Annotated in this window: 100 protein-coding genes and 3 pseudogenes (2 of these 103 only partly in view); 42 read left to right on the top strand and 61 right to left on the bottom strand. The window is 63.6% G+C overall.

The window, feature by feature from the left end:
• The 3 genes in view from AC1ECK_RS18985 to AC1ECK_RS18975 are tightly spaced (at most 57 nt apart) and all read left to right on the top strand, a layout consistent with a single transcriptional unit that may run on beyond the window.
• A protein-coding gene (locus AC1ECK_RS18985) for an anthranilate synthase family protein (protein WP_480321503.1) crosses the window boundary here: on the top strand, window positions 1–1,767 show its 3' portion. Its footprint begins 120 nt before the window's first position; only the last 1,767 of its 1,887 coding nucleotides appear in the window; the start codon falls outside the window, past its left edge; its stop codon occupies window positions 1,765–1,767.
• 52 nt (window positions 1,768–1,819) lie between these two features.
• On the top strand, window positions 1,820–2,668 hold the full coding sequence (locus AC1ECK_RS18980) for a PhzF family phenazine biosynthesis protein (RefSeq protein ID WP_480321501.1): 849 nt from the start codon (window positions 1,820–1,822) through the stop codon (window positions 2,666–2,668).
• A gap of 57 nt (window positions 2,669–2,725) precedes the next feature.
• On the top strand, window positions 2,726–3,220 hold the full coding sequence (locus tag AC1ECK_RS18975; RefSeq protein WP_480321499.1) for a PhzA/PhzB family protein: 495 nt from the start codon (window positions 2,726–2,728) through the stop codon (window positions 3,218–3,220).
• Window positions 3,221–3,298: 78 nt separating this feature from the next.
• Here the strand turns inward: AC1ECK_RS18975 and AC1ECK_RS18970 are convergent, their stop codons facing one another.
• The 3 genes from AC1ECK_RS18970 to AC1ECK_RS18960 all read right to left on the bottom strand — a co-directional run bounded on the left by AC1ECK_RS18970 (window position 3,299) and on the right by AC1ECK_RS18960 (window position 6,390).
• Window positions 3,299–3,844: a TetR/AcrR family transcriptional regulator gene (locus AC1ECK_RS18970; protein ID WP_480321497.1), complete on the bottom strand. Its 546-nt coding sequence runs from the start codon at window positions 3,842–3,844 to the stop codon at window positions 3,299–3,301.
• A gap of 199 nt (window positions 3,845–4,043) precedes the next feature.
• A complete protein-coding gene (locus tag AC1ECK_RS18965; RefSeq protein WP_480321495.1) occupies window positions 4,044–5,615 on the bottom strand; it encodes a DHA2 family efflux MFS transporter permease subunit in 1,572 nt (523 codons plus the stop codon).
• Window positions 5,616–5,724: 109 nt separating this feature from the next.
• On the bottom strand, window positions 5,725–6,390 hold the full coding sequence (locus AC1ECK_RS18960; RefSeq protein ID WP_480321493.1) for a DinB family protein: 666 nt from the start codon (window positions 6,388–6,390) through the stop codon (window positions 5,725–5,727).
• A gap of 23 nt (window positions 6,391–6,413) precedes the next feature.
• On the opposite strand from AC1ECK_RS18960, the gene AC1ECK_RS18955 reads away from it, so the two are divergent.
• Window positions 6,414–7,034 carry a TetR/AcrR family transcriptional regulator gene (locus tag AC1ECK_RS18955; RefSeq protein ID WP_480321491.1) on the top strand — a complete coding sequence of 207 codons (621 nt, stop codon included), beginning with the start codon at window positions 6,414–6,416 and terminating at the stop codon, window positions 7,032–7,034.
• On the opposite strand, the gene AC1ECK_RS18950 is transcribed toward AC1ECK_RS18955, so the two are convergent.
• Window positions 7,031–8,533 (bottom strand): MFS transporter, encoded by a 1,503-nt coding sequence (locus AC1ECK_RS18950; protein ID WP_480321489.1) that lies wholly within the window; start codon window positions 8,531–8,533, stop codon window positions 7,031–7,033. The two genes, AC1ECK_RS18955 and AC1ECK_RS18950, sit on opposite strands and share 4 nt — an antisense overlap.
• A 279-nt stretch (window positions 8,534–8,812) precedes the next feature.
• On the opposite strand from AC1ECK_RS18950, the gene AC1ECK_RS18945 reads away from it, so the two are divergent.
• On the top strand, window positions 8,813–9,103 hold the full coding sequence (locus AC1ECK_RS18945; protein WP_480321487.1) for a co-chaperone GroES: 291 nt from the start codon (window positions 8,813–8,815) through the stop codon (window positions 9,101–9,103).
• 13 nt (window positions 9,104–9,116) lie between these two features.
• Window positions 9,117–10,757, top strand: a complete 1,641-nt coding sequence (groL, locus tag AC1ECK_RS18940; RefSeq protein WP_480321485.1) for a chaperonin GroEL — start codon at window positions 9,117–9,119, stop codon at window positions 10,755–10,757.
• A gap of 72 nt (window positions 10,758–10,829) precedes the next feature.
• Here the strand turns inward: groL and AC1ECK_RS18935 are convergent, their stop codons facing one another.
• The 4 genes from AC1ECK_RS18935 to AC1ECK_RS18920 all read right to left on the bottom strand — a co-directional run bounded on the left by AC1ECK_RS18935 (window position 10,830) and on the right by AC1ECK_RS18920 (window position 15,853).
• Entirely contained in the window at window positions 10,830–12,200 is a 1,371-nt protein-coding gene (locus tag AC1ECK_RS18935; protein ID WP_480321484.1) for an LLM class flavin-dependent oxidoreductase, read from the bottom strand.
• Window positions 12,200–13,462 carry an SfnB family sulfur acquisition oxidoreductase gene (locus AC1ECK_RS18930; protein WP_480321483.1) on the bottom strand — a complete coding sequence of 421 codons (1,263 nt, stop codon included), beginning with the start codon at window positions 13,460–13,462 and terminating at the stop codon, window positions 12,200–12,202. The genes AC1ECK_RS18935 and AC1ECK_RS18930 overlap by 1 nt, the downstream gene beginning before the upstream one ends.
• Before the next feature lie 3 nt (window positions 13,463–13,465).
• Window positions 13,466–14,719 carry an SfnB family sulfur acquisition oxidoreductase gene (locus AC1ECK_RS18925; protein WP_480321482.1) on the bottom strand — a complete coding sequence of 418 codons (1,254 nt, stop codon included), beginning with the start codon at window positions 14,717–14,719 and terminating at the stop codon, window positions 13,466–13,468.
• Window positions 14,720–14,896: 177 nt separating this feature from the next.
• A complete protein-coding gene (locus tag AC1ECK_RS18920) occupies window positions 14,897–15,853 on the bottom strand; it encodes a sulfonate ABC transporter substrate-binding protein (protein ID WP_480321481.1) in 957 nt (318 codons plus the stop codon).
• 236 nt (window positions 15,854–16,089) lie between these two features.
• Here AC1ECK_RS18920 and AC1ECK_RS18915 point away from each other — a divergent pair, with 236 nt between their 5' ends.
• On the top strand, window positions 16,090–16,914 hold the full coding sequence (locus AC1ECK_RS18915) for a MetQ/NlpA family lipoprotein (RefSeq protein ID WP_480321480.1): 825 nt from the start codon (window positions 16,090–16,092) through the stop codon (window positions 16,912–16,914).
• A 136-nt stretch (window positions 16,915–17,050) separates the two neighbouring features.
• Here the strand turns inward: AC1ECK_RS18915 and AC1ECK_RS18910 are convergent, their stop codons facing one another.
• From AC1ECK_RS18910 to AC1ECK_RS18900, 3 genes are all read right to left on the bottom strand, one after another.
• Window positions 17,051–17,434: a hypothetical protein gene (locus AC1ECK_RS18910; RefSeq protein ID WP_480321479.1), complete on the bottom strand. Its 384-nt coding sequence runs from the start codon at window positions 17,432–17,434 to the stop codon at window positions 17,051–17,053.
• Window positions 17,435–17,495: 61 nt separating this feature from the next.
• Complete coding sequence (locus AC1ECK_RS18905; protein WP_480321565.1) at window positions 17,496–19,196, bottom strand: S10 family serine carboxypeptidase-like protein; 1,701 nt, start codon at window positions 19,194–19,196, stop codon at window positions 17,496–17,498.
• Between the two features lie 244 nt (window positions 19,197–19,440).
• On the bottom strand, window positions 19,441–21,429 hold the full coding sequence (locus AC1ECK_RS18900) for a S53 family peptidase (protein ID WP_480321478.1): 1,989 nt from the start codon (window positions 21,427–21,429) through the stop codon (window positions 19,441–19,443).
• Between the two features lie 582 nt (window positions 21,430–22,011).
• Between AC1ECK_RS18900 and AC1ECK_RS18895 the strand changes: the two genes are divergently transcribed.
• From AC1ECK_RS18895 to AC1ECK_RS18865, 7 genes are all read left to right on the top strand, one after another.
• The gene (locus tag AC1ECK_RS18895; RefSeq protein WP_480321477.1) at window positions 22,012–23,688 is read left to right on the top strand and encodes a methyl-accepting chemotaxis protein; all 1,677 of its coding nucleotides are present in this window, start codon (window positions 22,012–22,014) and stop codon (window positions 23,686–23,688) included.
• Between the two features lie 59 nt (window positions 23,689–23,747).
• Window positions 23,748–24,254, top strand: coding sequence for a chemotaxis protein CheW (locus tag AC1ECK_RS18890; protein WP_480321476.1), 507 nt, complete (start codon window positions 23,748–23,750; stop codon window positions 24,252–24,254).
• Window positions 24,255–24,322: 68 nt separating this feature from the next.
• Window positions 24,323–25,810, top strand: a complete 1,488-nt coding sequence (locus tag AC1ECK_RS18885) for a CheR family methyltransferase (RefSeq protein ID WP_480321563.1) — start codon at window positions 24,323–24,325, stop codon at window positions 25,808–25,810.
• The gene (locus AC1ECK_RS18880) at window positions 25,791–26,525 is read left to right on the top strand and encodes a chemotaxis protein CheW (protein ID WP_480321475.1); all 735 of its coding nucleotides are present in this window, start codon (window positions 25,791–25,793) and stop codon (window positions 26,523–26,525) included. The genes AC1ECK_RS18885 and AC1ECK_RS18880 overlap by 20 nt, the downstream gene beginning before the upstream one ends.
• Window positions 26,522–28,999, top strand: coding sequence for a response regulator (locus tag AC1ECK_RS18875; protein ID WP_480321474.1), 2,478 nt, complete (start codon window positions 26,522–26,524; stop codon window positions 28,997–28,999). Before AC1ECK_RS18880 ends, AC1ECK_RS18875 begins: the two co-directional genes overlap by 4 nt.
• Window positions 28,996–30,003, top strand: a complete 1,008-nt coding sequence (gene cheB, locus AC1ECK_RS18870) for a chemotaxis-specific protein-glutamate methyltransferase CheB (RefSeq protein ID WP_480321473.1) — start codon at window positions 28,996–28,998, stop codon at window positions 30,001–30,003. Before AC1ECK_RS18875 ends, cheB begins: the two co-directional genes overlap by 4 nt.
• A gap of 65 nt (window positions 30,004–30,068) precedes the next feature.
• Window positions 30,069–31,157, top strand: coding sequence for a GGDEF domain-containing response regulator (locus tag AC1ECK_RS18865; RefSeq protein WP_480321472.1), 1,089 nt, complete (start codon window positions 30,069–30,071; stop codon window positions 31,155–31,157).
• Window positions 31,158–31,265: 108 nt separating this feature from the next.
• On the opposite strand, the gene AC1ECK_RS18860 is transcribed toward AC1ECK_RS18865, so the two are convergent.
• Window positions 31,266–31,544 (bottom strand): HU family DNA-binding protein, encoded by a 279-nt coding sequence (locus tag AC1ECK_RS18860; protein WP_137954307.1) that lies wholly within the window; start codon window positions 31,542–31,544, stop codon window positions 31,266–31,268.
• Between the two features lie 422 nt (window positions 31,545–31,966).
• On the opposite strand from AC1ECK_RS18860, the gene AC1ECK_RS18855 reads away from it, so the two are divergent.
• Entirely contained in the window at window positions 31,967–34,333 is a 2,367-nt protein-coding gene (locus tag AC1ECK_RS18855; RefSeq protein WP_480321471.1) for a DNA polymerase II, read from the top strand.
• Between the two features lie 26 nt (window positions 34,334–34,359).
• Here the strand turns inward: AC1ECK_RS18855 and AC1ECK_RS18850 are convergent, their stop codons facing one another.
• Window positions 34,360–34,638, bottom strand: coding sequence for a hypothetical protein (locus AC1ECK_RS18850; RefSeq protein WP_480321470.1), 279 nt, complete (start codon window positions 34,636–34,638; stop codon window positions 34,360–34,362).
• Between the two features lie 392 nt (window positions 34,639–35,030).
• On the opposite strand from AC1ECK_RS18850, the gene AC1ECK_RS18845 reads away from it, so the two are divergent.
• Window positions 35,031–35,345: a DUF4148 domain-containing protein gene (locus AC1ECK_RS18845; protein ID WP_480321469.1), complete on the top strand. Its 315-nt coding sequence runs from the start codon at window positions 35,031–35,033 to the stop codon at window positions 35,343–35,345.
• A gap of 129 nt (window positions 35,346–35,474) precedes the next feature.
• On the top strand, window positions 35,475–36,041 hold the full coding sequence (locus AC1ECK_RS18840; RefSeq protein ID WP_480321468.1) for a DUF4865 family protein: 567 nt from the start codon (window positions 35,475–35,477) through the stop codon (window positions 36,039–36,041).
• 143 nt (window positions 36,042–36,184) lie between these two features.
• Here AC1ECK_RS18840 and AC1ECK_RS18835 read toward each other — a convergent pair whose 3' ends face one another.
• Window positions 36,185–36,772 (bottom strand): TetR/AcrR family transcriptional regulator, encoded by a 588-nt coding sequence (locus AC1ECK_RS18835; RefSeq protein ID WP_480321467.1) that lies wholly within the window; start codon window positions 36,770–36,772, stop codon window positions 36,185–36,187.
• Window positions 36,773–36,887: 115 nt separating this feature from the next.
• Here AC1ECK_RS18835 and AC1ECK_RS18830 point away from each other — a divergent pair, with 115 nt between their 5' ends.
• Window positions 36,888–37,424, top strand: coding sequence for a tautomerase family protein (locus AC1ECK_RS18830; protein ID WP_480321466.1), 537 nt, complete (start codon window positions 36,888–36,890; stop codon window positions 37,422–37,424).
• Between the two features lie 210 nt (window positions 37,425–37,634).
• On the opposite strand, the gene AC1ECK_RS18825 is transcribed toward AC1ECK_RS18830, so the two are convergent.
• A complete protein-coding gene (locus tag AC1ECK_RS18825) occupies window positions 37,635–38,429 on the bottom strand; it encodes a hypothetical protein (protein ID WP_480321465.1) in 795 nt (264 codons plus the stop codon).
• Between the two features lie 162 nt (window positions 38,430–38,591).
• On the opposite strand from AC1ECK_RS18825, the gene AC1ECK_RS18820 reads away from it, so the two are divergent.
• Window positions 38,592–41,204, top strand: a complete 2,613-nt coding sequence (locus tag AC1ECK_RS18820; RefSeq protein ID WP_480321464.1) for a S9 family peptidase — start codon at window positions 38,592–38,594, stop codon at window positions 41,202–41,204.
• An 86-nt stretch (window positions 41,205–41,290) separates the two neighbouring features.
• Here the strand turns inward: AC1ECK_RS18820 and AC1ECK_RS18815 are convergent, their stop codons facing one another.
• The 3 genes from AC1ECK_RS18815 to AC1ECK_RS18805 are packed head-to-tail and all read right to left on the bottom strand — an operon-like array spanning window position 41,291 to window position 46,006.
• Window positions 41,291–42,250 (bottom strand): dimethyl sulfoxide reductase anchor subunit family protein, encoded by a 960-nt coding sequence (locus tag AC1ECK_RS18815; protein ID WP_480321463.1) that lies wholly within the window; start codon window positions 42,248–42,250, stop codon window positions 41,291–41,293.
• On the bottom strand, window positions 42,247–43,056 hold the full coding sequence (locus tag AC1ECK_RS18810) for a 4Fe-4S dicluster domain-containing protein (RefSeq protein ID WP_480321462.1): 810 nt from the start codon (window positions 43,054–43,056) through the stop codon (window positions 42,247–42,249). Before AC1ECK_RS18810 ends, AC1ECK_RS18815 begins: the two co-directional genes overlap by 4 nt.
• A gap of 13 nt (window positions 43,057–43,069) precedes the next feature.
• Window positions 43,070–46,006, bottom strand: a complete 2,937-nt coding sequence (locus tag AC1ECK_RS18805; protein WP_480321561.1) for a molybdopterin oxidoreductase family protein — start codon at window positions 46,004–46,006, stop codon at window positions 43,070–43,072.
• A gap of 339 nt (window positions 46,007–46,345) precedes the next feature.
• On the opposite strand from AC1ECK_RS18805, the gene AC1ECK_RS18800 reads away from it, so the two are divergent.
• Window positions 46,346–47,638 (top strand): tetratricopeptide repeat protein, encoded by a 1,293-nt coding sequence (locus AC1ECK_RS18800; protein ID WP_480321461.1) that lies wholly within the window; start codon window positions 46,346–46,348, stop codon window positions 47,636–47,638.
• A 58-nt stretch (window positions 47,639–47,696) separates the two neighbouring features.
• Here the strand turns inward: AC1ECK_RS18800 and AC1ECK_RS18795 are convergent, their stop codons facing one another.
• A complete protein-coding gene (locus AC1ECK_RS18795) occupies window positions 47,697–48,143 on the bottom strand; it encodes a hypothetical protein (protein ID WP_480321460.1) in 447 nt (148 codons plus the stop codon).
• Window positions 48,144–48,237: 94 nt separating this feature from the next.
• Between AC1ECK_RS18795 and AC1ECK_RS18790 the strand changes: the two genes are divergently transcribed.
• The 3 genes from AC1ECK_RS18790 (at window position 48,238) to AC1ECK_RS18780 (ending at window position 49,012) form a co-directional block, all read left to right on the top strand.
• Window positions 48,238–48,387, top strand: coding sequence for a hypothetical protein (locus AC1ECK_RS18790; RefSeq protein WP_480321459.1), 150 nt, complete (start codon window positions 48,238–48,240; stop codon window positions 48,385–48,387).
• Between the two features lie 193 nt (window positions 48,388–48,580).
• The gene (locus tag AC1ECK_RS18785; protein ID WP_480321458.1) at window positions 48,581–48,823 is read left to right on the top strand and encodes a hypothetical protein; all 243 of its coding nucleotides are present in this window, start codon (window positions 48,581–48,583) and stop codon (window positions 48,821–48,823) included.
• Window positions 48,824–49,012: a LytTR family DNA-binding domain-containing protein gene (locus AC1ECK_RS18780; RefSeq protein ID WP_480321457.1), complete on the top strand. Its 189-nt coding sequence runs from the start codon at window positions 48,824–48,826 to the stop codon at window positions 49,010–49,012.
• Window positions 49,013–49,060: 48 nt separating this feature from the next.
• On the opposite strand, the gene AC1ECK_RS18775 is transcribed toward AC1ECK_RS18780, so the two are convergent.
• Together AC1ECK_RS18775 and AC1ECK_RS18770 are read right to left on the bottom strand one after the other, a co-directional pair.
• Window positions 49,061–50,089 (bottom strand): sulfonate ABC transporter substrate-binding protein, encoded by a 1,029-nt coding sequence (locus AC1ECK_RS18775; RefSeq protein ID WP_480321559.1) that lies wholly within the window; start codon window positions 50,087–50,089, stop codon window positions 49,061–49,063.
• A gap of 285 nt (window positions 50,090–50,374) precedes the next feature.
• The gene (locus AC1ECK_RS18770) at window positions 50,375–50,911 is read right to left on the bottom strand and encodes a carboxymuconolactone decarboxylase family protein (protein ID WP_480321456.1); all 537 of its coding nucleotides are present in this window, start codon (window positions 50,909–50,911) and stop codon (window positions 50,375–50,377) included.
• Between the two features lie 145 nt (window positions 50,912–51,056).
• On the opposite strand from AC1ECK_RS18770, the gene AC1ECK_RS18765 reads away from it, so the two are divergent.
• The 5 genes from AC1ECK_RS18765 (at window position 51,057) to AC1ECK_RS18745 (ending at window position 54,163) form a co-directional block, all read left to right on the top strand.
• Window positions 51,057–52,025 (top strand): AraC family transcriptional regulator, encoded by a 969-nt coding sequence (locus AC1ECK_RS18765; RefSeq protein WP_480321455.1) that lies wholly within the window; start codon window positions 51,057–51,059, stop codon window positions 52,023–52,025.
• A gap of 93 nt (window positions 52,026–52,118) precedes the next feature.
• Window positions 52,119–53,015 carry a DMT family transporter gene (locus AC1ECK_RS18760; protein ID WP_480321454.1) on the top strand — a complete coding sequence of 299 codons (897 nt, stop codon included), beginning with the start codon at window positions 52,119–52,121 and terminating at the stop codon, window positions 53,013–53,015.
• Between the two features lie 3 nt (window positions 53,016–53,018).
• On the top strand, window positions 53,019–53,183 hold the full coding sequence (locus tag AC1ECK_RS18755; protein WP_480321453.1) for a hypothetical protein: 165 nt from the start codon (window positions 53,019–53,021) through the stop codon (window positions 53,181–53,183).
• 237 nt (window positions 53,184–53,420) lie between these two features.
• Window positions 53,421–53,774: a hypothetical protein gene (locus AC1ECK_RS18750; RefSeq protein WP_480321452.1), complete on the top strand. Its 354-nt coding sequence runs from the start codon at window positions 53,421–53,423 to the stop codon at window positions 53,772–53,774.
• 188 nt (window positions 53,775–53,962) lie between these two features.
• Entirely contained in the window at window positions 53,963–54,163 is a 201-nt protein-coding gene (locus AC1ECK_RS18745; protein ID WP_480321451.1) for a hypothetical protein, read from the top strand.
• Window positions 54,164–54,276: 113 nt separating this feature from the next.
• Here the strand turns inward: AC1ECK_RS18745 and AC1ECK_RS18740 are convergent, their stop codons facing one another.
• Entirely contained in the window at window positions 54,277–54,480 is a 204-nt protein-coding gene (locus AC1ECK_RS18740) for a hypothetical protein (RefSeq protein ID WP_480321450.1), read from the bottom strand.
• A gap of 222 nt (window positions 54,481–54,702) precedes the next feature.
• Window positions 54,703–55,248 (bottom strand): hypothetical protein, encoded by a 546-nt coding sequence (locus AC1ECK_RS18735; RefSeq protein WP_480321449.1) that lies wholly within the window; start codon window positions 55,246–55,248, stop codon window positions 54,703–54,705.
• 1,270 nt (window positions 55,249–56,518) lie between these two features.
• Here AC1ECK_RS18735 and AC1ECK_RS18730 point away from each other — a divergent pair.
• Window positions 56,519–57,001, top strand: a complete 483-nt coding sequence (locus tag AC1ECK_RS18730; RefSeq protein ID WP_480321448.1) for a hypothetical protein — start codon at window positions 56,519–56,521, stop codon at window positions 56,999–57,001.
• A 44-nt stretch (window positions 57,002–57,045) separates the two neighbouring features.
• On the opposite strand, the gene AC1ECK_RS18725 is transcribed toward AC1ECK_RS18730, so the two are convergent.
• The 10 genes from AC1ECK_RS18725 to AC1ECK_RS18680 all read right to left on the bottom strand — a co-directional run bounded on the left by AC1ECK_RS18725 (window position 57,046) and on the right by AC1ECK_RS18680 (window position 67,530).
• On the bottom strand, window positions 57,046–57,849 hold the full coding sequence (locus tag AC1ECK_RS18725) for a MipA/OmpV family protein (RefSeq protein WP_480321557.1): 804 nt from the start codon (window positions 57,847–57,849) through the stop codon (window positions 57,046–57,048).
• A 419-nt stretch (window positions 57,850–58,268) separates the two neighbouring features.
• On the bottom strand, window positions 58,269–58,787 hold the full coding sequence (gene msrB, locus AC1ECK_RS18720) for a peptide-methionine (R)-S-oxide reductase MsrB (RefSeq protein ID WP_480321447.1): 519 nt from the start codon (window positions 58,785–58,787) through the stop codon (window positions 58,269–58,271).
• A 248-nt stretch (window positions 58,788–59,035) separates the two neighbouring features.
• The gene (locus AC1ECK_RS18715; protein WP_480321446.1) at window positions 59,036–59,692 is read right to left on the bottom strand and encodes a nucleotidyltransferase family protein; all 657 of its coding nucleotides are present in this window, start codon (window positions 59,690–59,692) and stop codon (window positions 59,036–59,038) included.
• A complete protein-coding gene (locus tag AC1ECK_RS18710) occupies window positions 59,689–60,834 on the bottom strand; it encodes an XdhC family protein (protein WP_480321445.1) in 1,146 nt (381 codons plus the stop codon). Before AC1ECK_RS18710 ends, AC1ECK_RS18715 begins: the two co-directional genes overlap by 4 nt.
• Window positions 60,831–62,048, bottom strand: coding sequence for a vWA domain-containing protein (locus AC1ECK_RS18705; RefSeq protein ID WP_480321444.1), 1,218 nt, complete (start codon window positions 62,046–62,048; stop codon window positions 60,831–60,833). Before AC1ECK_RS18705 ends, AC1ECK_RS18710 begins: the two co-directional genes overlap by 4 nt.
• Window positions 62,042–62,935 carry an AAA family ATPase gene (locus tag AC1ECK_RS18700; protein WP_480321443.1) on the bottom strand — a complete coding sequence of 298 codons (894 nt, stop codon included), beginning with the start codon at window positions 62,933–62,935 and terminating at the stop codon, window positions 62,042–62,044. The genes AC1ECK_RS18705 and AC1ECK_RS18700 overlap by 7 nt, the downstream gene beginning before the upstream one ends.
• A gap of 14 nt (window positions 62,936–62,949) precedes the next feature.
• Window positions 62,950–63,603 (bottom strand): SRPBCC family protein, encoded by a 654-nt coding sequence (locus AC1ECK_RS18695; protein ID WP_480321442.1) that lies wholly within the window; start codon window positions 63,601–63,603, stop codon window positions 62,950–62,952.
• A 72-nt stretch (window positions 63,604–63,675) separates the two neighbouring features.
• Window positions 63,676–66,087: an aerobic carbon-monoxide dehydrogenase large subunit gene (locus tag AC1ECK_RS18690; protein WP_480321441.1), complete on the bottom strand. Its 2,412-nt coding sequence runs from the start codon at window positions 66,085–66,087 to the stop codon at window positions 63,676–63,678.
• A 20-nt stretch (window positions 66,088–66,107) separates the two neighbouring features.
• Window positions 66,108–66,638 (bottom strand): (2Fe-2S)-binding protein, encoded by a 531-nt coding sequence (locus tag AC1ECK_RS18685; protein WP_480321440.1) that lies wholly within the window; start codon window positions 66,636–66,638, stop codon window positions 66,108–66,110.
• 25 nt (window positions 66,639–66,663) lie between these two features.
• On the bottom strand, window positions 66,664–67,530 hold the full coding sequence (locus AC1ECK_RS18680) for an FAD binding domain-containing protein (RefSeq protein WP_480321439.1): 867 nt from the start codon (window positions 67,528–67,530) through the stop codon (window positions 66,664–66,666).
• Window positions 67,531–67,906: 376 nt separating this feature from the next.
• Here AC1ECK_RS18680 and AC1ECK_RS18675 point away from each other — a divergent pair, with 376 nt between their 5' ends.
• Window positions 67,907–68,731: a LytR/AlgR family response regulator transcription factor gene (locus AC1ECK_RS18675; RefSeq protein WP_480321438.1), complete on the top strand. Its 825-nt coding sequence runs from the start codon at window positions 67,907–67,909 to the stop codon at window positions 68,729–68,731.
• A 49-nt stretch (window positions 68,732–68,780) separates the two neighbouring features.
• Here AC1ECK_RS18675 and AC1ECK_RS18670 read toward each other — a convergent pair whose 3' ends face one another.
• Window positions 68,781–69,671 (bottom strand): LysR family transcriptional regulator, encoded by an 891-nt coding sequence (locus tag AC1ECK_RS18670; protein WP_480321437.1) that lies wholly within the window; start codon window positions 69,669–69,671, stop codon window positions 68,781–68,783.
• Between the two features lie 168 nt (window positions 69,672–69,839).
• On the opposite strand from AC1ECK_RS18670, the gene AC1ECK_RS18665 reads away from it, so the two are divergent.
• Window positions 69,840–70,565 (top strand): pirin family protein, encoded by a 726-nt coding sequence (locus tag AC1ECK_RS18665; protein ID WP_480321436.1) that lies wholly within the window; start codon window positions 69,840–69,842, stop codon window positions 70,563–70,565.
• Between the two features lie 12 nt (window positions 70,566–70,577).
• On the top strand, window positions 70,578–70,991 hold the full coding sequence (locus AC1ECK_RS18660; RefSeq protein WP_480321435.1) for a DoxX family protein: 414 nt from the start codon (window positions 70,578–70,580) through the stop codon (window positions 70,989–70,991).
• 153 nt (window positions 70,992–71,144) lie between these two features.
• On the opposite strand, the pseudogene AC1ECK_RS18655 reads toward AC1ECK_RS18660, so the two are convergent.
• Both AC1ECK_RS18655 and AC1ECK_RS18650 read right to left on the bottom strand, forming a co-directional pair.
• Window positions 71,145–71,465: pseudogene (locus AC1ECK_RS18655) on the bottom strand (IS5/IS1182 family transposase); the annotation flags it as partial.
• Window positions 71,459–71,635 (bottom strand): annotated as a pseudogene (locus AC1ECK_RS18650) (transposase); the annotation flags it as partial. The pseudogenes AC1ECK_RS18650 and AC1ECK_RS18655, both read right to left, overlap by 7 nt.
• Before the next feature lie 305 nt (window positions 71,636–71,940).
• Here AC1ECK_RS18650 and AC1ECK_RS18645 point away from each other — a divergent pair.
• Window positions 71,941–72,330, top strand: coding sequence for a hypothetical protein (locus AC1ECK_RS18645; protein WP_124499068.1), 390 nt, complete (start codon window positions 71,941–71,943; stop codon window positions 72,328–72,330).
• Between the two features lie 139 nt (window positions 72,331–72,469).
• Here AC1ECK_RS18645 and AC1ECK_RS18640 read toward each other — a convergent pair.
• From AC1ECK_RS18640 to AC1ECK_RS18630, 3 genes and pseudogenes are all read right to left on the bottom strand, one after another.
• A pseudogene (locus tag AC1ECK_RS18640) lies at window positions 72,470–73,094 on the bottom strand (transposase); the annotation flags it as partial.
• A gap of 222 nt (window positions 73,095–73,316) precedes the next feature.
• On the bottom strand, window positions 73,317–73,607 hold the full coding sequence (locus AC1ECK_RS18635) for a contact-dependent growth inhibition system immunity protein (RefSeq protein ID WP_480321434.1): 291 nt from the start codon (window positions 73,605–73,607) through the stop codon (window positions 73,317–73,319).
• Between the two features lie 10 nt (window positions 73,608–73,617).
• Complete coding sequence (locus tag AC1ECK_RS18630; RefSeq protein WP_480321433.1) at window positions 73,618–74,451, bottom strand: RNase A-like domain-containing protein; 834 nt, start codon at window positions 74,449–74,451, stop codon at window positions 73,618–73,620.
• Window positions 74,452–74,604: 153 nt separating this feature from the next.
• On the opposite strand from AC1ECK_RS18630, the gene AC1ECK_RS18625 reads away from it, so the two are divergent.
• Window positions 74,605–75,066 carry a hypothetical protein gene (locus AC1ECK_RS18625; RefSeq protein WP_480321432.1) on the top strand — a complete coding sequence of 154 codons (462 nt, stop codon included), beginning with the start codon at window positions 74,605–74,607 and terminating at the stop codon, window positions 75,064–75,066.
• A gap of 68 nt (window positions 75,067–75,134) precedes the next feature.
• On the opposite strand, the gene AC1ECK_RS18620 is transcribed toward AC1ECK_RS18625, so the two are convergent.
• The 3 genes from AC1ECK_RS18620 to ahpC form a co-directional block, all read right to left on the bottom strand.
• Window positions 75,135–76,298 carry an alkane 1-monooxygenase gene (locus AC1ECK_RS18620; protein ID WP_480321431.1) on the bottom strand — a complete coding sequence of 388 codons (1,164 nt, stop codon included), beginning with the start codon at window positions 76,296–76,298 and terminating at the stop codon, window positions 75,135–75,137.
• A 335-nt stretch (window positions 76,299–76,633) separates the two neighbouring features.
• Window positions 76,634–78,229, bottom strand: a complete 1,596-nt coding sequence (gene ahpF, locus AC1ECK_RS18615; protein WP_480321430.1) for an alkyl hydroperoxide reductase subunit F — start codon at window positions 78,227–78,229, stop codon at window positions 76,634–76,636.
• A gap of 181 nt (window positions 78,230–78,410) precedes the next feature.
• A complete protein-coding gene (gene ahpC, locus AC1ECK_RS18610; protein WP_480321429.1) occupies window positions 78,411–78,974 on the bottom strand; it encodes an alkyl hydroperoxide reductase subunit C in 564 nt (187 codons plus the stop codon).
• 425 nt (window positions 78,975–79,399) lie between these two features.
• Here ahpC and AC1ECK_RS18605 point away from each other — a divergent pair, with 425 nt between their 5' ends.
• Together AC1ECK_RS18605 and leuA are read left to right on the top strand one after the other, a co-directional pair.
• The gene (locus AC1ECK_RS18605) at window positions 79,400–80,830 is read left to right on the top strand and encodes an MFS transporter (RefSeq protein ID WP_480321428.1); all 1,431 of its coding nucleotides are present in this window, start codon (window positions 79,400–79,402) and stop codon (window positions 80,828–80,830) included.
• 400 nt (window positions 80,831–81,230) lie between these two features.
• Entirely contained in the window at window positions 81,231–82,943 is a 1,713-nt protein-coding gene (gene leuA, locus AC1ECK_RS18600) for a 2-isopropylmalate synthase (RefSeq protein ID WP_480321427.1), read from the top strand.
• Between the two features lie 61 nt (window positions 82,944–83,004).
• On the opposite strand, the gene AC1ECK_RS18595 is transcribed toward leuA, so the two are convergent.
• The 3 genes from AC1ECK_RS18595 to AC1ECK_RS18585 form a co-directional block, all read right to left on the bottom strand.
• Window positions 83,005–83,934, bottom strand: coding sequence for a 2OG-Fe(II) oxygenase (locus AC1ECK_RS18595; RefSeq protein WP_480321426.1), 930 nt, complete (start codon window positions 83,932–83,934; stop codon window positions 83,005–83,007).
• 165 nt (window positions 83,935–84,099) lie between these two features.
• The gene (locus AC1ECK_RS18590; protein WP_480321425.1) at window positions 84,100–84,573 is read right to left on the bottom strand and encodes a nuclear transport factor 2 family protein; all 474 of its coding nucleotides are present in this window, start codon (window positions 84,571–84,573) and stop codon (window positions 84,100–84,102) included.
• Between the two features lie 85 nt (window positions 84,574–84,658).
• Window positions 84,659–85,270: a LysE family translocator gene (locus AC1ECK_RS18585; protein WP_480321424.1), complete on the bottom strand. Its 612-nt coding sequence runs from the start codon at window positions 85,268–85,270 to the stop codon at window positions 84,659–84,661.
• A gap of 193 nt (window positions 85,271–85,463) precedes the next feature.
• Between AC1ECK_RS18585 and AC1ECK_RS18580 the strand changes: the two genes are divergently transcribed.
• Together AC1ECK_RS18580 and AC1ECK_RS18575 are read left to right on the top strand one after the other, a co-directional pair.
• The gene (locus tag AC1ECK_RS18580) at window positions 85,464–86,015 is read left to right on the top strand and encodes a fasciclin domain-containing protein (protein WP_480321423.1); all 552 of its coding nucleotides are present in this window, start codon (window positions 85,464–85,466) and stop codon (window positions 86,013–86,015) included.
• 314 nt (window positions 86,016–86,329) lie between these two features.
• A complete protein-coding gene (locus tag AC1ECK_RS18575) occupies window positions 86,330–87,682 on the top strand; it encodes a DUF2325 domain-containing protein (protein WP_480321422.1) in 1,353 nt (450 codons plus the stop codon).
• Between the two features lie 34 nt (window positions 87,683–87,716).
• On the opposite strand, the gene AC1ECK_RS18570 is transcribed toward AC1ECK_RS18575, so the two are convergent.
• The 3 genes from AC1ECK_RS18570 to AC1ECK_RS18560 all read right to left on the bottom strand — a co-directional run bounded on the left by AC1ECK_RS18570 (window position 87,717) and on the right by AC1ECK_RS18560 (window position 89,525).
• Window positions 87,717–88,178 (bottom strand): winged helix-turn-helix domain-containing protein, encoded by a 462-nt coding sequence (locus AC1ECK_RS18570; RefSeq protein ID WP_480321421.1) that lies wholly within the window; start codon window positions 88,176–88,178, stop codon window positions 87,717–87,719.
• 78 nt (window positions 88,179–88,256) lie between these two features.
• On the bottom strand, window positions 88,257–88,931 hold the full coding sequence (locus AC1ECK_RS18565; protein WP_480321420.1) for a nitrogen fixation protein NifQ: 675 nt from the start codon (window positions 88,929–88,931) through the stop codon (window positions 88,257–88,259).
• Between the two features lie 105 nt (window positions 88,932–89,036).
• A complete protein-coding gene (locus AC1ECK_RS18560) occupies window positions 89,037–89,525 on the bottom strand; it encodes a molybdopterin-dependent oxidoreductase (RefSeq protein ID WP_480321555.1) in 489 nt (162 codons plus the stop codon).
• A 250-nt stretch (window positions 89,526–89,775) separates the two neighbouring features.
• Between AC1ECK_RS18560 and AC1ECK_RS18555 the strand changes: the two genes are divergently transcribed.
• The gene (locus tag AC1ECK_RS18555) at window positions 89,776–90,651 is read left to right on the top strand and encodes an extracellular solute-binding protein (protein ID WP_480321419.1); all 876 of its coding nucleotides are present in this window, start codon (window positions 89,776–89,778) and stop codon (window positions 90,649–90,651) included.
• 4 nt (window positions 90,652–90,655) lie between these two features.
• Window positions 90,656–92,497 (top strand): ABC transporter ATP-binding protein/permease, encoded by a 1,842-nt coding sequence (locus AC1ECK_RS18550; protein ID WP_480321418.1) that lies wholly within the window; start codon window positions 90,656–90,658, stop codon window positions 92,495–92,497.
• A gap of 127 nt (window positions 92,498–92,624) precedes the next feature.
• Here the strand turns inward: AC1ECK_RS18550 and AC1ECK_RS18545 are convergent, their stop codons facing one another.
• The 11 genes from AC1ECK_RS18545 to cpaB all read right to left on the bottom strand — a co-directional run bounded on the left by AC1ECK_RS18545 (window position 92,625) and on the right by cpaB (window position 104,780).
• Window positions 92,625–93,815 (bottom strand): YncE family protein, encoded by a 1,191-nt coding sequence (locus tag AC1ECK_RS18545; protein WP_480321417.1) that lies wholly within the window; start codon window positions 93,813–93,815, stop codon window positions 92,625–92,627.
• Between the two features lie 592 nt (window positions 93,816–94,407).
• Window positions 94,408–95,037 (bottom strand): DAK2 domain-containing protein, encoded by a 630-nt coding sequence (locus AC1ECK_RS18540; protein WP_480321416.1) that lies wholly within the window; start codon window positions 95,035–95,037, stop codon window positions 94,408–94,410.
• A gap of 33 nt (window positions 95,038–95,070) precedes the next feature.
• Complete coding sequence (locus AC1ECK_RS18535) at window positions 95,071–96,081, bottom strand: dihydroxyacetone kinase subunit DhaK (RefSeq protein WP_480321415.1); 1,011 nt, start codon at window positions 96,079–96,081, stop codon at window positions 95,071–95,073.
• A 32-nt stretch (window positions 96,082–96,113) separates the two neighbouring features.
• A complete protein-coding gene (locus tag AC1ECK_RS18530) occupies window positions 96,114–97,115 on the bottom strand; it encodes an ABC transporter permease (protein WP_480321414.1) in 1,002 nt (333 codons plus the stop codon).
• Entirely contained in the window at window positions 97,112–98,665 is a 1,554-nt protein-coding gene (locus AC1ECK_RS18525) for a sugar ABC transporter ATP-binding protein (RefSeq protein ID WP_480321553.1), read from the bottom strand. The genes AC1ECK_RS18530 and AC1ECK_RS18525 overlap by 4 nt, the downstream gene beginning before the upstream one ends.
• Before the next feature lie 81 nt (window positions 98,666–98,746).
• Complete coding sequence (locus tag AC1ECK_RS18520; RefSeq protein WP_480321413.1) at window positions 98,747–99,856, bottom strand: sugar ABC transporter substrate-binding protein; 1,110 nt, start codon at window positions 99,854–99,856, stop codon at window positions 98,747–98,749.
• 50 nt (window positions 99,857–99,906) lie between these two features.
• Window positions 99,907–100,614, bottom strand: a complete 708-nt coding sequence (locus AC1ECK_RS18515; protein ID WP_480321412.1) for a class II aldolase/adducin family protein — start codon at window positions 100,612–100,614, stop codon at window positions 99,907–99,909.
• A complete protein-coding gene (gene mtnA, locus AC1ECK_RS18510) occupies window positions 100,611–101,681 on the bottom strand; it encodes an S-methyl-5-thioribose-1-phosphate isomerase (RefSeq protein WP_480321411.1) in 1,071 nt (356 codons plus the stop codon). The genes AC1ECK_RS18515 and mtnA overlap by 4 nt, the downstream gene beginning before the upstream one ends.
• 59 nt (window positions 101,682–101,740) lie before the next feature.
• Window positions 101,741–103,027, bottom strand: a complete 1,287-nt coding sequence (gene mtnK, locus AC1ECK_RS18505) for an S-methyl-5-thioribose kinase (protein ID WP_480321410.1) — start codon at window positions 103,025–103,027, stop codon at window positions 101,741–101,743.
• 27 nt (window positions 103,028–103,054) lie between these two features.
• Window positions 103,055–103,750, bottom strand: coding sequence for a GntR family transcriptional regulator (locus AC1ECK_RS18500; protein ID WP_480321409.1), 696 nt, complete (start codon window positions 103,748–103,750; stop codon window positions 103,055–103,057).
• Between the two features lie 331 nt (window positions 103,751–104,081).
• Window positions 104,082–104,780, bottom strand: a complete 699-nt coding sequence (gene cpaB / locus AC1ECK_RS18495) for a Flp pilus assembly protein CpaB (RefSeq protein ID WP_480321408.1) — start codon at window positions 104,778–104,780, stop codon at window positions 104,082–104,084.
• A 1,629-nt stretch (window positions 104,781–106,409) separates the two neighbouring features.
• On the opposite strand from cpaB, the gene AC1ECK_RS18490 reads away from it, so the two are divergent.
• Window positions 106,410–107,858, top strand: a complete 1,449-nt coding sequence (locus AC1ECK_RS18490) for a sigma 54-interacting transcriptional regulator (RefSeq protein WP_480321407.1) — start codon at window positions 106,410–106,412, stop codon at window positions 107,856–107,858.
• An 80-nt stretch (window positions 107,859–107,938) separates the two neighbouring features.
• Here the strand turns inward: AC1ECK_RS18490 and AC1ECK_RS18485 are convergent, their stop codons facing one another.
• The gene (locus AC1ECK_RS18485) at window positions 107,939–109,105 is read right to left on the bottom strand and encodes a patatin-like phospholipase family protein (RefSeq protein WP_480321406.1); all 1,167 of its coding nucleotides are present in this window, start codon (window positions 109,103–109,105) and stop codon (window positions 107,939–107,941) included.
• Between the two features lie 393 nt (window positions 109,106–109,498).
• On the opposite strand from AC1ECK_RS18485, the gene AC1ECK_RS18480 reads away from it, so the two are divergent.
• Window positions 109,499–112,147, top strand: a complete 2,649-nt coding sequence (locus AC1ECK_RS18480) for a mechanosensitive ion channel family protein (protein ID WP_480321405.1) — start codon at window positions 109,499–109,501, stop codon at window positions 112,145–112,147.
• 2 nt (window positions 112,148–112,149) lie between these two features.
• Here AC1ECK_RS18480 and AC1ECK_RS18475 read toward each other — a convergent pair whose 3' ends face one another.
• Window positions 112,150–113,656, bottom strand: partial view of an ATP-dependent DNA helicase gene (locus AC1ECK_RS18475; RefSeq protein ID WP_480321404.1) — the 3' portion only. The gene runs 830 nt beyond the window's last position; only the last 1,507 of its 2,337 coding nucleotides appear in the window; its start codon lies beyond the right edge, outside the window — the gene reads right to left on this strand; the stop codon is at window positions 112,150–112,152.

The following is a 113,656-nucleotide window of genomic DNA, read 5'->3' as shown; positions in this document are numbered from 1 at the left end:
GTGAGCTGTCTCTCGCTAAACGACATACCGGTGCCGCCGCCCGGCCAGCATGGCCCCGCCGCGATCGCGCTGATTCCTTACCGCCAGCTTGCCGAGCGCGGCTATGCGAGTGTCGACGACGGCGAACGGCTTCGCGTGATTCGCGTTGCGCGCCGGCAGACGGTACCGCTCGACGAGGCGTTGCGCCACTGGCCCGACGGCAACATCGATATTTCGGAAGGTCGCTTCGACGTCGAAGATGCCGCCTATGCGGAAAAAGTCAGCGAGATTATCGCCAATGAGATCGGCACGGGTGCAGGCTCCAATTTTGTTCTGAAGCGTACGTTCCAGGCCGAGCTTGCCGGGTACTCGCTTAAGACTGCATTGACCGCATTTGGCCGCCTGGTTCGCCGCGAGACCGGCGCCTATTGGACGTTCCTCGTTCACACCGGCGAAAGAACGCTGATAGGGGCGAGCCCGGAGCGTCACGTCAGCCTGAAGGCAGGCGTGGCCAGCATGAATCCGATCAGCGGAACGTACCGCTACCCACCCACCGGGCCGACGCTCAAGGGGATCGTGGAGTTCCTCGCGAACAAGAAAGAAAATGACGAGCTATACATGGTCGTCGACGAAGAGCTGAAGATGATGGCCCGCTTCTGCAAGAACGGCGGCAAAGTGATCGGTCCGCACCTCAAGGAGATGTCGCGCCTCGCCCATACCGAGTATGTGCTCGAAGGCGAAACCGATGCCGATCCGCGGGAAATCCTGCGCGAAACGCTGTTCTCGCCGGCGGTGACTGGAAGCCCGATCGAAAACGCCTGCCGGGTGATCGCGAAGTATGAACCCGAAGGACGGCGCTATTACGCCGGCGTCCTCGCCCTGCTCGGCCGCGATGCGCAAGACAAGCTCGAACTTGACTCGGCAATTCTGATTCGCACGGCGGACATCGACAGTTCCGGTTCGCTGCGCATCTCGGTCGGCGCGACGATCGTCAGGCACTCGGATCCCGAGTCCGAAGCTGCAGAAACGCGCACCAAGGCACTCGCGGTTCTGAATGCGCTCGGGCAAAACTCGGCGCCGGACTTCTCCAGCAATCCGATCGTGATTTCCGCGCTGCAGAGCCGCAACGACGGTATCTCCAGGTTCTGGCAAGCCGATGCGAAGCAGCGCGGGCAGATCATCCCTGGGCTCTCCGGGCGGGAACTGCTGATCATCGATGCCGAGGATGCCTTTACCGCCATGCTCGGCCAGCAATTGCGCGCGATGGGGCTGAAGATCTCGATCGCCCACTATGACGATAAACGCGTGCACAACGGCGATTGGGATCTGGCAGTCTTCGGCCCCGGCCCGGGCGACCCTCATAACAGCGCCGACCCGCGGATTCGGGCGCTGCGCCAGGCAATCTCCGCTAGCCTCAAACAGCGCAAACCGTTTTTCGCGGTTTGCCTGAGTCACCAATTGCTGTGCCTGGAGCTGGGTTTGCCGCTGGTGTGCCGGCGCCAGCCGAATCAGGGCGTGCAGCGCGAGATCAATTACTTCGGCACCCTGGAGCGCGTCGGGTTCTACAACACCTTCAACGCGACGTATCACGACAACGAACTATGGCACGGCGATACGCTGGTCGAAGTCTGCCGCGATGAGAGTTCACACGAAGTGCATGCGTTGCGGGGCAGCGGTTTTTCGTCGATCCAGTTCCACGCCGAGTCGGTCTTGACTCAACACGGAATCGAGATCGTCTCTCAAGCCCTGCTGGAAGCGACCGGCTCGCAGCTACCGCAAGTCAATTAGTCAGTTAAACGAATGGTCGCGGAATTCACTTTAGTCACGTAGGAAGCCTTTCATGACGTCATATGCTTATGTAGTTGCCGATGCCTTTACGGACACGCCCCTCTGCGGGAATCCGGTTGCAGTCTTTACTGACGCCGATGGCCTGTCCGCGACCGACATGCAGCGCATTGCACGCGAACTGAACCTGTCCGAAACCACTTTCGTCTTTCCTCCGAAGAGCGGCGGCGACTATCACGTGCGCATCTTCACGCCCGTCAACGAGCTGCCGTTTGCCGGGCACCCGACACTCGGCACCGCTGCGGTTCTCGGGCGCACGCACCCCACACGCGAACTCGTGATGGAAACTGGCATGGGGCCGGTGCCGTTCGTGCTGAAGCGCGACGCGGCGGCTTCCGTCAGTTCGGTGACGATGGAACAGCCGATTCCCACATGGTCGCACTACGAACTTGAACATGTGCTGCTCGAAGGGCTCGGCCTGCGTGCTTCGACGTTGCCTGTCGAAATCTACCGGAACGGCCCGCGGCATGTATTCGTCGGCTTGCCCAGCATTGCGGATCTTTCAGCGGTCAAGCCGGACCTGCGTGTGCTGGCGCAACTGCCGGACGTCGCGGCCAACTGTTTCGCCGGTTCCGGGAGCGAATGGCGGCTGCGGATGTTCTCCCCGGCGTATGGCGTGTCCGAGGATGCCGCGACGGGCTCGGCAGCCGGTCCACTGGCGCTGCATCTGATCCGCCATGGGCTGGTCGAGTTTGAACAGCCGGTCGTTATCGAGCAAGGCGTGGAAATGGGCCGGCGCTCGGTGATGCAGGCAACGGTCTTCGGCACCTTCGGCAACCTGGGGCCGATCCGCGTGTCGGGAACCGCAACCATTGTTGCGCAAGGCAACCTGATTCGCTGGTAAAGGCTGAATCCGCCCGCGCATAAGCATCTATGGTCAACAGCATCAAGGAGAAACACGATGACGCAAACTCTTGAAACACCCTCGCAACTGAACAACGACGAGGCATTACGGCGTCGCCACCGTGCGGTGATCGAGGATTACATGAGCCGGCGCGGCGAAGGACGGTTGACGCGCTATCAGCTATTCGCGCCGGATGGCGTGGGTGGACTGTGGACGAACGATACGCTCGAACCGATCGTCTCGCGCGGCCACGAAAATCTCAAGATCCACGGTGCCTGGTCGCTGCAATGTTTTCCGGATTGGGAATGGACCAATGTCTCGATCTTCGAGACCCAGGACCCGAACCGTTGGTGGGTCGAATGTGACGGCGCGGGCCAGATCCTGTTTCCCGGCTATCCGGCTGGCCGCTACGAGAACCACTTCATCCACAGCTTTCTGCTCTCCGACGGCAAGATCAAGGAGCAGCGCGAGTTCATGAACCCGTATCGCCAGATGCTTGCGCTGGGCATTCCGATTCCGCCGATTCGCCGGCAAGGCATTCCGGCAGACTGAACCTGTAGCGGATTGGAACTGGAGAGCGAGGTTGCCCGACCAGGGACCTCGCTCATTTGCGCACTCAGGTTTCGCGCATCACCGCTCTGGCGCACCCATGCAGCGCAGCAGCAGGTCTTCCACCGTCCGTGCGAGTTGCGCCCGGTTCACCCGCTTCTGCTTCAGGTAAGCGTTATCGACTACGCTATGGATACCGCTGAACAGAAACACGGCAGCCGAACGCGTGTCCGCAATCGACCATGCGCCGGCCTTCTTGCCCGCACCGAGCATCCGGTGCAGATCGTCGATCACGATGTTGTCGACCAGCCCTTCGCGCGTGCGCGGCCATGAGTCCCAGAACAGGGCGTCGTGCACGCGGATCGAATCAAGGTAGCCGAGCGCACAAGCCTTCGCCCATGCGCAGAGCCGCGCGTGCGGATCGTCTTCGGGCTGTTTCGCGACCGCGGCCTGAATACCATCCAGCAGCGTGCGGCCGAAACGATCGCCGAGGGCGAGCAGGAGTTCGTCCTTCGAGTCGAAATACAGATAGAACGTGCCCTTCGCCACGTTCGCGCCGGCCGTGATCTGATCGACGGTGGTGGCCGCCACGCCCTGCTCGACGAGCAGATTCTCGGCCGCGTTCATGATGTCGTTGCGCCGGGTTTCAGGCGACTTGGTCCTCACACTCGGTTTGGCGACGATACGCATCTGACGAACGGGGCTCCGATCACATGGAAATAGTGGAAGGAGCATAACGCATTGCCGGTTGCTGCGGCAACACATCGTCTGCCGCGACGTACCGGCAGGCAGTTCACACGGTGCGGCAGTATCGGCAAGCGCAGTCTTAGTGCCCTCCACCACCGCCCGCACCGGCATCGGCCCTGACCGGCCTGGTGACCCAGATCAACGGAATGATGACGATGAAGATCACCGCCGACAACCTGAAGATGTCGTTGAGTCCCAGCATGGCAGCCTGACCGTTCAGGGTGCGCTCAAAGAATGCCATCGCTCTCTCGGCGCCGCCGCCCAAAGTCGCCTGCAGCGAATTGATCACCGCCACGTATGAGGGGTTGTTCGGGCTGGCCTGCTCGGTCAGACGGGCGTGATGCAGGATCGTACGATCGTTCCAACCCGTGCTGAAGAGCGAAGTGCCGACTGCGCCGGCAAACATGCGCACAAAGTTCGACAGACCCGCCGCCGCCGGAATCTTCTGCGGCGGCAATCCAGACAGGATGATGACCGTCAATGGGACGAAAAACAAAGCCATCGGAATGCCCTGCAGCAGGGTCGGCAGCACCAGGGTCCAGGTATCGACTCCGGTGGTGTAGTACGAACGCATCAGGAACACGCCTGCAAAACCCACGAACGCGAGCGTCGACAGAATACGGACGTCCGACTTCGGTACGAGTTTTCCCATGACCGGCACGAGCACGATTGCAAAGAACCCCAATGGTGCGATTGCCAGCCCGGAGTCGATGGACCGATAGCCAAGATATTGCTGCATCCACTGCGGCAACAGCACGAGGTTGGCAAAGAACACGGCATAGGCGACCGAAATGGCCGCAGTACCGCCGAGGAAATTGCGCCCGGCAAAAAGACGCAGATCGACGATCGGGTTAGGCTCCGTCAGCTCCCAGATCACGAACGCCGCAAAACCGATCGCTGCGATCACGGCAAGCGTGACGATCACCGGCGAGTCGAACCAGTCAAGGTCTTTGCCCTTGTCGAGCATGATCTGCAGCGATGCCACCCAGGTGACCAGCAAAGCGAGCCCGACTGCATCGACCTGCAGCTTCACGGTCGGCGTTTCCCGCGTGCGGTAGATGAGCCACGTTACGGTGCCGGCGAACAGGCCGACCGGTATGTTGATGTAGAAAATCCACGACCAGCTATAGCTGTCGGTCATCCACCCGCCGAGCAACGGCCCGACAATCGGCCCCACTGTCGCGGTCATTGCCCACAGCGCGAGCGCCATCGAACTCTTCGATTTTGGATAGGAGCCGAGCAGGATCGCCTGCGAAAGCGGAATCAGAGGCCCCGCCATCGCCCCCTGCAAGACGCGCGCACCGAGCAGGAAAGGCAGTGTCGGCGCCAGGCCACATAGCCACGAAGCAGCGGTGAACAGCAAAATCGCGCAGACGAACAAGCGGATCTGGCCGATCCGGCGCGTGAGCCATCCCGTGAGCGGGATCGACACGGCATTCGATGCGGCGAACAGGGTAATGACCCACGTCCCCTCATCTACCGACACCCCAAGGTTGCCGGAGATGGTTGGAATCGCAACATTGGCGATCGATGAATCAAGCACGGTCATAAAAGTAGCCAGGGTAACCGCAAAGGTGGCCAGCACCAGCTTGCCGCCAGTGAGCGGTGGTGGTGGCGATGGCGGCGCGCCAGGGGATGATGAGGTGTTCAAGTCGTCTCCATGGAATCGGCTGGCGATGCAGGTTGCATGCCGCCAGGCTGCGGATCGGTTTTAGGCTTGTGAGGGCGCGACAGAGGTTTCGTCAGCGCAACTGAAGGATTCAGACGTCCCACAGCAGCAGCGCTGCCGCATGGCACATCCGGCTAGCCGCGTTGGCCCGTTCCTGCGCGATATGAGCCTCGGGTAAAGGCGTCCGGCCACGAAGCCGGCGTGCCGGCTCCGTCGTGTGCAGATGCACGGCGTAGGTGTCCCAAGGCGCTGAGATGCTCTCGTCCAGTTTGCCGGAAGCCTGAGCCATTACCCGCCCTACTTCACCACGGTGATATCCGCAATGAGTCACGACATGGGTCAGCATCTCTTCACGGGTCATATACCCGTCGCTGCCGTCGGTAAATACAAAGGGAATCGATTCGGTCAGCATGGCGGGACTCACCATCCAGACATAGTCGAGATACCAGCGATCGATAGCTGCGAGGCCGGCACGCAGCTCCGCGAGTTCCGGAGTGCCCGGTGTGTTGTCCGCCGCGAAGCGATGACCTTTGCCAAGAAGGTGAGCGGCGAAGATTCTGCTCACCACCAGACAATGATTCATCAGCCGGATCGCAAAACGGCGTTCCGCCGGATGACGCTCCGCGCTCAAGCCGTTCATTGCTTCCAGTAGTTCGCCATTGGCCCACGCTTGATAGCGGAACATCTTGAGCAGTAGTTCACTTGCGCTCATTGTGGCGGCCTCCCAATCCGAATAATATGTGAGCTTGGTTTTCACATTATTCAAGGAGGGGCCTTTACATGTCTACTCGCGTTTCCGGCCCTGAAGCCGCCATGCGCAAGAGGCCGCGCCAAGCCCGTTCCCGGGCTACGGTAGAGACAATCGTGGAGGCAGGGACTCGCGTTCTGGATTCCCAGGGATGGCCCGGATTCACGACCAATGAGGTCGCCGAGGTGGCCGGCATCAGTATTGGCTCGTTGTATCAGTACTTCCCCAACAAGCTCGCCCTGGTGGATGCGATCCGCCGGCGCCACTTCGACGACGTGTTGACGGTCTTAAGGAGCGCTTGCGAGAGCCGACGCGGATCCAGAGATCTGGTCGCCGAGTTCGTCGGCAATATGATTGGCGTGCACAGCAAATATCCGGCGTTGCATCGCACCTTGCGCGATCTGCCGAATCCGGACGGGACGCGATCGACTTTCGAGGCTTTCCAGGCGGAATATTTGCGCCTGTACGGTACGTTCGTGGCGGTGTATTACGGCAACAAGGACGCCAGGGTGAACGAAACGATCGTGCAGATACTGTCGTCCGCGGTCGAGGGCGTGATCCACAACGCCGCTCGACGGGAAGTGTTGACGAAGCCAAAACTGAGACGTGAGCTGATCAAGCTGATGTGTTGCTACCTCGAAGGGGCTTCCTAAATCGCGGAGCCGGTCCGCGCGGCGCCGGGCGGATCGACATAGTCCTCCGCGTCGATGTCGTAGCCGGACGGCTCCCAGCGGATCGCCAGCAACACCAGCAGCGAAGTCAGCGGCGCAACCGCGATCACCCAGAACACTTTCGTGCCGAGCGCAGCCGCCAGAACCGGAAACAGAAACAGCGACACCGTCGAAGCCGAGCGCACCAGGGTCTGGTTGAGACCCACGCCAATGCCGCGAATGGAGGTCGGATAGCTGAGAGAGGCGTAGGTCATCGAGTGCGATCCTGGCCCGAAACCTTGCCCGAACAGATAGCCGCCGAGCAGCAGGATAGCCAGCACCACGAGCAGGCCGCTGCCGGGTTTGCCGATCAAGGCGAGCCCGATCAGCGATGCGAATTGCAGCGAATGCCCCAGCACCGTCATCTTCCATGCTCCGACGGTGGGCGCGGTGCGCACGCCGATCAATCCGCCGACAAAAGCGAACGCCAGATTCAGCGTCAGCGCCGCGACGATCGTCGTGAGCGGGCCTTGATGAAAGAAGCTGGCAATGATCACCGGCAAGCCGAAGATGATCGCGTTATAGCCGAACGACGATGCTGCACCGATCGTAGCAGCGAGAATCGTGCGGCTGCGGTAGGTCCGGTTGAACAGCACGCCGTAGTTGCGCCACGACGCGGCGCGCGGCGCCTTCGTCAGCGTCGCGCTGCGCTCGACCACCGCATCCACGCCATACGAGCGCTTGAGGATGCGCGCGGCCTCGTCCAGATCGCCCTGATTCGCGGCCCAAACCGGCGACTCGCTAATGTAGCGGCTGCGCACGAGAATAATCACGATGGCGGGCACCGCGCCGAATGCGAGCGTCAGACGCCACAGCCAGCCCAGTTGATGTTCGGGCAGGATCGCATACAACCCGAGAATCAACAGATAGCAGGTGCTGGTGGCGGCATACCACGCCGGGCACCAGGCGGCCACGCTGGCCGCCTTGTTGCCCTTGCCTGCCACGCGCGAAAATTCGGCCAGAAAGGCCATAGCCACCGGCAAATCGAGGCCGACACCGAAACCCATCAGAAAACGCGCCCCACCCAGAACCCACGCGTTGGGCGCCAGGCCCGCAGCGATGGCCGCGACCACGAAGAACAGCATGTCGGCCATGAACACACGATAACGGCCAATCCGGTCGGTCAGGTAGCCGCCGAACAGTGCGCCGAGAATGGCGCCAAACGTGATCGCCGACGAAACGAAACCCACCTGTACCGGCGAAAGCGAGAACTGGCGCGCAATGTCCTTGATGCCATAAGCGAGCGAAGTCAGATCATAGGCATCGAGAAAAACCCCGCCGAGAGCGATGGCAATCACGATGCGTGCGTTGCTCCCTTTCGCAGCCCCTGCGCTGACGATGCGCGAGACGTCCTGGGCGGAGTGGATGACGGCGGGACGTGAAGCACTTCCCGCCTCTACTGGCGTGTCGACGCTAGTCGACGGAAAAGCAACGGTAGACATGATGTCGGAGTTCGCACGAGTAGCTGAAGCGTTGCATGGTAGCCATGCACGGTGCATCGGCAAAACGAGGAATTGATATATGCAAATCTGCGTTTTCCCGTGCGCCGGGCAAACCGGTTGCCCCCGCAATTTTCCAGGGCGTCCCATAACCTAAACAGCAAAACGCGGATAAGCATTTGAGGATTCGTTATTGGAGCGCTCCGTTGCCCGTTCTTATACTCGATCACGGTCAGCACTCGCCAGCGAAGAGTGCCAAAACTCCACTGCAGGAATATCTAAATGAGCCTACGTCCTTTGCATGATCGTGTGATCGTCAAGCGTCTCGATCAGGAGACGAAAACCGCCTCGGGCATCGTGATTCCCGAGAGCGCTGCCGAAAAACCCGACCAGGGTGAAGTCCTCGCCGTCGGTCCGGGCAAGCGCGATAGCGACGGCAAGCGCATCGAACCGGATCTGCAGGTCGGCGAGCGCGTGCTGTTCGGCAAATACGCGGGTCAGCAGGTCAAGGTCGACGGCACCGACCTGCTCGTGCTGCGCGAAGAAGACATTGTCGCAGTCGTCCACCAATAACGGAGCAAAGCAAATGGCAGCCAAAGAAATCGTCTTTAGCGACAGCGCACGTTCGAAACTGGTCGAAGGTGTGAACATCCTCGCGAACGCCGTGAAGGTCACGCTGGGTCCGAAGGGCCGCAATGTGGTGCTGGAGCGCTCGTTCGGCTCACCGGTCGTGACCAAGGACGGCGTGTCGGTCGCCAAGGAAATCGAGCTGGCCGACAAGTTGCAGAACATCGGCGCACAACTGGTCAAAGAGGTGGCCTCGCGCACCAGCGACGCCGCCGGCGACGGCACGACGACCGCCACCGTGCTCGCTCAGGCGATCGTCCGTGAGGGTCAGAAATACGTCGCGGCGGGCCTGAACCCGCTGGATCTGAAACGCGGCATCGACAAGGCGGTGAGCGCCGCTATCGACGAGCTGAAGAAAATCAGCAAGCCGACCACCACCAGCAAGGAGATCGCCCAGGTGGCGACGATCTCCGCCAACGGCGAGGAATCGATCGGCCAGCGCATCGCCGAGGCGATCGACCGCGTCGGCAAGGAAGGCGTGATTACCGTCGAAGACGGCAAGTCGCTCGCCGATGAACTCGAAGTGGTCGAGGGTCTGCAGTTCGATCGCGGCTACCTGTCGCCGTATTTCATCAACAACCCGGACAAGCAGGTCGCTGTTCTCGACAATCCGTTCATCCTGCTGCACGACAAGAAGATCTCGAACATTCGCGATCTGCTGCCGGTCCTCGAGCAGGTTGCCAAGGCGGGCCGCCCGCTGCTGATCATCGCCGAGGACGTGGAAGGCGAAGCGCTCGCAACGCTGGTGGTGAACAACATCCGCGGCATTCTGAAGACGGTCGCGGTCAAGGCGCCCGGCTTCGGAGACCGCCGCAAGGCGCTGCTCGAAGACATCGCGATTCTGACCGGTGGCCAGGTGATTGCCGAGGAAACCGGCCTCACGCTCGAAAAGGCGACGCTGGCCGAGCTGGGCCAGGCGAAGCGCATCGAAGTGGGCAAGGAGAATACCACGGTGATCGACGGCGGCGGCGACCCGCAAACCATCGAAGCGCGTGTAAAGCAGATTCGCGTGCAGATCGAAGAAGCCACCTCCGATTACGACCGCGAAAAGCTCCAGGAGCGCGTCGCCAAGCTGGCAGGCGGCGTGGCGGTGATCAAGGTGGGCGGCGCCACCGAGATCGAGGTCAAGGAAAAGAAGGACCGCGTCGACGATGCGCTGCATGCAACCCGCGCGGCCGTCGAAGAAGGCATCGTGCCGGGTGGCGGCGTGGCGCTGATTCGCGTGCGCAACGCGATCGCCGAACTGAAAGGTAGCAATCCCGATCAGGATGCCGGCGTGAAGATCGTCTTGCGTGCGCTTGAAGAGCCGCTTCGCCAGATCGTCTCCAATGCCGGCGAGGAAGCCAGCGTCGTGGTCGCGCAGGTCTCGCAGGGCAGCGGCAACTTCGGCTACAACGCGCAGACCGGTGAATACGGCGATCTGGTCGAATCGGGGGTGCTCGATCCGACCAAGGTCACTCGCACCGCGCTGCAAAACGCGGCTTCGGTGGCAGGTCTATTGCTGACCACCGATGCGACCGTGCACGAAGCGCCGAAGGATGCCGCACCGGCGGCGCCGGCGGGCGGTCCGGTTGCGGGCGGCCCAGGCTTCGACTTCTAGGATTCCTGATATCGCGGCGGTACGCCTCTGGCGCCTGCGACAAGCGTCGCAAGACGTCAGAGGCAGTTACGTCTAAACGGTTTCGGCGGTCTTGTGCCGAAAACTCGCCGCTGCATGTCGCCCGGGCAACTGGTCACCCGCGCCGAACAGCTTGTTGCGCAGCGTACCGTCGCCGTAAGCGGTCTTGTACAGCCCGCGGTTTTGCAACTCGGGCACCACCAGATCGATGAAGTCCTCGTAGCTCTCGGGCACGACCGTGCGGCTGAGATTGAAACCGTCGACGCCGGTTTCCTCGACCCACGCCTGCAGTTCGTCCGCCACCTGGGCCGCGCTGCCGACAATGGCCGGATAGCGCCCGCCCAGTTCGAACATCTCGAGCAGCTTGCGACGGGTCCAGCCGTGCTGCTTCGCCGTGCGCGTTGCCGATTCGATGGCGTTGGTCGGCGCATAGTCGACCGGCGCATCGAGATCGTATTGAGCGTAGTCGATACCGGTGCTGGCCGCGAAATGCGCGAGCCCTGCTTCGCGGCTTGCATAACGTAAATAGTCCGCATACTTCTCGCGCGCTTCGTGCTCGGTGGCGCCCGTCACGACCGCCGCGCCCACGAATACCTTGACGTCGTCCGGTTGCCGCCCGGCTTGCACCAGTTGCTCGCGCAACGTACGCACCGTCTCGCGCCCGACTGCGCGGTTCGGCGGCGAGATGAACACGCATTCGGCATGGCGCGCCGCAAAACGCTGGCCACGCCCGGAGCTGCCCGCCTGAAACAACACCGGCGTGCGTTGCGGCGACGGCTCGGCGAGGTGGTAGCCCTCGACGTTGTAGTAGCGCCCTGCGTGCTTGACCTGATGCACCTTGGCTGGGTCCGCATAAACGCGGCCCGCCTTGTCGCGCAGCACCGCGTCCTGTTCCCAACTGCCTTCCCACAGCTTGTAGAGAATCTCGAGATACTCGTCCGCGCGCTCGTAACGCTCGTCGTGCGGCAGTTGCTCGTTGAGCCCCATCGCGCGTGCCGCGCTGTCGAGATAGCCGGTCACGATGTTCCAGCCAATCCGTCCTTGCGTCAGATGATCGAGCGTCGAGAAGCGGCGTGCCAGCAGATAAGGCTGCTCGTAGGTGAGATTGACCGTCACGCCGAAGCCGAGGTTCTCGGTCACCGCCGCCATTGCCGATACCAGCAGCGTGGGATCGTTGACCGGCAACTGGATCGACTCGCGCAACGTCACCTCGACATTGTGCTGATAGACGTCGTAGACACCTACGATGTCGGCCAGAAACAGGCCGTCGAACAGGCCGCGTTCCAGCGTGCGCGCGAGGTTGGTCCAGTACGGCAGCAGGCGATAGTCGGTGGAGCGGTCGCGCGGATGCGTCCACAGGCCGTGGTTGATATGGCCGACGCAGTTCATGTTGAACGCGTTGAGCAGGATCTGTTTCTTCGCCATCACAAGGCTCCATGCCGCGGCGGCAGCTTGTCGTTGAGGTAGAAGTTGCCCACCGCATGATACTTCCAGCGCACCGGATCATGCAGCGTGTGGGTGCGCGCGTTGCGCCAGAAACGGTCGAGTCCGAGGCCATCGAGTGTGGCGGCGGTGCCGGCCAGTTCGAACAGACGCGAACCCGCGTCCAGCGACACGGTGGTGGTGAGCGCCCGCGCCTCGGCCACGGCGACCGACGCCTCTGCCACCGAGCGATCGGTGGAGTTGGCCTGCGCGGCGTCGACGAAGCGGCCCGCGCGGCGCAACAGCGCCTCCGCCGCACGCAGGCGCACCGCGAGGTCGCCGAACTGCGCGATGGTCAGCGGATCGTCGACGGCCCGTTCGACTTGCGCGTCGATCCATGGCCGCGAGCGCTCGCGCACGAACTGCAAGGCGGCGTCGAAGGCGCCGCGCGCCTGGCCCAGATCGATCGCCGCGTGGATGATCTGCGCAAGCGGTCCGATCGTCGTGGGACGCTCGAACGACACCTGAAACGGCACAACCCACTCGGGTTCGACGCGCACCTGCTCGAACTGCACCGAGCCGCTGCCGGTAACACGTTGACCGAAACCATCCCAGTCGTCCGTGACTGTCACGCCCGGCGTGTCGCGTGGAATGAAGGCCAGATACGTGACGTCGCGCCCCTCGTCGTCTGCGACCACCAGCGTCGGAATCCAGTGCGCGTAGAGCGCACCGGTGCAATAGAATTTCCGGCCATCGACATGCCAGCCGCCCGCCCCACGCGTGAGCCGTGTGCGGCGCTTGAAGTCCTTGTGGCCGATTTCGGCGAGCGCATTGCCGAAGCGCTCGCCCGCCAGCACGCGCCGGTAGAAAAAACGTTGTTGCTCGACACTGCCGCCGACCCGCAGCACTTCCAGCGCATAGAAATGATTCTGCGGAATCTGGCCGAGCGAGCCGTCGGCTGCCGAGATAATCGCGGTCACCTCGGCGAGCGTGCCGTTGCGCACCCCCGCGCCGCCGAATTCGCGCGGCACGGTGATGCCCCACAGCCCGCTCGCGACGAACGCGTCGAGCTCCGCCCACGGCAGTCGTCGTTCACGGTCGCGCAGCGCGGCCTCGGGCGCGAATTTCGCAGCGAGGCGCCGCGCAGCCAGCAGAGCCTGCGCGTCGTCGGTAATCAGGTCGGGCGTCGCAGGTGGGCGCAGTTCGGCAGGCAATGGATTCGCCACCACGTCGTCACGCGTTGCTACGGAGAGCTCAAGAGTCATGTTTCAATTCCACGAGTGACGCGCGGGCTGCACGCGATTCAGGTGATAGTTGCCAAGCAGATGCAACTTCCAGCGAACCGGGTCGTGCAGCGTATGGGTGCGTGCATTGCGCCAATGGCGGTCGAGGTTATGCGCCGCGCGCGTCGCGGCAGAACCGGCCAGCTCGAACAGCTTTTCGCTCGCTTCCAGTGCGATGCGGGTGGTCAGGATCTTCGCTTCGGCCACCGCGACCGACGCACGCGCGCTAGCCTCGGCGTCGATCGATGGCGCGGCGGCAATCGCGTCGAGCGTGTGACCCGCCTCCTGCAGCACTTCATGTGCGGCGTGCAGGTCGATCTGCAGACGGCCGACGTCGGCAATGATGTACGGGTCGTCGGTTGCGTGCTCGAGGCCTGAATCGACCCACGGGCGTGCGCGTTCGCGGACGAAGGCGAGCGTATCGGCAATGGCCGCTTGCGCGATGCCCTGGTCGATCGCCGCCTGAACAAGCTGCGAGGTGGGCCCGAACAGACCCGGACGATCGGCGAGTTGCCAGATCGGCAGCACGTCTTGCGGATCGACCGGCACCTGCTCGAAGGTCACCGTGCCGCTTGCCGTGGTGCGTTGGCCGAACGAACTCCAGTCGTCGACAACCTTGAGACCAGGCGCCTCGCGCGGCACCCAGACCTGCACGGCGCGGCCTTCGTCGTCCGTTGCGCGCGCCGGAACGCGATGCGCAAAGAGCGCACCGGTCGAATAGAAACGCTCGCCGTTCAGGCGCAGGCCATCAGGGGTCGAGGTGAGGCGCGTCGTGCCGTGCAGAATGGTTTTGACGCTCGCCGAGCGGCGCTCCGGGCCGGCATTGCCGAGCCGCTGGCCCGCCAGAACCTCGCCGTACAGGCGCGCCTTCTGCGCCGGCGTGCCGATCTCGCGCAACACGCCCAGCACGCCGAAATGATTCTGCGGAATCTGGCCCAGCGCCGGATCGGCGGTACACAGGATCACAAAGACTTCCGCCAGCGTTGCATACGACACGTCGGCGCCGCCGTATTCGCGCGGCACCGTGATCGCGCCAAGACCGCTTTCCGACCAGAGATCCAGTTCGGCCCACGGCAGCAGGCGTTTGCGGTCGCGCTCGGCAGCGTCTGCCGCGAAGTGTTCAGCGAGTGCGTGCGCGGCGGCGATCGCTTGCGCATCGTCGGCAATGCGCCGCACACGATCTGGATCGGGACGCCGCGGCAAAGCTGCGTCGGCGGAGGGAGAATCGAGAGTGGACATGATGGTTCGTATCGACAGAGATGACACCCGTTCGCCCGCAGCGCGTGACTCCCTTGTGATGGAGAAGCGCACAGCCTGCGTAACGCTTGTGGCGAACAGGTTGAATCGTCTATTGGACCAGTCGAGGCGTGCCACGCCTACTATCGAATTGGAACTTGCTTATGAGGGATTCCGATTTTACGAGAGCGTTGCGTCCTTCGTGACGATCTTGCGTGGAATCAGCTTCAACTCGTAGAACGTGTCCGCAATTCGCTGCTGCTCTGCAAGTACCTCGGCGTCGATCGGCTTGTAGACGTGCGCATAGTGCTCAAGACCGATCTGGATGACCGATGCGTCGATCCCTTGAACGGGCGCGAGCTCGGCGGCCGCGGCAACGGTGTTCTGCTTCACCCATTGCCCTTCCTTGCCGAGCTCTTCCATGACGATCGCGATCACGTTCTGACGCTTTTGCGCGAACTCACGCTGGCTGAGAAAGAACTCGTGATGACTGGCTACGCCCTGCGCATCGGCCAGCAGGCGCGCGTTGCCTTGCGTCTGTGCTGCGGCGAGAAACGGATCCCAGATCGCCCACGCGTCGACCGCGCCTTGCTCGAGAGCCGCGCGTGCATCGGCGGGCGCCAGATAGACTGGCTGAATATCGCCGAAATCGAGACCGTTCTTGCGCAGCAGTGCGACGATGAACCAGTGAACATCCGAGCCCCGGTTGAAGGCGATCTTCTTTCTCTTCAGATCGGTCACGCTTTTGATGGGCGAGTTCCTGGGGACGACGACGCCTTCAGCATGAGGCGTCGGAACTTCGTACGCGGTATAGACGAAGTCCGCTCCTGCAGCTTGCGCGAACACCGGTGGGGCCTCGCCGACATAACCGAAATCGATCGCGCCGACATTCAGGCTCTCTAGCAGTTGCGGTCCAGCCGGAAACTCGTTCCACGAGACCTTGATGCCAAGCGGCGCAAGCCGCTTTTCGAGCGCGCCATGCGCTTTTAGCAGCACGAGCGTGCTGGCGGACTTCTGATAGCCGATTCTGAACTGATCGGGTTGAAACTTGGCCCACGCCGGCAGTGCGGAGCCTGCCAGCGTTGCGCCCAAAGCGGCAAGGAAAGTCCGGCGGCCCCGGAGTGTCGAGTGGTTCATCGTCGCGCGTCCATGGTTGATGCTTCCGTTTCCAACGAAGCCGAAAATCGTACGCCTCACGCGCCATGCGTCGAAGTGATCTTTCGCGGAAAGCAAATATCCGTTTGTGGATAGAGCGCGTGCGAACTTTTCATATATGCCTCGGCAGATTTAGCAACCAACGGAAAAGTATTTGCCAGCGACCTCCCTCATTACATAGCATTCGCCCATCATCAACCACACGACCACTGTGTCTCATGAATAAAAGAAACCTGCTGAAAACCGCGCTGGCCACCGTTGTATTCGGCCTGGGTGTCGCCACCGCGCAACTCTCGCTGGCTGCACCGCAAACCCTGCGCGTCGGCATCATGTCTGGCGAAGATGAGGACGTGTGGCGCGTCGTCGCCGCGAACGCCGCCAAGCAGGGTCTCACCATCAAGATCACGACGTTCTCCGATTACACGCAGCCCAACGAGGCGCTCTCGGAGCACGACCTGGACGCCAATTCGTTCCAGCACAAGCCGTATCTCGATGCGCAGATCAAGGCGCGCGGCTACACGATCGTGCCGGTGGGCTATACCTACGTGCAGCCGATCGGCTTGTATTCGCGCAAGGTGAAGTCGGTGGCCGATCTTCCGGATGGCGCCACTATCGCCGTACCGAACGATCCGAGTAACGAAGGGCGCTCGCTGCTGTTGCTGCAGGCACAGCATCTGATCACGCTGCGTGCCGACGTCGGCCTGCTGCCGACCGCCCGCGATATCGCGGACAATCCGAAGCATATTCATATCAAGGAGCTCGATGCCGGTATCGTGGGCCGTGCAATCGGCGATGTGGACGCTGCCGTGATCAATACGGACTGGGCCATCAAGGCCGGCATCAAGATCCCGCAAGAACGGATCGCACAGGAGCAGGTGAACGGCAATCCGTACCGCAACTTCCTTGCCGTCAATGCGAAAGACGCGAACGCGCCGTGGGTGAAAACGCTCGTGCAGAGTTATCAGCAGCCTAATGTGGCTACCGAAATTCTCAGTGTCTATCATGGTGCGACGCTGCCGGCGTGGAATGAGACAAGCCACTGATTGCATCGCTAGCGCAAAGTCTTAGCAGTCTTTCAAAACAAAACGGAGGGCCGTCAACCGACGGCCCTCCGTTCCGTGAAACACCCGCTACCTCAGCACCGCGGCCGCATTCAAACCGGGCCGCCGCGCCCCACCCTCACTTCTGCTGCTTCAGATACTGCTGCACATCCTTCATCGTCACCGTGCCGCTACGCGCGGTATCGATCTGATCGAAATGCGCCGCCACATAACCGAGCCCATCGGTTTGCGCTTGGGCTTTCGTGATCGCAGCACCGTTCTGCAGCGCGCCTTCTGCGCCGAGACTGCTGGCAAGACGCTGTTGCGCTTGCCGTTGCAGCGTGACGCCGGTAGTAGGCGACGCCGCCGCGTTGTGCGCGCGCGGAAAGAACGGTCCATCGACGCCGCCATTCGTCGGCACTGCATCGGAAACAGACTGCACCGGCGCCGCGTAAGCGCTAGCCGCAGCGGCGCACAAAACCGCCGTCGAAGCCACAAACCGCAAGACAGGATTAAAACGCATGAGATGACTCGCAAGAAAAGCGAGCAGGCCGCCGTTTCAGCGCGGCCGGCTCAAGATGGATTTAAGGCGCAACTTTCGTTGCAGTGAGCGTCGGCGTCCCAGCAGGACTCTCGTCCGACCACGCAGCGGGCAGATTGGCGAGCGACAGCGCCCCGCCGATCTGCGAACCCGCGAAGTACGACTTCAGGTCCGCCTTCATCTGCGGCCGCGCGTTGTTGTCCAGATAGATCATGTGGCCGCCAGGATAGAACGTGACCTGCAGGTTCGCGTTCAGGCCGGAGACCGTCTGCAGACGCGCCAACTGGTTCTCGGTCAGGAAATACGGCGTCGCCAGATCGTGATAGCCGTTCGCCGACAATACCTTCAACTGCGGATTCAGCGTGAGCGCCGCCAGCAGATCCGGAATCGTATCCGGCACGGCCTGGCCGTCATGGCTGAAATCCCACGAACCGATGATGTCGTTATTCAGCGTCTGATAGGTCGCGTTCGGCGCGTTGTAGCCGAGATATGCCGGCATCTGCGTGGCGAGCGCCGTGGTGAACGGCTGCGAGATCAGAATGTCCGACGGGTCACCGTCCGCCTGCAGGCGCGGATCGCTGTTCGGCAGCGAGACACGGCCATCGTAACGGCCGATGGTCGAACCCGGCACCAGCGCAGTGCCGTAGTACGCGTTGCCGAAGTACGCATTGAGCGCTTGCGGCGACAGACTGGTAAGGCTCGACCACGACGCGATCGTGTTGCTGCTCGGGAACACTGGCGGCGTCGTAAGCACAGGCGTGCCGGCGAAGTTGTTCGACGGTCCGTACTGGGCCAGCGACGAGTACTGCGTGGTCACGAAATTCTGGATCTGCTGCGCGTACGCGCCCAGATTGACCGGCGCCGGCGAGACCTGGTTGAAGTACGCCGCCACCTGCGCGTAGGTCACGAAGTAACCGATCATCGAATCCGTGCTGTATTTCAGCTCGATCGGAAAGTCGCTGGCGTTATTGTTCGTGATGGCGTTGGTTTCGCCCACGTCCGCGAAGTAATTCAGAATTGACGATTGCAGCACGATCCCGCTCAGGTGAACCCCGGCCGACTCGAGAGACAGCGCCAGCATATTGGTGCGCGGCGTGCCATACGATTCGCCGTACAGATAGATCGGCGAACTGCCGCGGTTGTTCGCCGTCAGATAGCGCTGGATGAAATCGCGCATCACCCGCACATCCGGATCGGCGCCCCAGAAGGTCTGGTTGGTATTCGGCGCAATCGCTTCGGACAGGCCGGTGCCCGGGGGATCGATAAACACCATGTCGGTCGTGTCGATCAGGCTTTCCTGGTTGTCGACCAGCGGGAAATTCGGCCAGTTGGTCATCTGCGGGTCAGGCGTCGCGACGCGGGTCGGCGCAAACGAGCCAAGCCGCAGCCACACGGACGAGGAACCCGGGCCGCCGTTGTAGAAGAAAGTGACCGGGCGCGGCGCGCCGTTGGTCGAAGGAGCGGTGTACGCCACGTACGACATCGTCGCCTGCGGCGTGCCGTTCGGATCGCTGGCGGTCAGGTGGCCGGTGGTGGTCGTGTAGTTGACCGTCGTGCCGCCGACGCTCCATTGGTGATGGATCACCGCCGCCTTTTCGGAAACCTGCGCGGCGCTCAGGCCGTCGCTGCCCTTGGGCGAATACGCGACCGGGTCGATGAACTTCTGGTCGGCCTGAGTCGGCGTATCGGTGCTGCCGGTCACGCTGCCGCCGCAACCGGCGGTCGCGAGAATCCCGGCGGCCATCGCCACCTTCGCGATGCGGCGGACCTGCCCCGCCCAGACGGCGGGCATTCCTCGTTGTGTTTCTTTCATCTTCGTCCTGTTTTTAGTTATGCGAAGCAACCCTTGCGTTGCTTGAACGCTGCTACTGCGTGCTATTGCCACGTGCCGCTTGTGTGGCCGCTTGTGCGCCGTCCCGGACGTCCCCGCCGTGCTGCAGACGTTGACGCCCGGCAACGACACAAGCCGGTCTGCCTGAAGCGCTGCGTCAGGCCGTCGTCGAGGAGCCCGACAGCAGCTCCCACCAGCTATGGAACAGGCTTGCGAGCATGCTGAACAGGTCAGCCGGGCTGCCGGTGTCGCTGCTGCCCGCGTTGCCGTTCGAGGCGGTGGCCGGCGCCGAACCGAAGTCGGTGTTCAGCTTCGCGATGTTGAAACTGCCCCAGCCGGTATCGAGGTCGAAACCCGTGGTGGCGCTGTAGCCATACGTGACGCCGCCCTGGGTGATGCCGTTGTTGCCCGACACGACGCTGTGCACGAGGCTCGGGTCGGCAGGCACCTGGCTGTAGATCGTCGAGGCGGGGAACGCCAGCGCGTTGTTGTTGGCCGACTGCACGCGCGCCCAGATGCCGGAGAATATCGGCGCCGCGAGGCTCGTGCCGCCGATCACGTTCGGATCGTTCGGGCCGTAACCGGGGATCGTGCCGGTGGTTTGCCCCTGATAGACGAGGATTGCGCCGCTGGCATTGTCCGCATCGAAGCCGATATCGGGCACGGTGCGCTGCTGCTTGCCGGTGACGGCCGACTGCCAGCTCGGCGCGGTTTCGTACTGGCTGATCCCGCCGCCTGTCGCCCATAGCGCCCCGCTGCTGTCGAGCCCCGAATTCCAGACGGTTTCGTGGTCGTACTGGCCGTTGTTCGTATAGAGCGAGGTGCCGCCGACCGCGATCACGTACGGCGAGGTAGCCGGCTCGCTGACGCTATAGGTGCTCAGGTTCGACGGCGGCACGCCGTTCTGGCATTCGTACACGCCATGGTCGCCGGCCGAGACCGAGAAGGTCTGCCCTTGCGCCATCGCCACCTTGAAGATCGCATCGTCGGCGGATTGCGAGCCGCCTTGCTGGGCATCGGCTTCGCAGACACCAAGCGAGACGTTGATCACCTTGGCGATGTTGTCGGACACCGCCTGGTTATAGGCGGCCGTAATGTCGCTCAGATTCATCGACGGCGCGTCATAGAACGTCAACTGGTTAACTGCGCCGCCCGCGGCGCCGACGATCGACTGGCTGTCCAGGTTCCATTCCACCGTGCCGGACGTATCGCTGTAGTCGCTGCCGGACGCGCCGGTTTGCACGACATGGGTCGACACCGTGCCGAGCGAGTTGTTGCTGGTGAAGGTCTGCAGATCCGACAAGGTCTGCGTGAGATCGCCTTCGGAAATAATGCCGATGGTCGTGCTCGAAGCCGTCGGCGTGCTGCCGGCGCCGTACAGGCCCGAAAACTCGACCGGGTTGTGCGGAACCGCAACGGCCTGGGCGGCGGCGTTCCTACGTGTCGAAAGGTCGACGCTTGCGCCCGGCTGAACCGGTTTGGCAAGGTGATAGTTGGTATGCGCGGTCACGACGTTCTGCAAACCAAGCACCGTATCGACCACCTCGGCCAGTGCGGAGGGCACCTGTGCATCGCCCGCATTGGCGTAGACCTGGCGGCCGGCGTCGTTAAACTGCACGAGGCTGGTGTTGAACGCCGCCTTTGCCGTCGCAGCCGTGCCGTCGGCCGTCACCAGCATGCGGTTCTTCGCCACCTGAACGTTCGTGAAGCCTGCCTGAGTCAGGTACTGTTGGACGGCCGCCACTTGCGCCTCGGTCGGAGCGTAGGTGTCGAGAACCTGTTGCGGCGTCAGGTATTGGCGGAAATTCGGACTGCCCGGTTGATTGACCTCGTGGATAAACTTTTCCAGCGCCTGCTGGTTACGCAGTTTCAGCGTGACAACCACATGTAATGGTTTATTTGCGGCGACCGCAGCAGTCGCATTGGATGCAGCCTGCGGCGTGACCAATACGCCATTTTCCGGCGCACTTTTTTGCGGCGCAATAAATGCACGGGTTTTAGTGGAAACCCAATCCTGGGAATTGACCTCGGCATGAGCTGCCGAAACCAGAAGACCAGTCGAAGATAATCCGATCAACGATAAAACCGAGATACGACGCGTTGCTGTCGAAAAACGTGCGACAAAAGACGATGCCGGTAATGGCATAATGCCTCCTCGTGAGAACAAGCGGCCACCTGCTGACCAGCACGGTAGTGCTGGGCTAACAAAATGTATTGGATTGCGTGAGATACACGTTCTCCATCACACCTATCCCCGTTGGCTAGTAATTTTTTGTAAGGAGAATCTTATCCGAACTGTTTTAACTGACAAGATGCCAATAAAGATTTTACATACGTAAAATCGACGTGCATTTTGAATATGGGATCTGTGTTTTGCATCAGAAAATCGTGGATATTTTTATCTGTTTTGAATCACCGGTTTTAAATACCGATATACGGGTAATCCCGTATGCAATCATTACCTTGTTGTTTCTGATAAGAAGTGTGTGGAAACGGGTTTCGCGTGAGCGGGCATTGCCGCCGGATCGAAGCAAAGCCGCAGGGTGCGGCTCGGCTCCCGCAACCCCCCACCCTGCCCGCCGCTAGCCTAATCTGGCACAATTTAGCCCCACAAATCCTCCGATGGCCCTTCCCGCCGCCGGTGTAGCGTCATATGCTTGGCCGATCCGGGCCAGTGACTGCGTTCAGCGCAACGCCCTCATATCAATCCGTCAGAGAGACATCGAACATGGCCACCGTCACGCCACGCGCAAGCAACGCCAACCTGTCGGGCTTGCTCAGCAGCGGCAGGCTCACCCTCGGCACGCGCATCGTGCTCAGCTTCGGCGCACTGTTCCTGCTCATGGTCGTTATGGCCGTGATTTCCTATACGCGCCTGCGTTCCATCGACGACGAAGCGGTAAGCCTGCGCCGCGACTCCGTGCCGGGCCTGTACTACGCCACGGCGCTGCGCGCGGCGTCGAACGAAAGCTATGCCGCGCTCGAGCGAGCCATCTTCGTCGACCCTGATGCGCCGAGCATGACGCACGACCTCGACCTCCTGCCGGACGTCCTGCGCAACTTCGACAAGGTCGCCGCCGACTACCAGAGCACCGTCTTCCGCGACGACGACCGCGAACGCTACAACAGCTTCAAGGCCGCCTACGAGCAATATCTTCAGCTCTTCAACGACGCGGTGAATCAGGCCCGTACCTCGCGGTCGGCCGCCCAGGCCGACTTCATCCATCTGACGCCCGCATGGAACAACGTGATTAGCGCCGCCAACGTGCTGGTCGCGGAAAACCACACCCAGGCCGACGACTCGGCCGAGATGATTCGCAGCTCGGTCACCGGTACCGAAGTCACGCTTGCCACCGCACTGGGCATCGTGCTGCTGGTCGCGCTCGCGACCGGCTATACGCTGTTCCGCGCGGTGACCGTACCGATGGCGCGGCTCGTCGAAGTGCTCGACATCATGCGCACCGGCAATCTGGCGCAGCGCCTGAACCTGCGCCGCAGCGACGAGTTCGGCACACTGGAGAATGGTTTCAACCGCATGGCGGAAGAACTGACGAGCCTGGTTTCGCAGGCGCAGAAGTCGTCCCTGCAGGTCACGACTTCGGTCACCGAGATCGCCGCCACCTCCAAGGAACAACAGGCCACCGCGAGCGAAACCGCCGCGACCACCACCGAGATCGGCGCGACCTCCCGCGAAATCTTTGCGACCTCGCGCGACCTGTTGCGCACGATGAACGAAGTCGCTGGTGTGGCGGAGCAGTCGGCGACGCTGGCGGGCGCGAGCCAAAGCGGCCTGACGCGCATGGAAGACACCATGCGCAGCGTCATGGAAGCGGCCGGCTCGGTCAACGCCAAGCTGTCGATCCTCAACGAGAAGGCGGTCAATATCAATCAGGTGGTGGCGACCATCACCAAGGTGGCCGATCAGACCAACCTGCTCTCGCTGAACGCCGCCATCGAGGCCGAAAAGGCCGGCGAATACGGACGCGGCTTCGCCGTGGTCGCCACCGAAATCCGCCGCCTTGCCGATCAGACCGCGGTGGCGACCTACGATATCGAGCAGACCGTCAAGGAAATCCAGTCGGCGGTGTCCGCCGGCGTGATGGGCATGGACAAGTTCTCCGAGGAAGTGCGCCGCGGCATGCGCGACGTGCAACTGGTGGGCGGACAGCTCTCGCAGATCATCAACGAAGTGCAGACGCTCGCACCGCGCTTCCAGCTGGTCAACGAGGGCATGCACACCCAGGCCACCAGCGCGGAGCAGATCACCCAGGCGCTCTCACAACTGTCCGAGGCCGCGCAGCAGACGGCGGAGTCGCTGCGTCAGTCGTCGCAGGCGATCGACGATCTGACGCTGGTCGCCAATCAGTTGCGCACCGGGGTATCGCGCTTCAAGATCGAGGCTTGACGTACCGCTTGCGCACCTTGCTCATCTCGACCCTCTCACGCTAAACACGGGCCATCGCCATGCTCTTCCTCCTGTTCGATCTGGACGGCGACCGCTACGCGCTCGACGCGGCCGGGATTGTCGAGGTGCTGGCGCTCGCGCCCACCAAGTCGATTCCCGGCGCGCCCGCGTGGGTGGCCGGGATGTTCGAGCGGCACGGCGAGCCGGTGCCGGTGATCGACGTATCGCAACTCGCGCTCGGACGCCCTGCGCACCGGCTGCGCTCCACCCGCCTCGTGCTGGTTCGTTATCGTGCGCACGAGGCCGCGGCCATGCGTGGCGAGAGTGGCGAGCCGCCGGCGCATCTGCTCGGCCTGATCGTCGAGCGCGCGACGCAGACGCGCAGCATCGAACGCGAGCGGTTCCTCGATAGCGGTCTCGCCACGCCGCACGCGCGCTGGCTCGGCCCGGTCGCGAACGATGGCATGGGGCTCGTGCAATGGGTCGAGGTGCAGCAGATGCTCGGCGACGACGTAAAGGCACTGCTGTTTCCGCCCGCCGCCGCACCAGCGCAGGCCTCGCTGTAACGAGCCGCATGAGCTACGACCTGAGCGACTTCCTGAACCACGACCTGCACAACCATCCGACACGCCCCATGAACGCCGCCGACCCATGCTTCGAAGCTTGGCTCTCGCAAGAGACCGGGATCGATGCGTCTTCGCTTGGCAACAATGCATTGGAGCGCGCCGTGCTGGAACGCGTGCGCATCATGCAGCCGCCCGAGCCCGGTGCGCGCCTCGCGGACCGCGCGGTGGAGGCTTACTGGCATTTGCTGAACGGCTCGCCCGACGAGCGCCTCGCGCTCGTGGAAGCGCTGGTGGTGCCCGAGACCTGGTTCTTCCGGGACCGCGAGGCATTCGTCGCGCTGGCGCGGCTCGCCAACGAACGGCTCGTGCGCGATCCGTCCCATGTGGTGCGCGTGTTGAGCGTGCCGTGTTCGAGCGGCGAAGAGCCGTATTCGGTGGCGATGGCGCTGCTCGACGCAGGGATTGGCGCGGAGCGCTTTACGATCGACGCGCTCGATATCAGCGCTCGCGCGATCGAGCTGGCGCTAAAGTCCGTCTACGGACGCAACTCGTTTCGTGGCGGCGAATACGCGTTCCGCGACCGCCATTTCGGCCTAGCCGACGGAGGCTGGGTGCTCAACGACCGGGTCCGGCAAACCGTGCGCTTCGCGCAGGCGAATCTGTTCGACTCGCCGCCCAACGCCGGCGCACGCTACGATTTTATTTTCTGCCGCAACGTGCTGATCTATTTCCACCGCGATGCCCAGGATCGCGCCATTCATCTGCTCGATGGGCGGCTGGCCGATGGCGGCACGATCTTTGTCGGACCGGCCGAAACCGGCTTGATGATGCGCCATACGCTGAGTTCGGCGCGCATTCCGCTGGCCTTCGCCTTTCAGCGCACGCCGCCCGACGAGGCGGCGCAGCCAGGTTTTACGCTGTTCGCCAAGGCCGCGAGCGCGGGTGTGGCGGCGAGCTACGCTACCGTGACGGCGCCGCGAGACATGAGCGGCGTAGCGGGTAGCGACGGCATGGACAAAACACCGACGCTGCCGTTCCCGCAAGCGGCAAGCGCGTTTCTGCCTGCTCGCGTCCCTGCGCCGGCGCCCGCCTTCAACCTGCCGGCGCTAAAACCGGCCCCAGCCACGCCGCGTGCGGCACAACCAGCGCCTGCCCAGAGCCACGCGGCGCCGGCCCTCTCGCCCGCGTCGAGCGTGTCGCTGGCCGAGGCGCGCCGACTCGCCGACGCCGGCCAGTTCGACCAGGCCGAGCGCGTCGCGCAGGAATTCGCCATCGTGCACGGGCCGCATGCCGAGGCGTTTTATCTGCTTGGCCTGATCGCCGACGCCCAGGGCCGCAGCGCCGACGCGAGCGACTATTACCGCAAGGCGCTCTATCTCGAGCCCGCGCACTACGAGGCGCTCACGCATCTCGCGGCGCTGCTCGACGTCACCGGCGACAGCGCCGGTGCGCAGCAACTGATGCGGCGTGCCCAGCGCGCCGCGGCAAAAGCCGCGCCGCTTGACGGCGCTCCCTTGAACCCAACACGAGGCACGCATGGCTCACGGCGCCATTGAGACGACGGGCGCAGTCGTCTTCGTCGACGATTGCTGGAATCGAATTGGCGTGCGCGGCGACAACTCGTGCCCGAAGCTGGCCGAGCATTTCCGTTGCCTGAACTGTCCGGTGTTCGCGCAGGGCGCGGCGCGGCTGCTCGATCGTCCGCTCAGCGACGCGGACCTCGCTGAATCCGCCCTGGCAACGCCGCAGGTGCTGTCGCGCGAACAGGTCACGCCGAAACCAGCGGCATCCGAAGCCCAAAACGACCCGGCGGCCAGCCACTCTGCGCTGGTGTTTCGGATTGCCGACGAATGGCTCGCACTGCCGAGCGCCGCGTTGCGCCAGGTGGACGACATCCGCCCGATCCACGCCTTGCCGCACCGGCGCAACCGCGTCGTGCTCGGGGTCGTCAATATTCGCGGCGCCCTGACCGTGGCCGCCTCGCTTGGCGATCTGCTGCATCTGGATCGCTCGGCCGGCGGCAAGTACGCCGCGCGCAACTGTTATGCGCGCATGCTGGTGGCCGCGCATCGCGGCGAGCCGGTCGCCTTCCCCGTGGACGAGGTCGAAGGCGTGGTGCGCTTTGCCGCCGGTGCGTTGCTGCCGGTGCCGACCACCCTGGCGCACGCCAGCGCATCGCATACGCGCGGCGTACTGGCCTGGCGCGAGCGGACCGTCGGCCTGCTCGATACCGACCGCGTGTTCGAATCGCTCGCCCGGAGTCTGCGATGAGTCTCGACGACGATCTGAGCCGCCGTTCCTTACTCGACCTGTTCCGCGAGGAGGCACAGACGCAAACGCGCGTGCTCTCGGGCGGCTTGCTCGCGCTCGAGCACGAGCCGGCCGATGCGGCGCAACTCGAGGCCTGCATGCGCGCCGCGCACTCGCTGAAGGGCGCGGCGCGCATCATCGGCCTGCAGGATGGCGTCGACATTGCGCATTTGATGGAGGAATGTTTCGTGGCGGCGCAACGCGGCGCGCTACGGCTCTCGGCCGCTCATATCGACGAATTGTTGCGCGGGGTCGACCTGCTGCTGCGCGCCGGCGACGCGGACCCGGCGGCCGCGCTCACGCGGGCCGAAGTCGACGCGTTCGTGGCGCGTCTGGCAGCCTTCAGCTCGATGCCGGAGGATGCTCACAACGCGCCCGAAAACGCCACGATGCTGTCGGCCTGGGGCGGAAGTCTCGCCGCAGACGCAACAGCAACCTCAGCAGCAACCTTAGCGACGGACCCGGACGACGACGCGACGATGCGCGCCGCACTCGCCATCCTTGGTGCCGAAGCGGCCAAACTGCCTGCCGGCCCTGCCGGGACAGCAGCGCAAGGCATCGAAGCACTCGCCACCGGCCCCACGTCAAACGAGGCATCTATCGCCGAGCCGCCGCTCACGCCGGCCCCGCCGTCTGCACCGCCGCCCGCCGCCGGCTTCGGCGCCGCGCAGAATCTCCACGGCGCACGCGATCCGGAGCGCATGCTGCGCGTGCGCGCCGACAACCTCGACCGGCTGCTGAGCCTGTCGGGCGAGTCGCTGGTCGAATCGCGCTGGCTCAAACCGTTTGGCGAGTCGATGCTGCGCATCAAGCGCACCCAGCACGACGCGGCACGTGCGCTCGACGCCTGTTACGAAACGCTTGCCGAGCGCCTCGAACCGCAGACGCTAGCCGCGCTCGACGCCGTGCGGCAGACGCTCGGCACCACGCAGCATCTGCTGGCTACGCGCATCGACGAGCTCGACCGGTTCGACCGCCGCGGCAGCCACCTTGCGCAACAACTGTACGACGAAGCGTTGCAATGCCGCATGCGCCCGTTCGGCGACGCGACCCACGCCTATCCGCGCATCGTGCGCGACCTTGCACGCTCGCTCGGCAAGCGCGTGCGTTTTTCGGTTGTGGGCGAATCGACCCAGATCGATCGCGACATTCTCGACATGCTCGACGCGCCGCTCGGCCACCTGCTGCGCAACGCGCTCGATCACGGCGTCGAAGCGCCCGAGGCGCGCCTTGCGAGCGGCAAGCCGGCCGAAGCCACGCTGACGCTCGAAGCCCGGCATAGCGCCGGCAAACTGCTGATCAGCGTCAGCGACGACGGCGCCGGTGTCGACCTCGATGCCTTGCGCGACGCGATCGTGCGCCGGCAACTGGCCGACCGGGAGACCGCCGCGCGTCTGTCGGATCAGGAACTGCTCGAATTTCTGCTGCTGCCGGGCTTCTCGATGCGCGCTCAGGTGACCGATGTTTCGGGCCGCGGCGTCGGACTCGATGCGGTGCACGAAATGGTCAAGGCGGTACGCGGCACGGTGCGCATCGTCACCGAACCCGGTCACGGCACGCGCTTCGTGTTGCAGTTGCCGCTGACGCTCTCGGTGATCCGCAGCCTGCTCGTGCAGGTAGGTGGCGAGGCCTACGCGTTCCCGCTGGCCCACGTGCGCCGCACGCTGGAACTGGCGCGTGGCGGGATCGACATGCTCGAAGGGCAGCAGCATTTCGCCTTCGACGGCCGGCCGGTCGGTCTCGTCACCGCGCATCAGTTGCTCGGCACCGAGGCGCCGGACGAAACGCGCGCCAATGTCGCGGTGGTCGTGATCGGCGACGAGCGCGGCACCTATGGCATCGCCGTCGACAGCTTTCTCGGCGAGCACATGCTGGTGGTCCAGCCGCTCGACAGCCGCCTCGGCAAGATCAAGGATATCGCCGCCGGCGCGTTGATGGAAAATGGCGAGGCGGTGCTGATCGTCGACGTCGAAGACCTGCTGCGCTCGGTCGACAAGCTCGTGCGCGGCGGCCAGCTCGACAAGGTGCAGGGTGCGCACGGCGTCGCCGTGCGCACCCGCAAGCATGTGCTGGTAGTCGAAGATTCGCTGACGGTGCGCGAACTCGAGCGCAAGCTGCTGGAAAAGCGCGGCTATACGGTCACCGTCGCGGTGGACGGCATGGACGGCTGGAACGCCTTGCGCAACACGCATTACGATCTGGTCGTCACCGACATCGACATGCCCCGCATGGACGGCATCGAACTGGTCACGCTGATCAAGCAGGACGCACTCCTGAAAAACGTGCCGGTGATGATCGTGTCATACAAGGATCGCGACGAAGATCGCCGCCGGGGGCTCGACGCCGGCGCCGATTATTATCTGGCCAAGGGCAGCTTCCACGACGAAGCGCTGCTCGATGCGGTGCACGACCTGATCGGAGAAGCCCAGACATGAACATCGGCATCGTCAACGACTTGCCGCTTGCGGTGGAGGCCATGCGCCGCGCGATCGCCTTGCGACCGGAACACCGCGTGCTATGGGTGGCCACCGACGGCGCCCAGGCCGTCGACTTCTGCCTGGCGCAGCCGCCCGACGTGGTGCTGATGGACCTGATCATGCCGCGGTTCGATGGCGTCGAGGCGACTCGCCGCATCATGGCGCAAGCGCCCTGCGCGATTCTCGTGGTGACGAGCAGCGTCGGCGCGAACGCGTGGCGCGTCTACGAAGCGATGGGCGCCGGTGCGCTCGATGCGGTGGACACCCCCACGCTCGCCGACAACCGTCTCGCCGACGCCTCGCAGCCGTTGCTTGCCAAGATCGACCAGATCGGCCGCCTGCTCGACAAGCCGATCGTCACGCCCACGCCACGGCGCGGCGCCACAGTGGCTCGCGCGGCGGCGCCGTTGATCGCGATCGGCGCCTCCGCGGGCGGCCCGAGCGCCCTCTCCGCGATACTCGGCAAACTGCCGGCGGACTTCGGCGGCGCCATCGTGATCGTGCAGCACGTCGACAAGGCGTTTGCCGAGGGCATGGCGCAATGGCTCGACGGCCAGAGCGCCCTGAAGGTGCGCGTCGCCGTCGACGGTGACCAGCCCACCCCGGGCGAGGCTCTGCTGGCCGCCACCAACGACCACCTGCAGATGACGCACGGCGGCGCGCTCGGTTACACCAGAGAGCCGTCTACCACGCCGTACCGCCCTTCCGTCGACGTGTTTTTTCATAGCGTGGTCGAGCACTGGCGCGCCGATGCGATCGGCGTGCTGCTCACCGGCATGGGCCGCGACGGCGCCATCGGACTGAAGGCAATGCGCGCCAAGGGCTACCTGACGATCGCTCAGGACCAGGCCAGCAGCGCCGTCTACGGCATGCCGAAGGCCGCGGCCGCGCTCGACGCGGCACGCCGGATCCTGCCGCTCGGCAGTATTGCGGCGGAACTGACGGCGAGCGTCAAACGATGAGGCCGGTATGAATAGAATGATTGGCATCACACGCGTAACGCGCGTTTCCAAAACGGGTAACAACCATGGCAAATGATCAAACCGGCTCGCCTGACCAGCGGGCCACGACGGCAACGGCAAAAGACGGTGCCGACGCGACGCTCGAAGCGGCCCGGGCGGCGCTGCAGATGCCGTCTCCCTCCGAGCAGCCGGTGATGGTGCTGCTGGTGGACGACCAGGCGATTGTCGCGGAAGCGGTACGCCAGGCACTCGCCGGCGAGGACGGCATTGACTTCCACTACTGCGCGCGCGCCGACGAAGCGATGAAAGCGGCCGTCCAGACCCGGCCGACGGTGATCCTGCAGGATCTGGTGATGCCCGGCATCGACGGACTGACGCTCGTCAAGGCATACCGCGCAACGCCGGCCATCCGTGACGTGCCGATCATCGTGCTGTCCACCAAGGAAGAGCCGGTGATCAAAAGCGCCGCTTTTGCCGCCGGGGCGAACGATTACCTCGTCAAACTGCCGGATCGTATCGAGCTGGTGGCGCGCCTGCGCTACCACTCGCGTTCGTACGTCAGCCTGCTGCAGCGCGACGAAGCGTACCGCGCGCTGCGTCAGTCGCAGCAGCAACTGATGGAAGCCAATCTGGAATTGAGGCGGCTGACTCATTCTGACGGCCTGACAGGCCTGTCGAACCGGCGCTACCTCGACGAGTATCTGAGCGCCGAATGGCGGCGCGGCACGCGCGACCGGGCGGAAATGTCGTTGTTGATGATCGACGTCGACAATTTCAAGCTCTACAACGACACGTACGGCCACGTGGCGGGCGACGAGGTGCTCAAGCAGATTGCCGCGACGGTGGAACGCTGCCTCGGCCGGCCGGGCGACCTGGCGGCGCGCTTCGGGGGGGAGGAGTTCGCGGTGGTGTTGCCGGGTACGGAACTGCAGGGCGTGCGCACGCTTGCCGAAAAAATCCGCAGCGAGGTGGAAGCGTTGCAAGTGCCGCACGCCAATTCGTCGACGGGGCAATTCCTGACGATCAGTATCGGAGGAGCGTCGGCCATTCCAACCAGCGAAGCGCCGATGACCTCGCTCATCGAAGCCGCGGACCTCGCGTTGTACAAGGCAAAGCGCGACGGCAAGAATCAGGTGGCCCTGACCGGGGATTAAGACGGAAACGGGCTCGCCGCGCCAGCTAACCGGCGCGCTACGAGCCCGTAAGTGCCGCGCAGCACGCCCCCCGAAGGAGGCACCAGCCGCGCAGGATCGACGCAGCGATCAGGAAGCGTTTACCGCGTCCTTGAACGCCTTGCCGGCGGTAAACTTCACCGTCTTTGCCGCAGCGATCTGGATTTCCGCGCCGGTTGACGGGTTACGGCCGACGCGCGCAGCGCGGGCGCCGGTCGAAAACGCGCCGAAGCCGATCAACTGAACGGTTTCTCCCTGAGACACCGCATTCGTCACCGCTTCGATGATCGCGTCGATCGACTTGCCGGTGGCCGTCTTGCTTTCGCCCGTCGCTGCCGCAACTGCGTCAATCAGTTCCTGCTTGTTCATTGCACATCCCTTTCTGTATTGATAGAACCGGCGCCTTCAAACAGCGCCAGACCCGCCACCCTACCTCATCCGGGCGCTTCTGCGCAAACCCGTGGCGTAGGGAATGCCTGACGAGACACCCCCTTCGCAGGCTACGACAGGCCCGCGGGCGGCTCAGTTCCCGGGCAAAGCAAGCCCCGTTCCAGGGCATGCGGACGCCGCCCGGGACAGCGCCGCGAGCCGCCATGGTACCGCACCCGCGGCGGCAAAGGCACGCCAGGCGAGGGTTTGCGGGCATTCAAGCACTACGTTTTCTTACCCTCGGGGTGCCCGGAACATGCCGCAGCAGGCCCAGCGGGCAGACCTTCGGGAGCCGGCCCCATGGCCATTGGCAAGTAAAATAGCCTTCAAACGGATTGATAACAGTTTTACAAAGGGTTGCGGTGGTTCAACAACAGCAGGGTTTTCTTCTAACCCGACATTGGCGCGACACGCCGGCTGGCACGGAAGTCGACTTCTGGCTGGCGACCGACAGCGGCCCGCAACATGTGCGCCTTGCGCCCCAGACCTCGGTCGCGTTCATCCCGGCGGAGCAGCGCCAGCAGGCCGAATGGGTGCTGCGCGACGAACGCCACGTCGAGTTGCGCCCGCTCGCGCTGAGCGACTTTCACCAGCGCCCCGTCCTCGGTCTGTATTGCCGCCAGTACCGTCAGTTGCTGAAGCTCGAAAAGCTGCTGAAGAGCCACGGCGTGAACGTCTACGAAGCGGATATCCGCCCGCCCGAGCGCTACCTGATGGAGCGCTTCATCACCGCGCCGGTCGTGTTTGGCGGCGAGGCTGCCGGCGCGGGCCGCTGGCTCAACGGCGAGATGAAGCCCGAAGCGGTGTATCGCCCGGCGTTGAAGCTCGTCTCGCTCGATATCGAAACCACCGCGCACGGCGAGTTGTACTCGATCGCGCTGGAAGGCTGCGGCCGGCGGCAGGTGTACATGCTCGGGCCACCGAACGGCGACGCCGGCGGACTCGACTTCGAACTCGAGTATTGCGACACGCGTGCCCTGCTGCTGGAGAAGCTCAACGACTGGATGCAACGGCACGATCCCGACGCGGTGATTGGCTGGAACCTCGTGCAATTCGATTTGCGCGTGCTGCAGGAGCACGCGGAGCGATATCAGACACCGTTGCGCCTCGGCCGAGGCGGCGACGTGATGGAGTGGCGCGAGCACGGCGGCAAGCAGAATCATTTCTTCGCGGCCGCGGCGGGGCGTTTGATTATCGACGGCATCGAGGCCTTGCGCTCCGCCACCTGGAGTTTTCCGAGCTTCAGCCTCGAATACGTTGCGCAAGAACTGCTTGGCGAAGGCAAGGCGATCGACAATCCCTACCAGCGCATGGCGGAAATCGACCGCCGTTTCGCCGAAGACAAACCGGCGCTGGCACGCTACAACCTGAAGGACTGCGAACTGGTCACGCGGATTTTCGCCAGAACCGAGTTGCTGACCTTCCTGCAGGAGCGCGCCACCGTGACCGGGCTGGCCGCGGACCGCAGCGGCGGTTCGGTGGCGGCATTTACGCATCTGTACATGCCGCTGATGCACCGTCAGGGCTATGTCGCGCCGAACCTCGGCGATACGGCGGAGGAAGCCAGCCCCGGCGGCTTCGTGATGGATTCCCAGCCGGGTCTCTATGATTCGGTGCTGGTGCTCGACTACAAAAGCCTCTACCCATCCATCATCCGCACCTTTCTGATCGATCCGGTGGGCCTCGTCGAAGGGATGCGCGATCCTGACGAGAGCGCCTCGGTTGCGGGTTTTCGTGGCGCCCGCTTCTCGCGCAGCAAGCATAGCCTGCCCGCTATCGTCGGACAGGTCTGGCAAAGTCGCGAGGCGGCCAAGCGGCAACAGAACAAACCGCTGTCGCAGGCCTTGAAGATCATCATGAACTCGTTTTACGGCGTGCTGGGGTCCAGCGGCTGCCGCTTTTTCGACCCGCGGCTCGCCTCCTCCATTACGATGCGCGGCCACGAGATCATGCACCGCACCCGGGAGCTGATCGAGGCCCGCGGCTATCAGGTGATCTATGGCGACACCGACTCCACTTTCGTCTGGCTGAAGCGGGCCCGTAGCGAGGAACAGGCCACGCAGACCGGCCGTGCGCTCGTCAAACATGTGAACGACTGGTGGCGCGAGCATCTGCAGCAGACGTTCGGCCTGGAAAGCGCACTGGAATTGCAGTTCGAGACGCATTACCGGCGCTTTCTGATGCCGACCATTCGCGGCGCCGAGCAAGGCAGCAAGAAGCGTTACGCGGGGCTGGTGGTCAAGCCGGACGGTAGCGAAGAGATGGTCTTCAAAGGTCTGGAGACGGTGCGCACCGACTGGACTCCGCTCGCACAGCAATTCCAGCGGGAACTCTATCTGCGTATTTTCAAGCAGCAGCCCTATCAGGACTATGTGCGCGATTACGTGCTGCGCACCCTGAGGGGAGAATTCGACGATCTGCTGGTGTACCGGCGGCGCTTGCGCCGCAATCTGGAGGACTATCGGCGCAATGTCCCGCCGCATGCGCGGGCGGCCCGCATGGCCGACGAGTTCAACCTTCAGCAAGGCCGGCCCCTGCAGTATCAAAACGGCGGCTGGATTACCTATGTGATGACCGTGGCCGGCCCCGAGCCGCTGGAGACGCAACGCTCGGCAATCGACTACGATCATTACCTGACGCGCCAGCTACAGCCGGTAGCCGACGCGATCCTGCCGTTTCTCGGCGACGACTTTTCCGCGTTGATGACGGGACAAAAGGAACTGTTTTAGGCAAAGCCCGCCGCTATTTCAGCCGCTCATGGCCGCTCACGCGTCCAGATACGCGACCTCGCCATGCAGTTAGGTGTTGAGCCCACGCTGCTCGGCAGCCGCATCGAGTAACCGAAGGCGAACCAGAGCACCGTTGTCCATGCCAGAGAAATGAAACTCTGCATCATGATCGACAGCACGTTCCTGCGTTCTACCAGACCGCCGTAGAAGAACGCGAGTCCCGGCGTCATCAGCATGACGAGGCTCGCACACAGCAGCATGAAAGCGGTGTTGCCAACGTTGATCGGCATGGTTGCGGAAAGCACAGCTTGTCTCCTTGAATTTGTCTTCGCGTGCGATGAGCAGGCAAAGCTTTCTACTCTCTTGCGCCATGAATTTCGTGAGGATGACGTAACATCCGCCGATTCTCGTTTTCATGGCTGTCGAAAAGTAGTTTGCTCGTGGCAGCGCCGCAATACGCGTGGCCGCTATTGCTGGATTCAGCTAGCCGATATGAGCGCGGCGGGACGCGCTTGCGTCACCGATGGACAGGGGTAAACCACGGCGCCGAAATCACGGGAGACGCAATACTGAGTTGTGAAAACGCAGGGAAAAAGAAATTGCGGCGTTACTAGACTGTAATGATGGCGAGCGTATCGAGCAGGTTTCGCCGTGCCTGCGATACGCCGTCATACCCAACCTCTGGAGGGAGTGCATCATGAAAACGCTAGCGTATGCCATTGCCGCAGTCTCGCTTCTGGCTGTGCCGGTTGCCTCCTCCGCGCAATCGACGAACGAGCCTGTGACACGCGCGCAGGTCCGCGAACAACTGATCGAACTCGAACAGGCCGGCTACAACCCCGGTGCAGCGAACGATTACAACTATCCCCAGGATATCCAGGCCGCCGAAGCACGCGTGGCGGCGCGCAAACAGGCCGAAGGCACTGGCTATGGTCCAGCCATGAACGGATCGGAGCAGTCGGGTCAGCAAGACATGCAGCCGGGCATGAATTCGCAGAGCGTAGCGCACTGACCGCCGTTCGCCGTCTCAACCAGGGCTGGCGATTTGCTTTCCTCATAACAGCTATCGCGGCGCGGGTCTTCACTGAAAACCCGCGCCGGTGCACACTGCGAACCGTTCCTTCGAGCGATGGAGAACGACATGTTTGCGATGCAGTATTCACACCGGCTACCCGCCGACTACGATTTGCAGATCATCCGTCAGCGAGTGGCTGAGCGCGGGCCGCTGTGGGACGACACGCAAGGCCTCGTCTGCAAGGTGTTCGCCTCGCAACAACGCAACCGGCATGGCGCAGCAGGCAATCTCTATGCATCGGTGTATCTATGGTCCGATTCGGATGCAGCGGTCCGCTTTTTGATGGGCGAGCGCTTTCAGGCGGTGGTTGATGCCTTTGGCCGGCCGCAGATCGAAACGTGGTTGCCGCTCGATGCGCGGCGCGGGCACGCGACCGGGGCGCTCTCGCTCTATCGGGACGAGCGTGTGCTGAAGGCCACAGAGGATCGCGCGGCGTTGCAGCTTGACGAACTCGAAGTCAATCGCGAGATCGCCGCGCGGGCCGACACCGTGGCGGTATGGGCTGCGCTCGATCTGTCGGCCTGGCGCCTGATCCGGTTTACGCTTTCGTCAGCACCGGCCGAGCCGGCACGTGGCGGCGAAATCTATGACGTGATGCATCTGGCACAACCGGGACTTCATGGACTGAAATGAAGGACTGAAGCGAGACGCTGAAGTGGTGATCGGCCTAACTGAGCAACTTAGGTGAGCGGCAGCCCTAAGCGGCAGGCGGCCAACCCGGCTCGTCTCAAACCACTCCTGCGCCTCTGTTGCCTGAAAGCCGTGCTCGAACCCACTCACTCGCTCTCGCCCCCCAACAGCTTCACCGCCTCCTGAACCGCAGCCGCGATCTGCTCCCCGGTCGCCTCGTTCGGCACGGCACGGGCCAGCGTTACCCCGCCGGCCAACAGCGACAACAACACCCAGGCCCTCGCCTCGCGCTCGGCCTGAGTGCCCTCCGGCAAGCCCGCCGCGACCGCCGCCATGACCCGCTGCAACTCGCCCTCATAGGCGGTGCGGGCCGCCAGATCCGCCCGTTCGATCTCTGCCGACAGACTCGGCAACGTGCAGGCGTCGCCCAGCTCGCAGGTGCGCTTGTAGCCCATATAGAACGCAGCGAACACCCCCAGCCAGTGCTTGCCGTGCTCAGCGCGAAAGCTTTCCACACCCCGCCTCAGATCCTGCAGACCCGCCACCACGGCGGCGGCGAAGGCCTCCGCCTTGGAGCGGAAATGCCCATAAAACGCTCCGTGCGTGACGTTCGCCTCCCGCGCCAGCCCGTCCACGCCGCTCCCGCCATAACCCTGCTTGCGAAAGCCACGCCCAAGCGCATCCACCAGGCGGGCGCGACTCTCTTCCTTATGCCCCTGCGCGTAGCGCGCCATCTTTGCCCTCCTTTTACATGACGATCGTCACATAATTCTTGATTAAATTACGATCCCAATATAATTTACCGGGGAAGCGCTGGCAATCGTCAGCGCACGTCCCGAGGAGAATCGTATGCCTTTGCTACGTATCACCCACCAGCGCGACGCCTTTACGGCCGCCCAGAAAGCCCAGCTCGCCGAGCATCTCACTGCTGCAATCCTGGTTGCCGAAGTCGGCGCCGACACCCCTGCCGGCCGTGCGGTCGCCTACGTGTTGTTCGACGAAGTGGACCCGAAAACGGCATGGTTCGTCGGCGGCAAGCCGGATCTCGATCCACCCAAGGGCGGCCGCCTGCTGTTCGACGTGGTCTACCCGTATGGCGCCGCCGCGCAGGTGGACAAGACCGCGCTGCACGCGCGGATCAACGCGATCGTGGCCGAGACGCTCGACGTCGACGGCACTTTCCCGCAGCGCGGCGGCGACTGGGTGCTGATCCACGAAGTGCCGGACGGCAACTGGGGCGCGAGCGGCCGGACCATCGGGATTCGCGAGATCAATCAGATCGCGGGCGGCACGCCCGAGCGCGCGGATTACTTCGAGCCGCTGCTGGCCGCGCAACAGCGCATGCAGGCAGCTCACGGCTATCCCGAGGGGGCCGGCCGGTCATGAACGGCTTCTGAGCAGATAGTGAACGCCGCATGATCCAGACAATCTGATCCTCGTCACCCTTCGTATAAAGCCATGCAGACTATCTGATCAGTACTCCGGATAATGTGGCCTTCCAATGATCTGTTTGATTTTCTGCCATAAGCAGATATCGCTCTGCCGGGGCTGGCCGTGCCGCTGCGGCTCGCGTCGGCCCGGGGCGTGATGGTCCGCTTACTCTGCCGCCACGGCGCCTGGCGTCGTGGCGCGCACACGAGCGACGTTTGCCAGACGCTTGGTGCAGCCCTGCACGCAGACCGCAAGCGCAGTTGCCTCCGCAAAAACAACGAGCGGCGGCTGATGCGGCAGCATGAATGCCAGAAACAGGCAGAACGCCGCAAACGAAAACCGCCCCAGCACCATCCCGCGCAGTAACGCTATGACAAAGTCGGCACCGTGAGCGCGATGCGACGACACGGACAGCACGCTGCCCAGCAACGGAAACACCGCGAGCAGGCCGCTCCAGCTCGCGCCCGCCCAGCCGGAGAGCGAGGTCACCAGCAGCGTGAGCACCATGCCTGCGAGCATGCGGCTGATGAGGTCGGTACGGGTCAGCGCCGCGCCAGTCGCGACAGCCGCGCTACGCGGCAAGAAAGACTGCCCGAACAGCACCGCCGCCAGCGCGGCGCCCAGCGCCCAGAGCGGCGAGGCAGGCAGGAATGACAGCGCGCAGGCGGCCAACAGCCACATCGTCAGCGCGGCCAATAGGGCGATTGGCCAGGCGCGGGCGCGGCAGGTCCAGGCATAGGCGAAATTGAATGCTTCGGACGCGAGGATCGCCGAAAGCGAGAGCGTGGCGGCATGCGCGCCGAATTGCGGCCCGTGGGCCAGTACCAGCAGGTAGAGAATCGGTCCGGCCACCACCGGCAACCCGGCGAGCCACCCTGCAACGGATGGCCCCCACCACTTGCCCGACATGGACACGATCAACAGGAAGACGGGGACAAGCGTGAGCTTGAGTGCCAGCATGACGGAATCGCGCGGGTATAAAGGCGGATCTTACCAAACGGTCTTGATGCGGCGAGCAAAGATTTGACATCCCAGCTTGAAGCATCGCGCTCGCCGCATGCAATACTGCGCGTTACCGTTTCATCTGACGACTTCATTTCCGCAAAACCTGTCACGCAGCCGATGACCTCTCACTCCGCCACTTCCCGTCTCGCCGTCGCCGCGTTCGTCCTGTCGATCACCGCTCAAACCGCACTCGCGCAACAGAGCGCCACGACGCCTGCCCCGTCCCAGTCCGCGGTCCAGGGTTACAGCCAGCCGTCCAAAGCGATTCTCGATGTGATGCTCGCGCCGCCGTTGCCGACGCCGGTGGTGAGTCCGACCGCCGACCGGGCGCTGCTCGTCACCTGGCAGGAGTATCCGTCCATCGCGCGGGTCGCGACGCCGTTCCTGCGGCTCGCCGGCGTGCGCGTCGAACCCGCCAACCGCAGCCGCCACGACACGCCCGGCGGCTATGGCATCCCGTCCTGCGCGACCCGCTTCGAGCTGGTGCCGTTCGCAAGCGGCGCCACGCGGCCGGTCACGCTGCCGGCCGGCGTCTGCGCGACCCGCCCGCACTGGAGCGCCGACGGCAAGCGCTTCGCGTTCGAAAATGTGACGGCGCACTCGGTCGACCTGTGGGTCGGCGACGGCGACACGGGCGCGGTCCGCCGGATTGCCGGCGTGCAGTTGAACCCGATGTTCGGCGACGAACTGATGTGGATGCCCGACCAGACCTCGCTGCTCGTCAAGCTCGTGGCCGCGCGCAGCGGTCCGCCGCCCGCCGCCACGGAGGCATCGGTTGGTCCGAGCATTCAGGAATCCGACGGCCAGCGCGGCCAGAGCAGCACCTACGAGACGCGCGATACGCTCAGGAACGTGCAAGACGAAGCGCTGTTCGACTATTACGCCGCCTCGCAGCTCGCGCTGGTCGACACACGCACGACCAGGGTCACGCCGCTCGGGACGCCCGCGCGGTTCGACGGCCTCGCACCGGCGCCGGACGGGCGGCACGTGCTGGTGTCGACGATCGAGCGGCCATATTCCTATGTCACGACCGCTGAGCGCTTTCCGCACGATTACACGGTCTGGGACATCGCGAACCGCGCACACATCGCGACTCATCTGATCGTGTCGCGTCCGCTGGCCGACCGGGTGCCGATCGCCGGCGCGCCGCTCGGGCCGCGCAACTTCTCGTGGCGGCCGAGCGAACCGGCTACGCTGGTGTGGGCCGAAGCGCTCGACGGCGGCGACTGGAACGTCGACGTGCCGGAGCGCGACAAGGTGATGATGCTCAAGGCGCCGTTCGATGCCGCGCCGCGTGAAGTGACGCGCCTGCACCAACGCTACGCGGGTCTTGCATGGACCTCGCAGCCGGATCTCGCGCTGCTCTCCGAGTACGACCACAACCGCCACTGGCAGCGCACCTTCATGGTCGACGTCGATGCGCCGCAGGTCACGCAGCGCGTGCTGTGGGACATGTCGAGCGACGAGAAATATGCGGACCCCGGCACGCCGGTGACGCGGATGCAGCCGAACGGCTTCCGGGTGATCCGCGTGGACGACGGCGCGATCTTCCTCGACGGCGAAGGCGCCTCGCCGGCCGGCAGCCGGCCGTTCCTCGACCGGCTCGACCTCGCGACGCTCAAGACGGAGCGCCTGTTCCGCAGCGACAAGACAGCCTTCGAGCGCTTCGTCACGTTTGCCGGCACCGGCACGCAGTCGTTCCTCACGTGGCACCAGACACCGAACGATCCGCCGAATCTGTTCGAGCGCACGCTCGGCGCCTCCATCGACGCACCGGCTGGCGAAGCCGGCTACGCTTCGAGCGCAACCCCGCTTACCCACCTCGTCGATCCGACGCCGGTGGTGCGCCAGATCAGGAAGCGCCTCGTCAAATACAAGCGCGCCGACGGGCTCGACCTGTCGTTCACGCTCTACACGCCACCCGGCTATCAGGAAGGCACGCGAGTGCCCGCGATCCTGTACGCCTACCCGCTCGACTATGCCGATGCGGCGACGGCCGGCCAGGTGAGCGGTTCGGAGCAGACCTTCACGCGCCTGAAGAACTACCGGCTGATGCTGCTTGCGGGCTACGCGATTATCGACAACGTGTCGTTCCCGATCATCGGCGATCCGAAGCACGCGTACGACACCTACAACGCGCAGCTCGTCGCCGACGCCAAGGCTGCGGTCGATGAGGCGGTGCGGCTTGGCGTCGTCGATCCGGAGCGCATCGGCGTCACCGGTCACAGCCACGGCGCGTTGATGACCGCCAATCTGCTGGCGCATTCCGACCTGTTCCGCGCGGGCGTGGCGACGAGCGGTTCGTACAACAAGACGCTCACACCGTTCGGCTTCCAGAACGAGCGGCGCTCGGTGTGGCAAGCGCAGGATGTCTACTCGAAGGTATCGCCATTCTTCTACGCCGACCAGTTGAAGACGCCGCTGCTGATCGTGCACGGCATGGACGACGCCAATCCGGGCACGACTCCGCTGCAGGCGACGCTGCTGTACGAAGCGCTGCGCGGCAACGGCGGCACGACGCGGCTGGTGATGCTGCCGCATGAACCGCACTGGTATTCGGCGCTTGAATCGAACGAGCAGCTCGTGTACGAGATGCAGCGCTGGTTCGACCGCTACGTGAAGAATGCGCCGCCGCGGGCGGCTGCCGCGCAGTCTGCCGCGGCGGCCACGGGTGGGTCGGGTGCGGCGGCCACTACGGATGCGGCGAGCGCGACGCCACTCGCCCAGTGAAGCTCATCCCCTGCTGGCGGCAAGCGCTCACGCATGCCGCCAGCAGCGCAGATGATCTTGTTTAAGAGCCGCACCGCTAGCTGCACTCAGGCGGCCTGCCGATAGTAAAGATTCTGCGGATGCCGCGCTTCGGCGAAGAAGAACCAGCGCTCCGCCACCAACCCTGCGTACTGCACCGCGCACGCGGCGCACAGCAGCCAGAACGACGCAGCCAGCGACGACACGCTGCCACCGAGTGCGATCAGCACCACCGGCACGGCGAAAGCGGCCACCAGAAAGGTCCATTTGATCCGGCGCAGCGCTTGCGGTGTTTTGCCGTGAAAGAACTCGCGCAGATTGAACGCGCCAGCCGTAAAACCGCGCGACTCCTGCTCCAGCTTCGCCGACTGGATGCCGGTCGCGCTCTGCACGGTCGACCTGGGCCGCAAGCGCGCATTGCGCAGCAGCGACGCAACCCGGCTCGCACAGCCCAGCAGCGTCAATGCAGCGGCCCAGACCGCCAATCCGGACACCAGCCCCGGCGCGAACCAGGCGGAGCACGCCGTCGCAATCGTGAAGCCGGACGCGCAACCGAGCAGCACGAAGTTGAGCATCGTCAGCGGCGTTGCCCATTCCTGCAGAAAACGCAGGCACGCGTAAATCATCGAGGTACACACGAACAGCACGGCACTGGCGAGCACGCCCAGCGCGCCGATTGCGAGCGACCACGGCGAGCCGAGCCAGTGCGCCACACCATAGGCAAAGGCACAGGCGAGAAACACCGGCAGCGCGAGGCATTCGCGCGACAGCCACGACGTACGCCACATCGCAATCGCCCGCCATGCGCGCTCGGGATGGCCAAGGTGGAAAAACGAAGCCAGCAGTCCCAGGCCGCCCAGCCCGACCGCGAGCGCCGCACCGAGCACAAAGAACATCTGCGGCGGAACGGCGCCGGCTGCGATCAGCCCAAGCCGCACGCCCAGTTCGACGCCGAACAGCGCGATCAGCAGCCCCTGCCCCGCGCCGCTTAGCGTGGTCAGAAACACCACGGAAAATGCGGGCTTCATGCGCCCCTCCCCAAGCTCAAGATATTGAAGACGCGCTCGAGCATGCCGGCGGCGGGCCTGCGCGCTTCGGCCTGCGGCTGTCCTCGTGTGACCGGAGCATCGGCGGCAGCGGGCGCGCTCGTTGCATCCGCAACCAACGCGTCGGCGCTGCCTTGCGACTTGCAGGAACACGATTCGCCGCCACAGCCCGTCGTCTTCTGGCGCGGCAAATAGTGATTGGCGGGTTTGGTCTGCCACTCCGGCATCAACTGGTAACCGCCTCGCTCGCGGATCGCTTGCGACACCACCGAATCCGGATCGTGGATATCGCCGAAGAGCCGCGCCGAAGTCGGACACGCGAGCACGCAGGCCGGCTTGCGGTCGCGCTCGGGCAGCGCCTCGTTATGGATGCGATCCGCGCACAGCGTGCACTTGGTCATCTCCTGACGCGCTTCGTCGAGCTCGCGTGCGCCGTAAGGACAGGCCCACGCACAGTACTTGCAGCCGATGCATTTGTCGAAGTCCACCAGCACGAGCCCGTCTTCCTTGCGCTTATAGCTCGCACCGGTCGGACAGACCGGCACGCACGGCGGATCCTCGCAGTGCAGACACGACTTCGGAAAGTGGATCGTGTCCGTGAGTGGGAACTCGCCGGCCTCGAAGGTCTGCACGCGGTTGAAGAACGTGCCGGAGGGATCGGCGTCGTAGGGGCGCAGATCGGCCAGGCTGCCGGCCTCGCCGGAGGTGTTCCATTCCTTGCAGCTCGTCACGCACGCGTGGCACCCCACGCAGACGTTCAGATCGATTACGAGCGCCATCTGGGTCATCGGAGGTTCCTCGTCATTTTTGCTTGCCGGCGCCACGCAGACGCGCGGCAAACTCGCCGCGCCCGGCGAAGTAGGTTTGCACGATGCGTTGGGCGATCCCGGCCCGCGCCACGCCGGTCGATCCGGGCAACGGTTGCATCGCCGCGAATTGCGGCAAGGTGTGATCCGCGTCGGCCTCGGCCGGATAAACGCGCACCCGGACGTCGTACCACGCGGCCTGCCCGGTGACCGGATCCGAGTTCGAGATGCGCTCGCCGCCGGGCGTGGCGCCCGGCAACTCGTCGGTGATCAGGTGGTTGAGCAGGAAGCCGCGCTGCGATTCGTTGGCATCGGGCCCGAGGTTCCAGGCGCCGGCGGCCTTGCCGATCGCGTTCCACGTCCACACCGTGCCCGGCTCCACCGCCTCGCTATAGCGCGCCATGCAGCGCACCTTGCCCCACGGCGATTCGACATAGATCCAGCCGCCGTCTTCGATACCGTTCTCGCGCGCCATCGACGGATTCATGAACAGGTAGTTCTCGCCGTGAATCTGCCGCAGCCACGCGTTTTGCGAGTCCCAGGAGTGATACATCGCCATCGGCCGCTGCGTGACGGCCGCGAGCGGAAAACGGGCGCGATCCGTGACCGCCAGTTCGAGCGGCTCGTACCAGAACGGCAGAGGATCGAAGTAACGCTCGACGCGCTCGCGCAGACGATCGGGCGGCTGCCGGCCCGCCGTCTTGCCCTGGGCGGCGAGGCGGAACTTCTGCATCACATCCGAGTAAAGCTGGATCACGATCGGCGTGTCGAACTTGCGAAAGCCATGCTCGACCGCCCACTTCAGATACGCTCCATTGGCGCCGCGCATGTATTGCAGCGTTTCCGGCAAGGTGTAATGGAACACGCAGTTGTGGCTGGCGTACTGCTCCCATTGGTTCGGGTTCGGCTCGCCCACCAGCGCCTTGTCGCCGTCCTTGCCGCGCCAGCCGATCAGGAACCCCACGCCGGAATCCGGCGCGGTCTGGAAGTTGACGATGAAGTCTGGATAGTCGCGGAACTTGCGCGTGCCCTCTTTCGTCGTGAATGCCGGCAGCTTCAGGCGGCTCGCCAGTTCGATCAGCACTTCCTGGAACGGCTTGCACTCGCCGGTCGGCGGCACCACCGGCACGCGCACGGAATCCACCGGGCCGTCGAACTCGGAGATCGGCCGGTCGAGCACCGACATCGCGTCGTGGCGTTCCAGATAGGTCGTGTCGGGCAGGATCAGATCGGCGAACGCGGTCATCTCCGACTGGAACGCGTCGCAGACCACCAGGAACGGAATTTTGTAGTCGCCGTTTTCCTGCTTGTCCACCAGCATCTTGCGGACTTCGACCGTATTCATCGACGAGTTCCATGCCATGTTGGCCATGAAAATCAGCAGCGTATCGATCGGGTAAGGATCGCCGCGCCATGCGTTGGTGATCACGCTATGCATCAGCCCGTGCACGGCCAGCGGGTATTCCCACGAGAACGCCTTGTCGATCCGCACGGGTTTGCCGTCGTTGTCGATAAACAGATCCTCGGGTGCGGCCGGCCAGCCAAGCGGCCCATTGGCGAGCGGCGTATTCGGCTGCACGGCGTCGGGGCTGCTCGGCGGTTTGGCCGACGGCGGCACCGCGCGCGGATACGGCGACTTGTGGCGAAAGCCGCCCGGCCGGTCGATTGTGCCCATCAGCGACATCAGCACCGCCAGCGCGCGGATCGACTGGAAGCCGTTTGAATGCGCCGCGAGGCCACGCATCGCGTGAAAGGCGATCGGATTGCCGGTGACGCTCTCGTGCGTTTCGCCCCAGGCGTCGGTCCAGCGGATCGGCAAGCTGATCTTGTGATCGCGTGCCGTCTGCGCCATCTCGCGCGCGAGGCGGCGGATCACGTCGGCGGAGATGCCGGTGATCCCGGCGGCCCATTCCGGCGTGGTGTCCGCCACACGTTCGCGCAGCAAGGCAAACGACGGCGTCACCGGCGTGCCGTCATCGAGCGTGAAATTGCCTTCGAGCGCCGGCTGCGCGCCCGGCGTGTGATGCCGCACCGCGCGCTGCGTGTTCAGATCCCACCACAGGTGGTTTTGCGGAAACAGCGGATTGACTTCGGGCAGGCCCGCTTCACGCACGAACAGGCCGAACGCGTCGCTCGCCGTATTCATGTCGAGCAGTTCGGCCGCGTTCGTATAACGCGTGACGAACTCGTGGTCGTAGGCGTCGGTTGCGAGCAGTTCGTGGATCAGCGCCATGAACAGCGCGCCGTCGGTGCCGGGGCGAATCGGCACCCATTCGTCGGCGATCGCCGCGTAGCCGGTGCGGATCGGGTTGATGGCAATGAAGCGGCCACCCGCGCGCTTGAACTTCGAAAGCGCGATTTTCAGCGGATTGGAATGATGGTCCTCGGCGGTGCCGATCATGAAGAACAGCTTCGCGCTGTCGAGGTCGGGGCCGCCGAATTCCCAGAACGAGCCGCCGATCGTATAGATCATCCCGGCCGCCATGTTGGCCGAGCAGAAGCCGCCGTGGGCTGCGTAATTGGGCGTGCCGAACTGCCTGGCGAACAGCCCGGTGAGCGCCTGCATCTGGTCGCGGCCGGTAAACAGCGCGAACTTGCGCGGATCGGTGGCGCGCAGATGGGCAAGACGCTTTTCGAGGGTGGCGAACGCCACCTCCCACGAGACCGGTTCGAACTGCGCGCTGCCGCGCTCGGCGCCCGCTTTGCGCATCAACGGCTGGGTCAGGCGCGCCGGCGAATACTGCTTCATGATGCCCGACGAGCCCTTCGCGCAGATCACGCCCTGGTTGAGCGGGTGCTCGGGGTTGCCGTCGATATAGCGCACTTCGCCGTCGCGCAGATGCACGCGAATGCCGCAGCGGCAGGCACACATGTAGCACGTGGTGGTTTTGACTTCGAGCTTTTCGTTTTGCGTGCGCGCGTGGTGTTCCATCCTTACCTCCCAGGTCTTGCCGACTGCGTGAGCCCCGGCTTTGCCGCGGTCCTGCCGCGCTTCTGCCTTGCTTCTCGCGCCCGGCCGCATCGGCGTGCGGGCGGCGTCAGCGGATTCGTTCATCCTAAGACCGTTATAAGCAAATGAAAAATCGCTATTTAGTATCCAATGTATCGTGCGCACCGATAGTTTCAGAACCTTGCCCAGTTGCTTGCCGATGGCGGGTGCGGCAGTAGAATGGCGCGATACCTTGCCTCGCCCGGCACGCGAGCCTCGACGTGCCGAACGGTCCATCTGAAAGACAACGCTTGCCGCCATCGGGCGCAAACCACCTGTCTCATGAACCAGCAACCTTCGCATCGGCGCGCCTCCGGCGCCGGCCTTCAGCTTGTCGAAGCAGCGTTCGACGCCCAGCAAAAAGGCGATCTCGCACGCGCCGAACGCCTGTACCACGCCCTGCTGGAAAGCGGCGACCACACCGGCGTGGCCCACAACAACCTGGCCAACCTGCTGCGCAAGTCAGGGCGCCTGCTGGAGGCCGTGGACCAGTACCGGCACGCGCTCGAAGCGCTGCCGGATGCGGCGCAGATCCGCTCGAACCTGGCGGACACGCTCGAAGGTCTGCGGCGCTACGAGGAAGCCGAAACCGAATATTGCCGCGCGCTCGAACTGCAGCCCGGCAGTCCGGAGGTGCGCTGCAACTATGGGTTGATGCTGCTCGCCGCCGGCCGTTATGCGGAAGGTTGGCCGTATTACGAAGCCCGCTCGCAGGTATTCCACGAGCATGGCGCCTTGCCGTTTCCGCAATGGAGCGGCGAGGATCTGCACGGCAAGACGCTCCTGCTGCTGCCCGAGCAAGGCTATGGCGACACTATTCAGTTTGTCCGTTATGCGAGCCTACTGAAGGCGCGCGGCGTGGCGCAGCTCTCGGTGATCTGCAAACCGGCGCTGGCGCCGCTGCTGCGAACCGTCCGTGGCATCGACGCGCTGATCACCGACCCGCAAGACCTGTACGCGCACGATTACTGGGACTCGTTGCTGAGCCTGCCTTGCCGCTTTGGCACGACACTCGAATCGATCCCCGCGCCGATTCCGTATGCCGGCGTATTCACCAACCGCCTCGAAACGTGGCGCGCGCGTCTGCCGGGCGACGGCATCCGTGTCGGACTGGTGTGGAAGGGCAACCCCGCACACGACAACGATGCCGAGCGCTCGTTGCGGCATTTCTCGGAGTTACTGCCTCTGTGGTCGGTGCCCGGTGTGCGTTTTATCAGTCTGCAGGTGGGCGGCGCCGAAGCCGAAGCACGAGCGTGCGCGGCGCGGCAGCCGGCGCTCTGCCTAGGTGACGAGATTCGTGATTTCGGCGATACCGCCGCCATCGTCGGACAGCTCAATCTGGTGATCTGCGTCGATACCGCCGTCGCTCACGTGGCCGGCGCATTGGGCGTGGCCTGCTGGCTGATGCTGCCGCGCCGGGGCGTCGACTGGCGCTGGCAGCGCACGGGCGCGCAATCGCCGTGGTATCCCAAGGACATGTACCTGTTCCGTCAACGCGATACGGCCGAAGGTTGGCAAGGCGTGATCGGCGACGTGCGGGACGCGCTGTCGGACATCCTGCGCGCCAGGCGCTGAGCTTGGCTTACGGGAGGGATGGTTGCGGCGCTTGCCCAGCTTGCCTTGTTGGGCCGCCTCAATTGTTCCTGCACAACACGGCGGTCATGACGAGCGGTAGGACTTCGTGCACCGCCGCCTCGCTGCCGGCGTCATGCAGATGCGTCTTGACCGACTCGCTCGTGCCATACACCACCACGCCATACATCGACCCGCTCATGGCCTGACCGCTGCCCTTGTGAAATAGCTGGTCGTTCTGATCGTAGCCGAGCACCGCGTAGACCCGGAATCCGAAAGCCGTCAGCTCGCTGCCGCGGGTCGGCCGAAACGCATTGACGGAGTTCGCTTCCACATGCATCGGTTCTGCTTCGATGAACTGGTTGCTCTGCAGTGAAGTAATGAAGGTATGCGCGTTGGTGCTGCAGTCTAGCTGCGCATCGAGTTCGTACGCGGCCGACGAGATCGCATAGAGGGTCGCGCCAAGCGCGGTCAGCAGGCTAAGCGCGTTGGGAAAGCACATTCTCATGGTGATGCAACCCCTATCCTGGCACGTGTCGGGCACGCGGAGCCGGTTCCCAACCTAGGACCTTTGCCCCGCTCCTTCTGTACGGCAACCATCAATGCAGATTACATACGCCTTCAGGCGACGCGCGCGCCGGGCGGGCTTGCCGGCGTCGCGTCAGCAACGCTTCGCGCTGGATCCGGACCGTTTCGCGCCGCTCATCGGCATTTTGTCGCAAACCGCCAGAACGTGGCGGCAAGCCGGCTGAACCTATGCGCCATCGCAACCACGTTGATAGACAAGGCGCCCACCGCGATGTTCACCGCCATTCTTCGGTAGATGTTCAACTGGGTTTGAGGTGTGCCAGCCGCCCTGGTCAACCCGAGCGGCTGGCAAAAACGTGCGCGCGCCTGCAAGCGACGTTGCAGGCGCGTGAGTAACCGCAGGTGGGGGAGTCGGAATTGACGCTGATGATCGATCAGTTGCGCGTGCTGTTCGGCGGCGCGGCGCCGCGTGCGGCAGGCTTGTCCGGCGCCGCCGTGCCAGGTGGCGCGGCAGGGTCAGCCGGCCCGTTGCGCATGATTCAGGCGAGCGCCGGCGACACGCTCAGGATGATTCCGGTCGGCGAAGTGCTGTACTTCGAGGCGGTGGGGAAACATGTCCGCGTCGTGACAGCCGAGCGCGAACACCGGGTCCGCACCTAGTTGCGCGAATTGCTGCAACAACTCGACCCGCAGCGGTTCTGGCAAATCCACCGCGGCATGGTGGTGGGTGCCGATCTGATTACTAGCTCCTCGCGCGACGAGACGGGCAAACTGACGCTCGGCCTGTGTGGCCACCCGGCGGAACCAGACGTTAGCCAGTTCTATGCCGGGAAGTTCAAGGGCATGTAATGCGGCTGCAGGTGTTTGCCAGGCGCACTGGCTCGCCGCGGAGTTCGCTCACCCCACACTGTTCCAGCGCGCCTCCGCAACCGTCAGTTTCTTCGGAATCAGCTTGAGATCGCTGAACGTGTCGGCGATCTGCTGCTGATACGCAAGAGTCGCATCGGTGATCGGTTGCACGCCGTAGCCGGCACGTCCCAGCGCCACTTCGAGCGTCGCGGTATCGAGACCGACGAGCGGCGACAACTGCGCCGCCACGGCCGGAATGTTGCTGCGGCCCCACTCGTCCACCTGGTTCAGTTCGTCGAGCAGTGTATGCAGCACTTGCGGCTGCGCCTCGGCGAACTTGCGGGTGGCAACGTAATACTGCGTGTTGCGCACGATCCCTTCGCCATTGGTCAGAACACGCGCATTCGCCTGGCGCTCGATCGCGGCCAGGTACGGGTCCCAGATCACCCAGGCGTCGACACTGCGCTGCACGAAGGCCGCGCGGGCGTCGGCCGGGGTCAGATAGACCGGCTGGATGTCGGTGTACGCGAGACCGGCGCGCTGCAACGCCTTGACCAGCAGGAAGTGAACGTTCGAGCCGCGATTGAGAGCGACCTTCTTGCCGCGCAGGTCGGCCACCGTTTTGATCGGCGAATCCTGCTGGACCACCAGCGCCTCGCCTTTGGGCGCCGACGGTTCGTTGGCGATATAGACGAAGTCGACGCCCGCAGCCTGGGCAAAAATGGGAGGCGTTTCGCCGACCGTGCCGACATCCACCGCGCCCGCATTCAATCCTTCCAGCAGTTGCGGCCCGGCGGGGAACTCCAGCCATTGCACGCTGATACCTTGCGGCGCAAGTCTCTTTTCGAGCGTGCCGTGCGCTTTCAGGACCACAAAGTTGCCGTATTTCTGGAAACCGATCCGCAGCGTTTTCGAATTCCCTTGAGCCCGCGCGGGCTGGCTCGCCAGCAGCGCGGCTGCGGCACCGGAAAGCACCGCGCCGGTGCCGACCGCTAGCGCCGCCGCGGCCTTCAGAAGCGAACGGCGGCTGGCATCGGCCGGCTGCGTGTCACGGTTGGAGTGTCCTGATGAAGCCATGTGCGTCCTTTGCAAGTTCATGACGGCTCGAAGCGCCGCAAGCGGGCGGCCCATCGCCGTGGCGACGTCTAGATTAAGGACGCCTCAGCGCGAAGCGAACCAATCAATGCGCATATGCAAAGCATGGGGTGTGGGAAGCATGGCGCGTGGCCAGGAATGGCGAAGCGGCGGCTTGCGCCGCCGAGCGCTGACGATGACGAAAGCGATGACGATGACGAAAGCGATGACGATGACGATGCGCCGCCGGGATACGAGGCGCGCGTCGTCAAACGCGCGCCATCCGCCTTACGCCACTGCCGGGAAGTCCAGTGTGGTGTCGTTCACGCGGTTCACGAGGTTCGTGAACGTAATGGACGCGATCGCCAGACTGATTTCGATCACCTGCTGTTCGCTATAGCCGGCTGCGCGAATCGCGTCGACTTCGTCGGCGGCGACCGTACCACGCGTCGTCACGAGGGTGCGGACGAAACGCACCAACGCATCGCGCTTCGCGTCGCCGCTTGCGGTGCCTGCGCGTACCTGCTTCATCGTCTCCGGCGCGAGGCCGGCGAACTTGCCCATCAACGTGTGGGCGGCGATACAGTAGTCACAGCCTGCGACCTCGCTGACCGCGAGCTTGATGACTTCGATGTCGGCCTTGGCAAGGCTGCCGCTCGCCAGCACGGCGTCGACATTGAGCATTGCGCCGAGCGCAGCCGGGCTGTGCGTGCCGACAGTAGCGTAGGCGTTCGGTACCTTGCCGGCGGCCTTCTTGATCTTGGCGAACACTTCTGCGGCAGCGCCGGTGGCGGTTTCAGGATTGATGGCGGTAAGACGGGACATGATCGACTCCTTGAGGTTGGGTTCATTTGCAACTGCTAGCCATGTCGTATGGCATGGGAGTCAGTGTAGTGAGACACGGCGAGTAATTTAATGCCACAATTACCCAACTTCATGCTCAAACGTCTCAACTGACTGGAACGCCATCATGGATCTGCTGAGCCGGTTACTCGCCTTGATGCCCGTCGCCGGCCGGCTCGACGTGCGCTGCCATTTCGCTGCGCCGTGGCGGATCGACGAACCCGCTGCGGATCCGCGCGAAATTGCTTATCACGTGTTGTTGCGCGGCGAAGCGGTGCTCGAGGACGGCCACGGTGAGCCGTTGCGCATGACGGCGGGCGATATCGTGCTGTTTCCGGCTGGCGCGCCGCATGTGCTGCACGATGGAAGCGGCGGCGAGGTGTTGGCGGAGAGTGTGCGGCAGGTGAATGGACTGACCATCGTGACCAATCAGGGCACGGGCGCAGGGGTCGATATCCTGTGTGGCCGGTTTCTGTTGCCTGCGGTGCCGGAGCGCCTGTTGCGCGACCATTTGCCGGGGCGCTTGCTGGTGCATAGCGTCGCGCGGGGGAATGCAAGCGACGCCGCGCAGCGTGACGGCGAGTTCGCCAGTAGCCGCCTTGCCCGTCTGATCCAGCTCATGCGCGAAGAGGCGCTCGAACAGGGGCCGGCAAGCGAGACCCTGGTGAACCACCTGTCGGGCGCGCTATTCGCGCTCACGCTGCGCTTTGCCAGCCACGCCGACGAACCGCCGCGCGGCCTGTTAGCGCTCGCGCAACGTCCGCGTCTGCAACCGGCCCTTTCGGTGATGTTCGATGAACCCGGCAAGCCGTGGACCTTGCCCGAACTGGCGGATCTCTGTCATATGTCGCGCGCCACTTTCGCGCGCCATTTCGATGAGGCGATCGGCCGCTCGGCCAGCGACGTGCTGACGGAAATCCGCATGGCGTTGGCTGGTCGCAAGCTCGCGCAAACCAATCTTGGGATCGCCGAAATCGGCGAGTCGGTGGGGTATCAGTCCGATGCGGCGTTTCAGCGGGTGTTCAAACGGCAAGTGGGGATGACGCCGGCACAGTGGCGAACCCTGGCGAAGGCCGAGGCGGTGCCTGAGCGGTAGCGGTGCGGGAGCGGTGCGGGAGCGGTGCCGGCAGTGGCCGCGCTATCATCATGGACGCCGCCCCTCTTACCGCCCCTCCTACCCCGAGTCTCGATGCAGATCGCCACCTCGACCAGATCCGCCCTCCCCCTGCGCAGCATCGCGCAGATGCTCGCCGCCATGTTCTGCTTCGCCACGGTCGACGCGCTCGCCAAGTCCATCACCGCGCACTACCCGGCCAACGAAATCACCTTTTTCCGCATGCTGTTCGGCCTCGGTCCCGCGCTGCTGCTCGCCGCGCGGGCCGGGCAAGGTCCTCAGATGCTGCGCACCCGCCACTGGCGCGCGCATCTCGAGCGCGCCGTGGCGCTGATGGCCTCGCTGGCGTTTTTCTTTGCCGGCCTGCGCTACGTGCCGCTCAGCGAAGCGGTCGCGCTGGCCTATACCGAAACCTTGTTCCTCATCGTCCTCTCGCCGTTGCTCCTGAAAGCGGCGCTGCGCCGCCGCGACCTGCTGGCTGCGGTGTTTGGCTTCATCGGCATTGTGCTGATAGTGCGGCCTGCCGGCGCCTCGTCTAACCTCGCGGGCGCCCTGTTGATCCTGTTGAGCGCCGTCTTCGGCGCGCTCTCGGTGCTTCAGATCAAGCGCATCGGCGCGACTGAAAACGCCAGCCTGATCGTCCTGTATTCGACCCTGATCGGCACGGTAGTGATGGGGTTCTCGCTGCTCCTCGCATGGCGCACTCCGAGCCTCGAACACCTTGGCATCCTCGTCTTGCTCGGCGTGGCTGCAGGCACCGGGCAACTGCTGATGACTTCGGCATTCCGCCACGGCGAACTCGGCGTGCTCGCGCCGCTCAACTACACGAGCATCGTTTGGGCCACGCTATTCGGGTACGTGTTGTGGGGCGAGTCGGTCGGCATGCTGTCGCTGCTCGGGATCATCCTGATCGTCGGCAGTTCGGTGGCGGTCGCGGTCCGCCGCAAGGAGCCGGAGGCGTTAAACGTCTGAGCGTTGGAGGCGCGCGACCACACGATGCTGCCGCGGCGCCACGGCAAACGCCTTCATGGCCTCGGCTACGCGTTTATCGTCGCTGGTCGCCACATCGTCCACGTTGGCCGGCAATTGCCCGATGGCCAACAAGGCGATCCGGCCGATCCCGAAGGCTGCATCGATTAAGTGGCCTGTGCCGGGATTGCACAAATACCTGTATGGATGTACAGTGTTTGCAATCCTCTTTCCTTGCCGCCTCGTCAGTATCGCAAGTCCGGCACTCGCCGCTGTATGGCGCGTTGCGCCTTACAGCGCGCGGCCGTCACTACAGCGCAGACTAGGACTGTTTATGCATGGGAACTGAGGCAAGTTGCTGTGCTGTTCAGCGCACTGCGCCCCATCGTGCGAACCTACGGAGAAGACATGCTGCGATTTGTCAGCGCGGCCGCCATCCTGCTCGCGGTCGTGTCAACCGCCGCTGCGGACGAGCATTACGTGGAGATCTGGAACCCACCGGAGGCCCGCATCGGCCAACCCGCTGGTAAATGCAAGCCCAAAACCGGTAAAGCGGCGCTGCTCCCGCACGGCGTCAGCAAAGCCGCGCCGCGCCGTATTGCGGATCCGCTCGCCAAAGCCTCGGCGGGCAAGCACGGCGGCAGCGACGCATCGAAGAAAGCGGCGAGCCCACGGTTTCTCGACATTCCGCGGATCGTGACCCCTGAAGGGAATATCCTTCAGGTGAGTACCGGGCGTATCTCGGCGTCTGTGGTGCGCTAAGTGCTGGGGCCGCGATCAGGAACACACTACAGCAGCCGTCCGGGCTACAACCGGCTTGCCGGTGCACTGAAGATTCGCCTAACAGCGCTGCGTCCGGTGCAACAATCTGGCCGGCACAGCGATTGTGATGGACATGCCGTCTCAAGCTGAATCGCTACGTTGCGAAATAGCCTCCACCCAGACAAAAAATGGAATCTGAAACCTATAAGGGCTATGCGATCTGGGGCCACGCTATCGTCCAGAACGATGGCTATGCCGGCAGCGGTACGATCACCCGCGGCAGCAAGCTCGTGGAAGGCTCGGGCGTGCTCGGTACCTTCGATAGCGAGGATGAGGCCCGTCTTGCGGGCCTCGATTGGGCGCGCGCCTGGGTTGATAGTCACGAGTAGCGCTGAGGAAGCGCTTAAGAGACACTCAGGCGACATTCAGATGGCGCGCACGTAAGACTCATCCCGCTCTCACCGAACGCCGCGGGTATCCGCGGCGGGTTGTCTGCAACGGATCAAACCAGGCGCTGTTTGTCCTGCCGCTCGGCAAGTATGCGGTTTGCCGCGTCCAGCACTGGATTGGCTGCGGGGAGCGTCTGCTGCACTCCGGTGTCCGCGGACGGATGGGATGAGACGGCCTTCACTCCATTTGCGATTCCGGGTGCAGCGACGTACGGAATGAATGCCGCAATGGCAACGACAACGACGAAAGTAAACATGGCTGCCAGCCTCTCGATTTCCAAGGGTGGGGAATCCCCGCGAAGAACATCTCGCTGAGTCACTCCGGTCCACCGCCTGGCCATGGCGAGCATCCGATCGCTACGTTTTACACCCAGGCCACTGCGTCCATTACCCACGTAAGGACGGCGTGAACACGCCACCCTGACCACCCGCTTGTTACCCATGGAACGGCGCCTGCGCATTCGGCGCCACAAGTCGCGTCAGCGCCGCACCAGCGCGAAGGTGTCTTGACTAGAATAGCCCAGGAAGTTGTCGATCAACAGTAACAGATCTGCTTCGGTGGGCTGGGTGCCCCACCGGCTGTGCCCGGAACTCGACGCAATGGCGAACCAGGAATGCGGCGGAAACCATTCGGCGTGGACGGTGCGCTCACCGGTAATGCGCAAGCGTCCCGTATCGCACAGATACTCGGCGCGCACCGTTTCCCCATCCACTACCTTGCTAGCAGTAATAGGCGCGGACTCAAACATGATGTCCTCCCGTTCGTGGATCTCTCTCTTTCTAGTGCGTGACAGTCCTCCTGATTGAGTGACCGGAGCACATTTCATAAGCTGTTTGAGGTGCCGCTCCGCCGCGCGGCATGTGGCTTTTATCCGGTTGACCAACGCAAGTTTTATGCCGATATGGTCAACTGCCCGTTTGACGGTTTTTTGATCAAATGCCACGCTTCCCGATTGCATGGTTGTGTGGCGAACGTCCTGAGGCATGCGCCAAACCGACCAATGCAGCACCGCTTCGGTGCGCAACGAGGGCTCGCAGCGGGAACATCGCCGATTTCTTCATACGCCCCGAGAACGACGGATTGCCGAATAAAGCGGACGTTGTTTGCACAAAGGATGCGGCTTCGATCTTTGGATAACGCCATCGTCATTTAATACGTTATGCGTATCAATAACCGAAAATTCGCGAAACGCAGGTAACTCATCTGACGATACGTACCCCACCACAACCTCACGTTTAAAAGAGAGGCTACGCGAAAGATCACGACGGCTGGATGACACAAAAGGATGAACTGGGCGATGCCCCATCCCGCTGGCGACATAGTCGAATGCCCATGTCGGCAAGTCGGCGAAATCGAACTGGGGCGAGCGGAATGGAGCTAGATGGGGAACGGTCCGATGGGACGGCGGCCACACAGCCGCACGACCGCCGCTGGCAGGGAGACGCGAGCGCCTACCGACGCCCCTTCGGTCCGGGCTGACGGTCGCGCCCGCTGCACCAGAACCGAGCACTATCGAGCCGGGCTGCGGCTGCCGATGTTTGCAATTCGCTGAACTGCGCCGTCAATTCCCCTCGTTTCGCCGGATCGTTTTCATTGGTTCGTCTTTACACTTGTTTTCATGGGCGCGACGAACCACCGAGCCCATACGCGGTCTTCCCCCCGCGTTGTTTTGACCGTACCTGCAGGACAGTTCCAGAAGTGGCAGTAGAGAACCGCAGTCGCAGCACGCAGCACGCAGCACGCAGCACGCAGCACGCAGCACGCAGCACGCAGCACGCAAGATGGTAGTCCGCAGTCTGCATCAGGCAGTACCAGCAAGGAACACGCAGCAAGCATTACGCCGCACCATGCATCGACCACGCAGCAAGCACGACCCGGTAGTTCAGGCAGTTGCAGTACACGCATCACCAAAGCGCTTCTCGCATCACATGCAAGAAAAGCAACAGGGGTTTGCAGCACAGCGAAGGTGAAGGACCACGTTTTAAGCAGCAGTGAGTTTCAACAGCGTTGTTGTTGATGGAAACAGGTCGGCAAGCATCCACGCGCCTGTGCGACTCTTCCATCCTGTCGAGCCCTGTCCCCCACGGGACAGGGCTTTTTTTTAAGCCGCCGGCGCGCCAAACGCGCGATCGCAATCTCGTTCACTCCAGCCGCGCCGTTTAAGGTTGCTTTAATTGTGGCTTGCCATGATGGTGACAAGACGCTCACTCAAGGTTGCTCAATACCCGCCGGCGCACTGTCTGCAGAAGACTCCAGTGGCGGACCGAGCGTTACAGAACGAGGTTTAAACCGTCATGCCCAATAAATCGCACAGCCGCAAACGCAACCAGCCGGCCATGTCGCCGCTGCTGCGCGCCCTTACTTTCAGCCGCGCGGCGCACGAGCCGGTCACGCAGGCCATGCTTCTGCAATGCTATACCGCGCTCGACGCGTTTCGGCGCGGGCACGGTTCGCGGGATCTGTTCATGACCTTGGGCCGGCATTTTCTGGTGTCCGAGGAACTGTGCCGCCTCGGCCTGGAGCCGGAGGGTCTGGTGTATGTCGAAAGCGCACACGCGGCAATGGTCCAGCTCGATGCCGTCGAGCATCAGCAGGACGGCTGGGCCTTGAACGATGACGCGTACCCGCAACTGTGCGCGGCGCTTTCGATTCTGGATGCGCAACTGTCCGAGGCCTCGCTCGAAATGATCGCGCGAGCCGAGACGCGCATGGTCGAGGGCCTGCTCAGGGCGGGACAAACCGAGGCTCTCGCAGCAGCACCGGCGACGCTTTGCTAGGCGCACCGCGCCGCGGCTAAGCCCACGACGTCGGCACCGCCCGATCAGAACCGATAGTTGATCGACAGATCCAGCACGCCGTTGGATGCGCGTTGCGTGATCGGGCTGCGCGCTGCGCTGCCCACGAGCTGCTCGAGTGCGAAGTCACAGGCCGCGAACCAGTGCTTCTGGAAGAACCAGATGGCGCTGACGCCAAAGCCCGCCGACTTGAGGCCGGCGCTCGCGTGATAGTAGGAATAACTGGAGTCGGCAGCCTGCGCGTGGCTGACGCCGAACCAGCTATTCATGTACTCCGAATCCGCAAACGTCAGGCTGGGTCCGGCAAACCAGAAGAATGTCTTCGAACTGCCTGGCAACGGCATATATGCGCCGAGATCGCCGACCCAGCCATTCGCGCCGCCGAAGCTGCGCCGGATATCGGCGCGCAGGACCAGCGGGAAACTCTTCGATATCACGTAGTCGGCGGCCAGTTTCAGTTCGGGCGCGGGGTTGATGTTGCCCAGACCGTGCAGGTGCTCGTCGTCGTCCTGACCGCGCCGGCCCAGATCGTAGGCGGCAGCGATGCTGATCCGCCAGTTTTGACCTTGCAGCACATTGGCGCCGAAGCCTTCCCCTGTTGAAATGAAATAAAGATCGCTATAGCGGATATCGACACTCGGACCACCCTCGAAATGATAGCGATCCGCGCCGTCATAGCGCGGCTGAAAGGCTCCGGCGGCACCCACCGCGATTTGCCATGTGGGGATCTGCGGCTCCATCAGTTTTTCCAGCGGAACCCCCGCCGAGTATTGCCACTCCTGCAGCGGCGCCGGCGTTTGAGCCTCGGACGGGGCCGGTATGACAGCCATGCCCGCGATAGCAGCGACGGTCAGCCACGGCGCGCGGAGCGCTGCCTGGTTGTTGCGGTTCGGTACCGCCCACGTTGTACGTCTGTTCGACACCAATCCTCCGATCGCTAGCTAGCTGCGAGTGAATTGACTGCCTGCCTTGGGAATTCCCCTGCGAGACTGTAACGGCTGCCACGCAAACTTGCATGGACATGTAATTTTTTCAGCGAATAGCCCATACGATTCGGCCGCTGGCTGCAAGTGAAGTCAACGCTGGCTGAGCTTACCGGCTGCGGTGAATTCATGCTCTGTGCGGCCGAAGTCTGGCAGGCTCGACGATTGCAATATCCGGGCCTGATCGGTGGGGGCGGGGTGCGGTAGGGTTTGGGAGGGATCGGATGGGGTTTGTGAATATGCGAAGCTTCAGCCTGATCGAAGCATTACGACGTAGCCGGTGTAAACGTTAACGCCAGACCATTCATGCAATAGCGCAAGCCGGTCGGCTTCGGTCCATCGTCGAACACATGGCCCAAATGGCCGCCGCAGCGGCGGCATAGCACCTCGTTGCGCGTCATGCCGAACGAAGTATCGGTGCGGGTAAGCACCGCATGATCGAGCGGTTGCCAGAAGCTCGGCCAACCGGTGCCGCTGTCAAACTTGGTTTTCGACGAGAACAGCGGCAGCTTGCAGCCGGCGCAGGAAAAGATGCCGGCGCGGTGCTCGAAATTGAGCGGGCTGCTGAACGGCCGCTCCGTCCCGGCCTCGCGCAGGACCCGATATTGCGCGGGCGTTAGAAGCTTGCCCCACTCGGCCTCGGTATGCGTGACCTCGTAGGTCGCCGCGCCCGGGGCGCTGGCCGGATCCGCAGCGCCGGCGCGCGCGGCGCGCCACCCCGTCATGCCGCCGGCAAGCGATGCCGCGCCGACTACCCTGAAAAATATCCGTCTCGTGCATTTCATGATTGTGGTCCCTGAGTGATGCCGTCGAAAGAGCACGAGCGTCACGCGAACAGCGCGACATACGGCGGGTGCTCCCAGCCTTTAGTCGGACCGGCACCGGTCTTATGACAGCGATTTCGCTTTTTTTGTTTGTCGGGATGCACCGGGTCAAGCGGCGCGGTGGCGCGGCGTTCACTCAAATGTACGCGCGGCGGATCACTTCAGAGGCGCAGCCACGGAAAAATTAGCGGGCAACAACGGGGGCCACGTCAACCAACATCCACACCCACGTCAGCGAGGCGCGCCAGAATCCGCGCATAGTCTTCCGGGGTATCCATATCGGTCGTGAAGCGGTCGTGGGCAGCTTCATGGATAGACACCTCATCCGGGTGTTCGGCAATCAGCTTGCGGCACCCCGGATTGATATGGCCACTGACGACCTCCGCGGCATAGCTCACTGAAAAAGCCACCGGATTGCCCCGCTGTCCGTTGAAAGTGGGCACAAGGATCGAACCGCGCGGCATTGCCGCGTAAGCGTCGACCAGTTCGCGGTAATCCGCAGCGCCGAGCAAAACCTGATCGGCGAGGCAGACCAGCACGACGTCGCAGGGTGCAGCCAGCGCGGCCACTCCCGCCGCCACCGAGGTCATTTGCCCTTCCTCGTAACGCGGATTGGGCTGGAACCGCACCGGCAAACCGTCGAGCGCTTCCATCACAGCGCGCCCCTTGAATCCCGTCACCACGACAATCTCTGCCGGCCCGGCGGCGCTCAGCGCGCTCACCGTGCGCCGCACGGCCGGTTCGCCGCCGACCGGCAACAGCAGTTTATGCTGTCCTTGCATTCTCGATGACGTGCCCGCCGCCAGCACGACCGCGGAGAAAACCGGCGTCGGCGGCAGCTCGCTGCGATTCGTCCCGAGGTTCATGGCTTCTCCAGCGGTTCAGCCGGTTGACTGGCCTGCGCTTCGGCCCGTGTTTCCGCTGCTAATACGGGCGGCCCGGCCTGAATACTCGCCGCCACGTGCAAATACTTTTCCGGTTCGCGTTCGAACTCGATCTTGCAGCCGTCGCAACAGAAATAGATGCGCTGACCGCCCCATTCGATCACGTGCTTCGCCGACGCGATCTCGACCGCCATGCCGCACACCGGATTCACATAGCGCCCGCCCCCACCCAGCGGCTCGACCGAGGCCATCGATTCGCACGGCGGCAAGCCCGGCACCACTTCCCCGCTCACCGGCGCCGAGCGGTCGACCAACGCCACCGCTTCCTCCTGTTCACGGCGCAGCATCACCAGACCGGCGACCGCGCCCAAGGCAATCTCCTGGGGCGTGTGAGCATGGATCGACGGACCCGCGGGTGCATGCAGCGCCGCAAGCCGCGCGGCCGCAATGCCGCGCGCTCGCATCGCGTCGCGCAGGGCGTCGGCCTTGCGGCGGCTGGCCACCAGCAATACGCCCGCGGCCTCGCTGCGCAACGCGGCTTCGAGCGCCGCCTCGTCATTGTCGCCTTGGGTCGCGACCAGAATCAGTTGCGGCTTCAGGTTGTCGAATGCTGCGGCGTCGAAACCTTGCAACACGCGCGCCAATCCGAGACCTGCCAGCGGTGCCGTGACGGTGGCCGCGGCACTGACGCGCAAGCCGACCCGCTGCGCCAGCACACAGGCTTCGAGCGCGGTGGGGGTCGAGCCGAGCACGAGAATCGACGGCGCGGGCAGGGTCGGCTGGATAAACAGTTCGATTGCGCCGTTGCTGGCGCACGGCATCGCGTGCGCCTCGATCCCCGCCTCGCGGTCGGCCGGCGACACGCCGGCCTCGTTACCGATGCGAAGGCGCTTCGGTTGCCCCGTGCGGATCGCCTCTTGCGCGGCCTGAATCACGATCGTCCGCGAGCAGCCGCCGCCGATCCAGCCATGCAGCTCGCCGTTGCCGTCGATCAAGGCTTGCGCCCCGACCCAGGCGGAGGTCGGCGGCGCGGCGCGGATCACGGTCGCCACCGCAAACGGCTCGCACTGCTCGATGAGCCGCTGCTCGAGTTGCAGGAGGGTTTGTGTGGTCTCGGTACTCATTGCAGAACCGCCAGTACTTGCGGCAGCACGCGTTCGAGACTCGCCAGGTCGTGCGCGCCTGCCAGCAGATCGATATACGGCAGCGCCGCTTGCATGCCGGCGCTCGCCGGGGTGAAGCCGGCGCGGCTCGCCAGCGGGTCGAGCCAGACCAGCGTGCGGCAGCGGCGGCGGATCGCGGCCAGCGCCTGCTGCAGACGCTCGGGTTCACCGGCGTCGTAGCCGTCGCTCACGACCACCACGGCGGTACGCGCATGCAGCAGCTTCGCTGCGTACTGCTGATGGAATTCGCCGAGGCTGTCGCCGATGCGGGTGCCCCCGCCCCAGCCGGCTGACAGAAGCTGCAAGCGTTCCTGCGAGCGCCACGGATCCGGGTCGCGCAACGCCTGTCCGATGCCCGCCAGCCGCGTGTGGAAAATGAAGCAATGCACGTCCGACACCCGTGTGCCCAGCACCCGCGCGAGCCGCAGATAGAAGAAGCTGTACAGGCTCATCGAGCGGCTCACGTCGAGCAGCAGCACGATGCGTGGACGCTGGCGCCGCTTCCTGCGCCAGCCCAGTTCGAGCGGCACGCCGCCGCGCGCCACGCTATGCCGGATCGTCCACGCCATATCGACGACCCGGCCGCTGTTCGCGTGCTGTTCGCGACGCAACTGGATGCCCCGCAGACGCTGGGCGAAGCGGCGGATCGCCGCGTCGATCGCAAACAGCTCGGCGGGCTGATGCAGATGTCCGAAATCCGCGTGGGCAAGCGTAGCCTCGGCGGATGCGCCCTGCTCGGCCGTCGCGCCTTGCGCCAACGCGGGATCGGCCGCGGTACCACTGTCGAGGCCAAGCGGCGTGCCTTCGCTTTCGTCGCGCGGACCTGCGGTGTCGCCCGCGCTGCGGGTATCGATGCGGCCCGCGCGGTTCGCCCGCGTTTCCACCAGCTGGCGGCGATTCGGTGCGAGAAAGTACGCGTCGAACAGTTCGTCGAAGCGGCGCCACTCCTGCGCCCGCGAACACAGCAAGGCCCGCAGGCTCCAGCGCAACAGCGTGCTGTCCAGTTGCCCCATGCGCTCGGCCACCTCCAGCGCTGCGGCCATATCGCTGCTGCTTAAACGAAAATCGTTCGCCCGCAGCCAGCCGGCAAACCCCGTGTAGCGCGCCACGAGCGTGCCTTCGAGGCTGGGCGGCGGCGCGCGACCAGCGGCGGCGCAGGCGATGCCGCTCAACATGATGCCACCAGCTTTTCGACCACAGGCCGCGTCAGACCGGCCTGATCCTCGCGCGTTTTGACGAGGGCCGCGAGCGAATCCATGATGCGCTCCACGCCGTCTTCGTCGATTGCGCTCACGCCAAGGCGCAGCAAGGCCGCAACCCAGTCGAGCGTTTCGGCGAGCCCCGGCTTTTTCTGCAGATCCATCTGCCGCACCGATTGCATGAATTCGACCATCTGCCGGGCGAGCTTCTCCGGTACTTCCGGCACCTGGCTGCGCACGATCAGCAGTTCCTTGTCGAAGCTCGGATAATCGATGTACTGATAGAGACAGCGGCGCCGCAAGGCATCCGAAATCTCGCGTGTGCCGTTCGAGGTGAGGATCACGAACGGCCGTTCCGTCGCGCGGATCACGCCGAGTTCAGGTATCGACATCTGGAAGTCGGACAGCAACTCCAGCAGATAGGCTTCGAACGCTTCGTCGGTGCGGTCGATTTCGTCGATCAGCAGGACCGCTGCGGGCGTCGTCGTGATTGCTTCGAGCAGCGGGCGTTTGAGCAGATAGCGCTCGGAGAAGATGTCCTGCTCCTTGTCGCGCACCGGCCGCGAGTCCTGCTCCAGCAGTTTGATCGCCAGCAACTGGTGCTGGTAATTCCACTCGTACAGGGCGGAATGCGCGTCGAGACCTTCGTAGCACTGCAGCCGGATGAGCCGCGTATCGAGCAGCCGTGCGAGCGCTTTCGCAACTTCGGTCTTGCCGACCCCGGCCTCGCCTTCGAGCAGCAACGGCCGGCGCATTTCCATGGTCAGCAGCAGCGTTGCGGCGAAACTGCGCTCGGCGATGAAGCCGTGCTGTTCCAGCCGCTGCTGCAGGCTGACGACATCGCTCATGCGGTCGGTCGACATGGTGCGCTCGCCGCTCAGGCCGTCTTGCGCGAGAACAGGCCGCGCACCCAGTCGCGCAAGATCGCCCAGGCGAAAGCGAAGCCGTTCAGCTCCGCTGGAGGCGGCGCGGGTTCAGACGCGGAGGCCGCAGAAGCAGCAGGCGTCGCGTCGCTGGATGAGCCCGTGGACGCACCGTCGGGCGTGGCCGCCTGCGCGCGAGCTTCCGCAGGCGTCTGCATCGCCTGCAAGCGCGCCGCGAAATTCGCCACAAACTGCTTGAGCATCTGATCCGCGACCGGCTGCATCAGCCGCCCGCCCAGCGCGGCCGCTTTGCCGCTCATCGTGACTTCGCTCTTGCCGGCCAGCGCGCAGGTCTCGCCGGTCTGCTGGACCGAGGCGCCCAGATCCATCGACGCCGCCGAGGCGCCGGTTGCATCCGTACCCTTGCCCACCATATGCAGGCTACGCGCGGCGGCATCCAGATCCAGCACCTCGATCTCGCCCTTGAACGACATCGTGGCCGGCCCGAGCTTCACGGTGATGGTGCCTTTGTAATGCGTCGCGTCGACGCGTTCGGTAATCTTCGCGCCCGGCATGCAGCCAGCCACGGTCTCGATGTCCTGCAGCAGTTGCCACGCGTTATCGGCGCTGGCAGCAAGCGGAAATACCTTGTCGAGTACGACTTTCATCTCAGCATCCTTTGACGGTGGTGCGCTATGCCGAAACCTGAGCGACGCCCAACCATACGCACAGCCGCCGCGCTACTGCCGCGTCAGCCCCAGCGCCCGGCATTGCTGCCAGACGCGCCAGGCGTTGTGCGGCATGTTCATGTGGGTGACGCCCAGATGCGCAAACGCATCGACCATCGCCGCGGTGAAACACGGAATCGAGCCGACATGCGGCGACTCCGCAACCCCTTTCGCGCCAATCGGATGATGGGGCGACGGCGTCACGGTGAAGTCGGTCTCCCAATGCGGCGTCTCGACCGAGGTCGGCACGAAATAATCGAGCAGCGTCGCGCCGAGCAGATTGCCGGCTTCGTCGTAGGGCATCTCCTGCCCCATCGCAACCGCGAAGCCTTCGGTGAGGCCGCCGTGAATCTGCCCTTCGATAATCATCGGATTGATGCGCGTGCCGCAGTCGTCGAGCGCATAGAAGCGGCGCACGCGCGTCTCGCCGGTATAGCGGTTCACTTCCAGCACGCAGACATAAGCGCCGAACGGGAACGTGAAGTTGGGCGGATCGTAGTAGTCGACCGCCTCGAGGCCCATTTCCATGCCCTCGGGCACGTTGTTATAGGCTGCCCAGGCTACTTCCTTGATGGTCTTGAACTGCTCGGGCGAGCCCTTCAGTACGAAGCGGTCGAGATCGAACTCCACATCGCCCGGACTCGCTTCCAGCAGATGCGCCGCAATCTGGCGCGCCTTCTCGCGAATCTTGCGCGACGCGCGGGCCACCGCCGCCCCCGCGACCGGCGTGGAGCGCGAGCCGTAAGTGCCGAGTCCATAGGGCGCGGTCGAGGTGTCGCCTTCTTCCACCGTAATCACCGGGGCCGGAATGCCGGCTTCAGAGGCGATGATTTGCGCGTAAGTGGTCTGATGGCCCTGTCCCTGCGTGATCGTGCCCATCCGCGCGACGGCTGAGCCATCCGGATGCACGCGGATTTCACAGGAATCGAACATGCCGACGCCGAGGATGTCGCACATCTTCGACGGCCCGGCGCCGACGATTTCCGTGAAATTCACTACGCCGATCCCCATCAGCCACTCCGCGCGAGGATCGGCGCGGCGCGTGGCCTGCTCGGCGCGCAGCGCCGGATAGTCGACCGCGGCAAGCACTTTCTGCAATGCCGGCTCGTAATCGCCCGAATCGTATTCGAGCCCGAGCGGCGTCGTATAGGGGAACTGCTCCTTGCGGATGAAATTGCGCAGGCGGATTTCGGCCTTGTCGATGCCGAGCTTCTGCGCCAGCACGTCGACCATCCGTTCGATCAGATACACCGCCTCCGTCACCCTGAACGAGCAACGGTAGGCGACCCCGCCCGGAAACTTGTTGGTGTAGACCCCGTCCACCGAGACGAACGCATTCGGAATCGCATACGAGCCGGTGCAGACGTGGAACATGCCGGCCGGCCATTTGGTCGGGTCGGCGCAGGCGTCGAACGCGCCGTGGTCCGCCGTCACATGCACACGCAGCGCCTTGATACGGCCGTCCTTATCCGCGGCCAGTTCGCCCGTCATCAGATAATCGCGCGCAAACGCAGTGCTGCTGAGATTTTCCGAGCGCGACTCGATCCACTTGACCGGCCGCCCCAGTACGATCGACGCCACGATCGCGGTCACATAGCCCGGATAGACCCCGACCTTGTTGCCGAAGCCGCCGCCGATATCGGGCGAGATAATGCGGATTTTCGACTCCGGAATCGTCGACAGCAGTCCGACCACGGTGCGCACCACGTGCGGCGCCTGCGACGTGATATACACCGTCAGATCGCCGCGCACCTTGTCGAACGAGGCGACGCAGCCGCAGGTTTCCAGCGGACAAGGATGCACGCGCGGATACAGCATCTCCTGCTTGACGGTCACCTCGGCATGGTCGAATACGCGATCGGTCTTGTCCTTGTCGCCGATATTCCACGTGAAGATGTGATTCGGATGCCGACGAGCGCCATGCGCGCCGGTCGCCTTGTCGCGGATGTCCTCGCGGATCACCGGGGCATCGGGCGCGAGCGCCGCCAACGGATCGATCACCGCCGGCAGCTCTTCGTACTCCACTTCGACGAGTTCGGCCGCATCGGCCGCCACATAGCGGTCGTCGGCGACCACGAAGGCCACCTCCTGGTTCTGGAAGCAGACTTTCTCGTCGGCCAGCACGGCCTGCACGTCGCCGGCGAGCGTGGGCATCCAGTGCAGCTTGAGCGGCTTCAGATCGTCGGCCGTGAGGACTGCATGCACGCCCGGATGCGCGAGCGCGCGCGATTTGTCGATCTTCTTCACTCTGGCATGCGCGTACGGACTACGCACCATGACGCCGAACAGCATGCCCGGCATCTTGATGTCGTCGACGTACGAGCCTTTGCCTTGTATGAGGCGCGGATCTTCGCGGCGCTTGCGGGAGCAGCCCATGCCTTCCAGCGCGGCGAGACGATCGAGATTGGCGTCGAGATTTCCCATGGCGTGTCTCCTGTCGATCGTCAGTGGCTGGCTGCGGATGTCGTCGCCATCAGCGGATGCGACGTTTCCACAGCTTCGCCGCGCAGCTTGCGCGCCGCGTACTGCACTGCTTTCACGATGTTCTGATACCCCGTACAACGGCACAGGTTGCCCGCCATCCAGTAGCGGATCTCTTCCTCGCTCGGCTCAGGGTTCTCCTGCAACAGGCGATACGCCCGCATCAGCATGCCGGGCGTACAGAAGCCGCATTGCAGCGCGTGCTCCTGCATGAAGCCTTCCTGCAGCGCATGCAGCTCACCGCCTTGTGCCAGCCCTTCGACGGTCAGCACCTGGGCGCCTTCGGCCTGCACCGTCAGCATCGTGCAGGACTTGACCGACATGCCGTCGAAATCCACCGTGCACGCGCCGCAATGCGAGGTGTCGCAACCGATATGCGGCCCGGTATGCAGGCATTTTTCGCGTAACGTATGAATCAGCAGCTCGCGCGGCTCGACCACCACATCCGTTTCCTTGCCGTTCAGCGTGAACGACACCATGACCTTTTTGCTCATGCCGTGTTCTCCAGGACTCGTGGTTTCAGTGTGCCGCGCGCGACCAGGCAGTCGCGAGGGCGCGCCGCGTCATTTCGCCCGCCATCGCGGTCTTGTACTCGACGTCGCCGCGCAGATCGGCTGCCGGTGCGCAAATACTCATGACGAGGCGTGCGGCTTCTCCGAGCGCCGCTTCATCCAACGGTTTGCCGCGCAGCGCCTGCTCGGCGGCGCTCGCGCGAAGCGCCGTAGCGGCGACGTTCGTCAGCGCAATGCGTACTTCGCTGACGACTCCGGCGTTCATGCGCAGCGTCACCGCGGTGGCCGCCGTCGCGAAATCGCCGGTTTTGCGCTTCAGCTTGGCGTAGCAATAACCGGTACCCGCCGCAGGTAGCGGAATGCGAATCTCCGTCATAATTTCGTCGGGTTCGAGCAGCGTCGCGTAGGTGCCGGTAAAGAAACCGTCCGCCGGCACCACGCGTTCACCGCGCTCGCTTAGCAGTACAAAGGCCGCATCGAGTACAAGCATCAGGGCCGGATGGTCGTTGCCCGGATCGCCGTGGGCAATGTCGCCGCCCAGCGTGCCGCGATAACGCACCTGCGGATCCGAAATCTGCCGCGCGCCCTCCACCAGCAACGGGCAACGCGTTTGCAGCAGCTCGGACCAGATCAGCTCGTTTTCGGTGGTCATCGCACCGATGCGGATCTGGCCGTCTACCTCGCGAATGCCTTTGAGCTCGCTCAGCTTGCCCAGGTCGATCAGATGCTCCGGTTCGGCAAAGCGCAGCTTCATCATCGGCAACAGACTGTGCCCGCCGGCGAGCAGCTTGGCCGCCCCACCGTGCTGGTTGAGCAGCGCGATCGCTTCCGGCAAACTGCGCGGAGCGTGATAGTCGAATGGACGTGGGATCACACCGGCCTCCTTTATTGTCATCCGCCTGCGAACGGGAGCGTGATGGTCTCCTCATTCCCGTTCGAGCATTTCACAATGCAATGCAGCAATTCAATGCGATTTCCCGAACGGCGGCACACGCGCCTCAACTAGCGGAAAACGTACATGAAAGCGGAGACGGATCAGACGATAACCGAGGTACCGCGGGCGGCCCGCTTCGTCAGGCTCATGCAACAGCCGCTTCACGGCACGCCGCCGCATCGCGAGGCCGCGTTCCCGAATGGCGGGTTTACCTGCGTGAATGGCCCCGAAATTTGCGCGAAAATGGGTAAGGACAGATAGCGGATCCGGTGCGCCCAGGCGCCCGGACACGCCCCATGAGGGCATGGAGACCCGTATGAAACCGCTTGAGCACGCCGTGCCGCCGGCCTCCGAGTCACGTCGCAGCGAGACGTTCCAGCACCGGCTGGAACAGTTCAATCCGGGCATGGTCTGGCTCGACGAGCAAGGCCACGTCACCGCGTTCAACGACGTCGCGCTGCAGATCCTCGGTCCTGCGGGCGAACAGTCGCTTGGCGTCAAGCAGGACAAACTGTTCGGTATCGATGTGGTGCAACTGCACCCGGAGAAGAGCCGCGACAAGCTGCGCTTTTTGCTGCACTCGCGCGATGCGGGCGGCTGCCCCGTCAAATCGCCGCCGCCGGTCGCGATGATGATCAACATCCCTGACCGCATCCTGATGATCAAGGTCTCGAAGATGAGCGGCGCGCACGGCGCGTGCGGCACCTGCATGATTTTCTACGACGTCACCGACCTCACCACGGAGCCGTCCGGGCAGCAAACCGGCGAAACCGGCGCCCCTGGCAGCCCCGCTCCGCCGCCGCGCCGCCTGTTCAAGATTCCTGTGTACCGCGGCAACCGCGTGATCCTGATCGACCTGAAGGACATCGTGCGCTTTCAGGGCGACGGCCACTACACGACGATCGTGACGAAGGACGACCGCTATCTGTCGAATCTGTCGCTGGCGGACCTGGAACTGCGGCTCGACAACAGCACCTACCTGCGGGTGCATCGCAGCCATATCGTGAGCCTGCCCTATGCTCTCGAACTGGTTAAATCGGACGAGAGCGTGAATCTCGTGATGGACGATGCGGAGCAAACCCAGGTTCCGGTCAGCCGCTCGCGGACAGCACACCTCAAGGAACTGCTGGGCGTGGTTTGACGGCGTGGGGTGCCCGGCCGCTCCCCCTCCCGCTGCCGCCCTGACGCGTTCAGCCACCCAACTTTTTCGCCAGTTGCTCGCGTAAGAACGTCGTGAACGCCTGGATCGTGCTCGAGCTTTGCCGGTGCTGCGGATAGACGGCATAGAGCGCCGCGACCCGCGGCAGAAACGGCTCCAGCACGCCGACCAGTTCGCCGCTCCTGAGCGCCGCCGAGACGATGAAATCCGGCAGGCGCGCGATGCCGAGTCCGGCGATGGCCGCATCGCGGATCAACTCGCCGTTGTTCGCGCGCAGCGGTCCACGCACCTCGACCGCCTTGTGCACGCCGTCCACCACGAACTCCCAGCTCGCCGGGCCGCCATGTCCGTACACCAGGCACGCGTGGCGCTCCAGATCGGCCGGCTCGGCCGGCGTGCCGCGCCTACGCAGATACTGCGGGCTGCAACAGGCCACCATCTGCACTTCGGCGAGTTTTTGCGCAATCAGCGTGGAGTCGGCCAGCGTGCCGATGCGGATCGCCATGTCGAAACCTTCGCCGACCACGTCGACCGTACGGTCGCTCAGCTCCATATCGAAGCGCACGTCGGTGTGTTTCCTGAGGAACATGGCCACCAGCGGCGACAGATGCACCATGCCGAACGACATCGGCGCGCTCAGACGCAGCAGTCCATGCGGCGAGCTGCGCCGCAGCGACATGGCCTGCTCCGCCTCTTCCACCTCGCCCAGAATGCGCTTCGCCCGTTCGTAGAACTCCTGGCCGAGTTCGGTGACGGCCAGCTTGCGCGTGTTGCGAATCAGCAGACGCACGCCGAGCGCTTCTTCGAGCGCCATGACGCGCCGGCTGACGAACTGCTTCGACAGCGACAGCCGGTTAGCCGCGCTCGTGAAATTGTGCGCGTCGACCGTGGCGACGAAGATCCGCATGTCATCGAGTTGCATCGCCTTGCTCCTGATTGCCCAGTCTGATTACCAACGACCACTGTCCACTATTAGGTGACAGTGTTTCATATTTTGGAATGATTATAAGCGCATTGATTGACGTAAACTGATGTTCATGGATCACGGACGACAACCTGCCGCCGGATCGCACAATCAAGGAGAAGCAACATGCTCGACATCAGACACGCCAATCAACGCGGCCGCGCGGAGCACGGCTGGCTCAGTTCGCGTCATACGTTTTCCTTCGCCAACTATCACGATCCGAAGCAGAATGGCTTTTCGGACCTGCTGGTGATCAACGACGACCGCGTCGCCCCGGCTCAAGGCTTCGGCAAGCATCCGCACCGTGACATGGAAATCTTTTCGTACGTGCTGGAAGGCGCACTGGAACACAAGGACACCATGGGCACCGGTTCGGTGATCGTGCCCGGCGACATCCAGTTGATGAGCGCAGGCACCGGCGTCGCCCACAGCGAATACAACCATTCGCGCAGCGAGCCTGTGCATTTCCTGCAGATATGGATTGCACCGGCGCTCAAAGGCACGGCGCCGCGTTATCAGCAGAGCCACTTCGGCACAGCGGAAAAGCGTGGTGTACTGCGTCTTGTCATCTCGCCGGACGGCGCGAACGAGTCGCTGGTGGTGCAGCAGGACACGCGGGTTTACGCGGGCCTGTTCGACGGCGACGAAAGTACGCGGCTGGAGCTGGCGGCTGACCGCTATGCGTATGTCCACGTGGCGCGCGGCAGCGTAAACGTGAACGGTGTGGTGCTCGGGGAAGGCGACGGCGCGCGGGTGCGCAACGAACGGGTCTTGACGTTCACGCAAGGCCGGGACGCCGAAGTACTGGTATTCGACCTGCGCAACATCGAGATGTCCGAACTGTGGTCCTGAAAGGAGAAAATCATGCGCTATACCCTGTTTGAAAATCGCAAGGACGAACTGATTCTCGCCGCCCGGATTCTGCTAATGGCGTTGTTCGTACTGTTCGGCTGGTCGAAGCTGACCGGCTTCTCGGGCACCGTGGCCTACATGACACAAACCGGCGCGCCGATGCCGGAGATTTCGGCGGTGATTGCAGTGGTAATGGAATTTGCGGTGGGCATCGCGATCGTGGTGGGTTTCTTTACGCGCCCCCTCGCCGTGCTGCTCGCGCTCTATACGCTCGGCACCGCGCTGATTGCACACCACTACTGGACCATGAGCGGCATGGAGCAGTATATGAACATGATCAACTTCTATAAGAACGTCAGTATTATCGGCGGCTTGCTGTTGTTGGGCGTGACCGGTCCGGGCAAGTATTCGTTTGACCGGCGCTAGAGGCTGTACCGGCGGCACGGGCTTACGTTAAACCGTAGGCCCGTGCTGTGGCTGGTCAACTGGCTGGCAGCATCACGAACTTGAACCAACAAAACCGAACGGCACGACCATATCGAGTCCGTCCTGAACAATTCGTTTCCCGAGCCGCCGACGTTACGCCACCACGTCGGCGGCAATGAGGCGGTTAAGCAACACAGCCAGAATGAAGACACAAAGAAGCCGCAGCTTCCTCAGGATCATCCGAATGTTGTGGCCGGTGCCGCACAGCACCGCGTGCATTGCATCGCCGAGCGCGCCTTTGAGCCAGTTCCTGTCGAGCTTTCCGTCTGTCTTCATGTGGCCGATGGCTGGCTCGATTGCACTTCGCCGTCTGATCATTGCGCGTAGTCCGCGTGTGATGCCGCGTCGCAACCCCGGATGGTAGATCTTCACTCCGTCAACGACGACACCCTTGTCGCCGCGGTCTACGACAGCAGCTTTTCAACGCCGGCTTCGCCCAGGCGCTGACGCCAGCGCGTCAGGCTCGACGGGGCGATCGGTGGTTCAGTCTGCAGGTACGTTTCGCCCGTGAAGACCTGCCAGTACGGGTTCTCCACCCATTGCCAGACGACCTCTTCGTCGGACAGATCGAACGCATGCTGCAAAATCTGCCAGGTTCCTGCAAATCTCGCAACACCATTTCGACCTCAAAGCTCCGACGTAGCTGGCCCTCCGAATTCTTCAGGCTCGACTAATTAGCCCGTGTTAGCGCGGCTCTCTCTCGATTCGGCATATGGGTTATGTGTGACCACGCTAGCAAATCTACGCGGAAAAACATGCGTCTTTGCTTTTCAGCCCTGTCAAGCTTTACAGGATGTATCCACGGTATCCGACGCATATATTGCCTTGGCAGGTGCGCGACCGACGTGCTCGACTGCATCCTTCAAATTCGTAAAAAATGGAGATTCCCATGGCAAATGTACCTCTCACCGGCACATATACCTCGTCGGACAAGAATTTCACATTCAAAATCACGTCCGCCGATCCATCCAATGGCGTCATCGCCGGCGTCTATACCACCAACTATAGCCCGATCGGCGCGTTCACTTCCGAAGGCAACGTCGGACACTATGGCTGGGTGTTCAGCAAGGCCCAAGGCAAGGACGGCGTCGCGCCATTCAACATTAGCTTCGGCGGCAGCCAGCGCCCCGACCAACGTCCCTACAACATTGTCGATAGCTGGAACGGCGCCTATTTGACCAACAACACAATCGTTGCCGAAGGTACGCGTTCCTTCGTCAACAGCGATGGCGTGGTCGAAGTCGGCAGCCTGGGCACGTTGAAGTTCGCACTCGGCTAAGCTGATTTGTCTTGACGTTGGCGGCGGCAAATCATCGCTGCCGCATCGATGGACCGCAACATTAATCGCCCCTATTTATTTCGGCCCTTCTGATCTGGATAGTCGGCCCTGAACAATTCGTTTTGTTGCCGTGATGAAGCTATGCCGCCGACGGCGCAGCGGTTTTGAAGCAGAGCAAGGTGACGAGAATCAGGGCGTAAAAACGCTTCAGCTTGCGCAGGATCATTCGCAGATTGTGGCCAGCGCCGCACAGCACCGCATGAATCGCATCGCCCAACGAACCCTTGAGCCAATTGCGACCGAGTTTGCCGTCGGCCTTTATGTGCCCGATGGCCGGCTCGATCGCGCTGCGCCGCCGGATCATCGCCCGCAGCCCACGCGTGATGCCGCGTCGCAAGCCCGGGTGATAGACCTTTACCCCATCGACGGCGACTCCCTTGTAGCCGCGGTCGACGACAGCAATCTCCGGCTGAACGTCGCTCAGGATCGCCGCCTGCTCCAACGCTTCGGCCAGCGTATGCCCGTCGTACGGATTGCCCGGCATCGAGCGAGCTTCCGACGACCAAACCTTCCTTGTGCGTCGTGGTGATCGACACCTTCACGCCGAATTCGTACGGCTTGCGTGCTTTGCCTTTCGCCAAGCATTCGACTTCCGGCGCATGCAGCGCATACAGCTTGTTTTTGTCCCTCTGCTTCTGCGTGAGAATGCGCTTCGTGCGGCTGATCAGGTCCTCCAACGTCGCTCGACTTTGCTGAGCAACGCGGTCCGTCAGGATTTGCAGAATTCGTGCATCAATATGCCTGCTTCCTGCAAACCCAACAACACCGTTTCGCACTCACACCCTTACTGCACATGCCTCGCAGGATTGTTCAGGGCCGACTATCGAGTGACAGGCCAATCCTGATTTGCGTGTCGGGACTGGTCTGCCCTCCGCGCAAAAATACGCCGGACGGTATAGAACCGCCCACGCGCGGTGACAAGCAGACTACTCGCCGAGGAGGCGTTTCAATTCGTCAAGAAATGAGGCGGTCGTGTAGCCCCATAATTCCGGATCAAAATCTTGCCCGTAATCCCTTTTGAACGCTGAATCCAAATCATCGGGATGTTCATTCATGAACGAATTTATTTCATGAATCATCTCAAGATGACTCTCCCGTGGGCAGTCTCTCTTGTAGCACGAGACGATTTCCGGGATCGTATTTCCCCACAAATCAAAATCCTGATTGAGGTACGCACCAAATAGCTGGTAAATTTTTGGATAACGGCTTGACAGCATGGTTTTTCCCTCATCCAACATAAGCAGTAAGAATGTAGTATGGCATTCCATTATATGTTTGATATTTCAGAACAACTATAACCTCATTCATCCGCGTCAATTTTCCTGTCTCCCTCGTTATTCCATAGCCGACATCACCCGCCACGCGCTGCATCAGTGTGAGGGGGCCACTCCTACCTGAAGACTTCGCCCAGCTCTGGAGTTGTGCCGTATTGGCGCACATTACTTCTGATATCGCCCATTCTGCCCGTTCAAGATTGGTGAATGACGATACTCTTTTCCGATGCGGCTCAAGTCTAAGTCTTTCGCGCAACTGCGCTTCAGTGCGCCCAACGTGCTTTTCGAATGTATGCCCGCCAATCCTGCTCCCGGCACCCGCTTCGTGTTCCATCAGGTTGATGCGGCCCATCACGATCCGCGAAGCCCGCACTGCCTTGATCGAACCGGCAAAACCAAACGGCACGACGATATCGAGCGACAGGCCGATACTGTTCGCCATGTCGGGGCTGGCCTTCATCGCCTCGGCCAGTTTCGCCGTGCCCTGCTGGGTCAGCGTAACGGTATCCTGTCCCGTCCAGACCTGCCGCAGGCCTGCTGCGGCGGTATCCGAGCCATGCACGCCGAACACGACACACCCGGCTTTGCTCGCCATGGTCGGTTCCGGCATCACGCACAGCGCCCCGGCCCCAACCATTTCCAGCACGCCGCCGAGGACCTGCAACCCGCCCCACAGGCGGTTGGAAAGCATTTCGCTGGGGCTGATCGACTTGCGAGCCAGCACGGCCGCCAGTTGCGGCGCACTGAGTACCACGCGCATACCGTCTGAATCCTGCTGATACGACATTCCGAACTCCTCTGTAGTGATCGCGAGCTACCAGGCTAGCAGCCGACTACAGGGGTATGGAATGGGCGATGGATGAATTGCGGCGAGTGGTTGACGGGCGTCAGACTGGGCGAGTTACCAGGCCGCGAGGGTTCTTCCTGGCGGCGATTGCCTATGCGGACGCGGCTCGAGCCGATCCGCCAAAAACATTCACGCCTTGCATCGCTCATGCCGTATGCCGAACAGGTGAATTGCCCCGCTTATTGCCTGTTGTTCGAACCATCGGCGACCCTATTGCGCAACTACGATTTGACTGTGATCCGCGGTAATCCACCTTCATCAGCCAGGATCACCCAGATTCGCGCAAGCAAGCGATCCAGCGCACCAGGATGCGACTTTGCCCGACGCGGAATTACAGTCTGCTTGCCGCTTCACCAGGGGACGGCCATGGATATCGTCAAAATTGCCAGAACAGCAGGGTTGCAGATCCTGCTCGATGCCCGCATTGGCCGGGAAACCTATCACAGCGTCAGCGGTTCGCTCTCTTCGCTGCAGCGCTTCGCCGACGCAGTTTGCGCGGCTGTCGCCGACGAACGGCCTGCATGCCTCGAGCACGCGGAGCAAGGCGAAGCCTGAGCGGATCCCCGGCTGGTGCAACGCGCAGCAGGGAAAGGATGACGCATGCAGAAGGAATTACGTCTTCCTTAGCTTCGCCCGGCGGCAAACTGCGTCAACACTCGCTCGCGAATCGCGGGCTTGATATTCGACTGCTCCATATTGCCGTGATAATGCGCCACCACGCGTGGATTCATGACACGGAACCAAAGAGGCGGCACATACGCGAACATGATCATCGTCGCGTAACCGGACGGCAATTGCGGCGCGCCGTCGAAGTGGCGCAGCGCCTGATACGAACGGGTCGGATTGGCGTGATGATCGGCATGGCGCTGCAACTGATACAGGAACAGGTTCGTGACGATGCGATTGCTGTTCCACGAATGCTCCGGGCGACAGCGCTCATAACGGCCGCTCGGCAGCAGCTTGCGGCCGAGCCCGTAGTGTTCCAGATAGTTGACCACTTCGAGCAGCGAGGCGCCGTACGCGGCCTGAATCAGCAGGAACGGAATCACCACCCGGCCGAACAGCGCAATCATCGCGCCCCACAGCACGGCGGTCATCGCCCAGGCATGCAGTACCTCGTTGCGCCAGCTCCATGGCGATTGCCCGTTGCGCGCGAGCCGCTCCTTCTCCAGCCGCCACGCCGACGCAATGCTGCCGAGCACGGTGCGCGGCAGGAACGCCCAGAACGACTCGCCATATCGGGCACTGGCAGGGTCCGGTGGCGTCGCCACCCGCACATGGTGTCCGCGGTTGTGTTCGACGAAGAAGTGTCCATAGGCAACCGGCGCCAGCGTAACCTTGGCAAGCCAACGCTCGAAGCGGTCGGTCTTGTGACCGAGTTCGTGAGCCGTATTGATCGAGACGCCCGTCGCCGCACCGAGCGACAGCGCAAAGCCGAGATAGTCGTACCAGGCGAGCGCATGCGTTCCGACGATCCAGACCGCGCCGAAGAACGAGGCGTATTCGATGAACGTCGCGAGGTAAACGATGCGCCGGTAGTAGCGCTCCCGTTCGAGCACGGGAACGATCTCCTCGGGCGGGTTGCCCGGGTCGTCGCCGATCAGGTAGTCGAGCACCGGGATAATGCCGAACACGAAGATCGGGCCGAACCACCAGAAGATAGGCCAGCCGGTCTTCAGGGCGAGATTGGCCGCGTGCAGCGGCAACGTAATCGTCAGCGCGCCGAGCAGCCACAGATAGCGCTTGCCGTCGACCCAGCGCTCAGGCGCCGCTTGCGTGGATGCCATTGTCTCCCTCCTTGTTCTAGGGTGCCCGTCGTCCGCATGCGCCGAGGCGCTTGCGGCGAAAGGTCGGGTCCAGCTTTGAGATTTATATGGCCTGGCGAGTCGCTCCGCCAAGCAATCAATCCAGGCATCGGACTCCAAACAAAGCGGCGGCAGCCGCGCCAGCAGCGGCCTGTGTCAAGCGTGTGAATGAAACGCGTGTAATGTGCGCCGGTGTGGCCTGGCAAGCTCCTCGCCACCCGGCGCGGCAGCGGAAAACAACAAAGCCCGCGCAAAGGCGGGCCTCATTGCAATGCAGCAGACAGGGCGCGCTCACGCACGCCGTCCACGAAGTGGGTTCAGCCCTCCGCGAGTGCGGCCTCTTCCTCGACTTCCACTTCATCCTCCGCGCTGTTGCGGATCAGATGATCGAAGGCGCCCAGCGAGGCCTTCGCGCCCTCGCCCACGGCGATGACGATCTGCTTGAACGGCACCGTGGTCACGTCGCCGGCCGCAAACACGCCCGGCACCGAGGTAGCGCCGCGGGCATCGACCACGATCTCGCCATGCTTCGACAGTTCGACCGTGCCCTTCAGCCATTCGGTGTTCGGCACCAGACCGATCTGCACGAACACGCCTTCCAGCTCGACCTGCTTCGTTTCGCCCGAGCGCAAGTCCTTATAAACGAGGCCGTTGACCTTCTTGCCGTCGCCGGTGATCTCGGTGGTCTGCGCCTGGGTCACGATCGTCACGTTGGCGAGGCTGCGCAGCTTGCGTTGCAGCACTTCGTCAGCGCGCAGTTGCGTGCCGAATTCGAACAGCGTGACTTCGCGGACGATGCCGGCCAGATCGATCGCCGCTTCGACGCCCGAATTGCCGCCGCCGACCACTGCAACCCGCTTGCCCTTGAACAGCGGGCCATCGCAGTGCGGGCAGTAGGCGACGCCGTGGTTGCGGTACTCGCGCTCGCCCGGCACGTTGATTTCGCGCCAACGGGCGCCGGTGGCGAGCACGATGGTCTTCGCCTTCAGCACCGCGCCGCTGGCCAGACGCACTTCGTTGATGCGGCCGGGAATCAGCGCTTCGGCGCGCTGCACATCCATGATGTCCACTTCGTAGCTCTTCACGTGCTGTTCGAGCGCCGTGGCGAACTTCGGTCCTTCGGTCTCCTGAACGGAGACGAAATTTTCAATGGCAAGGGTGTCGAGCACCTGGCCGCCAAAGCGTTCCGCGACCACGCCCGTCGAGATGCCCTTGCGCGCCGAGTAAATGGCCGCTGCCGCACCTGCGGGGCCGCCGCCGACGATCAGCACGTCGAATACCAGCTTGTTCGCCAGTTCCTTCGCGGCACGCGCGCCTGCACCGGTGTCGAGCCTGGCGAGAATTTCCTTTACGCCGCTACGGCCCTGGCCGAACACTTCGCCGTTCAGGAACATCGTCGGCACCGCCATGATCTGGCGTGCTTCGACTTCGTTCTGGAACACCGCGCCGTCGATCGCCACGTGGCGGATGCGCGGGTTGATCAAGGCCATCACGTTCAGCGCCTGCACGACTTCCGGGCAGTTCTGGCATGACAGCGAGAAATAGGTTTCAAACTGGTAGTCGCCGTCGAGTTCGCGGATCTGTTCGATCACCGCGTCGTCGAGCTTGACCGGGTGGCCGCCCACCTGCAGCAGCGCCAGCACGAGCGAGGTGAATTCATGTCCCATCGGGATGCCGGCAAAGCGGATGCCGCTTTCCTTGCCGGGTTCGCCGATCGAGAACGACGGCTTGCGCTCGGCGTCGCCGCGCCGCTCGATCACGCTGACGCGTTCCGACAACGATGCGATGTCCTCGAGCAGCGCCCGCAGCTCTTGCGATTTGGCGCCGTCGTCGAGCGAGGCGACGATCTCGATCGGCCGGCTGACCTTTTCCAGGTACGATTTCAACTGAGTCTTGAGATTGGCGTCCAGCATGGCTATTCGAATTCCGTGACGAGGGGTTAGGCTCCGGGCGCCACCACATGGCATGGCGAGGAGTCGTGCGGACCGCCTGCAGCTCGAACTGCACGAGGTGTGAGGCGGTCCGCACGGAGGAGCGCCAGCGAGTGGCGCGTACTGCGACGCAGCGAGGCCAGGCTGAGCTGGCCGCGGGTGCTTAGATCTTGCCGACCAGGTCGAGCGACGGGGTCAGCGTTTCTGCGCCCGGCGTCCACTTGGCGGGGCAAACTTCACCCGGATGCGCCGCGATGTATTGCGCTGCCTGAACCTTGCGCAGCAGTTCGCCGGCGTCGCGGCCAATGCCGTTGTCGTGGATTTCGCACAGCTTGATCTCGCCTTCCGGGTTGATCACGAAGGTGCCGCGCAACGCCATGCCTTCTTCTTCGATCAACACGTCGAAGTTGCGCGAGATGGCCAGCGTCGGATCGGCCAGCATCGGATACTTGATCTTCTGGATCGTGTCCGACGTGTCGTGCCATGCCTTGTGGGTGAAATGCGTATCGGTCGACACGCTGTAGATTTCAACGCCGAGCTTCTTGAATTCGGCATAACGATCGGCCAGGTCGCCCAGTTCGGTCGGGCAGACAAACGTGAAGTCCGCCGGGTAGAACACGAACACGGACCACTTGCCCTTGAGGCTTTCTTCGGTGACGGTCTGGAAGTCGCCGTTGTGGTAGGCGGTTGCCTTGAAAGGTTTGACTTGGCTGTTGATGATCGGCATTTGCTGCGTCCTCTTGGTTACGTGGTGGAGAAAGTGAGGACAGTATGTCTAGAAACGCTTAATAGAAAAAGTTGATTGTTTAAATCGCCATGATTGGGATTGTCTATTTTGCCTCGGAGCCGTAGAACGACCGCCGCAACCGCCTGCGCACTGGCTTCCCGTACAGCCTTTGCCTGAAAAACTGCCGGTCCCGCATGCAGGGTTTGGCCGATTTGAGCAATACTTCGATGTTTGCACCCCGCCCGGACGGTTGTTTCGCAGGTGGTTTCCAACGGTTTCGGCACAGGCTCGGCCATCCATCTGGTCACACGCTTTAGAGGAAGCAGCAACAGCATGAATCGACGCCAACATCAGGACGGACGTCAGCGCGCCCGTGCCCACGCCGCCCTTCAGGCAGAGACGGTCCACCCGCGCGAGGAACAGCGATGACCGGCAGCCAGGCACGCCCCGGCTTTATCGGCTGGTTGCCGTATATCGTCGCGGCGACCTTCTTTATGGAGTACCTCGACACCACGGTGATCGCCACGGCTCTGCCGCAAATGGCGCACTCCTTCGGCGTGGGTCCGAATAGCCTCAGTCTCGGCATGACCGCCTATATGCTGGCGCTGGCGATTTTCATTCCGGTGAGCGGCTGGGTGGCCGACCGCTGCGGTTCGCGCACGGTGTTCTTCAGCGCGATCGCGGTGTTCACCTTGGCCTCCGTGCTGTGCGGGATGTCGCAAAACGTCGCGGAATTCACCGCCGCGCGTCTGCTGCAAGGCATGGGCGGGGCGATGATGGTGCCGGTCGGCCGGCTGATCGTGGTGCGCAGCACCGAAAAGAGCCGCCTGATGCAGGCCATCTCCACCATCACGTGGCCGGCGATTGTCGCGCCGGTGATCGGACCGCCGGTGGGCGGCTTCATCACCACCTACGCGAACTGGCGCTGGATCTTCCTGCTCAATGTGCCGTTCGGCATCGCAGTGATGGCCGCCGTGGTTGCGCTGGTGCCGAACCTGCGCGGCAGCGAACGCCGGCCGCTCGATAGCGTCGGTCTGGTGCTGAGCGGCGCCACCCTCACGTCGATCCTGTACGGCGCGGAACTCGCCAGCCAGCCTGGCGAAAACCCATGGGTGGCAGGCGCCTTCGTGGCAGCGGGGCTGGTGTTCGGCTTTATCGCGTTCCGCCATGCGCAGCGCCATCCGCACCCGTTGATCGACGTGTCGACGCTCAAGATCCCCACCTTCTCGGTGACGGTGGTAACAGGTTCGTTCACGCGCATCGGCATCGGCGCCGTGCCTTATCTGATGCCGCTGCTGTTCCAGATCGGCTTCGGACTGTCTGCGTTCAAGTCTGGGTTGCTGTTGCTGGCGAGCGCACTCGGCAACCTGGGCATGAAGGCGCTGACCACACGCATCCTGCAACGTTACGGCTTCCGGCTGGTGTCGATCGTGGACGTCGCGGTGGCCGGCGTGTTTACGATCGCCTGCGGCCTGCTGACGCCGGAGTCGCCGCTCGCGTGGGTGCTGCTCGTGGTGTTCGTCTACGGCGTGGCGCGCTCGATGCAGTTCTCGACGCTCGCCACCCTCGCCTATGCGGACGTCGCCCAGCCGCAGATGAGCGCGGCCAGCACGCTGTGGAGCGCCGCGGCGCAGATGACGATCGGCCTCGGCATTGCCTTTGGCGCGGTGGCGTTGCGCGGCGCGGCGGTCTTCAATGGCGAGACCTCGGGGCATGTCTTCACGCTGGACGACTTCCGACTCGCCTTCCTCTGCGCCGGGTTGCTGACGCTGGCGTCGATGTGGGGTTACTGGCAGATGGCGCACGATGCCGGTCGGAGCGTCGGCGGCGGGTCGCGGCGTCAGGACGCATCGTGAGTGGGTGAGTAGCGTGGCGCGTCCACCTAACCGGCGGACGGTGCGCCACGCGCTGCGACCTGGTGTGTCGAAGAACCTGGCGTCGCCTCAGCCAACACGCGCCGCGCCTAAGCCTTGCTCAATCAATGGGTCATACGCACGTCGCTTGACGCAAACTGCCGTTTGTGATCCTATTACGCCCATGTTTTCCGCACAGACCCTGCTATCCCTCCTACTACTAGCCCGCTCCACCGGGCTAGGTCTGCTGCTACGCGCTTCCTGCATCTAACGCATCTGAAGCGTCACTGATTCCCCTGCTTTGCTGACCTTGCCCCGGTTGCCAACCGGCGGCCGCGCTTCGTCTCGTTCCTTGTAATCCCGATCGATTCCCTGATGTCTTTTCTGAACCCGCGAGCCCAACATGTTGAAAAATCCCGCTAGCAAATATCGTCCTTTCACTCCGGTCAACTTGCCTGAGCGCACCTGGCCGTCGCGCACCATCACGCGTGCGCCGATCTGGATGAGCACCGATCTGCGCGACGGCAATCAGGCGCTGTTCGAGCCGATGAACGCGCAACGCAAGATGCGCATGTTCAAGACGCTGGTGCAGATCGGCTTCAAGGAAATCGAAGTGGCGTTTCCGTCGGCCTCCGAAACCGACTTCAATTTCGTGCGCGAACTGATCGAGGGCGGCCACATTCCGGATGACGTCACGATAGAAGTGCTGACCCAGGCGCGCGACGATCTGATCGAGCGCACCTTCGAATCGTTGCGCGGCGTACCGCGTGCGATCGTGCATCTGTATAACGCCACCGCGCCGGAATTCCGCAAGATCGTGTTCGGACTCGACCGCAACGGCGTCAAGCAGTTGGCGGTGAATGCGGCGCGCACAATGCAGCGGCTCGTCGACGCCAACCCGGAAACGGCATTCACGCTGCAATACAGCCCGGAGACCTTCACGGCCACTGAACTCGATTTCGCCAAGGAAGTGTGCGACGCCGTGTTCGACGTCTGGCAACCGACGCCCGAACGCAAAGCCATCGTCAACCTGCCGGCCACCGTGGAAGTCGGCACACCGAATTTCTATGCGGATCAGATCGAATGGATGCACCGCAACCTGGCGCGGCGCGACTCGCTGCTGCTCTCGGTTCATCCGCACAACGATCGCGGCACCGCGGTCGCGGCCGCTGAACTGGCGGTGATGGCCGGCGCCGATCGCGTGGAAGGCTGCCTGTTCGGCAACGGCGAGCGCACCGGCAATGTCGACCTCGTCACGCTCGCGCTCAACCTGTACACCCAGGGCGTCGATCCGGGCCTCGACTTCTCGCATATCAACGAAGTCGCCCGCACCGCCGAGGAATGCACGCAATTGCCGGTGCATCCGCGCCATCCGTATGTCGGCGACCTCGTCTTCACCGCATTCTCGGGATCGCACCAGGACGCGATCAAGAAAGGCTTTGCCGTGCAGAAGGATGACGCGCTGTGGGAAATGCCGTATCTGCCGATCGACCCGCGCGATCTGGGCCGCACCTACGATTCGATCATCCGTGTCAACAGCCAGTCGGGCAAAGGCGGCATCGCCTATCTGCTCGAGCAGACCCATGGCGTGGTGCTGCCGCGTCGTCTGCAGGTCGACTTCAGCTCGGCGGTCCAGCAACTGACCGACGACAGCGGCCAGGAAGTCACCGCTCAACAGATCTGGGAAGTGTTCCAGGACGAATATGTGCGCAGCGAGGCGCCGCTGCGCTACATCGGCCATACGCTGTCGGAAGAGGCGGGACGCGAACGCATCAAGCTGACGGTGGACATCCGCGGCGAGCGCACCGTGCTGGCCGGCGAAGGCAATGGCCCGCTCGATGCGCTGATGCACGCGCTGCGTACGCCAGTGCGAATCCAGCATTACGAGGAACGCGCGCTCACGCAAGGCGCCGACGCCAAGGCGATTGCGATTGCCGAGATGGCCGGCGCGCAGGTAGTGGGCAGCGCGTTCGGCGTGGGCATCGATGCGAATCTGATTACCGCCTCGATCCGCGCGGTGATTAGCGGGATCAACCGGGCTTACGCGCGCTCCGATGCCGACGCCCAAGCGCATTTCTTCGACGCCGTGCTGCATGAGGTGGGACGCGCTGCATGAGGTGGGGCATGAGGCGGGACGTGCCCGTCAGCGCGGCAAGGCGCTGACGGGTTGGCATCAATCAAAGATACGGTTGTTCCCGCATCCACTTCGTCATGATCCATTTTTCGCCACCCAGCACCGGCGCGCCGCCGTGCAGGGTGAGCGGATCGAGTTGCCGCCGGCCGTTCAGGTAGCGGAAGTACACCGCGCCGCCCTGCCTGCCGGCGACCGACAGGCCGGCGTCCGGAAAGATCGTTTCGCCGCCGTCCGCCACGTCGTTGAGGTAGACGATCAGGGTCGCCACCCGCTGGCCGCCGCGCGCCGTGTGAACCGCACTGCCTGGCTGGTCCGGCGGAAAGTAGTCGAAATGCGGCCGGTATTCGCCGCGCGTGTTGTAGTGAAGGATCTGCAGGCCTTCGCCGTTCTCCACCGGCCAGTTCATCAGGCTGGCAATGCGCTGATCGAGCCGCTCGATCAAGGCGTCCTCACCGCGCTGAAACCAGATGCCCTCACTCGTGCGGTTGCGGATCACGTCCTCCTGGCCGGTCTCCGGATCGACGATGGTGGAACGCCTGAGTCGGTGCCGCGAACGCTCGATCAGCTCGCCGCACTCGTCCGGCGAAAGCACGTCGCCGAACACGATCACTTGTGGCCGCTCACAGCGCAGCAGCACTTTCACGTCACGATCGAACGCGTGAATCAGGTTGCCGCGCGCCACCGGCGCGGCGTCGTACTGATAAGCGCCGGGGGCGGGTTTGACGACGCTGGCTTGCACGCCGGCGTGTGCGTGGAGCACGTCTGGCGCCCCTGCATGACCGGCATTTGCCGCGGTATCGGCCATCACCGCAGGCTGGCCCGTCAAAGCGCTGACCGCGTGCTGCACCGCAGCGCTCGCGGAGAGCGAGTCGAAACCGGCCCGCACCATGGCGTCCACCATCGAATCCACGGTACAGCCACGCTTCACATTGGTGGCCAGCCAATCCTCCCAGGCCGCATCGACGACAGGCATCGTTGCTCGTCCTTTTGGTGTTGATGGTTGTTGACACGCATTGACACGCTTCGGCGCGCGGCAAGCCGGTAGCGGCTCAGGCTAGGCGCTCACGCTGACGAAATACTGCATCACCGGGCAGGCCTCGTGCAAGCGGGCCCGACGGTCAACGCCCGCAGCCGATGCTCAGGCGCGCTTCGCCCGATAAGCGTCGAGGCCTTTGCGAGCCTGCGCGCGAATCGCACGCTGAACCGCCTGCGTCCATCCGAGCAAGACGCCCTTGAAGCCCAAAGCCTGGCCCGACCAGCGCCACAGATCGAAGCTGTCGCGATGCTCGGCGATGCGTCCGTCGCGAAACACGAACTGCGCCTGAATCCGGTTGACCACCGTGCGGCCCGTCTGACTGAACAGATAGCGCGCGACCCAATGCGCGCTGCCGGTGCGCTCGTTGGCATCGACTGCGTCGAAGGTCAGCGAAAATTCCTGAGCGCGTTCCACCAGCATGCGCCACATGTCGCGCGCCTGCTCGCCGCGCAGCTCGCCGAAAACCGGATCGCTGAAGACGACGTCGTCGGTGTAGCACGCGCCCATTGCTTCGGCGTCGCGCTTCTGGAAGGCTGTGTAGAAGCGTGCGATCAACTCGGTGTTGGGATGACTCATCGTTAGTGTGGGTCTCGTTGTGAGCGGATTGGAGTCTGGAGCGGGCGTCTTCGCGACGCAGGCGCCGCGAGAGCCGCGGGTCGATCTAGCGTGTCGCAATCGCGGCGGCTGCGCCCGCCATCACCGCCGCGCTTGTGCGGTTGGCGATCCGGGTGGCCCGCCGCCCCGACAGCAACCTTCTCGCACGCACGGCAAGCAGCGCCCACGCCAGGTCGACCGCGATCAAGACTGTCAGCGCCGTCAAGGTCAGCTCGAGCCATGCGGCGACCCCGACGCGCGACAGATCGATCAACGTGGGCAACAGCGCCAGATAGAACACCATGATCTTGGGGTTGCTGGCACTGACCGTCAGACCGGCCACGAACATGCGCAGCGGCGACTGACCGCTCGGCAGGCGCCCTTCTTCGTCACCGGCGGGAGCGAACCACATTTTCCAGGCGAGGAACAGCAGATAGGCGACGCCGGCGAACTTCAGGCACACGAATACCACTCCGAACGTGCGGGCAATCACACTGAGCCCCGCCACCGCGCAGGTCAGCCACGCCACCTCGCCGATCCACATCGCTGCGAGAAACGGCAACACGTCACGCAAGCCGTGAGTCAACACGCGGGACACCAGGGCTGCGATCCCCGGGCCCGGTGACGCAGCAGCCACGCCCAGGGCGAGCGCGAATACCAGCAAGGCGGAAAGTGCCATCGACCGTCTCCTTATCAGCGATTCATTCTTGATGCCAGCGGCAGCGCAACTGCAAATGACGCATTCTGCCATTCAAACCTGCGGCCTGGGCGCCGCTGCCGTTTCTTCCCAAAGCGTTGCATCCGGCGGAAGTCCCCTTGCGTATATGCCGTCAACGCAGCGCAATGGTGCGTTGCGCCTTGGGGAGAGCACCATGAAACGTATGATCTATGTTGCCTTGACCGCCTTGTCGCTGTCCGCGAGCGCGTATGCCGCCAGCGAAACCGTCATGGTGGGCGGACAAGCCATGTATCCGGGCAAAGATATCGTCGACAACGCGGTCAATTCCGCGGACCACACGACGCTGGTCGCAGCCGTCAAGGCAGCCGGCCTCGTGGATACGCTGAAAAGCGCCGGACCTTTCACCGTGTTTGCGCCGACCAATGAGGCGTTTGCGGCACTCCCGCCGGGCACGGTCGACAACCTCGTGAAGCCGGAAAACAAGGCTATGTTGACGAGCATCCTGACTTACCACGTGATTCCGGGACGCTACGATTTCCGCAGACTCGATGCGGCGATCAGGGAAGGCGGTGGCAAGGCAGCGCTTAAGACCGTCAACGGCGAAATGCTGACGTTCTCTGAGAACGGCCCGCATAACATCGTCGTCACCGACGAAGGCGGCCATACCGCCGATATCTCGACCTATGACGTCTACCAGAGCAATGGCGTCATCATGGTCGTCGACAAGGTGCTGTTGCCGAAGTAAACGGCCGGCGCATCGTACGGACTGCAGGGGGACTTTCTCGTCGGAGAACACCCTGTTGTCCGCCTCGCTTTCGCAGCACCGCGCGCGTGTCGGCGTCGGCGCCGACGTCACGCAGCCCGCTATGGCCCGCCCCGCTCCCTCCTTTCCCGGCTCGCAAAGACGCACTGCCGCCCGCACGGCTACAGCCGTGCTGCGCATGCTTGTCGCTATATTCGATGGTATATTGCGCTACTGAGAACGATGGTGGCAGCCTCGACATCATCCGGCGACCGTGGCCGGCGGGGCGTGACACTGGAACCGGATTCGAGGTCGTCATGCAAGCTCCCCCGTTTCGCCTCGCTCGCCCGCTGGATGCCCGCGTCAATGAAAGCACCGGCGGCCGTCAGCACGCGCCCGATGCCTGCTGCGCCGGCCCGTCCCCGGTGCAACTCGCCGGCACGCGGCGCCGCACGCGTCTCGCGGAACTGGACTCGCATCTGCACTGCTCGATCATCGGCACGTGCCTGAGCACTCACGAGTTGCGCAAGCTGGTTCCCAGATTCACCGAACTGGATCGCCAACGCGCCAGCGATCTCGAGATTCACCATGCGGCCGTCGAACTCGCGATTGCCGGCGGCGCGGGCGGCAAGGCGCTGCATAAGGCGCTCGACGAACGCTACGCCGGCGCGATCCGCCGTTTCGATCAGGCGCACGACGAACAGGCGCTGCTGACGCTATGGAACGAGGCGCTCAGGAACGGCGATATTCCGCCGGCTTACTGGGCGCTGATGACCCATCCGTACGCGACGATGCCGGTGCGTCAGGCGGCCTTCGGCGAACTGCATATGCTGTCGCACCTGGTGGGCGCCGCCAATCGCGCGGATATTCGCCGGCTAGTGGCGCTTGAAGAGGAAAATGCCGCGCTGCGCGACAAGGTCGAGCGGCAACAGAGCCGGCTGCATGAAATCAGCACGCAGCGCGATGCGGCCATTGCGCAATTGACCGAACAGGTCGTCAAACTGACTGTCCAGGCTGAGCGCCAGCCATCCGCCGACACGGCAAGTCTGGCGGAAGAAGTCAAAACGCTGCAGGACAAACTCAAGGAAGCCGAGCAGCGCCTTGCGCTCCACACCAGCCGTCGCGAAGCGGCGGAGCAGCGTGCGCTGCAGGATCAGGGCACCGCACAGGCGCTGCGCGAGAGCCGCGATCAGGCGCTGGCGTTGCTGAAAGTCGTGCAGTCGGAATGCCACGCGCTGGAACGGGCGACGCTCGACGCACTCGACCAGCCGGACGCGCGCCGCGCGGGACTGGCTGGCGTCGAGGGCAAGCGGGTCGTGTACGTCGGCGGGCGGCCCGGTTCGAACGCGGCGCTCAGGGCATTGGTGAGTTCGGCGGGCGGCGAGCTGATCGTGCACGACGGCGGCCTGGAAGATCGCAAGGGCTTGCTCGCGGCAGCGTTACCGGGCGCCGACCTCGTGGTGTTTCCGGTGGACTGCATCGATCACGATTCGATGAGCACGCTCAAGCGCGTGTGCGAGCGTCATCAGGTGGACTATCACCCGCTGCGAACGGCGAGCGTGGCCAGTTTCATCGATTTGATCGCGCGCCTACAGGCCGATCCGGGCGCTTCGCAAAACACCGTGCCCAGCGCACGGCCGCCGTCGGCGTTTTGCCTGCGTCATGGCTGAGGCGCGTTGGCCCGGCTTCGCCGCTTGAGGCGCCTCAGGCCCGCATCAGCCGGATCAATGCGGCAATCTGGCCGGCACAGGCTTTTTCGGCTTGCGCCTCCACGTCGCGATAGAGGCGCACGATGTTCTCGCCGACCGGCGTGAGCACGCAACCGCCGCCGCTTTGCCCGCCCTGCTCGGAAACGGTCGCGGGCGACTTGAGCGACTGATTCAGTTCGTCGATCAGCAACCACGCGCGCCGGTACGACATATCGAGGCTGCGGGCCGCGGCTGAAATCGAGCCATGCTCGCGCACTGCTTCGAGCAATTCGACCTTGCCCGGTCCGAGCGCAACGGTGCCATCCTTGCGGATACGCATCCGGAAGCGCACTTCCGGCCGCGCTTTGCCGCGGGCGGCGGTGGGCGCTTTCGTAGCGGCTTGACTGCCGGCCTTGGCGCCGGCTTTGGCGGCGGTTCTTTTCGCCGGGACAGGTTTGATTTTCGCGGATTCGGCCATGCGCGAAAGCATACACGAAGCGGGTTGCGAGGCAATACCCGAGGAATGCCCGCCCCTCCGTACAGATTCGCAATCGCCCTAGGGTGCGTGCGGAAAGCAAAACCCGTAGTCTTCGCAACCGGGACAACCGGGCGCAGGACCGGGCTCACGCCCAAGCGAGAAGGCCAGTTGCCGGGCCAGAAACTTCTTCCAGCGCAGATTCTCGACGTTGAGCGCGGCCAGAGACGGGAAGTACCGCTCCAGCATCGCTGAGACTTCGTCGCGCCCAGTCAGTCCCAGGTCGCGCCATAGATGATCGGGCCGCAGGCACGCGTGCGCGATGATCGTGGCGAGACACAGGGCATCTGCGCCGCTTACCGCCGGATCGGCATACTGCAGCAGCAAAGTGCGCAGGGCCGAGACGAACTCGACATGCTCGTGGGTGCTCAGGCTTATCGCAGCAGCGTCGACTGGATGAGTTGCGCCGGTTACGCCAGCCGCGCCTGTTGAGCCGCCTGAAAGCGGTACCCCTGCAAAGTGCCGGCTGACGAGCGCAACCCATTGCGCCTGAGACAGCCCGAGCAACGCGCGCTCTCCGCGCACCTCACGCGCCGCGATCAGTTTCGCAAACAGATGCGTATCGAAAGAACGAGGATCGACGGCCATCTCCAACCAATGGCCGGTCCGGATCGCGCAAGCCTCCGCGAGGTCAGGCGTATGACCAGGCGCACGGGGCGGGAATGCCGGTGAACTGGAGAACGTGTCGTCAGGCATGGTATGAGCATCACGCAGCGATTGACCCATGGTACGACGAGCGCCCCGCTAGTGCGCATGCAGCCGCCAAAATCCGCTTGAACCCACGCGCAGCTTTCTGCCGCATTACAACGGCCGCAATACCTGCACATCGATCCGCGCCAGACGCTTGACGTGCCGCGGCGGCGCCATGATGTCCGCGCCGGAAAACAGAATCGGCGCGCCGTCTTCGACACTCAGCGGCTCGCCGTCGCACTCGTAGGCGATCAGCGCACTTTCGCCCACCGGCGTATTGAACAACTCGTGCCAGGAAAAGGTCACGGCGTAGCCGTCATGCGCTGCGGCAACGAACACCATCCGTTTGAAATCGCCGGGCGACTCGTTACGCAAGCCGGCTTCGGCGATGAGACCGGTCAGACGCACGCCTCGATAGCGGCCGACGCGCCGAATATAACGATTGGTCGTAAAACAGCGCAGGTCGAACGGCGTGGCCAGCACGCTTTCGTAGGCTCTGAGCTGGTCAAGCGACAACGACAGCGGCCGCAGAACATGGCCACTGAGGATGAAATCGCTGGCGAGCGCCGGCTCGTGCGCAAGCGCTGCGCTCAGGTTCATCGATTCCATGCTGGCGAATCCTCCGGCAACGAATATGGTTCGCGGCACAGGGCGTGCCGCATCGTGCGGCACACTGATTACGCCGCGCTATATATTCACATATATTACGGCCCTCCCGGGCCGCTGAGGCAAGAGGCCGCGCGGCATATGCGACATATGGCCCGATGTATACCCGCGAAGCCATCGGAGCGCCCCACTGGGCGTGATCGCGTCGTAATATATCGGTCTTTATAACGCTACGGGAAACGGCATGATTCGCAAGCTGCTTGCATCTCTCACAGTGGTCACCGGCATGGTGGCCGCTACCCCCGGCTTCGCCCAGGACAGCACCGTGAACGTGCTCTACGCCGGGTCGCTCGTCAACCTGATGGAGCGCAGCGTCGGGCCCGCCTTCGAGAAAGCCACCGGCCTGCAGTTCCGCGGCTACGCGGCAGGTTCGAACAAGATCGCCAACGAAATCAAGGGCAAGCTGCGCCGCGGTGACGTGTTCATCAGCGCGAGTCCGAAGGTCAACCAGAGCCTGATGGGCGCCGAAAACGGCGATCACGTGAGCTGGTATGTCAACTTCGCCGAGTCGCCGCTGATGATCGGCTACAACCCGAAGAGCAGGTTCGCCGCCGACTTCAAGACGAAGCGCTGGGACCAGGTGCTGCAGGAGCCGGGCATCCGGATCGGCCGCACCGATCCGAAGCTCGATCCGAAGGGCGCCTTTACGGTCGAGATGATGACGAGAGCGGCCGAGCTTTACCACCAGCCCGACCTTGTCGAGAAAACGCTCGGTGCGCCGGATAATCCAGCCCAGGTGCTGCCGGAGGAAACCCTGGTCGGCCGCTTGCAATCGGGCCAGCTCGACGCCGGCTTCTTCTATTCCACCGAGACCTCCGATCTGAAGATCCCAGCGCTGCAGCCCGCACCCGAATTGAAGGCCAAGGCCAGCTACACGCTGACCATCCTGAGCGACGCGCCGAATAGCACCGGCGCAACCCGCTTCGTGGATTTCCTGCTGAGCGCAGAAGGCCGCGCCCTGCTCAAGGAGCACGGCGTCGACGTGATCAGGCCGGCCGTCACCGGCAATGGCCAGGCTGTTCCGCCGTCGGTGCAGGCAGTGATCGACGCAGCTCAATAAGCCGATGAAGCGTATCGCGGCCCGGCCGCTTTTCTGGCTGGCTGCGCTGCTCGCCGCGTATCTGTGCGCGCCGTTCGTTGCCAGCGTGCCGCAACTCGGCGCGGCCGACTGGGCCAATGTCGACTGGCACGCCATGTGGTCGGCGGTGGCCGTCTCGGCGGCGAGCGCGAGCGTCGCCGCGCTTGTCATCCTGATTGGCGGCGTGCCGCTCGGCTATTTTCTGGCGCGCTCCAATTCGCGCAAGGTGGCCCTGCTCGGCTTCGTCGTGCAGTTGCCGCTCGCGCTGCCCCCGCTCACGAGCGGCGTGCTGCTGCTGTTTCTGCTCGGACCGTATAGCTGGGTGGGCCAGTTGACCGGCGGCGCCTTGACCGATTCGTTCGCCGGCATCGTGCTGGCCGAAACGTTTGTCGCGGCGCCGTTTCTGATTATCGCGGCGAAATCCGCGTTCACCGCCGTCGATCCGGTCTTCGACGACGTCGCCGCCACCCTCGGTCATCATGCCGGTAGCCGCTTCTTTCGCGTCAGCCTGCCGGTCGCCTGGCCGGCGATCCGCGCCGGGCTCGCGCTGGCCTGGTTGCGTGCCTTCGGCGAGTTCGGCGCCACGGTGATGGTCGCGTACCACCCCTACTCACTGCCGGTCTACACCTATGTTGTGTTCGGCGGCCAGGGCCTGCCAGCGATGATGCCGTTGCTGCTGCCCACGCTCGCCATCGCAATTGTGTGCGCCGCGCTGTCGATCTACAGCCGCCGCTCGACGGGCGCGACCCCGCCACTCGAAAACGGCGAGGACGCGGCCTACCCGCCCGTCGGCCCGCCGGCCGTGACAGACGCGGAACCGCTTCGCCTCGCGTTCCGGCTGACCCGCCGGCTGGGCACATTCGACCTCGACATTGCCTGGACGCCGGCTACCCGGCGCCTCGCGATCATCGGCCCATCGGGTTCCGGCAAATCGCTGGCGCTGCGGCTGATCGCCGGGCTCGAGCGTAACGAGCACGGCACGGTGCGGCTGGGCGCAGCGGATCTGGAGGCCTTGCCGCCGGAGCGCCGGCAGATCGGCTACATGCCGCAGGACTACGGACTGTTCCCGCATATGACGGTGGCCCAGCAACTGGCCTTCCCCGTCGATGCGGATGCCGCCAGCGCACGCTACTGGCTCGAACATCTCGGCCTCGCGGCGCTGGTCGGGCGCCTGCCGCATCAACTGTCGTTCGGTCAGCGTCAGCGGGTTGCGCTGGCGCGGGCGCTGACGCGCCATAGCCAGCTTCTGCTGTTCGACGAGCCGTTCGCCGCGCTCGACACGCCGCGCCGCCGTCGTTTGCAGCAGTCGCTGCGAGCCTTGCAAGGCGAGATTGCAGCGGTGACGATCATCGTGACGCACGATCCCGACGAAGCCGCGCTGCTGGCCGCCGAAGTGTTGGTTATCGAACAGGGACGCGTGTTGCAGGCCGGCCCGATCGACACGGTCTACGAGCAGCCCGCGACGATGCGCGTGGCCGAATTGCTCGGTCTGCACAATGTGGGCGAAGGGGTCATGCGCGACCAGGGGCTGCTTGAAACCGGCGCCGGCTTGCGGATCAAGACGGCGTCGAATTCGCTCGCAGCGGGCCAGCGGGTGATGTGGCGGGTGTCGTCGCACGCGCTCGCGGCAGCGCCCGACGGCCCGTACTTAGGCACGATCGACGCCATCGAACTGCGCCGCGGCGAGCGTTATATTCGCGTGGAAATAGCCGGCGCGCATTTCGATCTTGCCAGCGAGGATACGCGCCTGCGCCAGGGCACCCAACACCGCTTTGCGATCGCCTCAGCGGGCGTCTCGGTGTGGCCGGCGCAAGCGGCGCACGCCTGATCGAATCCGCGCTCACCCCGGCAAGCCTGCAAGCCGGTATGCCGGCACGGGGACGCCGGACCGGCCGCACTAAGGGCCGGTCACGGCGTGTTTACGACTGAATCAATGCGACTGACTCAATACGGGCTCAACTTGCCTGAGGCGCCGGACAGAACAGTTCGCCGTGCTTGGCCAGATAGGCCCGCGCACCGCTGCGATCGGTCGCGTCGAACAGCACCACGCCGCCATTCGAGACAACCGCGAGAGTCGCGCCGTCCGGCGTATAGCGCAGCGCCTGCGGATTGTCGCCGGCTGCGTAGCCGCCACTGACCTTGCCGCTGTCACGCGCGACCGTCGCCACCACACCGTCTTGCGCCAGCGAGACCGCCAGCGTGCTGCCGTCCGGGCTCAGCACGAAATGGTAAGCGGTCGGCGTGGCGCAGAAATGCAGCGTATTGGCAGGCTTGAGAGTCTGCGCGTCGTATTCGACGATGCCATCGCGCGCCAGCACCAGCAGATTGCCGCTATGCGGATCGACCTGAACATCGAGTGCGCCGGGCGCGTCGATGCTGCCGGCCAGTCTGCGATTCAGCGTATTGAACGCCTCGACCGTGCCCGCCACGCCGTTCGTGACGAACAGACGCTTGCCGTCCGGCGACAGCACCATGCCGACCGGACGCCCGAACGGCTGGTCATGCGCATCGCCGCCCTTCAGCACGAAGCGGCCGAGCGGACGGCCGTTGGCGGTCTCGAACACCGACACCGTGTTCGACACGACATTCATCACATAGGCGCGGCGGCCATCCGGCGAGAGCACGACGTTTTGCGGAAAGCGCTGTGCCCGCACCGTGCGCACGATGCGTCCTTTCTCCAGATCCACGAACGCCAGCGCATCGGGACGCAGCGAGCTGACATACGCGCGCCGGCCGTTCGCATCCACCGCGACGCCCACCGCACCGACGCCGCGGCAGAAGTTGTCCGGGCAGTCGTCCGAGGTCTTGATCGGTGCGTGACCGTCGATCGTTTTGGTCACACTGCGGTTCGCCAGATCCACCACGGCCAGCGTGTTGTCGCCGTTGCTGGTCGCGTACAGCCACTTGCTGTCGGCGCTGATATCGAGACCCTCCGGCGCGTTGCCGACCGGGATCACCGTGCCCTTCGCCAGTTCGCCGACCGGGACGGCAGCGGCTTTTGCCGCGGCGTCGTTAGCGGCGTCATTGGCGGTGCTGCATGCAGCCAACGCCACGCACGCGGCCACCACCGCGGCCAGATGACGCAAACCCGGCAAAGCGGACTGCCCCTGGACTTCAGGATGATTAAAACGATCACGCCAACCCATCGCTGCTCCTTGTTTAAAACTCAATGAAATAATCGAATCACGCCTGAGGCACCGCCCCGTCCGTAATGGCAAGCGAATATGCGTGAGGAAAACGCAATTGCGCCGCATTTGCGCGAATTTCCCGAACCCGGCCGGCAGCGCGAAAACACCTATTGATTCACACAGTGCATGGCCGCTCGATCCCGCATCCACCCGCACAGCGCAAACCAGCGAAAAAAGGCCATGCCGCGAACGTCGCCTGCCCGTTCGCGCGATGGCCAGATATCGTTTTATCTGAAGCTGAACAATGACGATTTCACTACAGCTCGATGAAATCTCAGATTCATGTGAATTGCATAAGCTTTATGTTCCGCTCATATTCGCGGTTGAGCGGATTCTAAATGAGTGCGGCCGGCCATGTATAGTATTTATTGGATTGACTGTGCCCTTTGACATTCAGAGCGATTGGTCAAGCGGTCCGCTTCGGATAGACCGCATAAAGCGGCATAATTTGCAAATAATAAGCCGGCGGAAGGGTCAAATTTGCCGATGCCGGCTTCGTCCTGCCCGGTTCCGATTCGATATGTGTGGTGCGATATCGCGACAAAGCCGATCAATCGCCTGCCAGCGCACGGCGTAACGCTTCGAGAAACCGCAGATACGCGGTCGCACCCGGATCGGGGTGACCGATACTTCGCTCTTGCACCCAGGCCGCCCGACCCTTCTGTGACTGCAACTCTGCGGTCGCCGCGATCCTCTCGCGCGCTGTATCGATCATCAAGGCAAGCAGCACATCCGGCGCCCCCTCCGACTCCTCGAGCACATCCAGACCAGGCACCAGCGCATCGAGCACGGTCTTGTCCCCGACCTTGCTCTTGCCACGTTCAATGATGCGCGCTGCCACCGCACGACCGATAGCCAGCGCCTCATCCTTGCCAACTGAAGCCTTGCCTGACATCGGCTTTGCGGCGGCGAGCAGACCGCCGCCGATCAGCGCGGCAAACGTCGACGGATTTGCAGTCGAAAAGGCCTTGCCGGCAGCAAGCAGGATCTCATTGAGCGCGGCGTCCGCGGGCAAGGCCGCGAGGGCTGCAACGACCGCCGTCGAGCCGGCTTGCACCGTGATGCCGAGATCGCCATCGCCCAATGCCGCATCGAGTTCGCGAAGCTCCTCTGCGTGCGCGGGAAGCGACGATAGCGCACGACTCAGCACAACGCGCAATTCGCTGCAGGAAACACTCATGCCATTCTCCTTTCGGATCGGGTCGGATAGGCTTCAGGCTGCGGACCATTCGTGAAAAAGGGGCGAACGCGCGGGCGCGGCGAGCAGTGCTTCGAGTTCGTCGTCCAGCAGCAACACCGTGATCGACGCCCCCGCCATCTCCAGACTCGTCACATACTCGCCGACATACGAGCGTGCAATCGTCAGCCCCCGCTCCGCGATCGCCGCTGCCGTGCGCCGGTACAGCAGATACAGTTCTTCAAGTGGCGTCGCGCCCAACCCGTTGACCAGCACCGCCACGCGCGAGCCCTTCGGCGCGGCGAGATCGCGCAGAATCTCACCGCACAGCCGGTCGGCGATCGCGTCAGCCGTTTCGAGTGGTCCGCGATGCGTGCCGGGCTCGCCATGAATGCCAATGCCGATTTCCATCTCGCCATCGGGCAACGTGAAGGTCGGCTTGCCGGCGGCGGGCAGGATCGTCGGCGACAGACCGACGCCCATCGTGCGACATTGCGCGTTGGCCTTCGCTGTGATCCGCGCCACGTCGTCGAGCGAGTCGCCGCGCTCCGCCGCCGCACCCGCGCATTTGAACGCGAACACCATCCCGGCAACGCCGCGACGCTCACTCGCGCGCTCGGGCGGCGCCGACGCCACATCGTCGGTCAGCAGTACGGTCCTGATGTCGATGCCTTCCGGTTCCGCAAGATCGGCGGCCAGGTCGAAATTGAACACGTCGCCACCGTAATTGCCGTACACGTAGAGTACGCCGGCACCGCCGTTCACCGCCCTGGTCGCTTCGAAAATCTGTTCTGACGACGGCGACGAAAACACGTTGCCCACCGCCACGCCACTGCACAGTCCCTCGCCGACATAGCCGAGAAAACCGGGCATATGCCCCGACCCACCACCCGTCACGATGCCGACGCGGCCCGGCTTCGGCGCATCCGCTCGCACCAGCGCGCGACGATCGGCGGTGGCAGCCTTGATCCAGCCCGGATGAGCGATCAGCAGCGAATCAATCACTTCGTCGACGAACTGGTCCGGCTGATTGATGATTTTTTTCACGCAAATCTCCTTGAATGGTCCGACACGGGTGCTCAGTTCTTGCGACGCTGGCTGAGCGCATCGAGCATCACTGCCGCGAAAATCACGCCGCCCTGAATGAACTGGGTCCAGAAAGGATTCACGCCGAGCAGCGACAACCCGACGTTGATCACACCGATCAGCACCACGCCGATAAATGTGCCGACGATCGAACCGCGTCCACCGGCCAGCGACGTGCCGCCTATCACGATGCCCGCGATCACCTGCAATTCAAGCCCGTTCGCCGCCGACGGCAACGCCGAATTCAGGCGTCCCGCAAGCACGATGCCGGCAATCGCCGCCGTCACGCCGGCCAGCGTATAGGTCAGGAAGATCACGCGATGCACGGGAATGCCCGCAAGACGAGCCGCCTCCTTGTTGCCGCCGACCGCGAACACCTGATGACCGAACGTGGTCTTGCGCAGCAGTACATGGCCAATCAGAAACACAATCAGCATGACGATCATCGGCGCGGGCAACCCGGCCACTGACTTCGCGCCAAACGCGGTGAACGCATTGGGGAAATCGAACTTCGTGCGGCCGTCGGAAATGGCGAGTGTGAGGCCACGCGCCATCGCCATCATCGCGAGTGTCACGATGAACGGCACAAGCCGTAACCACGCTACCGAAATCCCGTTTAGCGCGCCGACGCCCGCGCCGACCGCAATTGCAATCGCGAGACCGGCAAGACCGAGCCCAAGGTTGTCGGGCGTCGAACCCGCCATCAGCGCCGCGGCGACCATGCCGCTCAAAGCCACCAGCGAGCCGACCGACAGATCGATGCCGGACGTGATGATCACGAACGTGCCGCCGACCGCCGCAATCCCCACCACCGACACCTGCACCATGATGTTGGTCAGTGTGCTGGTGGTGAGGAATTCCGGCGACGCGATCGACAGCACCACGCAAATGATCACCAGCGCGGCGAACAGCGGTCCGATGCCGCTGCGCAACTGTCGTATCACGCGGCTCGAAAGCGCGTCAGGACCGGTCGGTTTTGCTGCCGTCGAAGTCATACGCCTACTCCTGTCGTCGCCCATTGAATGACCGTTTCCGAGTCCGCCTTATCGCGCGGCAGTTCGGTGACGATCCTGCCGCGATGCATCACGAGAACGCGATCCGACATGCCCAGCAACTCCGGCAACTCCGAACTCACCATGACGACCGCTGCGCCCGCCCGCGCCATCGACACCATATGCGCATAGATTTCCGTCTTCGCGCCAACATCGATGCCGCGCGTCGGCTCGTCGAGCATGATCACGGCCGGTTGCGTCGCGGCCGCGCGGCCGAGAATCACCTTCTGCTGATTGCCGCCGGACAGATTGCCGGTGATCTGCAGCACCGACTGTGCGCGCACCGCGAAGCGCGTACTGGCATCCTGTGCGAGCTTGCGCTTTCTCGCGTTGCGCACGAAACCACCGGCCGCCAGTGCTTTCAGACTCGACAGCGCGATGTTTTCCTCGATGCTCGCGTCGAGGACCAGACCTTCGAGCTTGCGGTCCTCCGCCGTGTAGACGAGGCCGTGGCGCATGCCTTCGTTCGGAGAACGAAGCACGACTTTGCGGCCACGTATCCAGATTTCACCTTCGGTGACTTTCTGCGCGCCGAAGATCGCTTTCAGTAATTCCGTGCGTCCCGCGCCGGCAATTCCCGCAATCCCTACGATTTCACCTGCCCGCACGCTAAAACTCGCGTGCCGGACAATGGGCGGACTCGCCAGATCGCGCACGTCCAGCACCACCGGCCCGTAATCGCGCGGCTCCCAGGGGTAGAACGAGTCCAGGTTGCGCGCGACCATCGCTTGCACCAGATCCTGTTCCGTCCAGTGCGCCATCGCGCGCATGCCGACTGTCGCGCCGTCGCGCATCACGACCGCAGAATCGGCCAGTTCGAACACCTCTTCCAGATGATGCGAGATGAAGATGATGCCCATTCCAGTGGCACGCAAGCGTCGCACGACCGCGTACAGATTGGTGATATCCGCGGCCTGCAATGCCGCTGTCGGCTCGTCCATCACAAGAATCCGGGCATCGCGCGCGACAGCTTTTGCGACTTCGACGAGTTGCCGCTTGTTCAATGGCAAATCGCCTAACCGCATCGACGGCGATACCGTGTCGAGTCCCACCTGGCTGAGCGCTTCGCGCGCTCGCCGATCCGCGTCGCGCCGCAACACGAAACCGTTGCGCGCCGGCATCCGGCCGAGGAACAGGTTTTCGGCAACGGTCATGTCGTTGATCAGCGACAATTCCTGATAGATCACTGCAACGCCGGCGTCGATTGCAGCGTGGGTGCCGCGAGCAAGCCGCTTGCCGTTGATCTCGATCGTGCCTTCGTCAGGTTCATATGCGCCTGATAACGTCTTGATCAACGACGACTTACCCGCACCGTTCTCGCCGACGATCGCCATCACGTGACCCGCGTGCAGCGTGAGACTCACGCCGCGCAGCGCCTTCACGCCAGGAAAGCTCTTGACGATGCCTTCCATATGCAGCAGCGGTACACGACCACCGGCGCGCGTGTCCGGTTGCGCGTCAGCCTGAAACTGCGAATCCGTTTCCGCATCCATGATTGCGTCCTGCGTCGAGTGACACGCGCCTTGTTTGCCGGCAAAGCGCGCGTCCAGCCATGACTTCAACTCGTCTTCAGGTTACTGGCTAACCTGCAATGACCACAGCCCGTACTTCTTCGTTTCGTCGGAATCGATATTTGACTTGTCGATCAGCAACGTCGGCCATGCATAGCTCGCGGGCACCGATTTTTTCGCATTGTTGTCGGCGATAAAGCTCAACGTTTTCGCGGCCATCTCGATCGGATTCTGCGAGATCGTCGCGTCCTGCTTCCCCGCTCGAATTGCCGATAACGCTTGCGCCGTGCCGTCCGCGCCGATCACCATGATGTGTTCCTTGTCGCCGAGCGGTTTGTAACGGCCCGCATTGTCGATCGCCTTTTCCGCACCGACCGTGTTGTCGTCGTTGGCGCCGAACACGGCATCGATCTGCGGGTATTTCTGCAGGATATTGGTCATCGCGTTCAGCGACTTCTCCTGGTCGAACGCGCCCTCCTGACGTGCGACCACCTTGATATCCGGATACTTCGCCATCTCGTCACTGAAGCCTTTCTCGCGGTCGGTCGCGGCGGTCGTGCCGACCAGCCCGATCAGATCGACCACGTTGCCTTTCGGTGATCCATAGCGCTCTTTCAGCTTGTCGGCGATCCACTTCGCACCGGTTGCGCCGAGCGCGACGTTATCGGACGCGACGAACGACGTGACAGTCCCGCCGTCCGACCCGCGATCGAGCGTAAATACCGGGATGCCCATCGAATTTGCTTTCTGGACGGCGGGAATGATCGCTTTCGAATCGATCGGATTCAGCACGAGCGCGCTCACGCCCTGGCTCAACAGATTGTTCGCGTCGTTGACCTGTTGCTGCGCGTCGCCATTCGCATTGGTTTGCACGAGATCGAAACCCTCGTCTTTCGAGCCCTTTTCCACGCCCAGTTTCAGCCCGACGAAGAACGCGTTGTTCAACGTCGACACCGAGAAACCGATCTTGGGCTTGCCGCCCGTCGCAGCCGCGGGCGCCGCATCTGCGACACCGGCGGCACTCGCCGCCGCATCGCTCGCCGCGGCGCCGCCCGACGACGGCGACTCACTCTTCGAACAGCCGCTCAACGCGGCCGCCGCGCACAGCACGACGGCACCCGTCGACGCACCCAGGGTGCTCCAACGGCCAAGTCTTCCTGAATTCCGAGCCATGTCTCACTCCATTTTTCAAGTTATGTAGCGCAGTGTGTTCCGGGACGGCGTCAGACTTTATTGCCGCTGTCACCGCTTTCGCGGCGCACGCCGTAGTTGCTAAATTTCTTCACTACTTCGCCGATTTCTTCAGCCGTCAGCAAGGGCGGCGGGCCGAGCTGACTGGCGAGCAGATACTGCTTCGCCAACACTTCGACTTCGTTTGCGAGCCACAACGCACGCGCCAGGTCGTAACCCAGCGCAATCACGCCGTGATGCGCAAGCAGGCACGCTGTACGGTCCTGCAACGCCTGCAAGGCGTGATCCGACAGTGCCTGGCTGCCGAAGGTCGCGTAGGGCGCACAGCGGATCGAGTTGCCGCCTGCGGCTGCAATCATGTAGTGATGCGCGGGAATGTCCCGGCCGTGAATCGCGATTGCGGTCGCGGCGTTCGAATGCGTGTGCACGACGGCGTGGATATCGTGACGAGCCTGCAGAATGTCGCGATGAAAGCGCCATTCGCTCGACGGTCTGCGCTCGCTGAAAACCGCTGCATCCGGTTGCACATCGAGAGGCAGCCATACGATCATGTCCACTGTCAGCAGCGCCGCAGGCACGCCACTCGGCGTAATCAGCAAGCCGCTTCCGCAGCGCGCGCTGACATTGCCCGAGGTGCCCTGATTGATGCCGAGCCGCTCCATCTCCTGCGCGGTTCTCACGATCCCGGCTCGCAAAGACGGCTCATCTGCGCCGTCTTTGACGGTTTCGCCCGCCGTCACGACGCGGCTCCAAACAGCGTGGCAAGTTGCGTATCGAATGGCGCCCTGATGATGCCGCGCTCGGTGATATAGCCTGTCACGAGATCGTGCGGCGTCACGTCGAAAGCCGGGTTCCGAACCTTGATGCCCGCCGGCGCAATCGCGTGTCCGCCAAGATGCGTGATTTCGTCGTCGCGACGCTCCTCGATTTCGATGGCGTTGCCGTCGGGCGTCTGTAAATCGAGTGTCGACGACGGACACGCGACATAAAAAGGCACGTTGAAATGCCGAGCGATAATCGCAACGCCCAAGGTGCCGATTTTATTCGCGAAATCGCCGTTCGCCGCCACCCGATCCGCACCGACAATCACCACATCCACGCACTTTCCTGCGATCACCGAGGCGGCCATGCTGTCCGTGATCAAGGTTACATCGACGCCACCCTGTTGCAATTCGTAGGCGGTCAGACGCGAGCCCTGCAGCAGCGGCCGGGTTTCGTCCGCATAGACACGAAACGGAATGCCGGCACGCTGTGCGAGATAGATCGGCGCGGTCGCCGTGCCGAGGCCCGTCGTCGCCAATGCGCCGGCGTTGCAATGCGTCAGCACGCCGCTGCCCGGCGCAATCAGCGTCATGCCGTGTCTGCCGATCTGCTCGCACAGCGACTGGTCCTCGTGATGGATCGCCTTCGCTTCGTCCACCAAGGCGCGATAGAGCGAGAGCGTGTCGCCGGCGTCCGAATCGTTCGCGGCGCGCAGCATTCGCTTCAGGCTCCAACTCAGATTGACTGCCGTGGGCCGCGCACTGTCGAGATAGGCGGCGCGCTCCTGCAACGCTGCGCGGAACGCGCCGATCGGCAAATCGCGCGACGACTGCATCGCGACGCACAAGCCATAGGCCGCCGCGACGCCGATTGCCGGTGCGCCCCGCACCCGCAACTCGTGGATCGCACGCCAGACTTCATGCGCGTCGGTCAGCGTCTCGATGACGGTAGCGTGCGGCAAGCGGGTCTGGTCGAGAATCCGCAAGCAATCGTCTTCCCACGCGAGCGTGGCCGGCAGGTTCAGGAAAGGCGACGGCGATACCATGCGTGCTCCGGTGCTAGATGAAGAATGAAGGGTGGCGGTTTCGGACGACGCGGCGAGATTCATGGCGATGCGCGTCCGTCGCCTTGAAACTCGCGCGCCATCGACACGACCTGTGCAATGTCGCCGATCGCATTGCGCTCGACCAGCAAGCGTTCAGCGCAATGCAAGGCGCGCACTTCGACAGCCGCTCTCAATGTGTTATCCGCGATGCTGGTGATGTCGGCGACCTTGGCCATGCCAACGATGCGCCGGATCATCTTGCAGCCCGCAAATCCCAGCGATTGCGCAAGGAGCCGCTGCACGAACCTCGCGCGATATGCTTCGACGCAAAGACCATCCGGATCGTCACCGATGAAATGACTCTTGCGCCGGCTTTCGTGATCGCGCCACAGCGCCAGGAACGTCTGCTCGAAGCCGCTCCAGATAGACGTCACCTGATCGAGAAGCCAGCCGCGATAACTGTCGATGCCCGCATTGTCACGCCCGCCACTCGTCTGATGACGGTCGTGCCAGTCGCGCGAAAAATAGGCGAGCAACAGATTCGCAAGCACCGCACCGATATCGAAACCCATGGGTCCGTAGAACGCAAACTCGGGGTCGATCACATAGGTTTCGTTCTGGTTGACCATGATCGAGCCGGTGTGCAGATCGCCGTGCAATAGCGCCTCCGCATCGTTCATGAACGCCCATTTCATCTCGGCCACGGCGACGCGCAACGCCGGCGATTGCCGCAGACGCTCGATTTCCGCGCGCGGAAAGGCCGGACTATAGACATTCGACGCATGATCTTCGAACGGATACGTGAACACGAGGTCTTCGGTAATCTTGCATAGCTCGCTGTTCACGGCATCGCTGACCGCCTGCTTCTTCACGTGGGGCGCGAGAAACAGATCTGAGCCGTAAAACAGCGTGTGCGCGAGATAGGTCGAAAGATGCTCAGCGAGCTTCGGATAGACGACACCGTCCATCAAGCCCTGTCGCAAGATCCGATGCGACGACAGCCGCTGCATCACCATCAGGAACAGTTCGTTGTCGGCGTGATAGACGCGCGGCACATGCTGCGGACACAGCGCTCCAAAGCGCTGCAACGCAGCGACCTCGCGCTCCATGCGGTGCCGCGTCAGCGGCCACGACTGCCCGACCAGCCGCAAAAACGGGGGCGCCTGCTTCACGACAACGCTTTTTTCAGGGGCCCGCGCATTACTGACGAAATAGACGAAGTTCAGGTTGCCGTCGCCAACCTCAGCGATGTCGAGTTCGCCAGGTTCGTTGAGCAACGCATACACCGCTGGAATACTTCGCAAATACGCCGACAATGCCGAAGAGCTGAATGCTTCGAATTCCATTAACGTCTCCTCCATGCTCGACCAGGCTCAGCGTTTCTTGCGAACCAGATCGAACTTGAAGATGCTTGTGTTGTAGTAGTCGTTGCTATAGCAGATCGGCTCGCCGGTCTGATCGAAATCCACTTCGTCGAGCAGCAGAAACAGCCCAAAGCCGTCGCCGAGCTCCGGCAGATCGCGCGGAGTCAGGATGGTCGGCTGAATGAACGTATGCGTGTGCGAAAGCCTTCGTCCGGTCCGCTCGAACATCGCGAACAGCGATTCACCGAGTTCGCCGCCGCATGCATCGAAAACATGTTTCGGCACGGTATCGATGCAATACGCAGCAATCGCGTCGTCCGCGCATCGCACACGCTCGATGCGCACACACTCGTCGCCGACGTTCAAACGCAACTTTCCGGCAAGACTTTCGGATGCCTTGATATGTTCGATTTGCAAGCGGCAGGTGGCCGGCACCGCACCGACCCGGCGAATCATATCTGTCACAGACATCAGATCATCCAGGCCACCTTTCAGTTTCAACGAAATTTGTCTGACGAAGGTGCCACGCCCCTGCACGCGCGATAACAGGCCGTGTGAAATCATCTGCGCGACCGCTTCCCGAAGACTCGACCGGCCGACCCCCAATAGCTCGCAAAGCTCTATTTCAGTGGGAATCTGGTCGCCTGGCTTGAGCGATTTTTCCCGGATCATCGTCATCAACGACTCCTGGATTTTCTCGCTCATCGAGTGTTCGACGATCAGCCGCATAGGCACCTCAGGTGGTCAGCACCGAATCAATATAGATCAGATGTCTGATGTATCTAGGCGGTGTTTACCCGTAAAAAGATGCTGCGCTGCATGATGCGGACCAGGACTCCTCATCAATTGGGCCGCTCGGAGACAGGCGCCAGGCGCCGGACAGATGGATTGGCGCACCGTCAACGCTCACGACATGACGTGAGCGTTGATGCCTGAAGGAGAAAAGTTGGAACGCCGCGGCAAGCGGCTGTCAATCCGGGAAACGGCAGCGCTCAGGCCCCGCCCGGCTTCGCCCTGTTGTTGGGCGCGAAGCGCATCACCGCTCGTCGAGCAGCGCAAGCGAGGCAGCTTGCCGGGGATCGTCCCGGTCATGACCCGCCGCGTTGTGAAGCTGCAATGACAGCGTTCCCGTACGGCGCGCCAGGTCGATCTGCGCGGCGTCGCCGGGCGTCACCGCGAGCGTGAAGATCTCAGTCACGCGCGGCCAAACTTCGAAGCGGTCCACGTGGCGCGTCGCCGACAACACCAGAACCTGCCGCAGCAGCACCGAGGCGGCAGCGCCATGTTCAGTATCGCCGGACTCCCGCCTCGCGACGACGATATCGACATGATTGCCCGGCAGTACCAACCCCTGCACGCGGTCGATTCCGCTCAATTGCAAGCTGAACGGCAGCAGAGCGGCATCGACGACGCCGGTCATGCCTGCCGAGAAGGCCACCGGCTGCAGCCGCTCTTCCACGAGCGGCTCGCCGCGCTGCAAGCTCGCCGTCAGCACGCGGCCATCGAGTTTGCGCGGGTCATCGAACGCGCCGGGCGGGATATGCCCCGGCGGACAATCGACCAGCTTGATGAAACGCGGTGCGAGCCGCTGACCAAGGTCGATATCGACCGCCGCCACAGCAATCCTCGCCTGTGGCGGCGCCACCGCCTGTGTGCCGCGCGAGGCGGACAGCGCCATCGCCAGTGCCCCGGTTAGCGTCACCGCCAGTGTCCCCATCCGTTTTATATTTTTCACGTCGCACTCCTTAATTCACCGCTTGCCAGGATTGCGCGGATCGCATTCGAACTGGATTTGCACGGAACGGACCAGTCGGGACGGTTGCCTAAAAACCGTCTTCGCACTGAAGGACGGCAAGGCGAAAGAAAAGCGAGCGATCATCAACGCCGGCGTCGTACCGCGCTGCAATCGGCTGCTCCGTTCCCCTTGGCGATCGTGTTGTTCCGATCTGCCATCCGGCATGCGCCGTCCCCGCGGAGCGTCGATGCAATCGGTCCGCACCTGGAGGGGGAACACCCGCCCCCACCAGGTGGCTGCCGATCGGGCTGTTGATTCGCCCGTAGTAAAACCTGTCCTGCCAAGCCTTTCTGCGAAGGCTGCGTGCCTTGCTGGCCTCATCGCGCCACTTCTATGTTGGCCCTGTCGTACCCATTGAGATGGGCTTAGTGGTTCCTTCCCTGAGCGTCTTCGCGCTGCCTGTGTCCCCGCCCTGCCTGTGCTTCCCCGCGCCGCCTGTCATGTCCTGTCTGGCCTTGTGCTGTCCTGCTGCTCCGGACCCACGTGCTGGCTGTGTCTGCCGGTTGCAGGACATATAGCGACGACCGTGCCAGCCACGCGCAACACGGGCCGCGCCGGACGAAGCGGCCAGCGCCACCGGCAACCGGGGTGATCTGGCGTCAGGCAGGGGAAAAAACTGTTGCAACGTTGCGACTCGCTCGCCGCGAAAAATTGGCTGGACGCCAGGGACAGGACCGGTAAAGACATCCTGCGGCGGCAGCGTCGCATCACGCGAAGTTCTGGGCCTGGGGCGTCCGGCGACACCCATGATTCGTGCCACCGGACCATCGGTACCGCTCGGCGACCGATATGTGGGCTACCGCACGTAGCCCAAAGTGTCTCAATTATGAGACGCCCGCCCGGCGCTAGAATCGGTCAGCCGGTGGCAAGCAAGCCGCCCCGCGGGGCTCGGCAGGAACTGACCGCCAGCCCCGGGCAAGCGGCGCCGGATGAGGTGTGGCGCGCACCACAGGCGGCCCGCCGGCGCTCGTTGCGCCGCTCGCAAAGGTTTGCCCGATTAGCGCTCCAATGGAATGTTTGCGCAATGGCTTCAATAAAATGCCGAAACCGGTCAAATATTCTCGCCAATTAATTGACAATCGCGTCACACTATTTGTGTTCGACTTTCTTAAAATTGAGTCAGAATTGATACATACTGCTCTTCGAGCCCCGGCGCGGCGAACGGCCGTGCCACACGCCCCATCCAGATTTGCGCTTATAGCAAGCGCAATTGTTTTGTTCTATCTTTGGCCCATGCGCCGCTTAGAGCGCAATAGAGAGAGACCGGCGGAAAACTTGTCCACGGTTGTATCAACGGGGGATGAAATGAAAAATAAGCGTTCGTACGAACATATTATTCAGCGCGTCAGTGATTTCACGGTAAGCGGCCAGCCCGGCCACGGGCGCGATCCGTCAGGCGGCCGCCATACGAGGTCCGCGCCCGCACGCGCGTGGGCGGCTGCACAGGCACCGCAATGCGTAGCCCGCAGGTTCGCCGGAACCGCCCTATCCCAGCCCGTTGTTCCGGCTGAAGCATCCTTTGCCTGACCCAGCCCAGCAACCTGAGCGCTGCATCGAACCGGGGGTTACATGAACAGCACTGACACGCCGCATGACACGGAGCGCACTGTCCTCTGCGTTTCCGCGAGGCCCGACGAAATTCTCGGCAAGTTTCTCGCCGCGTGCGGCTGGCACGTGGTTCACGCCAAAACGACCGCCATCGCCGAGCGCATGATCGAGCGGGACAACATCAAGGTCGGCCTGATCGAACTGCCGGAAGACTGTACGACCCAGTATCTGTCGGCCCTCGAGGCGTGCATGCGGCGGGGCGAGGCCAACTGGGTCGCGCAGATCGCCCCGGGCCAGGCCGACAACGAGCTCGTGGGCCGTTTTATCCTCGACTATTGTTTCGATTTCGTCACCCGCCCGTGCCTGAACGAGCGGCTCATCTTCGCGCTGGGCCACGCCCATGGCCTGTCGAACCTGCGCAAGGCCCGCGTCACGCCGGAGCCTTCAATGGGCCGGCACGAGATGGTCGGCCAGTGCGAACCGATGCAGCAGCTTTACCGGCACATCGACAAGTGCGCAGCCACGGATGCGCCGGTGTTTGTCGCCGGCGAATCGGGCACCGGCAAGGAACTGACGGCGCGCGCCATCCACGTGCGCTCGTCGCGTTCCGCTCAGGCCTTCGTGGCGATCAACTGCGCGGCGATTCCGCCCACTCTGCTGCAAGCCGAGCTGTTCGGCCACGAGCGCGGCGCCTTCACGGGCGCGGTGCAGCGCAAGACCGGACGGATCGAAAGCGCGCACCAGGGCACGCTGTTTCTCGACGAAATCGGCGATATGCCGCACGAGTGCCAGGCAGTGCTGTTACGCTTCCTGCAGGAAGGCACGATCGAACGGCTCGGCGGCGACAGCGAAATCAAGGTGGATGTGCGGGTCATCTCGGCCACGCACGTCAACCTGGAGAAGGCCGTCGAAGACGGACGCTTTCGTTCCGACCTGTATCACCGCCTGTGCGTGTTGCGGCTCGTCGAACCGCCGCTGCGCGAGCGGGGCGGCGATATCAAGCTGCTGGCGAACTATGCGCTCAGCATGTACAAGCAGGACGGCGCCCGCAAGATTCGAGGCTTTTCGAGCGACGCGGTGGTCGCCATGTCCAACTATGCCTGGCCCGGCAATGTGCGCGAACTGATCAACTGCGTGCGGCGCGCGGTTGTCATGAGCGAGGGCCGGTTTATCACCGCTACCGACCTCGGCTTGCCGCAATGTACCAATGCGCCCGCTGTGACCCTTGCGGAAATTCGCAGCAAGGCGGAAAAGGATGCGATCGAGCAGGCTCTGCAGCGGCATGGCTACAAACTCTCGGAGGCGGCGGCCGATCTGGGCGTCTCGCGCGCGACGCTGTACCGGTTGATGCATGCCAACCGCATCAACCAGGATGGCGTTGCAGGCCGTCCGCCGGCAGACGGTGGCGTGCCGCCGGACGACGAAGACAGCGAGAGGGAGCTACCCTCGCTCACTGCGTCGAACCATTGACTTGACTGGGCGAACCCGAAAGCCGCCGGCGGCCGCCGTGTAAGCACGCCCCTTGCGGCGTGCCGCAGCCCTTGCGGCGCTTAGCGCGTGGCGGGGCCGGCTTCGGGGTCCGAGCGGTACACGGCAATGCCCTCCATCGGATCGGGCGGCTCGCGCCACGGCGCCTTCTCCAGCATCCGTGCAGTGTTCTCGTAACCGGCCTGCCAGCGCCGCTGGATGCCGCTCGCGGAGAAGTCGATGTCTTTGTGCAGGTCGTCGCCCACGAGACGCGGCGCGTCGAGTTCGATCACCTGCATGGTGGTCCCGCAGCCCCAGCCGAGCAACTCCCGCACCTCCGCCGCGTCGCGCTGCTCAGCGGGAATGTACTGCTCCAGTTCGCGAATCACGTGCCGCAACCGGTGGATCTGCTTCTGCCGCTCGAGATGGCTCTCGGCCCGGCTCGAATACTGGATGTCGCGCTGCCGGCTCATCGCCTGCCAGACCGACTTGGGTTCCGGCCCGTGTGCCGGCCACAACTGCACGGCGAAAATCACCGAGTCGCGCCGCGGATGGTCGTCGAGCACGGCTTCGAGCGGCGTATTGGAGTAGATGCCGCCGTCCCACCAGGTCTCGCCTTCGAGCCGCACCGATGGAAAACCCGGCGGAAACGCGGCCGAGGCCATGACATGATCGACGTCGAGCGGCGTGTCGCGGTTCGTGAAGTAGCGCATGCGCCCGCTGCCGACGCTTACTGCACCCACGGTCAAACGGGTCTGCTGGTTGTTCAGGTATGCGAAATCGATCAGCGACAACAGCGTCTCGCGCAGCGGCTGCGTCGAATACAAGGCCGCCGGCCACATGCCGCCGGGTTCATGCAGGCCGAGCAAAGCGCTGGGACGCGGCGAGAAAAAAGCCGGGATGCCGCGCGTCATGATCGACATGTTGCGCAGCCAGTCGTCGAGGAAAGGCAGCCAGCCGGCGGTGGCGCTGCCGCGATAGGCGACCTGCTCCCAGAAGTGTTTGAGCTTCTCGATACGACGCTCGGGTGAATTGCCGGCGATGATCGCGCCGTTGATCGCCCCGATCGACGTGCCGATCACCCATTCGGGTTCGATCTGCGCTTCATGCAGTGCTTCATACACGCCGGCCTGATAAGCCCCAAGCGCCCCGCCGCCCTGCAGAACGAACACCACCTGGCCGGGCAGATTCCCGCAAGCCGCTTGCCCGGGCGCGTCGGCGGCATGGTCGTCAGGTGCTTGCGTCGCCATGGTGTTCCTCCGTGGGTGGAGCGTCGATAATGGCACGCGTGGATGACTGGGCGCAATGCAGGATCACCCCCCATCTAGCCCGGCAGATATTTCCGCGTGAGCTGGCGGGCGCGATGCAGGCGGCTTATGACGGGCACGCTGACGGCCACGCGGGTCTCGCTGTTCGTCATCCCATAGAGGTCGCGCAGCATGGCCCGCGACGGGCATAATCAAAGCCTGAGTCCGCTTACGATTGGCCGACGCGCGCGCGGGATGGCCAATTGACGCCCGCCCCGTTTCCGTCGTATGGAACTTGTGTAGCTGGGCCGCTGTCGTCTTATATTCCCGTCATTTCGGCCGAATCGGCCTGTATCCGGACGGCGCCGCGTTGCACGACCGTCCCGCTTATTCCCTATGCGCAAACTACTTGTCGTCTGGTTTCTGATTCTGTGCGCCGTTGCGGCCCATGCCGCACCGGCGCAGCCGGCCGCCGCCGCGTCCAGTCCTGCCGTCACGCTGACGCCGGAACAGGCACGCGAGGCGCTGGCCGTCCTCAACGATCCGCAACGGCGGGCGCAGGTCGAGGACACGCTGCATGCGATCGCCGCAGCCGGTGCGCTCAGTGCCCCCGCGCCCGCCTCCGCCGCGGTGCCCGCTTCCGCACCGGCTGCGGCAAGCGGCGCGGCCGCCACCGTCCATACCGCGTTCGAGTCGAATGGCCTCGCCTCGCAACTGGCCCGCCAAGGCGCACATGGCGCCGTGCAGATCGCGCTCGCGCTGCGCCGCTCGCTGGCAGCACTGCTAGACGTGGCGTCCGTGCGGGTCTGGTGGACCGATCTGATGAACAGCCCGCAGCATCGTTCGGAGCTCGGCAGCACCGTGCTGACGCTGCTGGGCGCCCTGCTGCCCGCCCTTGCGCTCGAATGGCTGGCACGCCGCCTGCTGCGACGGGCTATTACCGCGCTGGCGATACGCCGCGCCATCGATCCGCGGCAACTGTTCTTCGATGAACCCTCGGAGGCGAAACCTGAGAGCGGCGGCACGGCCGCAGCCACGGTAAGTGGCAGTGCTGGCCCTGTCGCGACGGTGGCTACAGCGGCTACAGAGACGACAGCGCCGACGCCTGATCGTCAGGTCGCCGCCGCCGGCGAGGACGCCGACGAGGACGTACTGGCTGCGGCCGGCGCCGCACCTGCCACCGTTTCGTCCGCCGCGCCGTCTACGGGTCCGTCCGTGGTTCCGCCTGCCGCCGCATCGCAGTCGGGCGCCGCCTCGGGCAAGCGCCACGCCGCGCATCACTACTCGCTGCTGCGCCGCTTGCCGCGCGCCGCCTTGCGCATGCTGGTGCGGTTCGTGCCGCTTGCCGTGTTCATAGGCGCGGCGAGCCTGCTGATGTCGATCCTCACCCAAGACGATACCCCGCAGGACCGCGCGCTCGATTCGATCATCGACATCTACGTGCTGTGCCGCCTGATCGTGATCGTCAGCGGCTTCTTCCTGCAGCCCGACGCCCCACGTCTGCGTCTGCTGCAGATGGGTACCACCTGGGCGGCCTTGACCCAGCGCTGGGTGGTGATGATCGTCGGCGTGACCGGCGCCGGTTCGGCGCTCGCCGAAACCGCGGTGGCGCTCGGCCTGAACGAAGCAGCGCATCTCGCCGTGATGAAAATGGTCGCGCTGATCGGCCACATCATGATCTCGCTGCTGATCCTGCAATGCCGCCGGCCGGTCGCCGCGCGCATCCGGAACCGCTGTGCCGCGAGCCGCTCGCTGGCCGTGTTCGGCAATGCACTGGCCGACTCGTGGGCCACCATCAGCGTGTTCGCGGTGATGGCGCTGTGGTTCGTGTGGGCGCTCGACGTCCGCAACGGCTATCACGCCCTGCTGCATCTCGGCGGCATCTCGATCGCGGTGCTGGTGGCCGCACGCGTCCTGTCGATCGTGATCTTCGGCGCGCTCGCCCGGCTGTTCGACGCCCCGGACGGCCAGACCAACGACTCGCTCGTGCATCAGCACGCGTATCGCTATTACCCGCTGCTGCGCCGCATCGTTTCGTCGGTGGTCGGCGTCGTGACGGTGCTGGTGCTGCTGCAAGTGTGGGGCGCGAATGTGCGAGTACTGTTCGAAAGCGGCACCATCGGCCACCGGCTCGCTTCCGCGCTCGTCACGATTGCTATCGCCGCCGCCGTCGCCCTGTTCGTCTGGGAAGCGGTCAATGTCACGGTCGAGCGGCGCCTGCGCAAGTGGACCGCCGCCGGCGACCTGGTGCGCGCCGCCCGCTTGCGCACGCTGCTACCGATGCTGCGCAGCCTGCTGTTCGTGGTGATCGCGCTGGTGGTGGTGCTGACCGGCCTCAGCGAACTCGGCGTGAACATCGGACCGCTGCTGGCCGGCGCCAGTATCTTCGGCGTGGCGCTGGGCTTCGGTTCGCAAAAGCTGGTGCAGGATTTCATCACCGGGATTTTCCTGCTGATGGAAAACGCCATGCAGGTGGGAGATTGGGTCACGCTCGCCGGCGTCTCGGGCACGGTCGAATATCTGTCGATCCGCACCGTGCGCCTGCGCGGCGGCGACGGCTCGCTTTACACGGTGCCGTTCAGTTCGGTGTCGACGGTCAACAACACCAATCGCGGTCTCGGCAACGCGGCGGTGAAGGTCAATGTCCTCTACGGCCAGGATGTCGAGCAGGCGATTGCCACCATCAAGGAAATCGGCGCGTCGTTGCGCGAGGACCCGAAGTTCAAGGACGGCATTCTGTCCGACCTCGCGTTCTGGGGCGTCGATGCGGTGGATGGCGCCGCCGTCACCCTGACGGGGCAGATCCAGTGCCGCGACAGCGCGCGCTGGGGCGTGCAGCGCGAGTTCAACCGGCGAGTGCTCGACCTGTTTCAGGCGCGCGGCATTCAGATCGCCAATCCGCAGCGGACGCTGTTCGTGCGGGGCGATGCTCAGGCAGCAACGGCAGAACCGCAAGGGACCGCTATCGATGAGCCGGCTGCGCCTGAGGCGCCAGCATCGTCAGCGCCAGCACCGGCGGGTCTGCCGAAGCGCAGCGCTTCCTGAGCCTACGGCACCTGCCACCAGCGCGGCAGCAGGCGGCGCACCTCGGGGCGGCGGTAGCGGTCGTCGATCAGATGCACGACGCCCACGTCCTGCTCGGTGCGAATGACCCGCCCCGCTGCCTGCACCACCTTCTGCAGGCCCGGGTACAGATACATGTAGTCGTAGCCGTTGCCGAACCGCGCCTCCATGGTGCGGCGCATCTGCTCGTTGACGTCATTGATCTGCGGCAGGCCGAGCGTGGCGATAAACGCGCCGATCAGTTGCTCGCCCACCAGGTCGACGCCCTCCGAGAACGCCCCACCCAGCACCGCAAAACCGACGCCACAGCCCAGCGCCTTGAAGCGCGCGAGAAAAGCCTCGCGCGCGGCTTCGTCCATACCCTGCTCCTGCGCCCACACCGGCAGATCCGGATAGCGTTCGCGCAGCAACGCGACGACGCGCTGCAGATAATCGAAACTGCTCAGGAAACCCAGGTAATTGCCGGGCCGCTCGGCGTACTGTTGCGCAATCAGATCGACGATCGGCACGAGCGAGCGCTCGCGGTCGCGCCAGCGGGTCGACACATGACTGGCCACCCGTACCTTCAGTTGCTCCGCGCGAAACGGCCCCTCGACGTCGAGCCAGCGCGTCTCCTCCGGCAGGCCGAGCGTGTCGCGATAGAAGTGATGCGGGCTGAGCGTGCCCGAGAACATCACGGTGCAGTGCGCCGCCGCATAGCGCGGGGCGAGGTACGGCGCGGGAATCACATTGCGCACGCACAGGGTCGAGGCGGTTTTGGGTCGCGCGGCGTAGCGCTGCGGCGCGAGCGTCGCGTCGAACACCGAGTGCTCGCCGAACTGCTCGGCGAGCGACACGAAATGCATCGCGTCGAAAAAGAAACGCAGTTGGGTCTCGTCGAGAGACAGCGGCGCAACGGCCAGTTGCTCGGTGACCGCGCCGATCAGGTTTTGCGCCGCGCTCAGGAGCCGCGGCGGCACGTCCGGATGGACCTGGTACGCATCGGTCTGGGTGCGGTTCAACGCATTCCACTCGCGGTTCAGCCGTTCGAGCGGCTTGCGCAGCGCAGCGGGTGCGCTCTTGCGGACGGCCCGGAACGCGGTTTGTTCCAGCGAAGCCGTGTACATGCGGCGCGCCCGGTCCAGCAGGTTGTGCGCTTCGTCGACCAGCACCGCGACCCGCCACTGGTTCATCTGCGTCAGCGCGTACAGCAACGCGCTGCTGTCGTAGTAGTAGTTGTAGTCGCCCACCACCACGTCGCTCCAGCGCGCGAGTTCCTGCGCGAGGTAGTACGGACAGACATCATGCGCAAGCGCCGCCGCGCGGACCGCCGTGCGGTCCAAGCGCGGCCCGGCCAGCGCCGCGCTGCGGGCGGCGTCGAGGCGGTCGTAGAAGCCGTTCGCGAGCGGGCAGGAGTCGCCGTGGCAGGCCTTGTCGGGATGTTCGCAGGCTTTATCGCGGGCGATCAGTTCCAGCGTGCGCAAGGGCAGAGGCGACGTGGTGCAGGCGTTC

The organism is Paraburkholderia sp. SSBN10T (assembly GCF_056619545.1).
The sequence above is the reverse complement of the archived record's forward strand: the minus strand, read 5'-3'. Positions and strand labels throughout refer to the sequence as shown.

What these genes read in the sequence shown, in the direction of transcription:
- AC1ECK_RS18900 (WP_480321478.1), bottom strand. Translation starts at nt 21,429, where the DNA reads ATGCCATTACCGGCATCGTCTTTTGTCGCACGTTTTTCGACAGCAACG.
- AC1ECK_RS18560 (WP_480321555.1), bottom strand. Translation starts at nt 89,525, where the DNA reads ATGAACCTGAGCGCAGCGCTTGCGCACGAGCCGGCGCTCGCCAGCGAT.
- AC1ECK_RS18860 (WP_137954307.1), bottom strand. Translation starts at nt 31,544, where the DNA reads ATGAACAAGCAGGAACTGATTGACGCAGTTGCGGCAGCGACGGGCGAA.
- AC1ECK_RS18825 (WP_480321465.1), bottom strand. Translation starts at nt 38,429, where the DNA reads ATGCTGGCACTCAAGCTCACGCTTGTCCCCGTCTTCCTGTTGATCGTG.
- AC1ECK_RS18925 (WP_480321482.1), bottom strand. Translation starts at nt 14,719, where the DNA reads ATGTCCACTCTCGATTCTCCCTCCGCCGACGCAGCTTTGCCGCGGCGT.
- AC1ECK_RS18725 (WP_480321557.1), bottom strand. Translation starts at nt 57,849, where the DNA reads ATGGCTGTCATACCGGCCCCGTCCGAGGCTCAAACGCCGGCGCCGCTG.
- AC1ECK_RS18830 (WP_480321466.1), top strand. Translation starts at nt 36,888, where the DNA reads ATGCCTTTGCTACGTATCACCCACCAGCGCGACGCCTTTACGGCCGCC.
- AC1ECK_RS18485 (WP_480321406.1), bottom strand. Translation starts at nt 109,105, where the DNA reads ATGGCGACGCAAGCACCTGACGACCATGCCGCCGACGCGCCCGGGCAA.
- leuA (WP_480321427.1), top strand. Translation starts at nt 81,231, where the DNA reads ATGTTGAAAAATCCCGCTAGCAAATATCGTCCTTTCACTCCGGTCAAC.
- AC1ECK_RS18745 (WP_480321451.1), top strand. Translation starts at nt 53,963, where the DNA reads ATGGAATCTGAAACCTATAAGGGCTATGCGATCTGGGGCCACGCTATC.
- AC1ECK_RS18580 (WP_480321423.1), top strand. Translation starts at nt 85,464, where the DNA reads ATGAAACGTATGATCTATGTTGCCTTGACCGCCTTGTCGCTGTCCGCG.
- AC1ECK_RS18750 (WP_480321452.1), top strand. Translation starts at nt 53,421, where the DNA reads ATGCTGCGATTTGTCAGCGCGGCCGCCATCCTGCTCGCGGTCGTGTCA.
- AC1ECK_RS18790 (WP_480321459.1), top strand. Translation starts at nt 48,238, where the DNA reads ATGCAGATTACATACGCCTTCAGGCGACGCGCGCGCCGGGCGGGCTTG.
- mtnK (WP_480321410.1), bottom strand. Translation starts at nt 103,027, where the DNA reads ATGGAATTCGAAGCATTCAGCTCTTCGGCATTGTCGGCGTATTTGCGA.
- AC1ECK_RS18660 (WP_480321435.1), top strand. Translation starts at nt 70,578, where the DNA reads ATGCGCTATACCCTGTTTGAAAATCGCAAGGACGAACTGATTCTCGCC.
- AC1ECK_RS18630 (WP_480321433.1), bottom strand. Translation starts at nt 74,451, where the DNA reads ATGTCGTATCAGCAGGATTCAGACGGTATGCGCGTGGTACTCAGTGCG.
- AC1ECK_RS18710 (WP_480321445.1), bottom strand. Translation starts at nt 60,834, where the DNA reads ATGAGTACCGAGACCACACAAACCCTCCTGCAACTCGAGCAGCGGCTC.
- AC1ECK_RS18620 (WP_480321431.1), bottom strand. Translation starts at nt 76,298, where the DNA reads ATGGCATCCACGCAAGCGGCGCCTGAGCGCTGGGTCGACGGCAAGCGC.
- AC1ECK_RS18975 (WP_480321499.1), top strand. Translation starts at nt 2,726, where the DNA reads ATGACGCAAACTCTTGAAACACCCTCGCAACTGAACAACGACGAGGCA.
- AC1ECK_RS18670 (WP_480321437.1), bottom strand. Translation starts at nt 69,671, where the DNA reads ATGCAACTCGATGACATGCGGATCTTCGTCGCCACGGTCGACGCGCAC.
- AC1ECK_RS18635 (WP_480321434.1), bottom strand. Translation starts at nt 73,607, where the DNA reads ATGCTGTCAAGCCGTTATCCAAAAATTTACCAGCTATTTGGTGCGTAC.
- AC1ECK_RS18490 (WP_480321407.1), top strand. Translation starts at nt 106,410, where the DNA reads ATGAACAGCACTGACACGCCGCATGACACGGAGCGCACTGTCCTCTGC.
- AC1ECK_RS18865 (WP_480321472.1), top strand. Translation starts at nt 30,069, where the DNA reads ATGGCAAATGATCAAACCGGCTCGCCTGACCAGCGGGCCACGACGGCA.
- AC1ECK_RS18875 (WP_480321474.1), top strand. Translation starts at nt 26,522, where the DNA reads ATGAGTCTCGACGACGATCTGAGCCGCCGTTCCTTACTCGACCTGTTC.
- AC1ECK_RS18950 (WP_480321489.1), bottom strand. Translation starts at nt 8,533, where the DNA reads ATGTCTACCGTTGCTTTTCCGTCGACTAGCGTCGACACGCCAGTAGAG.
- AC1ECK_RS18815 (WP_480321463.1), bottom strand. Translation starts at nt 42,250, where the DNA reads ATGAAGCCCGCATTTTCCGTGGTGTTTCTGACCACGCTAAGCGGCGCG.
- AC1ECK_RS18665 (WP_480321436.1), top strand. Translation starts at nt 69,840, where the DNA reads ATGCTCGACATCAGACACGCCAATCAACGCGGCCGCGCGGAGCACGGC.
- msrB (WP_480321447.1), bottom strand. Translation starts at nt 58,787, where the DNA reads ATGAAATGCACGAGACGGATATTTTTCAGGGTAGTCGGCGCGGCATCG.
- ahpC (WP_480321429.1), bottom strand. Translation starts at nt 78,974, where the DNA reads ATGCCGATCATCAACAGCCAAGTCAAACCTTTCAAGGCAACCGCCTAC.
- AC1ECK_RS18690 (WP_480321441.1), bottom strand. Translation starts at nt 66,087, where the DNA reads ATGGGAAATCTCGACGCCAATCTCGATCGTCTCGCCGCGCTGGAAGGC.
- groL (WP_480321485.1), top strand. Translation starts at nt 9,117, where the DNA reads ATGGCAGCCAAAGAAATCGTCTTTAGCGACAGCGCACGTTCGAAACTG.
- AC1ECK_RS18695 (WP_480321442.1), bottom strand. Translation starts at nt 63,603, where the DNA reads ATGAAAGTCGTACTCGACAAGGTATTTCCGCTTGCTGCCAGCGCCGAT.
- ahpF (WP_480321430.1), bottom strand. Translation starts at nt 78,229, where the DNA reads ATGCTGGACGCCAATCTCAAGACTCAGTTGAAATCGTACCTGGAAAAG.
- AC1ECK_RS18700 (WP_480321443.1), bottom strand. Translation starts at nt 62,935, where the DNA reads ATGTCGACCGACCGCATGAGCGATGTCGTCAGCCTGCAGCAGCGGCTG.
- AC1ECK_RS18675 (WP_480321438.1), top strand. Translation starts at nt 67,907, where the DNA reads ATGAAACCGCTTGAGCACGCCGTGCCGCCGGCCTCCGAGTCACGTCGC.
- AC1ECK_RS18545 (WP_480321417.1), bottom strand. Translation starts at nt 93,815, where the DNA reads ATGGGTTGGCGTGATCGTTTTAATCATCCTGAAGTCCAGGGGCAGTCC.
- AC1ECK_RS18765 (WP_480321455.1), top strand. Translation starts at nt 51,057, where the DNA reads ATGGATCTGCTGAGCCGGTTACTCGCCTTGATGCCCGTCGCCGGCCGG.
- AC1ECK_RS18800 (WP_480321461.1), top strand. Translation starts at nt 46,346, where the DNA reads ATGAACCAGCAACCTTCGCATCGGCGCGCCTCCGGCGCCGGCCTTCAG.
- AC1ECK_RS18885 (WP_480321563.1), top strand. Translation starts at nt 24,323, where the DNA reads ATGAACGCCGCCGACCCATGCTTCGAAGCTTGGCTCTCGCAAGAGACC.
- AC1ECK_RS18930 (WP_480321483.1), bottom strand. Translation starts at nt 13,462, where the DNA reads ATGACTCTTGAGCTCTCCGTAGCAACGCGTGACGACGTGGTGGCGAAT.
- AC1ECK_RS18770 (WP_480321456.1), bottom strand. Translation starts at nt 50,911, where the DNA reads ATGTCCCGTCTTACCGCCATCAATCCTGAAACCGCCACCGGCGCTGCC.
- AC1ECK_RS18715 (WP_480321446.1), bottom strand. Translation starts at nt 59,692, where the DNA reads ATGAACCTCGGGACGAATCGCAGCGAGCTGCCGCCGACGCCGGTTTTC.
- AC1ECK_RS18540 (WP_480321416.1), bottom strand. Translation starts at nt 95,037, where the DNA reads ATGAGTGTTTCCTGCAGCGAATTGCGCGTTGTGCTGAGTCGTGCGCTA.
- AC1ECK_RS18645 (WP_124499068.1), top strand. Translation starts at nt 71,941, where the DNA reads ATGGCAAATGTACCTCTCACCGGCACATATACCTCGTCGGACAAGAAT.
- AC1ECK_RS18910 (WP_480321479.1), bottom strand. Translation starts at nt 17,434, where the DNA reads ATGCGTTTTAATCCTGTCTTGCGGTTTGTGGCTTCGACGGCGGTTTTG.
- AC1ECK_RS18835 (WP_480321467.1), bottom strand. Translation starts at nt 36,772, where the DNA reads ATGGCGCGCTACGCGCAGGGGCATAAGGAAGAGAGTCGCGCCCGCCTG.
- AC1ECK_RS18565 (WP_480321420.1), bottom strand. Translation starts at nt 88,931, where the DNA reads ATGCCTGACGACACGTTCTCCAGTTCACCGGCATTCCCGCCCCGTGCG.
- AC1ECK_RS18730 (WP_480321448.1), top strand. Translation starts at nt 56,519, where the DNA reads ATGCCCAATAAATCGCACAGCCGCAAACGCAACCAGCCGGCCATGTCG.
- AC1ECK_RS18955 (WP_480321491.1), top strand. Translation starts at nt 6,414, where the DNA reads ATGTCTACTCGCGTTTCCGGCCCTGAAGCCGCCATGCGCAAGAGGCCG.
- AC1ECK_RS18915 (WP_480321480.1), top strand. Translation starts at nt 16,090, where the DNA reads ATGAATAAAAGAAACCTGCTGAAAACCGCGCTGGCCACCGTTGTATTC.
- AC1ECK_RS18625 (WP_480321432.1), top strand. Translation starts at nt 74,605, where the DNA reads ATGCGGACGCGGCTCGAGCCGATCCGCCAAAAACATTCACGCCTTGCA.
- AC1ECK_RS18895 (WP_480321477.1), top strand. Translation starts at nt 22,012, where the DNA reads ATGGCCACCGTCACGCCACGCGCAAGCAACGCCAACCTGTCGGGCTTG.
- AC1ECK_RS18480 (WP_480321405.1), top strand. Translation starts at nt 109,499, where the DNA reads ATGCGCAAACTACTTGTCGTCTGGTTTCTGATTCTGTGCGCCGTTGCG.
- AC1ECK_RS18555 (WP_480321419.1), top strand. Translation starts at nt 89,776, where the DNA reads ATGATTCGCAAGCTGCTTGCATCTCTCACAGTGGTCACCGGCATGGTG.
- AC1ECK_RS18805 (WP_480321561.1), bottom strand. Translation starts at nt 46,006, where the DNA reads ATGGAACACCACGCGCGCACGCAAAACGAAAAGCTCGAAGTCAAAACC.
- AC1ECK_RS18935 (WP_480321484.1), bottom strand. Translation starts at nt 12,200, where the DNA reads ATGGCGAAGAAACAGATCCTGCTCAACGCGTTCAACATGAACTGCGTC.
- AC1ECK_RS18525 (WP_480321553.1), bottom strand. Translation starts at nt 98,665, where the DNA reads ATGGATGCGGAAACGGATTCGCAGTTTCAGGCTGACGCGCAACCGGAC.
- AC1ECK_RS18820 (WP_480321464.1), top strand. Translation starts at nt 38,592, where the DNA reads ATGACCTCTCACTCCGCCACTTCCCGTCTCGCCGTCGCCGCGTTCGTC.
- AC1ECK_RS18980 (WP_480321501.1), top strand. Translation starts at nt 1,820, where the DNA reads ATGACGTCATATGCTTATGTAGTTGCCGATGCCTTTACGGACACGCCC.
- mtnA (WP_480321411.1), bottom strand. Translation starts at nt 101,681, where the DNA reads ATGGTATCGCCGTCGCCTTTCCTGAACCTGCCGGCCACGCTCGCGTGG.
- AC1ECK_RS18970 (WP_480321497.1), bottom strand. Translation starts at nt 3,844, where the DNA reads ATGAACGCGGCCGAGAATCTGCTCGTCGAGCAGGGCGTGGCGGCCACC.
- AC1ECK_RS18550 (WP_480321418.1), top strand. Translation starts at nt 90,656, where the DNA reads ATGAAGCGTATCGCGGCCCGGCCGCTTTTCTGGCTGGCTGCGCTGCTC.
- AC1ECK_RS18880 (WP_480321475.1), top strand. Translation starts at nt 25,791, where the DNA reads ATGGCTCACGGCGCCATTGAGACGACGGGCGCAGTCGTCTTCGTCGAC.
- AC1ECK_RS18570 (WP_480321421.1), bottom strand. Translation starts at nt 88,178, where the DNA reads ATGGCCGAATCCGCGAAAATCAAACCTGTCCCGGCGAAAAGAACCGCC.
- AC1ECK_RS18590 (WP_480321425.1), bottom strand. Translation starts at nt 84,573, where the DNA reads ATGAGTCATCCCAACACCGAGTTGATCGCACGCTTCTACACAGCCTTC.
- AC1ECK_RS18905 (WP_480321565.1), bottom strand. Translation starts at nt 19,196, where the DNA reads ATGGCCGCCGGGATTCTCGCGACCGCCGGTTGCGGCGGCAGCGTGACC.
- AC1ECK_RS18520 (WP_480321413.1), bottom strand. Translation starts at nt 99,856, where the DNA reads ATGGCTCGGAATTCAGGAAGACTTGGCCGTTGGAGCACCCTGGGTGCG.
- AC1ECK_RS18810 (WP_480321462.1), bottom strand. Translation starts at nt 43,056, where the DNA reads ATGACCCAGATGGCGCTCGTAATCGATCTGAACGTCTGCGTGGGGTGC.
- AC1ECK_RS18685 (WP_480321440.1), bottom strand. Translation starts at nt 66,638, where the DNA reads ATGAGCAAAAAGGTCATGGTGTCGTTCACGCTGAACGGCAAGGAAACG.
- AC1ECK_RS18740 (WP_480321450.1), bottom strand. Translation starts at nt 54,480, where the DNA reads ATGTTTACTTTCGTCGTTGTCGTTGCCATTGCGGCATTCATTCCGTAC.
- AC1ECK_RS18760 (WP_480321454.1), top strand. Translation starts at nt 52,119, where the DNA reads ATGCAGATCGCCACCTCGACCAGATCCGCCCTCCCCCTGCGCAGCATC.
- AC1ECK_RS18530 (WP_480321414.1), bottom strand. Translation starts at nt 97,115, where the DNA reads ATGACTTCGACGGCAGCAAAACCGACCGGTCCTGACGCGCTTTCGAGC.
- cheB (WP_480321473.1), top strand. Translation starts at nt 28,996, where the DNA reads ATGAACATCGGCATCGTCAACGACTTGCCGCTTGCGGTGGAGGCCATG.
- AC1ECK_RS18585 (WP_480321424.1), bottom strand. Translation starts at nt 85,270, where the DNA reads ATGGCACTTTCCGCCTTGCTGGTATTCGCGCTCGCCCTGGGCGTGGCT.
- AC1ECK_RS18845 (WP_480321469.1), top strand. Translation starts at nt 35,031, where the DNA reads ATGAAAACGCTAGCGTATGCCATTGCCGCAGTCTCGCTTCTGGCTGTG.
- AC1ECK_RS18920 (WP_480321481.1), bottom strand. Translation starts at nt 15,853, where the DNA reads ATGAACCACTCGACACTCCGGGGCCGCCGGACTTTCCTTGCCGCTTTG.
- AC1ECK_RS18575 (WP_480321422.1), top strand. Translation starts at nt 86,330, where the DNA reads ATGCAAGCTCCCCCGTTTCGCCTCGCTCGCCCGCTGGATGCCCGCGTC.
- AC1ECK_RS18840 (WP_480321468.1), top strand. Translation starts at nt 35,475, where the DNA reads ATGTTTGCGATGCAGTATTCACACCGGCTACCCGCCGACTACGATTTG.
- AC1ECK_RS18795 (WP_480321460.1), bottom strand. Translation starts at nt 48,143, where the DNA reads ATGAGAATGTGCTTTCCCAACGCGCTTAGCCTGCTGACCGCGCTTGGC.
- AC1ECK_RS18945 (WP_480321487.1), top strand. Translation starts at nt 8,813, where the DNA reads ATGAGCCTACGTCCTTTGCATGATCGTGTGATCGTCAAGCGTCTCGAT.
- AC1ECK_RS18775 (WP_480321559.1), bottom strand. Translation starts at nt 50,089, where the DNA reads ATGGCTTCATCAGGACACTCCAACCGTGACACGCAGCCGGCCGATGCC.
- AC1ECK_RS18705 (WP_480321444.1), bottom strand. Translation starts at nt 62,048, where the DNA reads ATGTTGAGCGGCATCGCCTGCGCCGCCGCTGGTCGCGCGCCGCCGCCC.
- AC1ECK_RS18605 (WP_480321428.1), top strand. Translation starts at nt 79,400, where the DNA reads ATGACCGGCAGCCAGGCACGCCCCGGCTTTATCGGCTGGTTGCCGTAT.
- AC1ECK_RS18890 (WP_480321476.1), top strand. Translation starts at nt 23,748, where the DNA reads ATGCTCTTCCTCCTGTTCGATCTGGACGGCGACCGCTACGCGCTCGAC.
- AC1ECK_RS18595 (WP_480321426.1), bottom strand. Translation starts at nt 83,934, where the DNA reads ATGCCTGTCGTCGATGCGGCCTGGGAGGATTGGCTGGCCACCAATGTG.
- AC1ECK_RS18500 (WP_480321409.1), bottom strand. Translation starts at nt 103,750, where the DNA reads ATGAGCGAGAAAATCCAGGAGTCGTTGATGACGATGATCCGGGAAAAA.